This window comes from Desulforhabdus sp. TSK (assembly GCF_022836495.1).
GTDB lineage: Bacteria > Desulfobacterota > Syntrophobacteria > Syntrophobacterales > Syntrophobacteraceae > Desulforhabdus.
Genome location: NZ_BQXM01000019.1, coordinates 1 through 95,786, shown reverse-complemented (window position 1 = coordinate 95,786; position 95,786 = coordinate 1). Strand labels below are relative to the sequence as shown.

Here is a 95,786-nt window from a genome sequence, read left to right as displayed (position 1 = left end):
ACCGCCGCCGCCCTCCACGTGGAGCCGGGCGTCGCCACCCCTCTCGGGAAGGAAACGGGCGTGGAAGCTCGAAGCATCGCATCGTTTCATACGTTTCCCGATTTCCGCTTCCTCGGCATCGAATGCCAGGACAAGCGGGAGAAGACCTTCCTCATATCCCCCGGCACCCCCCTTGCCTCTCAGCAGCGGTGTCTGCCCTCCGGAGGGGTCACCCTCCTCTTTTCAGCCCCCGTCTCCAGGGACGAGATCCAAAAGGGCCTGCAGTTGACCCCGCCCCTCGTGGCCAAAGGCACGGAAGCCGATCCCTGGGAACGGGTGATTGCCGATGCCCCCCTTTCGGAACCGCATACCCGGAAGAAAACCTACCCCGTGTTTCTTCCCGAGGAAGTCCTGGAGGCCCACACCAATTACCGACTGCAGCTCCCGGCTTCCTCCCTCGCGGACGCCTTCGGCCGCCCCCTGGCGTCAGCCGTGGACATGCCTTTCGCCACCGACCATCGCGCGCCCGACTACGCCCTCATGAAGCGCACACCCGTCCTGGAAAAGGGCCTCGACACCGATGCGCATCTCTGGGCTGTCAACCTGGACCAGCTGCAGGTGAGCTACGAAACCTGGACCGCGCAGGGCAAAAATCCCCCGGCGACCCGCACGGTGAAGGCCGTGGGTCCACGGAACGTCTCCATTCCGGTGCCTCTCGGCATCCGCGAGATGATCGGCACGGAATCGGGCGGCGTCACGGGGCGGTTCACTTCCAAGCCCGCCGTGCCCGGGAAATCCCCCGAGGACTCCTGGTTCTTCGCCCAGGTCACTCCCTTCCAGGTGCACGTGAAGCTCAGCCATTACAACAGCCTCGTCTGGGTAACGGACCTGCGGACGGGAAACCCGGTGCCCGGCGTGGACGTGCAGCTCTTGAAGGACACCTTCCAGGAATTGGGGAAGAAGGCGGCGCCCCTCGCTGCAGCCAGGACGGGGGACGACGGCGCGGCGGAGCTTCCGGGAACGTCGACTTTCGACCTCGAGCCCCAGATGGTCTGGGCCGACGGCCGGGAAGCTCCCTGCCTCTTCGTGCGCTGCCAGAAAGGCGGCGACATGGCGGTGATGCCCCTTCGCTACGATTTCGAGGTTTCTTCGGAAGGGGCCAACCGTGAATACATCCCCGAATCGCTCCGCCCCCTGCTTCGGGCGGGACCGCTATGTGGGACTGCTCCAGGAAGATTGGACCCTGCAGGAAAACAAGCCCGCCCGCGTGCGTGTCGTCGTGGTGGACCCGGGCGGGAACCCCGTGGCCGGCGTCCCCGTCCGGTTCCAAACCCAGTACAAGGTGACCCGGGGCGCGCGGGTGAAGGGGGCCGGAGACGCTTACCTGGCGGAATTCCAGCACACCTGGGAGGATGAAGAGCGCCTGGAGGGGGTATCGGCGGTGGAGCCCGTGGAGCTGCAGTTCACTCCCAGGCACGCAGGGATCCTCCGCCTCACGGCATCCATCGAGGACACGCAGGGGCGCACCCACAAAACGGTCCTCCAGCGCTGGGTGACGGGCCGTGGACCCGTCCTCTGGGAATCCATTCCGGGGAACCTCCTGGATGTCTACCCCGAAAAGAGCGACTACCGCGTGGGAGAAACGGCCCGCTTCCTGGTTCAAAACCCCTTCCCCGGAGGGAAAGCTCTCATCACGGTGGAGCGCTTCGGGGTCATCCAGCGCTGGGTGAAAACCTTCGAGACCCATTCGGAAATCGTGGAAATCCCTGTCCGACCCGACCATCTCCCCGGCTTCTACCTTTCCGTCATGGTGACGGCCCCGCAGGTGGAGAAACCTCTGGGTCCGGGAGGCGAGGATCTGGGCAAGCCCACCTATCGCATGGGGTACGTGCGGGTTCCCGTCGACGACCCACACAAGGAAATCGCGGTGGACATCCGCCCTGAGCAGGAAGTTTACAAACCCCGCGATACCGTCCGCGTGAATCTCGATGCCCGCGCAAGAAACCTCGCTCCGGGCGAAGCGCCGCCTCCCGTCGAGCTCGCCGTGGCAGTGCTCGACGAATCGGTTTTCGATCTCCTCCACGAACGCTTTTTCGTGGTCCTGGAAGATCCGGTCCCAGGGGGACTCGAGCCCGTCAACCGCGATCTGGCCACGGCATCCCGGGAGGATGCACAGGCGGGAGAGCCGGGATACGCCGCAGGATCGTACCGGAACCGCTTCCCCGATTGGCTGGAAGAGGCCGCAAGCCGCTGGAGCTTCTACCACCGGGAGCTCCGCCACGATGCCGTGCGGTTCTATTCCGAACGGCTGCCGGCGGGCCGCTACCACCTGAGCTACACCGCCCAGGCGGTTTCCCCGGGAGAATTCCAGGTGCTTCCCGTCCATGCGGAAGAGATGTACGCGCCGGAGGTTTTCGGGAAGGGAGCGCCGGCGGTGCTGAAGGTGGAGGAACGCTGAAGAACGCTGGCTTCGCGCGCTGACTGACGCTGATTTGGGCATGGGGGGGGTTGTGAAAAGAGCTCCATTGTCGAAAGCTTTCAAAATAACAGGTCTTTGCTCTCTCGCATTGCTCATGGGACTGGCGGGCATCCTCGCGTGGGGCACCTGGCGTGACCTGCGTCCTTTCCCCGCCACGCTCCGCCCCCAGGGCTCCGCGCTCCACAAGGCTCAGTTCCTGGACCGCAACGGCATCCCCCTGTCCGTCACCTACACGCAGCCCTGGAACATCCACGACTGGCTGCCCCTGCACGAAATCCCGACCCTGCTGCGGGAAGCCTTCCTGGAATCCGAAGACCGCCGCTTTTACACGCACGGGGGCACCGACTGGATCGCGCGCGGGCATGCCGTCTTCCAGAACCTCCGAGCGTTCAAAGCCGTACGGGGGGCCAGCACCATCACGGAGCAGGTCGTCCGGCTCTTCCAACCCCGCCCGCGCACCTTTTGGTCCCGGTGGATGGAAGGCTGGGAAGCGGGGAGGCTGGAAAAAATGTTTTCCAAACCTGAAATCCTGGAATTTTACCTCAACCAGGTCCCCTACGCCCGGCAGCGGCGGGGTGTCCTCCAGGCCGCCCACCTGTATTTCGACCGGGATCTGGACACCCTGAATTCCAGGGAAACCCTGGCCCTGGCCGTGCTCGTGAGGGCCCCGGCCCGCCTGGACCTCCAGGACGGCGCCCGGGAAATCGAAAAGCCCCTCCAGCGACTGGCGGAGCACCTGCACCGCAAGGGGCGGATGTCCCATGCGGCTTACGACGACGCGCGCCACGCTCCATGGTCCCTGGCGGAATCCCGGCTTCCCGTCGACGCCGGCCATTTTGTGCGGTACGTCTCCAGTGCCGGATCCGGCTCCGCCGATGACGCGCCCGATCCACCCGCCGCCGAGGAGATTCCCCCAAGGCACGGCGCCTCGAGTTCGGTTCGGGGAACATCCTCCGATTCCCCGTGCAGACGGCGGTAAAAACCGGGACCTCCAACGATCACCGCGACGCGTGGGCCGTGGGCTTTTCCCATCGTTACACCGTGGGAGTCTGGATGGGGAACCTGGACCGCAAGCCCACCTGCGGCATCACGGGCACCACGGGTCCGGGGCTGATCCTCCGGGCGGTTTTTTCAGAGCTCAACCGCTTCCAGGAGGCCTGCCCTCTTTACCTGAGCCCGCGCCTGGCCGTGGTGAAGATCTGCCGTGAGACGGGGCTTCGCGCGACGGAGCATTGCCCCACGATGGAAGAGAAATTTGCACCCGGCTCCATCCCCGGGCCATTCTGCACGGTCCATGGCAGCCATGAGGGAACGGCCGGAAGCACGGCTCCGGGTACCTGCCTACGTCAGGAAGACAAAAGGCAATTTGATCGTGGGAAGCGGCTATAATATTCGTGCTCCAGCAGTGGAGGGCATGATCCCGGCACCGGGTATCTGAGTGGATCACCATTCCATTGGGCTGCACTTGGTACAGCTCAATACATTAGAGTGTCCACCACTCTATTTGTCATTCCGGCGGTCTTTTCCTGTGAAAATGCCGTCATTACGTCTTTTCATCCTTCGTTGTGACCGCCCAGTCATGGGGGTTAGCCGGAATCCACGGAAAAACTGGATGCCGGCTTAAAAACTGCCGGCATGACGAGCGGAGCAACGCACATCTTATTCTGTGGACGTGCACTTGGGCATCTTGTGTGACGGATGTGCCGACCAACAGCCAAGGCAGACCCCATTTTTTCATGGTGAGGAAATGGGGCCTTTTTTTGCCGTGAATTTTCCGAGAGCAATGCAGCATGCCGTATTGACTTCGGTGATCCTTTACCTCTAGATATATTATCTTTACAGAGTCACGCCCGGGCGAGCTCAAGGCGGCGCACCCACCCGGCGGTCGCCCCCGTTATTCATTTCTCCGAGAAGACTTCGGACCCAGGCCCTCGAAACAGAGGAAAGGAAGCACCCAGCATGCATTTGAAGAAACACGGATGGGAAGAGATCGCCGGCCTGCACCTCATGGTGGGCTTCCAGGGTGTCACGGTGGAGGAGGAGCTCAAATCCCTCATCCGGGATTTCAAGATCGGCGGCATCGTCCTCTTTCGACGGAACATCGAAGGCGCGGAGCAATTGCGGTCCCTCCTGGAGGAAGCCCAGGCTTTTTCCCTGAATACGCTGGGACGCTCCCTCCTGGTTTCCGTCGATCAGGAAGGAGGACCCGTGCAGCGCCTGGTGGTGGAACCTTTCACGCAGCTGCCTTCCGCCCGGGAATTGATGCTTCAGGGCCCCGAAGCCATCGCCCACTGGACTAAGCGGGCTGCCAACGAGCTCCGTGAACTGGGAATCCACATCAACCTGGCTCCCGTCCTGGATGTCTTTTCCGGCTGCCCGACACATTTTATGGAAGAACGGTGCCTCGGCGCCGACCCTCGACAGGTCGCCCAACTGGGGCAGATCTGGATCCGCACGCTCCAGGACCATGGAGTCTCCGCCACCGCCAAGCATTATCCCGGGCTGGGGCAGGCGGAATCGGACCCGCACCATTTTGCACCTGTCATTCGATGGAAAAACGATGCCGCCATGGAAGAGGATCTCTTCCCCTTCCGGGAAGCCATCGCCGGCGGCGTCCACTGCATGATGACCTCCCACGCCCTGTATCCCCACTGGGACCCCCAGTGGCCGGCCACCCTCTCCCCCCGGGTGAACTGCGAATGGCTCCGACGGAAGCTCGGCTTCGAGGGGGTTCTTTTGAGCGACGACATGGACATGGCCGCCGTGTCCGGAAGATACACCTGGGAAGAAATGGCCGTACAGGGATTGACCTCCAGCATCGATTTCTTCCTCCTCTGCCAGCAGTCGGGAAATATCGGGCCGTTTCACGAAGCCCTGTCTCGATCCATCGAAAGCCAGGGCGCTTTGCAGGGTCTCCACGAAAAGTCCCTCGTCCGCATCCGCAGGCTCTTCAACCGGCATCCCGGCCTGCGGTTTGTTCGGCGGTCCCACTGCAGCAAGCATGGTGAATTATGACAGCGATGTGGGTGGTCGTTCCGAGATAGACAATGGAGCCAAAGCAATTCGCACGCACGCACATACCCCCTGCCAATCTCGATCTGACAAATGACCAACCAGCACAGGATGGGTAGCGGGCGGTAGCGTAGCGAAAAAACACCGAAAGATCGATGGGAGTCGCAAACCTGCCTGAGCCCAATCTTCCAGTATGTAATCCGTGGGACCAATGGTATTGGTCTGGCTTGTAATGAGACAGACGACCACATCAGGGCGTGAGGCATGATAGACTGGTGAAGAGATTACAACTGCAGGCCTGCGTTTGACACCGGTCACACCAGGGAAGTCAATTGCCACCACATCGCCCGGATTAAACAAGCTCCTGCTCCTCTGGGTAAAGTTCCGCGGCGTACCTCAACGAAACAGCGGTTAAGTCTCGTTGATCTTGTTCACTCCAGGTCTCACTTCGATCCACAACCGCCACATCCGATTGCGCTAGATCCTGTAAGATCAGCGCAGCGAGACGAAGCCGCTCGCTCGGTGATAGGGTTCGAACGGTTTCTGTAAAGACTTCTTGTGCGGTCAGCGCCATAGTGACTTCTCCCCTATTGTTATCATTCATCATATTTCCATTTTACACTGAATCGCGATAAGACAAAGCAAGCCGTCCTTCCAGATCACGGCGTTGACCGACACGGCGGCGGATGCAAGCTTGCTTGTGCATGACGCAGTGTCCGCTCCAGTGCCTTGTTCCGGCGCTCGACCAAGAACTTGATGAAAACGCCAGCACGTGACTCCCGATTCGCTCATAGTATCGTGCCATCCATTCGAAATGCTGTATAATTTTTTATTGTACATGTTTGATAAGGCCGAGCCAATATCCGACCCGAGTGATGAAGTCAGATTTCACCAGCACGACAAGCAAGAATAGATGTACGAAAATGACATACCCCATCAGGAATTTCTTTTGCATATCGGTAACCTCTGGCGTCCCAACGCCGGCCTGAGCGACCGGCCAAAGGGCAATGAGCGCCAACTTACACGAAAAACGTTGTAAGAACAACTGGTTGCCGGTACGCTTCAGGTATTCGTTAGCCGGGTTGTTGCGTTTCGCGTGCAAACGACAGATCGAGAGTGGCGATTACATCGCGTGGCAAATCGACCAGGAGGAAGTAATCAGCAGGATAAAGGTAATCCTCGCCGCTCTCATCGATAATGCGTAAATCTCCGTCCTTCTCGGCATCCTCGTCGGAAACGACACGATAGACCTTGTGCATCTCCAAAGAGGCCGGGTAATGTGAGTTGTCGATGCAAATGGCAAATCGGGGGGTACTCATCTTCTTGTCCTTGCTTCCATTATTCCAAATAGCGTTTGCGTTTGATCTCTTTTCTCCCAATGCCATGTGCTTCATACCAGTGAAGCTCGGCCTTGCGCACACGACCGTTCCTAAGCCGAATCATAGCAACCCCTTTGAGTTTTCGCCAGCGGCCTTGTCCATACTGTCTTCGCAGGCGGGAGACTTCATCAATCGAACTTTCGATGGCGATAGTCTCGATGTCCTTTATTTCACTGATGATCTCAAAAAGGTTCCATAAATCGTCCCGTGAATGGACTCCAGTTCGCACGTAGCCAATAATGCCAGGAAATTTCCCGCGTGGTCGCTCGTCCGCTTCGGCGAAAGCTAGCGCACGGTCATCCATGAATTACCCTGCAGCCCGTAGTTCCTCACGGATGATCCGACGTATGGCAGATTCCAGATCTCGGTCACGTATGCTCGCCTTCAGTGCTTCATTTATGAGTGTCTGGTAACCCCTTCCACCCGCCTGGGATTTGAAGTAGGCAATCACCTCTGCATCCAGAAGGATGTTGATACGAACCTTTCCTTTGGAGATGGGTTTACAACCAACACGCAAAGTAGCTTTTTTCATCTGCTCTTCTGTGATCTCAGGGATTTCCGAGGTATCGATATCCTCATCACTCATAGCATTGATGCGTTCCCAGTCAGTCTGAGAGTCCTTTAAAGTAAATTTCTTGCTCATGCTTTGTTGCCTTTCTCATGGGAATGATACGGATCTCACTTCCTTTCTCGGTATGGGCAATCACAACTATTGTGCCTTTCAGAAGACCAAGGGTGATGAAGCACTCTTCTCCGTAGTCGAAACGATCATCTTCAAGGGTGAACGTGATGCCCTCAAAAACTTTCCCTGCATCGACAAAATCAAAGCCATGATTGCGGATATTGGCTCTTTGCTTCTTTTCATCCCATGTGGAATTCATGCTTGTATTATATGTATGTTTATGCAGATTTCTATGAAGAATTTCAGATCTGATCAGAACCAGACTGACTGCCACCGAGCGCTGGCGCCCTAACACCAAAAATCAGCGACGGCAGGCCAATGGAGAAGAAGGAAAAAGAAGAGGGCTTCCCCCGCCGTGCGCTGCATTTTTTCGTTAGCGGCAAACCGGCCAACACGAGACAGGCTTAAACAGGTACGGGACTACGGTGAAAGTGCGATAATATCGACCGATTTTTTTGTTTGATTCCGACATAGATTGCTTTAGCCTTAAAGGCGAGAGGCGATTCATTATGAGCAACAACGTTATCGAGCCAACTGTGTCTCTGCCCGAGAGGCTGAGGCCGTTGCGGCGGGAAAGAGACTGGTCGGGGAGAAAATTGCCCAACGAGGCAGGCATCGATATTCAGAGGATTTCAAAGTATGAGAGAGCACTTTCCAGTCCGCCACTGGAGATCCTGGCCCGCATTGCCACGGCACTGGATGTCAGCCTGAATTATCTTTTAACCGGAAAAAGCGGCAAGACCGAAAAGCTCAAAAATGCCAAGCTCATTGAATGCATAGAGGTGGAGAATCTATCCCTGGAATATCAGGAGACATTGATCTCCGTTCTGGACTCATTTGTCAAATGGCATAGACTTGAAGCGCTTGCCCATAGCCAAAGGAGGCCGTCCCATGGACGCACAAAGTATAAAAGAGCAAGCCCACCGGTTGCTGGACAGCCTGCCGGACTCTGCAACCTGGGAGGATCTCATCTACCGGATCTATGTCCGGCAGGCCATCGAGGCGGGCATAAAAGACAGTGACGACGGCCGTACGGTCGATGTCAAAGAGGTGCGCAAACGATTCGGGCTGCCGGCATGAAGGTGCACTGGACAAGGAACGCCATAAACCACCTGGTCGGGATTTTCGAGTACATCGCCACAAATTCCCCTGCCTATGCCACGGGGATGGTCGATCGGATCACCCGAAGGTCCGAGCAGATTGGAGAGCACCCCTTCTCGGGCCGCAAGGTTCCAGAGTATGAGGCCGATGACATCCGTGAGGTCATCGAGAAGCCCTACCGGATCATCTACAGGATAAAGTCCGATCAAATCGATGTGCTCGCCGTCATCCATGGCGCTCAGCTTTTGCCCGATAGGATTTAATCAACTCATCGCTCACAACAAAGCAGAAAATGGCGGTTAAGGATAAACTCCAACCGCCCTCGACTGTTCTGCCGGAGAGCGGCCCGTCTGGAGTGGCGTTCCCTGTGCTTGCCACCGGCAATGAGTTTAGGTACACCGACTCTATGGCTGTTAGGGCTAATCCTTTATGCAACTTCGTAGTGGATGACTGACATCAATAGCTTTTTCAGAAGAGGGAAACCGCCTCCTCCAGGGAAGAAGGAGAAGGCGATCCGCCGAAGATACTTTAAACCGTCTGGATCTTCCTGAAATCCGCCACGCCCGAGAAGAGGTTCCGGATGCGGGTGAGGAGGGCCAGGCGATTGCGCCGCACGGCTTCATCCTTGTCCATGACGAGGACGGAATCGAAGAACGCGTCGATGAAGCCCTTCAGGCGCGACATGCTCTCCAGGGCAGCCGCGTAGTCCGCGCCGGCCAGGCACCCCGCCACCACGCCTTCCGTATCACGCAAACTCGAAAAGAGGGCCTGTTCTTCCGCGTTCTGCAGGAGAGAAGGATCCACGGGCGCCGGCTCGGGCTCCTTGATGATGTTCACCACCCGCTTGAAGGCGGCCGCCAGGCTCTCAAAGTCCGGACGGGACTTGAAGGCCGCCAGGGCTTTGGTGCGGGCCACGGCGTCCACGAGATCGTCGATCCCCACCGCCAGGGACGCCTCCACCACATCGGCGCTGTAGCCTTCCTGGCTCACCAGGTAGTGGAGCAGCCGGCCCTGGAAGAACTCCAGCACCGCCTCCTTCACCTTTTCCGGAGGAGCGGTGAGCTTCTTGCTGAGCAGGGGCAAGGCCTGGTCGATCATGCCCGACAGGGAAACCACAAAGGGCTTTTCCAGGATGATGCGGATGATTCCCAGGGTCTGGCGACGGAGCGCGAAGGGATCGGCCGTTCCGCTGGGGATGAGCCCCACGCCGAAGCAGGAGACGATGGTGTCCATCTTGTCGGCCATGCTGAGGAGCGACCCTTCCAGGCTCTGCGGCACCGGTCCACCGGCCCGGTTGGGCAGGTAGTGCTCGAAAATGGCCTGGGCCACCGCTTCGGGCTCTCCCTGCAGGCGCGCATAGGCCCGCCCCATGACTCCCTGGAGCTCGGGAAATTCCCCCACCATGCCCGTGACAAGATCCGCCTTGCTGAGATAGGCCGCTCGCAGGAGCGCGTCGACGCACCGGGGTGCCAGCTTCTCACCCAGCCACCGGGCCACGGCGGTGAAACGCTCCACTTTTTCCCAGCTCGTTCCCAGCTTCGAGTGGAAAACGACTCCCTTCAACTGCTCCACCCGATCTTCCAGGCGGGTTTTCTGGTCTTCTTCATAATAGAACCGGGCGTCTTCCAGGCGCGCCCGCACGACACGGGCATTTCCCGCCGCCACCACCTTCACGTCCCGGGGGATCGTGTTGGCCACGGTGACGAAATAGCGGAGCAGATTTCCCTGGGCGTCGATCACGGCGAAATAGCGCTGGTGCTTCTTGATGACGGTGATGAGAAGCTCCGGAGGAAGCTGCAGGTATTTCTCTTCGTATTCTCCCACGATGGGCTGAGGGTACTCCACGATCTGGGTCACCTCATCCAGGAGCTCGTCATCTTCCAGGATGCGGCCCCCCACACTCCGGGCCGCCTCGTGAATGCCGTCCTCGATGAGCTTTCGACGCTCCTCACGGTCCAGAATCACGAAGTGCTTCCGCAGATTTTCTCGGTGACTCTCGGTGTCCGTCACCGTGATCCATTCGGGGCTCAGGAAGCGGTGGCCGAGGGACTGATTGCCGCTCTGAATGTCCCCATATTGAAAATTCAGGACCTCTCCCCCCAAAAGCGCGACGATCCAACGGATGGGGCGGGCAAAGGTCACACTGAGGCTCCCCCAGCGCATGGATTTGGGAAAGGGGATGTGAGCGACAAAATCCGGCAGCATCTTTTCCAGGAGCTCACGGGTGGACACTCCCGTCTCCTCTCGAACGATGCAGAGGTATTCCCCTTTGGGGGTCTGCTTGATGCGGATCTCCTCCACCGCCACGCCCTGCCCCCGTGCAAAGCCTTCCGCCGCCTTGGTGGGACGGCCCTCCGCATCGAAAGCCACCTGTTTCGGAGGACCCATGATCTCCGTCGTGCAGGCTTCCTGGTGCGGGTCCACCCCGGGAACCTTCAGCACGAGACGCCGGGGAGTGCCCGTCGTGAACGGCTCTCCATGGCGGATGCGGTTTTCGTCCAGGAAGCGCACCATTTGAGCGGACATGGCTTCCAAAGCCGGCAGGATGTACCCTGCAGGGATCTCTTCACTTCCGATTTCAAGATAAAGTACTTCTGCCATGGTTCCCTCTATTCGGTTATTTCCCGCCCCATCGGTGGAGCATTGGATATCCCATCGCTTCCCGCTGCGCCGCGTAGGCGTGCGCCACCAGCCGCGCCATGTTGCGCACCCGGGCGATGTAGTTGGTGCGCTCCGTGACGCTGATGGCCCCCCGTGCGTCCAGCAGGTTGAAAACGTGGGAGCACTTGAGGGTGTAATCATAGCTGGGAAGCACCAGGCCCTTTTCGTTCAAGCGCAGGGATTCGGCCTCGTACATGTTGAAGAGCTGCAGCAGCATGTTGACATCGGCTTCTTCAAAATTGTAGTGGGAGCCCTCGACCTCCCCCTGGTGATGGACATCGCCGTACCTGATGTCTTCGGTCCAGATGAGATCGTACACGTTGTCGACCCCCTGCAGGTACATGGCGATGCGCTCCAGGCCGTAGGTGAGCTCGACGCTCACGGGATTGAGGGCTATGCCGCCCACCTGCTGGAAGTACGTAAACTGGGTGACTTCCATCCCGTCCAGCCAGACTTCCCATCCCAGGCCGGATGCCCCGAGGGTGGGGGATTCCCAGTCGTCCTCCACGAAGCGGATGTCGTGGTCCCGAGGATCGATCCCGAAGCTCTTGAGACTCTCCAGGTAGAGCCCCTGGGAATCGGGGGGAGACGGCTTGATGATGACCTGGTACTGGTAATAGTGCTGAAGCCGGTTGGGATTCTCCCCGTAGCGGCCGTCCGTAGGCCGGCGGGACGGCTCCACATAGGCCACCTTGTAAGGCTCCGGCCCCAACACCCGCAGGAAGGTGGCGGGATTGAACGTGCCCGCCCCGACTTCCAGATCGTACGGCTGTTGGATGACGCATCCCCGCTCGGCCCAAAACTTATTGAGTGCAAGGATCAGTTCCTGGAACGTCATGTGGTGCTCCTTCCGCTGCAAATTTGAGAAAAAATGGTCGGACTCAAAAATCCAAACCACTGAAAGAAACGGTGAAACCTTCGGCCCAAAGCAGCCGATTTAATTAAAATTATTTGTAAAATTGGATGTATAGACGTTGAGGCTTTCCATTGTCAAGGGAAAAGACATCCCGCCCGGAGGTTCTTGCGACGGTCGACTCGGGGACATGTCCGTCGCCTGGAAGGAGGCAATCATCCAGGGCAGACCCCCAGGGATAGTCCCTCCTGCCGGCCTTGGGAATGGGAGTAAATCAAAATCCCGACCTGTGGAGTTGACAACCAGGGAGGCATGTTTAAATTCTATTGTAATTGAAGGAATTGAAAAACTTATGACAGTCATTCTCGCAATTGAGGAGACCCGATATGTTTGAAATCGATATTTCTGAACTGAGAAAGCAGGGACGTCCTCTTTGGATGACCCATTTCAACCATGAATCCTACGCTGAAATGCTCGGTGGTGGCGGCGACATTCAGAGAGACCGACTGTACCCCGAATGGTTGAGAGATTACGGCAAAGAGTCGGAGGACGGCCTCGAAGCCTGAAAGGAACCTCCGGGGCTTTTCCCGGCCGAACGGTTTCTTCGAAGATATGAAATAAAAAAGCAGGGCATTTGCCCTGCTTTTTTGTTTTCGTCGTCAACTGACTTTCCGCCGCATAAATTTACCAAAGGCGCCGCGCATTGAACTCCGGAAACCCCAGCTCCAGGATCTTCCTCGCGGTAACCGCAATATCGTAGGGAATATATCGAATTTCCAAAATGCGCGTCTCGTCATCCCAAATGACGTATTTGGCGCGGTTGTCTCCATCCCTCGGCTGCCCCACACTCCCGGCATTGACGATGTACTTGTATCCCTCCGGCAGATAATTCCTGCCCTGTTTCAAGGGGATTTCGCGGGGCCGAACCTCCCCCGAGCCGATGACGATCAGCTCATGGGTATGCCCCACAAAGCACACCTCCTGCTCCAGCTCCAGAAAGGCGCGGCGCAGACGGCTCTCTACCGCCTGGTACAGGTACATATTCACGGAATGAGGGGGAAATCCATGGACGCACCAGCACCGGAAGACAACGCAGGAAGTTTTCAACGTCTTTAAAAAATCGATGCTTCGTGGAGACAGGAGCCCCCACGTGATCTCCAGGGAGAGGCGCGCCGCGGGATTGAAATACGACAAGAAAACAGGATTCACGATCCCCAGTTCATGGTTGCCCATGACGGAAGGGATGTTGCGCTCCCCAATGAGCTCCAGCACCGCCTCCGGATCAGGACCGTAGCCGATGTTGTCCCCCAGGGAGACGACCGCGTCCACGGACTGCCGGTCCAGGTCCCGCAAGACCTGTTTCAAGGCCTCCAGATTGGCATGGATATCGGAAAGCACCGCGAGACGCATGCGTTGACATTGGCCTCATCTACCCCAGCGCCCATGAGGGAACATGATGGTGCGCACGATTCACATCGGCATCCAGGGCCTTGTACGAGGGTTCCAGGCGGGCCACCAGGTCCCAGAAGCGGGGTGAATGATCCAGATGCACCGTGTGGCAGAGCTCGTGGATCAGAACGTAGCGGACCCACTCGGGGGGAAGGAAAAGAAGCCTGCAGTTGAGGCTGATGGTTCCCCGGCTGGAACAGCTTCCCCACCGGCTTTTCTGTTCGCGGACCTGCACCCTGTCACACGTGAGCCCGGTCTGCTGACTGAGACGATGCAGCCAGGGAATGAGCTGCCCCCGGCCCTGGTGCTTCAACCAAAGATGAAGGAGCTCCCGGCACGTTTTGGGATCCGTTACATTTCCAACCAGCTCCAGCCTGGAATCGGGCAGGTGAATCAGCTCCGTCTTCCCCCCGTGGCTCCGCGTATACGCGACCGAATAACGCCGGTTCACCGCCTTCAGCTCCACCGTGCGGGGAAGGACCGAAGCGTCACTGCGGGGCTCCACCCGATGCTGGATCTTCCGGAAAACGCTGTCGATCCACTCCCGCTTTTCGTGGAGGATGGAGGGGATGCGCGCACGATCAAACCCTGCGGGGACTACCACCTCCAGCCCCTTCCCCGGAAAAATTTTGAGGATGACCCGCTGTGCCCGAGTGCTTTCCCGGACGGAAAAGGGCGGCAGCGCTCCATGTTCTCTCATACCTGGCATCCTTTAAGAGGCTGTCTAAAAATTCGTTTCTTCGTCATTCCGGCAGTCTTCTAGCCGGAATCCACCCCAGCGAAAAATCTGGATTCCGGCTAAAAGACCGCCGGAATCACGAGCCAAGGTACATGCTCAGAGTGATTGACTCATTTTTTAGACAGCCCCCAAGTAACAAGGCCGGGGCGAGAAAATCAGAATCCCAGGTCTTCATTGATGAGGACCACGTGGACCCGTCCCTTGGGAGACGACTTCTCGGTGATGACCCATGTGTTGCAGATACGCTCGGGACTCTTGCATTCCTCGCAATACGACGTCGTGGCGCACGGAGTCTTCCTGTCCAGGCGCATGGCGTTGGCGGGGGCCGCAAAATCCTTGATGCGCAGCATGGCATCTTCCAGGTCGGGGACGATCTTGTTGCGCCCCACGAGAACGACGACATTGCGGGGGCCGAAGGTGAGAGCCGCCACGCGATTTCCCATCCCGTCCAGGTTGACCAGCTTTCCCGTTTCGGTGACCGCGTTCGTCCCCAGGATGAAAAGATCCACCAGGAGCGACCTGCGCCGCAGCTCCAGGCTCTCTTCAGGCGGCAGGGACCTGTTGGCGGTGTCCAGGACTTCCAGGCCGGGAATCGCCTTGACGGCCTCCATCAGCCCCGTCGCCGCGAGAGTCATGGAGCCGCCCCAGGAAACACTCTTCGCCCCGGACTTGGGGAGGATTTCTTCCAGGACAATTTTTCGGACTTCGGCAGCGTCCTGAGCCAGGGACACTGTAAACCGGTTTTCTTCCAGGGCCTCTTTGAGACGTTCCAGACGGATCTGCCAGTAATGTTCTATGGGTTTTTCCATGATCCTTTTCCTCCACAGGTCGAGATAGTGTTGTTTCACTTCCCAAGTCGAGATGGTGCATGAAATGCACCCTACCCTGTCTTGGCTATCACCGCACCCGTCATTCCGGCATGCTTCAAGCCGGAATCCAGGCACACGGCACATTCTCTGGATTCCGGCTTGAAGCATGCCGGAATGACGGATAGCGAAGGTTAGAAGATAACTGCACAGGTGCTTACTTCGATATTTTCCTCCGGCGCTCTTCCAGGAGCGCGATGTGCTTGCGCTCCTCGTCCATGATGCGGTGGACCTCGCGGAGGGCGTCGGGCTCCGTCACGAAGGACTCCAGAATTTCATAAAAGGTGAGGCTGTCCTCTTCAAAACCGATGGCCGTTCTCAGGAGGGCATCCTCATCGGACAAGACGCTGAAATCGGCATCTTCAAGAGAAAAGGCATGGTCGGAAACGGCATTCTGGAGAATGAAGCCCCCCATCTGATCCGCCAGATCCGCGTCTTCCGCCAGGCGGACCTTCTTCTTCATGCGGATGAAATGCTCCCTGTGCTGCATCTCTTCGTCGGCATTCCAGCGCAGCAGCTCCTTCAAAGACAGGTCTGAGACGCTCGCGATGGCATCTCGATAAAAACGTTCACCATTTTCTTCGATGCGAATGGCGACATCGAACACCTCAGCCGCTGAAAACATCCGAAATCCCTCCTGCGGTCCCTGTGAGCCCTGACGATTCTCTTTCACTTTTTCCGGGGAATCCTATCACACTTGCGCCTTCAAGAAACGTACGAATGATGGATTCATGATGGGCACAATCCCCAGGCCAGGTTGCCGATCCTCATCCGACCTTGATTTTTGAGGAAAAATTTTTACAATTCACGCCGTGTTGCCTGCTGCGAGCCCGAGGTATATTCCGCTCGGTTCAGAACCGGGCTTTTCATCTCACGCGGAGTCGCGGAGAACGCGGAGAAAACCTGGCTGATCGCCGCGTTCTCTGCCGCTCCGCGTGAGTCCGAGAACTACCCGTTTACAGTATACATTGCTCCAGGGCCCGAGATCGTGGGCAGAACAGTGATGGAATTTTTTCCGGAGGAAGCAACCGAAATGTCAGCGGATGTGAAGCAAATCGGCGAAAGGGTGCAGGAAGAGAGCGGAACGCTCCAGCGGCTGCGGTCGGAAATCGGGAACGTCATCGTGGGGCAGACGGAGCTCATCGACCGTCTGCTCGTGGGGATCCTCTGCAATGGGCATATCCTCATCGAAGGAGTTCCCGGGCTGGCCAAGACCCTTGCTGTAACGACAACGGCCAGGGCCATGCAGACCTCCTTCCAGCGCATCCAGTTCACGCCGGACCTCCTTCCGGCGGACCTCATCGGGACCCTCATCTACCATCCCCAGACGGGGGAATTCAACGTCAAGAAAGGCCCCATTTTTCACCAGATCATCCTGGCCGACGAAATCAACCGGGCTCCCGCCAAAGTGCAAAGCGCCCTGCTGGAAGCCATGCAGGAGCGGCAGGTCACCATCGGCGAAACAACCTTTCCCCTGGAAGAGCCCTTCATGGTCCTGGCCACTCAAAATCCCATCGAACAGGAAGGCACCTACCCGCTTCCCGAAGCCCAGGTGGACCGGTTCATGCTGAAAATCAAGGTCACGTACCCCACCATGGCCGAAGAGCATCAAATCCTGCGGCGCATGGCCAGGTCAGCCCCCGACACGACTGTCGAGCCGGTCCTGGCGCCCTCGGACATCCTGCGCCTTCGGGGCCTCAGCGACGCAGTATACATGGATGAAAAGATCGAGGAATACATCCTCCACGTCGTCCAGGCCACCCGGTCCCCGGGAGACTACGGGCTGAATATCGGAGACCTGATTCGCTACGGAGCATCCCCGCGGGCGAGCATTGCGCTGTGCATGGCGTCCAAGGCCCATGCCCTCCTGCAGGGGCGGGGATATGTCACTCCCCAGGACGTGAAATCCATCGGCATGGATGTCCTCCGGCACCGGGTCATCATCAGCTACGAGGCCGAAGCGGAAGAAAAAAGCTCCGAAGATTTGATCCGGCAGATTTTCAGCACCGTCAAAGTCCCATGATCTCCAAAGAGCTCGCTCGAAAAATCCGGTACCTCCAGATCTTCACCAGCAAAGCCGTCAACGACGTGCTGGCCGGACAGTACGAAAGCGTCTTCAAGGGCCGGGGGATGGAATTCGAAGAGGTGCGGGAATACGCTCCCGGTGACGACATCCGCGCCATCGACTGGAATGTGACCGCCCGCACGGGGAAACTCTTCATCAAGCACTTCCGGGAAGAGCGGGAGCTGACGGTGATGTTTCTCGTGGACCTGAGTGCCTCGGGAAGCTTCGGGAGCACCCGGCAGCTCAAGAACGAGGTGGCCGCGGAAATCTGCGCCCTGCTCGCTTTTGCCGCCATCAAGAACAACGATAAGGTCGGGCTCGTCGTTTTCACCGACCACGTGGAAAGGTTCATCCCCCCCGGCAAGGGCGCCCGGCATGTGCTCCGGGTCATCCGGGACATTCTCTCGTTCAGTCCCCGGCGGGGAAGGACGGATATCGCCCGGGCCCTGGACTACCTGGGGCGCGTCCAGACCCGGCGGGCGGTGGTCTTTCTCATCAGCGATTTTCAGGCGGCGGAGGATTTCGAGCGTTCCCTCCGGGTCGTGGGGCGGCGTCATGACCTCATCGCCGTCAGCGTGAGCGACCCAAGAGAGATGGAGCTCCCCCCGGTCGGGCTCATCCAACTGGAGGACGCCGAAACCGGGGAAACGGTGCTCCTGGACACGGGAAGCCGCCGCGTGCGGGAAGAATACGCCCGCCGCAGCGCTCAGGCCCGTTTGCGGATCCAGGATCTTTTCCGATCGGTGGGCGTGGACGAGATCCACATCCAGACCGGAAAGAGCTATATCCTCGATTTGGTAAAATTTTTCAAGAATCGAGAACGCAGAAGGTAAACTCATCAGGGTATGCAGATCAGGGAGTGAAAGCTTCTTTTTGTAGGAGCGGCATCCTGCCGCGACTGGCTCACTGTCGCGGCAGGATGCCGCTCCTACAAAAAACAGGAAGCCATCAAATCGAACATTTTGCACCCCATCGAGGATAGGTTTTTTGTCGCCATGACGCCCATTGTCGGACATACACCGGCCGGAGCTGTTTCAAGACCGGTTGCGGGAATTCTTCGGAGTGCGGCCGGCTCTCTCCGCTTTCTCCTGGCCATGCTGCTCGTTCTGCCCGCCTTTGCCGCCTGCAGGGAAGCGCCCCCTGGAAAATCCGTTGAAGTGCCCCCCCAGGCACACAAAATCAGCAGGGCCTACGAGGATGGCCCTCTCCATGTGCGGCTTCACGTCGACAAGGATGCACTCACTGTCGCCGAATCCCTGCAGCTCACCCTCGAAGCCGACGCCCCTGAAGGCTACCAGGTCGAGTTTCCCACCATGGGCCAAAAGCTGGGTGAGCTCAAGATCACCGACTACTGGACCGACGGCCCGGAGCTGACCGCCGAGGGGCTGGTGCGCACCAGGAAGCGGTACACCCTCGAACCGTTCCTGTCGGGGCAATATACCATTGCGCCCATGGAAATCGTTTTCCTCCCGCCGGCAAAAGATTCTGAGAAATCTTCGGACCGAGAGAGCCGGCGCATCCAGACGGAGGAGCTGGCGATCCAGGTCCGGTCTCTGCTGGGAGAAGAACGGCGGGAGCTGCAGCTCCATCCCATCTTCGGCCCCGTGGAGCTTCCCCGTTCCCTCGTCCCCTGGATGGCCGCTGGAGCCGGTCTTGCGCTGCTGGCCGGTCTGGGCGCCGCTGGGTTCTGGTGGACCCGGCGGCGGCGTGGAGGCAATGGCCATGGAGCGCCTCCTCCCCTTCTCCCCCATGAACTGGCCTACCGCCAGCTCCAGGAAATCCTCGACGAGGGTCTGCTGGACCGGGGCGCCCTGAAGGACTTTTTCTCCCGCATTTCCGACGTGATTCGCCTGTACATGGAAAACCGCTTCGGCCTGCACGCTCCGAAGCTCACCACCGAGGAGTTCCTGGCAACGCTGCATGGAAGGAGCCCGTTTACTGCCGAACAGCAGCACCTGCTGGATGAATTTCTCAAACGCTGCGACCTGGTGAAATTTGCCGCCGACCACGTGACGCGGGAAGAGGCGGAACGGCACATCGAGGCATGCAGAGCCTTCATCGACGCCACACGGCCGGAGCCCGGGGGCAATGGTGCTGACTTAACGTAGGGTGCATTTTATGCCCCTCGATCCGATGAAAAGAAATAAGCAGGCATCAAAGGAACGCCATGCGCTTTGAATTCCCTTGGGCACTGCTTCTCCTCGCCGCCCTGCCCGTTTGGTTCTGGTGGGTGCGCCGACGTGGAGAAACCGCCCCCCTCAAATTCTCGTCCGTCAGGAACGCCCGGGCCTGCGCGCTCTCCTGGAAAGCACGCTTCAGGGACCTTCCCCTCATACTGCGCCTGGCGGCGGTGGCTCTCCTGACGGTGGGTCTCGCCCGCCCCCAGCTGGGCAGGGAGGAGGTGCGCGACGTGCGGGAGGGGATCGCCATCCAGATGGTGGTGGACCGATCGGGCAGCATGGGACAGGAGCTCGAGTACCACGGCCGGCAGCTCACCCGGCTGGACGTCGTGAAGGAGCTTTTCAGGGAATTCGTGCAGGGAAACGGAAAGGACCTCCAGGGAAGGCCCAATGATCTCATCGGCCTGGTGACTTTCGCCCGCTATGCCGACACGGTCTGCCCCCTCACGCTGAGCCACGGCGCCCTGGACCCCTTCATGGCAAACATTCAGCTCGTCACCCGAAAAAATGAGGACGGGACGGCCATCGGCGACGGCCTTGCCCTGGCGGCAGCGCGCCTCGAGACGGCCGAAGAGCGCCTGAAAAAATCCCATTCCGTCGCATGGGCGGCGTCTTCGGGGGGTGCTCCGGCGGCCGATGACGCATCGAGCCCCGGTCGTGACCAGGACTACCAGATCAAGAGCAAGATCATCATTCTCCTCACCGACGGACAGAACAATGCCGGAAAGCGCTCCCCCGAAGAGGCGGCGCGCCTGGCCAGGGAATGGGGCGTGAAGGTCTACGCCATCGGCATCGGCGGCCGGGAATCCTTCATGACCATCCAGACGCCTCTCGGCTCCTTCAAAGTTCCCGGCGGCCCCGGAGTGGACGAAGCCACCCTCCGGGCCATCGCCCGGGAAACGGGCGGCGCCTACTGGCCGGCGGAATCCGCCGACCAGCTCCGGGCCGTGTATCAAGAGATCGACCGGTTGGAAAAGACCGAAATCCAGGCCCTGCGCTACACCGACTATGCCGAGAAGTTCACGCCGTTCGTCTTGGCCGCCCTGCTGCTGCTCTGCGGGGAGCTCTGGCTTTCCAGCACACTTTTCAGGAGGATTCCATGAGCACGCTCCACATGGGAAGCCCTGAAATGCTCACCCTGCTCTGGCTCCTGCCGTTCCTGGCGGGCGTCTGCCTTTACGGATTTCACAAAAAAGACCAGGCCCTCCGAAGCTTCGCCGAGGTCCCTCTCCTCCGGCATATCAACGCTTCGGCCAGCCGTTCGAGGCAATGGGCCAAAAGAGGTCTCGTTCTGCTGGCGACGCTCTTCATCGTGGCGGCCCTCACCCGCCCCCAATGGAGCCCCCGGCCCCAAAAGGTGGAGCACAAAGGGCGGGACGTGGTCATCCTGCTGGATGTGTCGCGCAGCATGCTGGCGGAGGACCTCAAGCCCAACCGCCTGGAACGTTCCAAGCTGGCCGTCATGGATCTGCTGGAGCGACTGAGGGGAGACCGCGTGGCCCTGGTGGCCTTTGCGGGGACGGCCGTCGTCAAATGCCCTCTCACCCAGGACTACGCTTTCTTCCGTCTCATGCTGGAAGACATCGGCGTGGACAGTATCGAGCGCGGAGGCACCCACATGGGGGATGCCCTCCGCAAGACCCTGGACGAGGTCTTCAGCGACCGCCTCAAGCGGTTCAAGGACATCATCCTCATCACGGACGGCGAAGACCACGACAGCCTTCCCGTGGAAGCCGCCAGGGAGGCCGGAGAGCGCGGCATCCGCCTCCTGGCCGTCGGGCTGGGGGACGAGGAGGAAGGCCAGCGCATCCCCATCGTGAATGAAAAGGGAGAGCGCACCTTCCTGAGCTACGGGGGCCGGGAGGTCTGGACCCGCCTGGATGCGGACACTCTGCGCAAAATGGTGGACGCCACGCCGGGAGGGCAGTACCTCAACGTCGCCACGGGAACCTTCGACCTCGGGAGCATTTATGAAGAGCTGGTGGCCCGGGCGGAAAAGACTCAGCTGGAATCCCTCTCCATCCAGCGCTACGAAGAGAAGTTCCAGATCTTCTTGGCCGCCGCGCTGATGCTGCTTCTGCTTGAGCCCTGGATACGGGAAAGGAAGCGAAGTGACGAAAAAAATGGGACGCTGAAGACGCTGACAGAGCGCTGATTGACGCTGATGAACGCCAAACAGGGGTGCTCCATGAGAGACACGACGCATTGGAAGCAGGTGACCTGCCTGCTTTGGGTATATTGGGGTATAGTGCTATTCTTTGTCATTTTTCCATCGGGTGCAATAGAGGCCAACTCGGCCCGTGGCCTGACGGAGGAGGGAAACGCCCTCTACCGGGCGGGGAAATATGATGAAGCGCTGCAGGCTTATGAACAGGCGGAGCGGGAGCAACCCGACAGCCCGGAAATTCTCTTCAACAAGGGAAACGCCACCCTTCAGAAGGGCGACACGGCCAAAGCGCGTGAGGCTTACGAGGCTGCGGCCATTCAGGCAAAGAATCCCGCCCTGGAGGCCAAATGCCAATTCAACCTCGGCCACGTCGATTTCATCGAGGGGGAAAAGAAAGTGCCCGCCTCTCCCCGGGAAGCGCTCCCCCTCTACGAACGGAGCATCCGCCACTTTCAAAACGCCCTGCGAGCGGACCCCAGCCTGGTCGAAGCCGGGGAAAACATCGAGATCGCGCGCATCAAGCTCAAGGAACTGATGGACCGGATCCAGGAGCAGGAAGAAGAAGCCGCCGGGAAGCAGCAGGAGCAGCAGGAAACCCCAAAGCAGCGCCAGGAAACGGGGGCGGAGCAGGGGGATCAGCAGGAGGAAAACGACTCCCGGCAGGAGCAGAAGGCCGGGAACCCAGAGGAGTCCGGACCCCGGGGGAAGGACGAACAGAAGGACGACGGCTCGTCCCCTCCTCCCCAGGCGCAGGACCGGGAGAAAAAGGATTCCCGGGGAAAGCCGTCGCCGGCCTCCGCTTCCCAGCAGCCCCCCGAGGGAAAAAACCAGCCCGGAAGGCAGCAGAAAGATCCTGCCTCCGCCAAGGAATCGATGGGCGAAGGCAGGGAGGACACACTTGTAGACGAAAAGGCCCGGCAGGCAATCCAGGAACAGGCCCAGGATATCCTTCAGGAGGAAAAAGAAAATCGGCTGCTGCTCCAACGGTCTCGTCCGGGGGGAGCCCAGCCGGTGGATAAGGACTGGTAGCGATGAACAGGCTTAAAATGCTGACGGGACGCCATGCGATGGTGCTGCTGGCGGCCTGCGCCCTGGTTTTCGCCGCGGGAGCCGGCCAGGGTGCATGGGGCGCTGCGGACATCTCCGTCCGGGCTCTGGTGGAAAGGGTAACCGTCACCCTGGGGGAGCCCTTCCTGCTCCAAATCCAGGTGGAAGGACAGGACGTCTCCCCGGCGACGCAGCCGCCGGATATGAGCGCCCTCCATGATTTTTCAGTGGAATCCCTGGGGAGCCGGAGCAACAGCAGCTCATCCATCACCATCGTCAACGGCCGGATGAGCAAGGTAGAAACCCACGGGTATGTGCTTTCCTTTCAGCTGACCCCGAAGAAGACCGGCCGCATCACGATTCCTTCATTGTCCGTGCCGGTGGATGGAAAAACCTACCCGACACAGCCGATCCTCCTCCAGGTGGAGCCGCCGGAAACCACCGAGGATTTTCACCTGAAGGTCTCTTTTTCCAAGACCCGGTTCTACGTGGGAGAACCCGTGCGCATGACGGTGACGTGGTACCTGGCGCGCGATGTCAAGGATTTCGCCTTTCACCTGCCCATCCTGGAAGTCCCCGGCCTGGTTTTTTCGGACCCCCAGGTGGACCAGGGTAACGGAAAGCAGTACTACCAGGTCCCCCTGGGCCAGGGAACGGCCATCGGCGAAAAAGGACGGGAAAGCACCAACGGCAGGGAATACATGACCCTTTCATTCACCAAAGTGGTGTCCGCCTCCCAGCCCGGCACTCTGGAAGTCCCCCCATCCAGTGTATCCTGCAAGGCCCTGACCGGGATCGCCCGTGATCCGCGCAGGCGAAGCGGCAATCCGATGGACGATTTCATGAACGACGATTTTTTCAGGCCTGGACGCCGAGAAATTTTCAAGACCTTCGTGGCCCGGTCGGAGCCCCTCTCCCTGACGGTGCTGCCTCTCCCCGCTGAGGGCAGGCCGAAGGATTTTTCCGGTGCTGTCGGTCGTTTTCACATGGAGGTCGCTGCGCACCCCACCCAGGTGAATGTGGGGGACCCCATCACACTGACCGTCTCCATCAAGGGGTCGGGCAATCTCGAGAGCATCCAGCCGGCGTCCCTTTTTCATAACGATACGCTGGAAAAAGAATTCAAGGTTCCCGAAGAAATGGCTGCAGGCGTCGTGAAAGACGGAGTCAAAACCTTCACCCAGACCCTCCGGGCAAAAAGCGACTCCGTCACGGCGATTCCCCCCCTGCGGTTTGCCACCTTCGACCCGGAGCAGGGGAAGTACCAGGTGGCTCAAAGCCCGCCCATTCCGCTGCAGGTCAAGCCGACGCGGGTGGTGACGGCTTCGGATGCCGAGGGGCGGATGCCGGCCCCGGCCGCCAGGAACGAGCTGGAAGCCTGGTCCCAGGGGATCGCCCACAACTACGAAGGGCCGGACCTGCTGGTGAACCAGAAGTTCGGGGTTTCGACGGTGCTGCGCTCCCCCCTGTGGCTGGCGGCGCTGACCCTCCCCTTTTCCCTTTACGTGGTGCTTTTCCTGGCCATGCGCAGGCATCGGGAGAGGGTGGCCGACCCGGACAGGTTCCGCGCCAGGAGAGCGCTCCAGGCCTTCAAGCGAAACATGAAAGGGGTGCAAGACGACACCTCCTCGGCGGGCGGCGAGGCGTACGCCCGGATCCTCCAAGCGGTCCGGCAGTATCTCGGTGATAAGTTGAAAAAAGAGGGAGCGGCCTTGACTTTCCAGGATGTCCGGGGACTGCTGGCCGCCCGGGGAGTGGACGAAGCCGTCCTCCACCGCCTGGAGCAGCTCTTCGCCCGGTGTGAGCAGGGACGGTACGGCGGGGGAGCTTCCGGGCCCTCATCGGCGAGCGGAGAATCCCTCGAGGACCTGGAGCGCGAGGCCATGCAGATCATCGAAGCCCTGGAGCGGAAGATTTCCATATGATCATCAACACTATATCCAAAGGCAGCAGCATCAAGGCATTCCCATATTCCAAACGGATGAGATCCTGGCTTATCGATGACCTCGTAGGAGCGGCTTCCAGCCGCGATTGCACTAGCCGGCTCCCAATAGAATCGCGGCTGGAAGCCGCTCCTACAAAAGTCAGGATTTTACCCGTTCGTAGTATATTTGCCCTTCTCCTGGGGCTTTTGACACTCGTCGTCCCCCTCGAGGCCATGAGCGCGGACCAGAGCCTCCTGTGGAGCCTGTACCGTGACGGGGAAAACGCGTTCCGCCAGGGAAACGAGCTCCTGAAAACCCAGCCGGAGGAAGCCCGGCAGCTTTTCCGCAAGGCGGCGCTCTCCTTTGAGGGCATCGTGAGGGAGGGGGGCATCGAAAACGGCAAGTTGTTCTATAATTTGGGAAATACCTATTTCCGGCTCGGGGACCTGGGCAAAGCCGTCTTGAACTACCGCAGGGCGGAAAAATGGATTCCACACGACGCGAATCTCCAGCAAAATCTGGCCTTTGCCCGCAGTCGGTGCACCGACACCATCCAGCCAAAGCCCCAGGCCCGGCTGTTTCAAACCCTCTTTTTCTGGCACTATGACACCGGCTTTTTCACCCGTACCCTGCTTTTCCTGCTGTTTTTCAACGCGATCTGGGTCTGCGCCGGCGTCTACCTGTTCAGGCGGGCCGCGGGACTGCGCCTCGCCATGGCGGCCTTCGCCATGTTGAGCCTCCTCTTCGCCGGCTCCCTGGCCGTGAATGCATACCAGGAATCCCGCCGGCCCGCCGGGGTCATCCTCGCAGAAGAAGTCACCGCCCGCAAGGGAGACAGCACCACCTTCGAGCCCGCCTTCAAGGCCCCCCTCCACGCCGGCACGGAATTCACCCTCCTGGAAAAACGCACCGGCTGGTACCACATCGAGCTCCCCGACGGGCAGCGCTGCTGGATCCCGGAATCGACCGGGGAATTGGTGTGAGGAGCAGGGGGTGGTAAAGCACGTCCGGCAATTCGATGTTTGAGCCTTTGAGACCCCCATAAACAGAGTTTTGGCAGGATACCGCGTCGAGTGGAGTTGCCCCATGGAAAACACGGCTACTTTTGAAAAAGTCATTGCATTGGCTAAACAGCTTTCGCTTTTGGACAAGGTGCGGTTGATTGAACGCATCGCACCGGAAATTGAACGTGGTTTGAAAGCCCCAAAGGTTGCGACACGGAGGTCCCTGCGTGGGCTCTGGCGAGGCTTGGATCTCACCGAAGACACGATTTCCGAGGCCCGCCGGGAAGTCTGGGCGGAGCTCCCTCGGGAGGATATCTGATGTCGGACCGCATCATTGCCGCGACAGCCCTGTGCATGGAGCTCCCCTTGATAAGCCGGGATCGAAAGATCCAACTCTCTGGAATGCATACGGTCTGGTGATAGGAGAAGGACGAGGACATGGAGGGATCTCTGGGGCTTTACAAAAAATCGCATGGGAATGCACCAACACGCGATGCGGGGGTTATGGGGCGGGATTCTTTCCCGTCCTGCCTACATTTCCATACAAACTCTCATTCCGATCCACATAAATTCTCATTCCGAGGACACCACCCTGCACGATGAAAACAAGTCTCCGAGGTTTATGTACGTAAATGTTCAGGGGGTGGCGACTTTTTTTGCCGGCCACTCATTTTTGAAGGGACATGGCTGCCGTTTTCATGCATTAAAGGCTGAAAGATTAAGCATATGGTAAAGGCAACCGCAACTGGGGTGTGCCCGGATGTCTTCGCAGGATGCCCCCAACGGTCTTCCGATCTTATGTCCCCCACATGCGTGGGAATGAACCGAAACGTGTAGGGGCGGTTCGAGAACCGCCCAGATGTTCCCCACAGGCGTCGGGATGAACCGGCACCAGGACCACAAGCGCCCTGTCACCGACTTCGAGCGGGACGCTCACCACCAGGCATGGCCTGACCGTTGCCGAAGCCCCAAGATCCACCCTCCTGACTTCACCGCGTGCCGGGTTAATCACCGCTGGAAGCCTCCCTGGCGTCCGGCATCAAGAAAACCGATTCCGCGGATTCTATGAGCTTGTCGTCCGACAATGGCGGGAAGTCAAGGTCCCGGCTGCGTCGCAGGATCTGAACAATGGCTTCACGTTTTTCACCAGGGGGCAGACGATCGAAGGAGTTGATCAGGTTTTGTACGGCTGTGCTCATACGTGGCTCCATGGATTTGTTCGTGGAAATGTTGTCCAACTGCCCTCTACATAGTCGATCAAGTTGATGACCTGTGGGGCAAAGGACGTCACATTTCTTTTGCTCATGCACTTATGTCGTGCAATTGCCCTGGGGAGGGGGTCGCACAACCACAGGCAATAAGAGAAAAGAGGAATACGATGCTCCATTTCTGGGCAAAAACCGTCGCTGACGGCAAGCCGGGTATTTCCGTTTACGAACACATGGTCAATGTAGGATGTGTTGCAGAGACAATCGCCCAAATCTCGCCTGGCCTCCTCGATCGTTTCCACTTGACTTCATCCATTGTCGGGGCTCTTGCCGCACTCCATGACCTTGGCAAAATATCCCCGGGATTCCAGAGAAAATGTGAGGCATGGCTCGAAGACAACGGTCTGACGAAGGTTGCGCGCAATGGGTGTTGGGACACCGCCATGGAAAAAGACCATGGCAAAGTGACTCACGCTGCAGTTCAAAGTTTTCTTGCCGGAAAGGGTTTTGAGCGAAAAACAGCCAAGTTCCTTTCAACCGCTCTTGGAGCCCATCATGGCCGACTCAATCCCCCCAACGACCGCGGGTATCGTCCTCCAAAGCCTATTTCAGAAGATCAAAGCGCAATCGACTGGGATGCCGAGCGAGTGGCCAACGCTGACAGAATTTGGGAATATTTTGCGCGGGAGGGTCTGCTCCCCACCTTATCTGAAGATTCGCCCGCCCTTTGGTGGGTCGCCGGAATCACCAGCGTCGCCGACTGGATCGGCTCCGACGAAAGGTTCTTCTCCCCAGCTCACAGGATGGAAGATGAAAACACCCCTGCCCTTGCTCAAAAAGCCATCGAGACCATCGGTTTCCTCCCACCGTCCATCGAGAAGGGCCTCTCCTTTGAGACGATTTTTAGGTTTCCACCCAATTCGATGCAGTCAAAAGCACTCGCAACCATCACCGGCCCCGGCGTTTATGTCATCGAGGCGCCGATGGGCATGGGAAAAACCGAAGCGGCCCTGGGCGCAGGCTATCAGTTGATGGCTGCGGGGAAAGCGAGGGGGATCTACTTCGCCCTCCCCACGCAGGCCACCAGCAACCGGATTCATCTCCGCATGAACGAATTCCTGCGCCAGATTGCTCCGGCAGCACCGACCAGCCGCCTCATTCACGGCAACTCCTGGCTCATGGAGCCTGCCATGGAATTGAGGCCATCCACCACAGAAAAGCTGGGCACAACTCGCGATGACGCAAGGATCAGTCGGAACTGGTTCGCCTCCACCAAGCGGGCATTGCTTGCCCCATTCGGTGTGGGTACAGTCGACCAGGCACTCTTGAGTGTTGTCGCCGCGAAGCATTTCTTCGTACGCCACTTCGCCCTTGCCGGCAAAGTCGTGATCCTCGATGAAGTGCACTCCTACGATCTCTATACGGGTACACTCATCGACAAACTGATCACCGTTCTCGAAGGACTGTTCTGTACGGTCATTGTTCTCTCCGCTACGTTGACGGAAAAGCGGCGCGCACAAATAACCTCCCTTCCCGACAGGACGGCCGATGAGGGGCAACTCCCTTACCCCCTCATCACTGGGCGACAGGAAGGGCGTTGCCTTGAGCCCATCGCTGCAAGCCCCCCGAAATCAAGGATAGTGGATGTCGATTTCGTTACTGCCGAAGATGCTGCCGGACAGGCAATTTCACTTGCCCAAAAGGGTGGAGCCGTCCTATGGATATGCAATACTGTCGATGCGGCACAAAAAGAGTATCGGCACTTCAAAGAGCTCCCTCATGGTGATTTTCCCATGGGTCTTCTTCATGCCCGGTTCCCTTTCCGGCGACGTGAAGCGCTGGAACAGGAATGGATGGAGCGGCTCGGTAAAAGCGGCGCCACACGCTGTGGCTCGATCCTCTTTTCCACCCAGGTGGTTGAACAGAGTGTCGATCTCGACGCAGATTTGCTGGTGACCGAGCTCGCCCCCACCGATATGCTCCTCCAGCGCCTCGGGCGACTATGGCGTCATGAGAGGAGAAATCGTCCGAATGATAAGGCGCGCATGTATATCCTCAAGGAGACCAGGAGCCTGGAAGAGCTACGAGCCATGGAGCCGAAAGCCATCATGGAGGCATTGGGGAATAAGGCCAAAGTCTACGCCCCTTACGTGCTTCTGCGCTCTCTCGAGGTCTGGCGGGCACACCGCCAGGTTTCCATACCCTCGCAAATACGGGACTTGATTGCATCGACCTACAGGGATGCCGATGAAGAACCCGATTCGTGGCAACAGCTTTCCTTCGAATGGTTCGGAACAGACTCCGCGAAAAAGATGATGGCGCATCGAAACAGCAATCTTTGGCAAGTGGAGCTCGAAGACGAGGAAGGGGTTCAGACCCGCCTGAACGAATTGCCGACCATCTCTTTGGTCCTTTGCCGGTCTGTCACAGGCCATGAAGCGGTCTTTGCCGATCAGGACAGGGCAAGATTGGGCAACGAGGAGTATCGACTCACTACCGCTCAGGCGATTCAGAAGAACCTGGTGAAGGTGCCGGAATATTGCTTCGAGCGGATTCATCCATTTTCTGGTTTTACCGATTATCTCTACGGTAATCAGAGCGCAGGAATCCTTGGAGAGAACGGAGTGATCGAGGTCAAGGGTCTCAAGAGGGGAATCCGTCTTTTCTATTCAGATGAAATGGGGCTGGTCATCGAAAGGGCCACCCCATAAGGAGGGGATATGAATGTTGCTTTTGACCCATGGATTCCCGTCGTCGATGCCTCGGGCAGACGGCAGCGGGCAAGTTTGCTTGCCATCCTCACGGAGGGTGAGCGGTTTACGGATCTGTCGGTACGCCCGCATGAACGGGTCTCTTTGATGCGGCTATTTCTAGGTGTAGCCCACGCGGCGCTGGAAGGACCCAAGGATTACGACGAATGGTGTGAGGTGCCGCACCGCTTGCCTGACGCGGCAGCAAGGTACCTGCTGGAGTGGAAGGATTCCTTTGAACTGTTTCATCCGGAAAAGCCATGGCTGCAGGTGGCCGGGTTGAGAGGAACGGAAAAAGGAGGAGATAAGCCCGGCAAGACATCTCCGGTGTCCCTCCTCGCTTTTGAACTGGCGACGGGAAATAATTCAACACTTTACGACCATGGTGGGCAAAGGATCTTCCGCCACATTGAACCCGGGCAAACAGCGTTGAACCTGCTTACTTTTCAAAACTTTTCTTCAGGTGGAGGATCGCCCGTCGCACAATGGAAAAATGTCAAGACCTCTCAAGTTGGAAATCCTGATGCCCCCTGCCTGTCGCAATCCATGGCCCATTGCCTGTTGCGGGGAAAGACACTGCAAGAGACGCTGCACTTGAATCTGCCGACCTACGAGACCGTGAAATTATATTACAGAATATTCTCAACAAATAAGAAGGATGGGGTCACTCTTACACCAGTACCGCTGGGCAGACCGGTCTGGGAGTTTTTCCCTGAATCGCCTGACAATCATTCGAACAGGGTTGAGAATGCAACGAAGACATACATCGGTCGGCTCACGCCCCTGGCACGTTGGATACGCTTGATTCCGGGCTCCGATCAAATGTATTGCTGTAACGGATTCAAATATGAAACATTCAGAGATGGTTTTGCTTCAGAGCCGACAGCCGCCGTACAAGTGGTCACCAGGAAAGACAAGAAGGGGGCGGAGACCATGGAACGAAAGGTCGTGAAGGCGGAATCCACCAAAGCCTTATGGCGAGAGCTTTCCTCACTCGTTGTAAAACGATCCACGGAAGGGCTTGGGGGCCCCTTGGCCATGGCGAACGCCCCGCTGGATTCCCCTTTCGACTTCCATGTCTGTGCGATCACCCGCGACCAGGCATCCATGGACATCGCCGTAGAGTCGGTCTTTCACATCACTCCGGCATTCCAAATCCGTACTGCCGTCTATCATGCTGAAGTCGTGGGAACGAGCGGGGCACCCGGCGCGGAAGGATATGCACGACGACTTCGCATGGCTATCGAGGTCTACCGTCAAACTATAGACAACGATTGGAATTCCAGGGTCAAACGAGCGCAGGCGAGAGACCAGGGTACTTTGAGAGACAGAGTGGCACAGACGGCATTGCTATCCTACTGGACCACAGTCGAAAAGAACCTCCCGCTCCTGATGGAGCACATCGAGGCGATCGGCTCCGATGCTGCCATTCCCACTCGCGAAGCCTGGAGAAAAATGCTCTCTTCCGCAGCTCGTGAAGCGTACCGGATTGCCTGCGGCCAGGGGACTCCTCGCCAGATGAGAGCCTTTGCCGAGGGATGGCAGAAATTGACCGGGAGTCGACATTCACACGAACCGGTTACGCATGAAATGAAGGAGGATGCGGTATGAACGGGCTTTTCGAACGACTCCGCAAATACAGGGATGACCGGGGGATGATGGCCAACCTCCGGTGCATTCATGTGGCCAGCAAGAAACATCGTGCATGGCCTGCACTGAATCGATTGGGCGTAAGGATCGATGACGACGTTTCGGCTTATGTGGCCGGCCTCTTCGCCATGCATCCCGAAGAGGCATCGAATGGCAATCTCGGGGCCACTTGCAAGGCTATTGAGCAAAAACGCGGGGACAGAAGAGGTGACGACAATCGGCTCACCCCCACGGAACGGCGATTCCAGCATTTGCTGACGGCCGAAAAGGGGCAGGAACTGAAGGACCGCGTGCTGAGGCTCGTTGTGATGGCGAAATCTCAAGGCGTTCCCATCGACTATGTTCAGTTGGAAAGGGATCTGAGGTTCTGGAGCGATCATACCCGGACACGATGGGCGACCGCCTTTTGGGCACAAGGCACGGAACCGCCCGGCGAGGAGGAGGCATGAGCTGGCTTGTACATATGGAATTGGATGCTGAAATCGCAAGATCAGAGGGGATATTTGACAGCTATGGCTGGCACAAGAGACTTTGGGATTGCTTTCCCGGAACACCGGATGCACGGCGCCATTTCCTCACGCGAATCGATCCACTGGAAGGGGCCTTCCGACTCTGGATCCTTTCACCCAGAAGACCTATGCGACCAGGCTGGTGTCCATCAGACTGCTTTGCATCCAAAGAAATCGCCCCAGCCTTCTTTTCTCACCGTTTCTACGCTTTCGATCTGCGGGCCAACCCCACGAAATGTCTCGTGCAACGCGACGCCAGTGGTGCTCGAAAACGCCAGGGCAAGCGGATCCCACTGGTTGACCGTGATGAACTGCGCGAGTGGCTTGAACGAAAAGGCCGGGGCCGGTGCCGTGATCAAGAAACGGGGCAGGACATACCGGGTGGTTTCCGTATTCTCGGAGAAAAACCCCTGGAAATCAGCCCAATGGTAGAAAGTCATTTCCGAAGGAATGGTCAATCTGGTTACCACGGTGGCGTTCAGTTCAGAGGCATTCTGGAGGTTACCGATAGAGAAAGATTTGTTGAAACCTACCATTCCGGAATAGGCAGCGCCAAAGGTTTTGGCTTCGGCATGCTGCTGATTGCTCCGGTCAAAATATCCATACAGTAGAGACAAGGAGAATTGTCGTGAAACATCTTGAACTGCACATCATCCAATCCGTTCCCGTTGCCTGTCTGAACCGTGATGACCTCAATTCACCCAAGACTGCCGTCTTCGGCGGCGTCCAAAGAGCCAGAGTGTCCAGCCAGTCCTGGAAACGGGCGATTCGGGAGATGGCCAAGGAGTTAGCTCCCCAACACTTCAAAGGGGAGCGAACCCGGCTGATGTTTGATCCCCTTGTCAAGGAAATGGAAAGTGAGGGCCTTTCCACTCCCGAAGCTGACGAGGGAGCAAAGAAAATCATCGATGCGCTCGTGAAACTTGACAGCAAGTCAACCGATAAGGTGAAGTCGACGACTCTATATTTCATGTCGCCCCTCGAGCTTCAAACTCTCGCAAAAGGTTATGCCGAGACAAAAGATGCAAAAAAGGCCCTCAAATCCATCGATGCAAAATCCTTGAAAGATGCTGCGGATATTTCCATCTTTGGCCGCATGGTTGCAAACGACCACTCTCTTACAGTAGAAGCGGCTTCCATGTTCTCACACGCTCTTTCCACCCATAAAGTCGATAACGAAATCGACTTCTTTTCCGCAGTCGATGACCTGCAACCGAGAGAGGAGTCAGGGGCGGGCATGACGAGTACCCTGGAGTTCAATTCCGCCACGTACTATCGCTTTGCCGCGCTTAATCTCGATATGCTGGCCGATACGGAGCATCTCGCGGCAATGACACAGGAAGAACGCAAGAACGTCGTCCGAGTTTTTGTAGAGGCGACCATCAAAGCCATTCCCGGCGCCCGAAAAAACACCATGAACGGCAACACACTCCCGGTCTATGTCTTCGGTATAGTAAGGGAAAAAGGTCATCCCATTCAGTTGGTCAACGCATTCGAGAATCCTGTGCGGTCCTCCCAGGGGTATGTCACCACGTCTATTGAGCGGCTCAAAACCGAGTACCAAAAGCTCACCGATACCTGGGGCATCGAAGCCGTATTCCATAAGGCCATTCCCGATGTCAACTTGAAGGCATTCCTTGACGAGGTGGAGACTCATGTCGTCTGATATCGCATTCCTGGTTCTTCGTCTGGAAGGCCCTCTTCAGTCCTGGGGCTTCGACAGCCAGTACAATCGTCGCCATACGGGACTCATGCCTACAAGGAGCGGTATCGCGGGGATCTGCTGTGCCGCGCTCGGCCTGGCAAGAGGGACTGAGGGGGAACGAAATTTCCTCGCCTCTTTCAGAACATTGAGGATGACCGCTATTGCGATCCCCCGTCAGGGTGTGAGGAAGGAATTGCCCGTTCGCCGGCTTCAGGACTACCACACCGTCCAGAAAACAAGACGGGCGAGTGGAGCGGTCAACAACGATTGCGTCCTCACCTTCCGTCAGTACCTGACGGACGCAGCCTTCGGAGTTTTACTCCAGGGAGATGCCGAATTGCTGACTGAAATCGCCGCGGCTCTCGAAGACCCCAAATGGGGCATCTGGCTCGGACGAAAATCCTGTATTCCATCCGTACCGGTCTTTGTCGGCTTGAAAGACAGTCGGGTCGACGCATTGCGCCTCCTCATCGGGGATGCTCCATTGGAATTGTTTACACGCCAGGAAGAAGTCGAAAATTTCGCCGAAGGCCGCGATTCTCTTCCCGACGTGCCGGAATCATTTGCCATCGAAGGAAGACTGTTCTCCCCCAGAAGAGTCAGAGCCATCCAGGGACGCAGATCATGACCCGCTCGTATGAAAAGGTTTCCACGATAGACCAACCGAAGCAGGAGGCATCCAAATGGAGGGACCCGTTCTTCCTCCCTTAAAACCCATCCCCATCAAAGACCGTGTTTCAGTGCTCTTCGCCGAAAAGGGAAACCTGGATGTACTCGACGGAGCATTTGTAATGATCGATAAAAACGGCGTACGCACACATATTCCTGTCGGTGGTGTTGCGTGCCTCATGCTGGAGCCGGGGACCCGAGTATCCCATGCTGCGGTAACCCTGGCCTCTCGTGTGGGATGTCTTCTGGTATGGGTCGGGGAAGCGGGAGTTCGACTTTATGCTTCCGGACAACCGGGTGGTGCTCGTGCCGACCATCTTCTCTATCAGGCAAAGCTGGCTTTAGATGATTCTGCACGGCTCAAAGTCGTCAGGAAAATGTACAGCCTGCGCTTTAAGGAAGACCCACCGGAGCGGCGCAGTGTGGAGCAATTGCGCGGCATCGAGGGCGTGCGCGTCCGGAAGATGTATGAACTCCTGGCGCGACAATACGGCGTTCCCTGGAAGAATCGTAATTACGACCATACTCAGTGGGGAAGCGGGGACCTCCCCAATCGCTGCCTTTCCTCCGCCACGGCATGCCTCTATGGCATCAGTGAGGCAGCCATCCTGGCAGCGGGGTATGCGCCGGCCATCGGGTTTATTCACACCGGAAAGCCACAGTCTTTTGTTTACGACATCGCGGATATTTTCAAGTTTGAAACCGTGGTGCCGGAGGCTTTCCGAGTTGCGGCGCGGAAGCCCGCTGAGCCTGAACGAGAAGTGCGCCTGGCGTGCCGCGATGCATTCCGACAGTCACGCCTGCTCGATCGCATCATTCCCACCATAGAGGAAGTTCTGGCAGCGGGTGAGATCCCGAAGCCCGAGCCTCCCGAGGAATCCGTGGCGCCTGCCATACCCAATAAGGAGGGTGTCGGAGATGCTGGTCATCGTGGTTGAAAATGCTCCCCCACGCCTGAGAGGCCGCCTGGCCGTTTGGCTTCTGGAGGTCCGCGCGGGAGTGTATGTGGGAGTTTATTCGCGTCGTGTGCGCGAGATGCTCTGGCATACAGTAGAGAAGGGCATTGAGGACGGGAACGCTGTCATGGCATGGAGCAACAACACCGAATCGGGATTTGATTTTGTGACCATCGGGTCCAACCGCAGAATCCCGGTTGAAATGGACGGTATCAAACTGGTAAGCTTTATGCCACAAAAGGAACAGGAAGAGCCTCATGAACCCTAATGTCAGAGCATCCCATTTCGGTGAAGATTGTCTCGTCTGAATTTTCATTTCATTTCATAATGATAGAGGAAGTATGTTCCCCACACGCGTGGGGATGAACCGGTGCGATTCGGCATATTCCTTTTGTTAAGTGCATGTTCCCCACACGCGTGGGGATGAACCGACCATGGTGGCCAGGAAATCCGTGTCATGAGTATGTTCCCCACACGCGTGGGGATGAACCGCCCTTCTTGTCGGGAAAAACGACCTTCCCGGAATGTTCCCCACACGCGTGGGGATGAACCGACGCCGAGGAAGCCAGCGAGGAGCTCCAGGTGATGTTCCCCACACGCGTGGGGATGAACCGATCGATCTGAACGGCCTGCAGCAAAACATCGTATGTTCCCCACACGCGTGGGGATGAACCGCCTTGGGGTGAGACCGAGGCAGAGTACGAGGCATGTTCCCCACACGCGTGGGGATGAACCGTATAGTTAACTGTTAGTTAACCTCAGGCTAACATGTTCCCCACACGCGTGGGGATGAACCGGCTGGGATGGCAAGATCGACAGGAAGCTGGTCATGTTCCCCACACGCGTGGGGATGAACCGTCCACCTGGGGGAGGCAGCCAGTCTGAAGGACATGTTCCCCACACGCGTGGGGATGAACCGGCGAACGGTACCAGGACCCATAAGTGGGTCCAATGTTCCCCACACGCGTGGGGATGAACCGGTGAAGGTCTTTGACAAGTTTGGCCGAGAAGTATGTTCCCCACACGCGTGGGGATGAACCGGACTTCCAGAACCTTTCGGTTCACTCTCCAGCATGTTCCCCACACGCGTGGGGATGAACCGGCAGCGCAGATGAACGGCCTGGTCCCCAACGTATGTTCCCCACACGCGTGGGGATGAACCGCTCCGCTACATGGCCCTGGGCTGCAAGTGCGAATGTTCCCCACACGCGTGGGGATGAACCGACGCCACACTCCGAACTCAGCCATTGCTTTAAATGTTCCCCACACGCGTGGGGATGAACCGAAATGTTTGGAATCTCAGTGGTGGGAAAGACTATGTTCCCCACACGCGTGGGGATGAACCGCGGTCCGGAGCTATGTGGAATGCTGTGAAAGCATGTTCCCCACACGCGTGGGGATGAACCGTATGCTCGAATCCGCCGAGGTAACGGTTACAGATGTTCCCCACACGCGTGGGGATGAACCGTATAAAGCATGTACAAGTCTTTCTTGGACTGTATGTTCCCCACACGCGTGGGGATGAACCGTCCACCTGGGGGAGGAGGCAGCCAGTCTGAAGATGTTCCCCACACGCGTGGGGATGAACCGCTTCGCCGAACCACCGAGCTGCATGAGGAAAGATGTTCCCCACACGCGTGGGGATGAACCGCACCCATTCGCCCTTTGCCGCGCTCTGGCATTATGTTCCCCACACGCGTGGGGATGAACCGTCGCTAAAAGAGGCATGGTACATGAGGAAGGAATGTTCCCCACACGCGTGGGGATGAACCGCGCCTGGTCGGCCTCGCGCTTCAATTCCTGCAATGTTCCCCACACGCGTGGGGATGAACCGTGATTACTTCTTGTTCAGCGAGGCCTGGATTGATGTTCCCCACACGCGTGGGGATGAACCGGTCGTGTTTGGCGTCGCCGTGATTGGCGACAAATGTTCCCCACACGCGTGGGGATGAACCGACCCCTGACCGCGCTTGTAGGCGTTTCAGTGGATGTTCCCCACACGCGTGGGGATGAACCGGGATTGGAACAATGACATTGATAAAGAATGGTATGTTCCCCACACGCGTGGGGATGAACCGACAAAACCTTCTGCCGCCATGACACGTAAGTCATGTTCCCCACACGCGTGGGGATGAACCGTTGACACCGACACCCCGTTTTCCCTGGAATGCATGTTCCCCACACGCGTGGGGATGAACCGCAATCTTTCACGCCAGAAATAGTCACTGCCAAATGTTCCCCACACGCGTGGGGATGAACCGGTCCGAAAGTATTTCCCAGGGGCGACAATCACATGTTCCCCACACGCGTGGGGATGAACCGAGGTAATGCCCAAATCCGCTCCCCATCCATGCATGTTCCCCACACGCGTGGGGATGAACCGAGGCTTCGTCTTCTGATTTTTCAATTTCTGAGATGTTCCCCACACGCGTGGGGATGAACCGATACTTCCTGAATGTGCGCCACCGAGTCACGAATGTTCCCCACACGCGTGGGGATGAACCGCCAGCACTCAGGGGATTGAGCTCTTCAGCGTTATGTTCCCCACACGCGTGGGGATGAACCGCCACTGGTGGCGGCATATCCGGTACCGGTGGTATGTTCCCCACACGCGTGGGGATGAACCGTACCTACCCTGCGTCATTCCTCCCCGGGAGTGATGTTCCCCACACGCGTGGGGATGAACCGTACTCTTCCCGATGGCTCCATCAACTTTGGCAATGTTCCCCACACGCGTGGGGATGAACCGAATCTCCTCAGCGTACTTCTCCCGGCACTTGAATGTTCCCCACACGCGTGGGGATGAACCGAACGGGGCGAACGAGCTGGCGATGGAGACGGCATGTTCCCCACACGCGTGGGGATGAACCGGTCCAGGACGGGATGGTGCAGTATCGCGGGACATGTTCCCCACACGCGTGGGGATGAACCGCGCGGCACTGGCAGTCCCTAGAAATGTCCGAAATGTTCCCCACACGCGTGGGGATGAACCGTCAGTGGAGCCGATGCCGTTACGAGATCTGAAATGTTCCCCACACGCGTGGGGATGAACCGCTGTTTTTGCACGAAGTCCCAAAGGATACAGAATGTTCCCCACACGCGTGGGGATGAACCGGACATTGCAAATGCATGCCTTTCCTTCGTGGAATGTTCCCCACACGCGTGGGGATGAACCGACCGTGAATTCCACCACCAGGAACACAACCCTATGTTCCCCACACGCGTGGGGATCCGCCGAGGAAGGGTATTTACTCCCCCTCGGCGGCAATGGTATGAACGATCAGGGGCTTGCCGAAAACTCAAAATCCGAACGGCTCGGAAGTGGACTTCGTGCCCTTGGAAAGGGCGGAAGTCCAAAACCCGAGCCGTCTAAGTTGCTTCCATGCCTTCATGGGAGATTTTGTTGACTAATGGACCGGACATGCTCCGGCACAGTCTGTCATGCGTGGAATGTATCCGTAGACAATCGCCAGGAGTATGCCGAGTCCGGCTCCAAGCGGAACCCATGCACTCCCTTCGGCTGCAAGCGCGAAAAACGCGCCGAACACACCCGCCACGAGAACAACAGAGAAATGCTCTCTCATCAGCTCTCGCAAGCTATCGAACACACAGCTATTCATGCAAGCAAGCTTTTTCATGGCAGCCTCCTTGACCCAAGGTCATCGACATTGACCATTCAACAGGTTTTGTCACCTCTTACTCTTCTCACAATAATACAATTCTGCAGAAAGTGAACCGCAGGCAAAGGTCCTCTCACAGCATTCGCACGAAGTAGTTGTATTGATACGGAAGAGGGACAAGGGTCGCGCCTGAACGCTTGACGGTACAAGGGCGCCAAAGCATGGCGCGAGCCTCTGCAACAAGATGAGTAAAGCATCAAAAGCCGCGTAGGGTGCATTCCATGCATCATGTCCATGAAATGGGGCCGGCAAAGGTAGATTATTCGACAGGAAGCTCGCCCGGGTTTTTCATGGGGAAAACCGCGTGCCCCTCGAAAACGGTCAAGACGATGAGCCGATCCGCAGAGACCTGATATACGATGCGGTAGTTCCCCTCGATCCGATCACAAATATCGTCGCGCGAAAATTCCGGGACTTTTCGACCTGCGAGCGGCGAATGGCAGGCACTTCGGGCACTTGCCCTCAATCGTTCGATCCATCGTTTGGCGGCGGCTGGGTTGTCGGCGGCAATATATCGTCGGATATCCAGGAGATCCTGCCTGGCGGTTTCAGTCCAGAGGAGCTTCATGCCTCCAGATCCAGATCTTCATCCGCCACCACCCGCCCCTGCTGAACATCCGCCAGGCCCTTTTCTACGGCATCGATGAAGCGGGCCTGCTCCGTGAGAGCGTCAAAATCGGTCGGGGAAATAAGGACTGCGGCTGCCTTGCCGTTTTGGGTGATGACAAGGGGGTGATGCGAATTCTGGACCTCATGAAGCATCTGGGAGGCCCTGGCTTTAAATTCCGATAGGGAAACGATGTTCTTGGAAACAGACAGCGGCTTCATCTGGTCACCTGTTTATGAATTTGGGTTTGTTTTTGAACTGAATATAGATCTGAATTCAGATTTGTTCAAGAACGAAATGCCCTGCGCAACGCCGTCCTGGAGACGCGGGCGGAACATCCCTTCACTATCGAGGGCTGGGTCCTGCTGCCGGACCATTTGTACTCCATCTGGACCTGGCCGCTCGTTCATGCGTGTCCTCCTCATCAAGGATAATGGGGGTCATGCCTGCTTTCTTGACTCAGTATGAAGGTCGAGGCATATTGAGATCGTGAGAAGACGCGAGTTGAGAGACAAGAGTTGAGATTTTGCATCGATTTTACTGGCACGACACGGGTCCATCTGGTCATCGGTCATATTTTTGTTCCTGGAAAGGTGGCAACAAGATGTCTGAGAGAGAAATCCTGGAAGCATTGAAAAGGCTTGCCCCATCACGGCGGTTGGTTGTCATTGAAGGCGCGCTGGGGGAACTGCGCCGAGAGCTACAACAAACAGGGTCTCCTCCCGCTCAAGAGGATAGGAAGAAGCAGCTCGCCGCCGCAGCCGAAGCTCTGCTTGCGGACTACGCATCCGATGAGGAATTGACGGCATTTTCGATTCTCGATGGCGAGAGTTTCCATGCATAGAGGCGAAGTGTGGCTGATTAACCTTGACCCAACCGTTGGAGCTGAAATCAGGAAGACAAGGCCCGCAGTCATCGTGAATGACGATGCAGTGGGATTGCTGCCACTGAAGGTGATCGTACCTGTCACGGAATGGAAAGATCGATACAGCATTGCGCCCTGGATGGTCCGGATTGAAGCGAATTCTGAGAATGGGCTGGATAAGGTCTCTGCGGCAGATGCTTTTCAAGTGCGCTCTCTGGCGCAAGAACGATTTGTTCGCAAACTGGGAAAGCTCTCAGACTCTGTGATGACTTCAATCGGAAGGGCTCTGGCGGTGGTGCTGAGCATTGATTAATGTGAATCTGAAAGCCTTCTTCATGTAACACGCTCTGAGTCTCTCACGGGATACGACTGCCACCAGTGCCTTCCATGTTCCCGAGGCCGCTGCCGGGCTTTCCCCGTTTGGCCACAATTGGCCTCATATGTTTTTAACAATGTCATATTCAACAGTTACATGCAACAACCCCGACGCCGTTGAGGCAATTGGCCTCAATCCTCCTGGATCCAGGCAGAAGAACGGACCGTTGCATCCCTTGTATATAGTTGATGATTCAGAAGTTATCCTTCCGCCCGCACCCAGCGGCACCATTAATGCACTGAGTCAGAGTGCCATGAGGACTCTGCCGCCATCGGCACCCTCAGCAAGAATAAGCACTCCATCCATTATCCCAAAACTCGGAGGTCATGTATGAAGCAGTTTACTCAATCGTGTATGACGAACCCGCTATTATTTTTATTATTGATACCATTATTAGTGGTACCTTTGCTCTTCCTGCAGACCGTCGCCTACGGTCAGACTCGATTTCCCGAATCATCGGTGGTGAGGCAAAAGTGCGGAGCCTGCCACAAGGCCGACCCTCAAGGTTACATCGATGTCATTGACTTCACCAGAAAAACCCCGGAAGAGTGGAAGAATGTCGTCGACAGGATGGTGAGGCTCAACAGCGCCATCGTGACGGATTCCGAATTCTACGTCGCCGTGAAGGAACTCAGCAGGAACCTCTGCCTGACTCCCCGCGAGATGGCCCAGATCGCCTACATCAACAGCGACGAAAACAGCCAGTACGTCGAAACGCCCCAGGACGACACCCAAAAGCGCCTCTTCACCGCCTGCGTCCGGTGCCACACCTTCGGGAAGATCGCCTCCCACCGGATGACCGCGGCCAATTGGGAAGACATCAGGAACCTGCACCTGGGCTACTATCCCACGGTCATTCCACAAATGCGGGAAATGGACTGGGCCACAGAATCCAAGGACCTGGTCCCGGTGCTCGCCAAGCTCTACCCCTTCGACACCCCCGAATGGCAGGAGTGGATGAAGAACCGCAAGGAACCGGACTTGACCGGCACCTGGGTCATTTCAGGGTACGATCCCGGCCTCGGTTATTATGAAGGGAGCTACACCTTCAAACCCGACCCCAAAAAGGGCGAGGGAGAGCTGCTCATTGAAAAGGAAACTCGCTACCTGAACGGAATATCCCTGAAGATGAGCGGGACCGGCACCCTTTACGGCGGCTACCACCTCCGGTATGCCCTCACGTCCTCCGTGACGCGCAGGATCGAGGGCGTTTTCGACCTGGACAGCGGCTCGGGAATATTTACGGGGAAGTGGTGGAGTGTCGTCCAGGATGCCAATTCACAGGGGAATGAACGCTTCGCCCGGGTGGGTGGCAGCCCCGGCGTTCTCGCCGTGTTTCCCCAGTCCCTGAAGGTTTCGCCTTCTGCCACCCAGGACCTGCTGATCATAGGGGCCAACCTGCCTGAACCCCTCAAGGAGCAGGACGTACAATTCTCCGACGCCAACATACAGGTGAAGAAGATCGAAAAGAAGGGCGCCTCCAGGTACCTCTGCAAAGTGGCGGTGGGAGCGAATGCTTCCGTGGGACCGGTCCAGCTCAAAGTGAAGGGAAAGCCCCTTGACGGGAAGATTTCCATCTACAACAAAGTGGACGGCATTAAAATATTCCCGGCTTTGGGACGCGCCCGGGTCAGCTGCGGCCCGGCATACCCCCCCCAGGGCGTGCAGTTTGTGGCGCGCGCCGTATCCTATGGGAAAGACGGAAAGCCTGACACGGCGGACGATTTGATCCTCGAGCCCGTCAATGCCCAGTGGACCCTCGAAGAGGAGAAAACCCGGGACAACGACGACGACCTGAAGTACCTGGATACGCCGGTGCCAAACGGCCTGTATACACCGATTACGACTTACGGACCTATCGAATCGCGGCCTCAGCACCGGGAAGGCACGGGGCTCATCGCCATCGTGGCCACCTATAAAGAGGGCGCCCAGGAATTCAAGGGAAGGTCGCTCCTGGTCACGACCGTGCCGGACTTCATCACCCATATCAAGTAGGCAGCCCATGAGGGAATTTTCTATAGCCGAAAACAGGATGTTCCAGGCAGATGGCCGGGATTTCATCTTTCTCGTGAAGGAAAATGCCGTCTATCAGCTGGATGCAGGCATCAAAGCCTTGCTGGATGGCGTGCCGCAAGGGGAAGTCCGGAGCGAGAGCCGTCTGCTCCAGGACTTCGTCGGCTATCCTTCGGAGGAAAGGGGCGAACTGCTGAGAGGGCTGGTGAAGAGGCATATCCTCGTCCCGTCGAGCTTTGTGAAGGCGGATGGGAAGCCCATGCCGACTGCGCCCTCTCCACATCCCGTCCCCATGCAGACCCTGATCCTCCAGGTGACGGAGGCGTGCAACCTGGCCTGCCGCTATTGCTACTACTCGGAAGGGGACGGATCCAGCGGAGGCAGGAGGGGGCATCGGACGATGAGCCGGGACGTGGCGGAAAAGGGAATCGATTTCCTCCTGGAGCATGCGGCCGCGGCTGAGAAGCTGGTTTTGGTGTTTTTCGGTGGAGAGCCCCTTTTGAACCTCCCCCTGATTTCCTCGGCGGTCGATTACGCCCGCGAGAAAGCGGATGAAAAGGGCAAGCACATGGATTTCGCCCTGACCACCAACGGAACGCTCCTCAAACCGGAGGTGATCCAATTCCTCGTGGACCGGGACATCGGGGTGACCGTCAGTATGGACGGGCCACAGGAAATCCATGACCGCAACCGGCGCTTTCGGGATGGACGGCCGTCTTACGGTGCCATTCTGCCGGGACTGAAAGAGCTCCTGCGAGCATCGGTGCGCAAACCCGTCGTGGCCCGGGTCACGCTGGTGGACGCCCCCCAGGCGGTGCCGGACATCCTGGACCATCTGCTGGGACTGGGATTTGCGGAGGTGGGGCTCGCTCCCGTCACAACCAATCACCCGGCCTATCAATTCGATGCCTCCAGGCTGGATGGTCTCATGGATCAGTTCCGCCGGCTTGCCGACAGGTTTCTGGAAGCCGCCCGAACCAACGAATTTTTGGGCTTTTCCAATCTCATCGATCTGCTGACGGTCATCCATCAAAGCGAAGTCCGTACCCGTCCCTGCGGAGCTGGACTGGGGCTCTTTGCCGCGGACCCGGAGGGACGCCTTTACTCATGCCAGCGATTCCTCGGCGAGGACGCGTTCTGCATGGGAAACCTTTTCACCGGCCTGGACGGGAGCAAAGTGGAAGGCTTCCGCCGGGAAGCGGTGGTGGACCGAAAGCCCCTCTGTATGGCCTGCTGGGCACGGGCCCTCTGCGCGGGGGGGTGCTACTACGAAGCGTGGGTGAGGGAGGGAAGCCCCTTCCAGCCGAACACCCACTACTGCCGGTGGATCAGGCAATGGACCGAGCTCGGCCTGGAGGTATACGGAAAGATTTACTTGTCCAACCCGGAATACCTGGACAAGCTCGCGTTATTGAGAGGACAGACTTCGATTTTCAATCAATTCTACATAAACGACAGGAGGCCTGTATGAAGGGCGAAGGAATGAAGGGAATCAACAAGCGCGCGAAGGAGCTCGAGGAAGAGCTCCAGGAGGAAGTATTCGGAATGTCGGAAAATGTTTCCACGAGCATGCCCATAGGATGCACGACCATTTTCGATACGGGTTGGGAGACGAACCCCAGGCCCGATTCGCCCGTCGGCAACTGCATATCCAGCGCTCGGGATTTCACCAGCTGTTCGGGCCCCTGCTGGTGGCCGGCTCAAACTCCGGACAACATCACCAATTTTCCCGATTTTCAAAACCAGTGCCGTGCCGTCGAGCGCGATTGGAGAAATCTCAACTTCGTCATCAAGCGATAGGGGGAGAGGTTATGAAACACAGGTCTCTTGGCATCTTAGCGATGGTCTTCGTGCTGTGCGCCCTGGCGGGAGCTTTTAGCCCAGCGGAGGCGAAGGATTTTCTCTTTGTCCCCGTCTCCAACGCCCTTCAGATCGTCGACTGCGATACGGATACCGTGGTCAAGACCGTTCCGGCTTACAACGACTATATCATGTCAGCCGCACCTTCAGCCGACGGCAAGCGGTATTATCTCAATGCCCAACATTCCGTTTACGTCTTCGACACCGCTACACACCAGCTGATCGACACCTTCAGACTGTCTTCGGACCTCAACCGGGTCACGATCCTCGGCTTCGCCGTATCGGAAGACGGCGGCAAGCTCTATTTGAGCTGCTCCATCACCAAGAAAAAGCAAAATGTACCCAAGCTCAACGTGCTGCCGCCCCAACTCCTCGTCTTCGACATTCCATCGAAGCAGGTGGTGCAGAGCTTTGAAATCCCCTATTGCGTGTCGGGGGTCTTCACCCTGCGAAACGATCCGAATCACCTCATGCTGGTGGGCCTCGATATCCATAAAATCCAGCTGAGCGACGGCAAGCTGGAGAAGGTATTCGGTTTTCTGCATCCTGACGCGGGAGGCGAACCGGCCAACAATTTTATCATCTGGTACAACCAGAGCCCCGGTGATCCGGGCATTTTCGTGAACGCCTACTATACGCCATCGGCCATGTATTTCCTCAACCTCGACAGGAACACGGGTGAAATCAAGTCGGTGAAGGCTTCGGACATCTTCATGCTTTACAGTTGCGTGCTGTCGCCCGACAAGAAGTACGTTTATGCAGCCATGGACGATGTGGTGAAGTTCGACGCCCAGACAGGGGCAACCATCAAGTCGGTGACCCTGGAGAGAGGCACCAGCTACGCCGTGAGCATCACGTCCGACGGCAAGAAGCTTTATGTCGGCCCGTCAGGGACGGACATCACCGTTTTCGATACGGAGACGATGACTCAGCTCGGCACGATCCCTCTCGAGGCAGACGGCGTTGCCGTGCATCGCATTTCGCAGTGATCTGAGTACCGAAGACCTTAAATACCCGGCCATCTCTTTGCAGGAAAGGCTTCCAGCCGTGACAGGAATCGGCAACCGCTTACTCTTGTCGCGGCAGGATGCCGCTCCTACAAAGCAGTGCTTCAATCCCTTGATGGGCATAACTATTCAACACGCTGTTGATCACTTTGGAGAAGGGGAAGATTTTGAAAAGCAGGAAAGCCTTTTGGATCATGCTGTTTCCTGTGGCGTTCGCTCTTCTGCTGGGCATCCACGAGATTTCGGTTCGGCACTTCCAGGATGTCACCTGTGTCGTCTGCCACGAAATGCGGGAGCCCATTCGAAAATGGAAGGAATCCGGCACGGCCAAGAACCACAACAATTGTGCCGGCTGCCATTACGATTCGGGATTTTCCGGCTGGATGGCCATGAACAAATCGGCCGTCAAGCAGGCTCTGGTGCACTTTCAGCGCAATCCGGACGAGCCCATCAAGGTCCCGTCGGAGCCCGTTATTCTGGACACCAACAAAGAGCCCGGCTATTGGAGCCTAGTGCCCAACCACCGCTGCTTCCAGTGCCATGACGCCAAGAACCACAAACCCATCGACCAGCCCAAAATACACAGCAAGCTGCTGAAAGACATATCCAAGCAGCCCTGCAAGGATTGCCACAGCCATGAAATGAAAAATGGTCAGAAGTTTTATGAAAAAGTCCTGACGCCCGAGGAGAAGTCGTCAGAATCCTCCAAGAGTCAGTGATCCCAGTTATACGCATGAAGGATCGGAAGGTTCTTTGTTGTAGGAGCGGCTTCCAGCCGCGACATCGGAGAAGCCCCCATGCGCTTGGTCGCGGCTGGAAGCCGCTCCTACAAAGCAAGCTAACCTTTGGGAGGTTATTTCTTTGGAGTTGCCTAAAATGCCGCTTCTCACCCTCAACAAGTATAACTACAGCGCAGCATGGGGATTTTGATGGAACTAGCCATACATCTCAGAAGCCCCGAAATCGGTGTGGAGGCGAACCTGCGCCCGGCGCAGCTCGTGGCAAAGATCCTGGAGCCGTTCTACGGGAAAGATCTCCATTGGATGCCCCCGCCGTCTCTCCACCGGATCTATATGGGGGACGAATTCTGCCCTCACCGACTGCCGGGGCCCGCAGAACTGGAGGCCTATTGCGCCCTCTCCGACATGATGGGTGTCCCGCTGACCCTGCTCACCCCCGTGCTGACGGACGATGAACTGGACCGGTGCACGCCTCTTTTTGACGCTTTTGCCGACCGGATGCCCCAGGCCGAAGTCGTCGTCAACGACTGGGGGGTTTTGTCTCTCCTGAGGGCGATGTACCCGTCTTTACGCCTCGCTGCGGGAAGAGTCCTGGACAAGGGGTTCAAAGACCCCCGGCTGGATTTGAGAAATGAGGCCATTGCCGCCGATGACGCCCTCAAACAGATGCTCGAAGGAACCACGTTCACCCGGCCCGAATTCCAGTCGTTGGCGCAGCACATGGGGATCGAACGGCTGGAAAGCGACCTGCTCCCCTACGGCGGCACGAAGATGGAAGCACCCCCTTTCCAGCGATCCATCTACTTCCCCTTCGGGTACATCACCAGCGGGAGGATCTGCTGGATCGCCTCCTTCGGGCAGCCTGCGTCCAGGAAATTCGTTCCGTTGAAGTCCTGCCGGGGGCCCTGCCGAGAGCTCATGCTGGAGCTTCATGGCAACAGCTTTCAATTCCGCGTCTTTCAAAACGGCAATACAATTTTTTACCTTTACACCTTGCCCATGATGCGAGACCTTCTGGAGCGAGCCTCCAACGGCTCCATTCGGCTCGTCCTGCAGGGACTTTCTCTTTGAGGAGTGTCATCCCGTGCGCATCGTCGCTCCCGTCAGCTCCACCAGCGAAGTCGAGATGCTCCTGCACCACGGCGCTGACGAGCTCTACCTTGGCCTGGCCACCCCCGAGTGGGAGACTCGGTTCGGGCATCATCTGTGGATGAACCGGCGGAGCTCCAGCCAGGCCAATTTCTCGTCATGGCAGGACATCGAGGAGGTGGTCACCCTCGCCCACCGGAAGGGCGCAGTCGTCCATATGGCCTTGAACGCTCCCTTTTACACCGACGACGCCCTGGCTTTCCTCCTGGGACTTTGCCGTAAAGCCGTCGAGAAGACCGGGATCGACAGCATCATCGTGAGCGACATCAACCTCCTGGTGCGTCTCGCGGGGGAGGCCCTTCCCGTGCGGATCCATCTCAGCAGCCTGGGCAGCTGCTTCAACGCCCGGTCCGCCGACTTTTACCGCTCCCTCGGGGTCCGCCGCATCATCCTGCCCCGCCAGCTGGGCCTCTCGGACATCCGGCGGATCGTTGCCGCCTCCGGGTCGAATATGGAATTCGAAGTGTTCGCCCTGAATGACGGCTGTTATTTCGAGGAAGGATTCTGCCGCACCTCACACAGCCTCGGTCCCTTTTGCCTGGCCCAGGGGGAGCCGTCGATCCACGGGTCCCCTCCTGACGGCATATCCCCCGCCTTTCTGGCCGAGGGAATGAAGGACCTCCGTGAATATCTCTGGACCCAGAACAACTGCGGCTCGTCCTTCCAGGCCGACGGTCTGCCCAACGGGCCCTGCAGTCTCTGCCGGTTCGGCCACTTCAGAGACTGGGGCATCCATGCCGTGAAGATCGTCGGCCGTGAGGCGTCCTTTGTCCGGAAGCTGGGAAGCATACAGCTCGTCAAGGCCGTGATGGATGAAGCTCGAAAGGGGGCCGGACATGAAGAAATTGCGCGACTTTCCCGCTCCCTGAGAAAGACTCCCGAGCTTTGTCATAAGGGATTCATGTGTTATTTCAGGGAATAATAAGAAAACTCACTCCGGCTTTGAATCATATGCGCTTCATGGGACGTTACCTGCGGCCTCATAAGAGAGCGCTCATCCTTTCGACACTCCTCAGCGTGGTCAGCACGGGACTGGGCCTGGTACAACCTTATTTTGCCAAAGTCCTCATCGACAAGGTCTTTCTCGGCGACAGGCCGGACCTTCTCGTGCCCGTGCTGGCAGTCCTGATCGTCCTGCTGCTCCTGGCCTTTGCCACACGGGTGAGCAACAGCTATCTTTACACCCATTACTCCGCCCGCCTGCTTTTCAAAATGAGAGAGGACCTGCTGGCACATCTCCACAAGATCCCGCTGACTTTCTTCAGCCGAAGCAGAATCGGCGACATCTATTCGCGCATCGCCTCCGACATGGCCGACGTGCAGCAGCTCTGGACCGTCACGCTTCCCCATTCCCTTTTCGATGTCCTCACGTGCCTCATCACCATCGCCATCCTCCTGTGGCTCAACTGGCGGATGGCCCTCATGAGCTTCGTCTTTCTGCCCGTCGGCGTGATCATGCTGCGAAGCATACGGCCGAAGCTGACGGAGCTGTCGAGGAAAATTGCGGAAAGCAACGCGGATGTGGCGCATTCCCTGTTCGAGTCCCTGAGCGGGACCTCGCTCATCAGGGCGTTTGGGGCGGAGGACCTGGAATGCAGGCGGCTGAGGGAAAGGCATGCCGATGTCCTGCAAACCCTGCTGCGCTACCAGGCAGTGGGAGCCCTCTCCGGTTCCATCCCGACCTTTTTCATCCTGGTCAATACCCTGGTGGTGTTCGGGTATGGAGGATTCTCGGTCCTCGGCGGCTCCTTGAGCGTCGGCGAACTGGTCGCTTTTTCCATCTACCAGGGACGTGTTTTCGGCCTTCTCCAAAGCCTCATGGACGGTTTCCTGGTGATCCAGAAGTCGAAGGTCTCCCTGGAACGGGTGGGGGAGATTTTTGCCATCGAGCCCCAGGTGCGAGAGGACGGGGACCTCATCCTCTCCGATGAGACCTTTCGCGGGGACATCGCTTTCCACAATGTCTCCTTTTCCTATGACGGCGGGGAGCAGGTGCTGCGAGAGCTCTCTTTCCAAATCCCCGGCGGACAGACCACCGCCCTGGTGGGTCCCAGCGGGGTCGGCAAATCCACGATCTGCCACCTGATTTTGAGGCTTTTCGATCCCACTTCCGGGGTCATCACCCTGGACGGCACCGACCTGAAACGCTTCAGCACCCAATGGCTGAGAAGCCGCATCGCTCTCGTGTCCCAGGATATCTTTCTTTTCCATACCACGATCTTCGAAAACATTCGATACGCCCGGCCGGAGGCTTCCGAACAGGACGTGGTGGAAGCGGCCAGGGCGGCCTGCATCCACGATTTCATCCTGTCGCTTCCCCAGGGGTATGGAACCGTGGTGGGAGATCGGGGGGTGCGGCTCTCGGGTGGACAAAGACAACGGATCAGCATCGCCCGGACGGTCCTGTTGAAGCCGAAAATCCTCCTCCTGGACGAGGCCACGGCTTTTCTCGACACCGCGGTGGAAGAGGAGCTGCGGAGCACCCTGGAAGCGCTCATGGGGGGGCGGACCATACTGGTCATCAGCCACCACGCATCCAGCATCCGCAATGCCAAAAAGATCATCGCGCTGGGACCGGCCGGAGTGGAGTATGAAGGTCCATATGACGGAGCGTATGAATTGAACAATGCCGGGTAGGGTGCGGAATTTAAGAGATTGTCCGAAAAATGAGCCCATCACTCTTAGTACATGTCCACAGAATAAGGTGTCCATTTCGCCCCTCGTCATGCAGGCAGTTTTTAAGCCGGCATCCAGTTTCTTCAATGGATTCCGGCTAAAAGATTGCCGGAATGACGATCAAACGAATTTTCAGACAACACCTCTAAGGCTTTCGAAAGGCTTTAAGCCCAGCCATGCCACCCATCTCCATCGCCATCATTGACAGCCGAGTGAATCCCGGGCACTCCCACGTGGGGCACGTAGAGGACGGAGCCTCTTTCCTGCCGCGGAGCCCCGGAGACGGCACCGTGGCCCGGAGCCCTGATTTCAGGGACGAAATCGGCCACGGAACGGCCATTGCCGGCATCATCAGGGAAAAGGCGCCCCATGCCCGCTTCCATGCGGCGAAGATATTCGCCGGGAGTCTTCGAGCATCCATGGCTGCGCTCCTGGCCGCCCTGGAATGGGCAGTGGAACAGAACGCCAAGATCATCCACCTGAGCCTCGGCACCCGGAACGAACGTTTCAAGGAAGTGTTGGAACCGCTTTGCCGCAGTGCGTTTGAACGGGGAACCATCCTGGTGGCCGCTGCGACGGCTGCCGATGCCCTCATATGGCCCGCCGTTCTGGACACGGTCATCGGCGTGTATTGGAATGCCCTTTGCGACGAGGAGACCTTGATCCATCATCCGGACAATCCGGTGGAATTCGGCGCACACGGATTGCCCAGGCCCATACCGGGGCGACCCCAGGAGCTCAATTTTCGAGGCAGCAGCTTCGCCGCCGCCCGGGTGACGGCCAGGATAGCTGAGCTCCTGGTCTCGGATCCGGATATGAACTGTCAGCAGGCCCGCAGCGCTCTCGCTCATCTCGCCCGCATCGAACGGCTTCCATTTCTCTTATAGAAGCTGTCTGAAAAATGAGTCCATCATTCTTAAAATGTACCTTGTTTCATCATTCCGGCTAACACTTTCCGAATGACGAAAATTGGTACAGCCAACCTCCCAGGGCTTTGGCCTGCAACGAAGGATGAAATGTGCCCCTTCCGAAGGGACTTTTCAGAGAAACAACATTCGGGTAGGGTGCATTGTATGCACCATCCGCACTGAACAGATGCTTCTGTCAGCAATGCTGCATACAATGCACCCTGCAAGCTGCAGAAATGCTTCTGCCAACAAGGGTGCGAAAAACACACCCTTGGAGATATCCATGCAGACGAATGAGCTCCCCATTAAGGTTCTTCTCATCGGTGAAGATGAGGAGGACTTCCGCCGGATAGCCACATTGCTCTTGGAGATGTCTGCCCGGAGATACGAGATCCGGAGGGCAGTCGATTATGCCTCGGGATTGGAGGCGCTCAGTGGAGGTTCCTTCGACGTCTGCTTCCTGGACTATCACCTCCGCTCACAGACCGGCGTGGAACTTCTGAAAGAGGCGCGGTCAAGCGGGTGCACGACCCCGGTGATCCTTCTCACGGATATTGGAGACCACGGGGCCTTCCGTGAGGCGATGCAGGCCGGTGCTGCGGACTCCCTGAGGAAGGATGAGATCAGCGAGAGTGCGATCGAGCGATCCATCCGCTATGCCATGGATCGGAAGCTGATACACGAGGAGTTGCGAAGAGAGAGAGAGCATCGCAGGCAGGCCGAGGAGTCGCTGAGGGAGCAGCTGCGGTTCCAGACGGTGCTTGCGGAAATCTCCGCCCGCTTTGTCAACTTGTCTCCGAACCTTGTGGATACGGTCATCGAAGAGGCCCAACGGATGATTTGCGGCTTCCTCGGCCTGGATCGATCAACCCTGTGGCAAGCCTCCAGGGCGGGGACAAGCATGACGTTGTTGACACACATCCATCAACCCGCAGATGGTCCACCGATTGCGGAGCCTGTCGATCTGTTTCAGTTATCGACCAGTGAATGGGCCTTACAGAGCTCCGAGCCCACACCCATTTTCAGGTATATCCAGGGGGAGGCTTATTTCCCCTGGGTGGCGGAGCGGCTGAAATCGGGATTGGTGACGCTGGTTTCGAAGGCGGAGGATCTTCCGGTGGAAGCCTCCATGGACAGGGAATTTCTTCGCCGCTTCGGCACCAAATCCACCGCAGTCTTCCCCTTGATGGAGGGCGGGGCAGTCATGGGCTGCCTGTCGTTCGATTCAATGCGCGAGGAGCGGGACTGGCCGGAATCGCTTGTGGAGCAGCTGCGCTTTGTGGCCCAGATCTTCGCCCATGCCATTGCCCGCGCACAGGCGGACGGCGTGGTGCGTGAAAGTGCGGAGCGGCTGAGTCTCGCCGCAGCTTCCGCGAACGCGGGGCTGTGGAGCCTGGATGTCAATACATGGCGTTTATGGGCTACGGACAAGGCGCGAGAGCTGTTTGGCATCGATCCTGACGCGGTCCTTACCTTCGAAAAATTTCTCGAGTACCTCCATCCCGAGGAACGCGGGAGGATTCGTGAAATCGTCCAACAGCACATCGCGTCGGGAACGGAAGTCAGCGCAGAGTATCGTGTTTTGCGCCCCGACGGCAGCGTGCGCTGGATGGCCTCCCGCGGCCGCATCTATCGCGGCTCGCCCGGTGAGGGGGACCAACTCATGGGTGTGTTGGTAGATCTTACCGAGCGCAAGCAGATGGAGGAACAGCTGCAGGCCAGGCTCCGGGAAATCGAAGAGCTCAAAAAGCAACTAGAGGAAGAAAACATCAACCTCCGCGAGGAGGTGAACCTTCTCTCCCGGCATAAAGACATCGTGGCCCGAAGCGATGTCATGCAGCGCATCCTGCTCCAGGTGGAGCAGGTGGCTCCAACAGGCTCCACCGTCCTCATCACGGGTGAAACCGGCACGGGCAAGGGATTGATCGCCCAGGCCATTCACCGGTTGAGCACCCGAAGGTCCCGGCCGTTTGTGACGGTCAACTGTGCCTCGCTGCCCCCCACGCTCATCGAATCCGAGCTGTTCGGCCGTGAGAAAGGGGCGTACACGGGGGCCATATCCCGAATGGTTGGGAGATTTGAAGTCGCGGATGAAGGGACGCTTTTCCTGGATGAGATAGGGGAGCTTCCCCTGGAGGTCCAGGCCAAGCTCCTGCGTGTCCTGGAATCAGGCTGCTTCGAACGGTTGGGATCGACAAGGACTGTACGAGTGAACGTACGGCTCCTGGCAGCAACCAACCGGGACATTGACCACCTCGTTCGGGAGGGCAGGTTCCGCAGTGACCTTTATTACCGACTGAGCGTATTCCCCATCAGTATCCCACCCCTGCGTGAGCGCCCCGAGGACATCGGTATTCTGGTATGGGCTTTCATCCACCAGTTCGAAAAAGAGATCGGCAAGCACATTCGGAGCATCCCGAAGCGAAGCATGGAGGCTCTGCAGCATTATCCCTGGCCGGGCAATGCACGGGAGCTGAGAAACATCATCGAGCACGCCATGATCGTGACCAGGGGGTCTACCCTGGAACTGCATCTCCCTTCTATCCGCGCTCCGGGCGATGCCGCTTCGGAGGCGGGAAATCTTCAGGATGTCGAACGGAAGCACATCCTGAAGGTTCTCCAGGAAGCCGGATGGCGCATCTCGGGCAAAAATGGGGCGGCGGAGATCCTGGGGCTCAAGCGAACGACCCTGGAATCCCGCATGAAGAAGCTCGGCATTCACCGCCCGAAGGCTTGAATGCCGAAATGTTGGCCCATATGTCGGAATGCCGAAAAATCAATCTTCCAGAGGAGCTGAAGACTTTACGAACGCACCATCAAAACTTGAACCACACCCAGACCTGCCCGAAGAGCGAGTCATCGTTCCCGAAGATCTCCTCGGCCGCCTTTTCGGGAGTTGCCCAGCCCACTCCGCAATGCAGGAACACGTTCTTGTGCAGGTCGAAGTCGGCCAGCAGGTTCAGCTCATGGCCCCAGTCCCTGTCAGTGACGGGGATGCGCCCCACAAACGCCGCCCCATAATAGTACGGCTGATCCAGTTCGTGGTGCAGGTAGGCCAAAGAGAGCTTTATCCCCTCTTTCGGTAAGAAGCCGGTTTCCACGAGGATATCCCTCTTGTTGGTGTTGGGCAATTGGGCCTCACCGACGATCTCACCCATTACCCAGGTTTGCCAGCCGAGAAACCCCGAGAACATGGGATCGAAATCATTGAAGTCGTCGTCGTTGAGGTCGTCGTCACCGGAATAATAGGTGTATCGGACCTTCAGGTAGGGCTTCATGGGAAAATCGAAGGTGTAGGTGGCCCCCAGGAACCCCCCAAAGGCACTGCGGTCGGCATCCTGTCCATCCAACTCACCGGCGTCACCGAATTCGTACACAAACTCGCCCTCCAGGTTCAGCCCTCCGAAGGTGGCGTCGAAGCCCAGGTCGAAGGCGTTGGTGTCGTTCTCGGAAAGGTAATTCTGTCCTTCAACGGGTGAGAATCCGGGAAGCAACAGCCCTTGGTGAACTCGATGGATTCCTGGGCCAGCTCCGCCAGATCAAAGATGTCCGCGCTTTCCATCGTCCTGAGCTGGTCGTCGCGCACATGAGTGAAATCCTTGATGCGCCGGACGATTTCGGTTCCCCTCTGGGAGGCCTGTAAAATGCCTTCGATGGCATCCCGGCATTCCCGTATTTTCCCTGCATCCAATTTGGCCAGCGCTGCGTCTGCAGCACCCATGACCATCTGCAGCAGGTTGTTGAAATTGTGGGCCACACCTGCCGCCATTTCGCCGACAGCCGTCAGACGGGCGGTTTCAATGAGAGCGTGCTCGAGCTTTTTGCGTATACTGAGATCGCGGGCGACGCTGAGAATGGCAGGCTCCCCCCTGTAGGTGATGGGGCGCGTGTGGAATTCAAAGAGGGCGGGCTCACCGCAATGGGCGGATGTCTCCAGCTCAAACTGCACCGTTTTCCCGCTCAGGAGCAGCTGGGCCATTTGGGACAGCACACCCAGCTGGCCCGGCCTGGCCAGGTCCCTGATGGTCATGCTGATCAGCCTGCTGCGCGGATAGCCGAAACGGTCGCAGGCCACGTCGTTGACTTCCAGGAACCGTCCCCGGAGGTCGCTGATGAAGACCGGATCCGTTACGCTCTCGAAGAGCTCCTTGTAGCGGGCCAGCTCCTCGATCTGTCTGCGCTCGGTGACATCGCGAACCAGCGCAATCAGGCATTCCTTTCCCTGATAGGCCGCCAAGGTGCAGGTGAGCTCGGCATCCACGACTGTGCCGTTTTTTTTGACCAGACGCTTTTCCTGGACTTTGATGGAGTCCTGGCCGACAACACCGGGAATCGTGATGCCCTGCCCGTCGGGTCCCAGCTGGAGGACGTCCTCGAAGCTCATGGTCAGGAGCTCGTTGGCGGAATATCCCAGAAGATCGAGGGTGCGGGGATTGAAATCGACGATCCTCCCCGACGACAGCTCGATGATAAATATTGCCTCGGGAGCGTGCTCGAAAATCGCTCTGAAATTCGCTTCCGAGATGGTGACTTTCTCAAGGGCCTGCTCAAACTCCGCATTGGCTTCCTTCAGCAAGTTCGTCAGGATATCCGACTTGCGCTCCAGCAGCTCGATATTCTCCTCCACCTCGGCGTTCCTTTCATCCCTGTCTCTCTCCCGCCCCATAGCGTTAGACTCCGAGAATGGCTACCGCTGCCGTCTGGTTGTGCAAAACACTGGGCATGCCCGCCCTGGCCCTTCCGTATTCTCCAAAGGTGTAAAATCCAAGGAGTGGAACGTGTTGGCCCAACTCCTGCCGCACGATGCGGCATTCCTCATCGGTCCGGCGGCCGAGCATGACTTTGCGAGCCAGGCACGAGTAGAGGAAGGCCATGACGGGTGTATTTCCAGCCAGGTCGGTCAACGCCGCACGACCGGCCTCGGCGGCAGCTTCCAGCAGGGAATTGGAGTCACAGCACGAGAACCGCACCATGGCTCCTTCCGGCACCTCTCCACCGTACATGATGGAACCATCCTCATGATTGACGGCAAGGCTCGCCCGCATGAGGCAATAATCTTCCCTGCCCATGAAGCCATGATGGTCCACCAGGCCCAGGGCGTATTCCGCCCCGACAGCGGGGAGCTTATCCACGTGCTTCCCCAGGAAGCGCTTATAGACATCCAAGGCTGGCTGGTGATTGAGCTCGTAAAGGACATTGCCCTCGGCGCGTGTCACCCGTTTGGCGATTCCGATGGGAGACCAGCCGCTGCACACCCCCGTTCCCACGCTGAACCTCCCCGAAAATCCCATGGCGACAGCCGCCCTCGTATGGATATGCGGCCCCCAAAACTGCAGCGTGCGGGAAAACTGCATGTTGTCGGCAGCGGCCCCCCCTGCAATGATGATGGAATTCCCCAGAACACGCTGCATGCCCCGGAGGACGGCACAGCCGTTTCCTTCGAGAGCGTCCGAAAAGAGCTGAACGAAGCGCACCGTATGGGGAAGAGCTTCCGCAAGCTTCTCTCCCGCGCGCTCCGAATCGAGACCGATGTCGTTGACCCAGGCAACGTGTATATCCACCTGGTCGGAAGCAAAGCCGCCGAGGACCGCAGAATGCTGGCTGTACCCCTGGCAGGAGATTTCGCCGGCGCTCGTACACCCCACGACATTTCCCGTGCCTACGGCTTCGCATACGCCCCGGACCATTTCGCCCAGGTTTTCTTCAGGTGAACAAAACAAGAGGCATCCTGCAGGAGAGCTTCCCAGCTGCTGCACCAGGGATTCCCCCAGGTGTCTCCCCGCCTCCCTGGAAAACGGTGCTCCGGAAGAGACTGTGGCCGCCTTGAACATTTGCAGATCCTGTCCTTGCGTCATCGTCCCCTGCAGGGAGATGACCAGGTTGGTATGTCGTCCTCTCGCCAGCCGCGCCCCGTCGGGGCGGATTGACGGCTCACGCCGCTTCAAGCAATGTCCATGCCTTCACATGGGTACGGCAGTACAGGCCGCCGGCCGCGGCTCCAGGGAAAGGGGGCGTCCCGCCGGAATCGCAAAAAGTGGATGGCATTTAAGGGACCAATGAGATAAGCAATTGAAATAAATGATGTATTATATATTGAAAAACATTGGGGTCTTGAGGGGTATATGGCCTCACTGTTCCGCAGCTTTGCCAGGCCGCGAGTCATCGAATCGCCGTCACCCTCCCCATGGGCTCGACCCCATCCCGTCATTGGGCCCCCATGTTGTTGGCCAAGCCAACTTTCCTCATTCCGGTGAAAGGCGAAATCCAGGGGTAGGGTGCATTCTATGCACCATGCACAGGGACTTTTCAGCGAAACAACTTTGTCATTAGTCCCTGGCTGCCGATCCCATCCCATATTTGTGCAACTTCTTGTACAACGTCTTCCTGTTGATCCCCAGTACCTCGGCTGCCCTGCTCTGGTTGCCCCCCGTCTCCTCCAGGACGGCCATGATGTGGTCCCTTTCCATATCCTCCAGGGTCTTGGTCGGACGGGAGCGGGCCGCCCTGTCGGCATAGAATTCCGACGGAAGATCCTCTGGAGTGACGACATCCGATCGCGCAAAAATCATCGACTTCAGGATGACGGACCGCAGCTCCCTGACATTTCCCGGCCAGGAATACTCTCTCAGGATCTTCATGGCTTCGGGTGAGATCCTGCGCGGCCCCCTGGGAAAATGCTCCATTTTCAAGATGTGCGTGGACAGGGGCTCAATGTCCTCGGGCCGCCTCCTGAGAGGAGGAATTTGGATGTTGATGAGGTCCATCCGGTAGAACAAGTCTTTCCGCAGGAGGCCCTTTTGAACCGCATCGCGGAGGTCCATGTTCGTCGCCAGGACCACCCGTGTGTCGATGTGTATTTCCCTGGTCTCGCCCAGGCGGCGCAGCCTCCCGGTTTCCAGAAATCTCAGGAACTTCTATCGTTTTGTCCGTGGCGCAGACTCTCTCCACCAGGGCATAGACCTGCTGCATCCCCTCGCTGGGGCAGAGGATGAACTGTTCCTTGGGCTCTTTCGCTCTTGGGTGCCCCCCTGCGCGCGACGGACTGCACGCATGGGAGGCGTTTCGCCCGCACTCGATGGCTTGCCGTGCAAGGGCGAGCAACTCCTGAAATTTGAAGGGCTTGGTGATGTAGTTGAAAGCCCCCCGTTTCATGGACTCTACTGCCGTCTGGATGTCCCCGTAACCGGTGACCATGATCACGGGCATGGCGGGAACGCGGTCCTTGATGTGGACGAGCACTTCCATGCCATCCATTCTTGGAAGGCGAATGTCGAGCAGGACCAGGTGGAATTCCTCCGCACCCTCCTCGAGCCGGCTCGACGAAGAAAAAACAGGGGACAGGGTCCATTGCAGCTCACGGGAAGATTGGCATGGCCGCATGAGCGTTGAGCTTTCGTGGACATCCCGGCCGGGGCTCTGCCCCTGAAGGGCGGCGGCAGTCAGGCACGGCACGGCCCGGCATCGAAAGGCATTGAAGCACTTCTGCCCTACGAGAGAAACGTTCGGAAAAAGACCCTGCAATGCCCTGTTGGCCATGATGATGGTCAGGTCCGGGTCCAGTATCGCCAGGCCGTCCCGCACGTTTTCCCACAGGGCATGGAATCTGTTTTGGCATGAGCGAGCGTGCGCAGCCACTTCCGGAACCCCTTCAGCTTTTGACTGGGATGCATCCGAGCAGGTTGTCGTCGCCATAGCTACCCCTCGCCGCTCATCCTGAATGTGCGGCTAATAGGCCAATACTTCGCCGCGAAAGTCATCACCTGGTCCGGGAGTCTTTGAAGCCCCCCGTTGAAGAAGGATTTAAGGGAAATGTACCGAGACGTTAACACCCCCCTGCCCCCCTCAAAGGGGAAATCGCTCTGTCCCATCGGATGAAAACTTTCGCCAACATTTACCAAGCAGAGGCCTTTCGGGTCAACGCCCTTTCGATGCCAGATCGATGATTGCCCGGCAAAACAGGGGCAGATCATCCGGGCGGCGGCTGGAGATCATATTTCTGTCCACCACCACGGGCTTGTCCGTCCAGAAGGCTCCTGCATTGACGAGATCATCCTTTATGCCCGGAGTGGATGTGCATTGGAAGCCCTTTATGATCCCAGCAGAAATGGGAATCCAACCCGCATGGCAGATATGAGCCACCACTTTGCCTGCCTGGTGCATTTCCCGAGTCAACTGGAGGACTTTTCCATTGCGCCTGAGCTTGTCGGGAGCAAAACCGCCGCAGATGACGAGGATGTCGAAATCCTCCGATGCGAGATCGTCCAAGCGAGTGTCAGGCTTGCAGGGATACCCGTGCTTTCCGGTGTAAATCCTGGCTGCATCCGGCCCGGCGACTACGACGCGAGCCCCCTCCTCTGTGAGACGCAGCCGTGGGTACCAAAGCTCCAGGTCTTCATACAGATCCTCAACAAGCATGAGGACCCTTTTTCCATCCAATTTCGGCATGACTCATCTCCATTCAAGCCACGAGCGGACAGCATAAGACGGGGATGGGGAAGGCGCGGAAGTGGTGACAGCAAGAGGATCAATCAGATTTTCGGGTAGCACCTCTCGCAACTGGTGTCAAGGGCATTTCCTCAGGGCAATCGCACGAACCAACTCTTGACATAAGGCCAAAGGAAAGAAATCGGCATTCATTGGTACCGTGTCTTGTCATTCCCCTTCCAAAAGAATGCGGAAACGACAAATTTATTGGCGAACAAAAAATCAAATGAAGTCGGCTATTTTATGGAGCAAGACAGGATGCGGTCCTTGAGGACTTTCTCTCTATATGCCTGGAGGAGATTGTCTTTTTTCAAAATTCCCACGACTACCCTTGCATCATTGGAGTGCATCACGGGCAGTATGGAAATCCGGAATTTTTCAAACAGCTCAAGAGCCTTCTCCAGGTTGTCCTGAAGGGAAAGAGTAACCACTTGACTGGTCATTAAATCCGCCGCAATGGTCAGATCTTTTAAAACATCAAAGTTATCCATGGAGGCTTTCAGGTCACGGGCTGAAAGGACTCCCGCAAGTTCTCCCCGATCGTTCATTACCACGAAATGTGGAAAAGGCGATTGTATCACACGGCTCACGATTTCAGTGAGGGGGGCTCTCACCTCCAGAAACTCGAAATCCTTTTCCATATAGTCACCTACGGAAAGATTTCTCAGAATGCCTATATCATGACCCCGAACAATGCTTATCCCCTGTTTGAGCAGCTTCATCTCATAGGCGGAATAGCCGAACAGCAGTTTAACGAGCAGCGTGCTGGCAATACAGGAAACCATGACGGGAAGAATGGTCTGGTAGGAATTGGTGAGCTCAAAAATGGTGAGAATCGCTGTAATGGGAGCCAGAGTGGTTCCCGCTACAACCGCCGCCATCCCTGCAAGCACATAATCACTGGGGTTCAATCCCAAATGAGGAAGCAAGTGGCAGATCAGAAGGCCGACAGCCGTGCCGATGGCTGATCCCAGCACAAGTGAAGGAGCAAAAATACCTCCGCTCATTCCACAACCGATGCAGAGGGCAGTGGCGATCATCTTTGCAGCCAAAATCCAGAGCGCCAACTGAAGCGGCAAAGCATCGACAAGGGCCATATTGATGGTATCGTATCCGACTCCCATCACATGGGGGCAGATCAGAGCAAGGCAACCCAGGAGCAAGCCGCCGAGGGCCGGCTTTATCCAATCGAAAACGGGCAGCTTTCTAAACAGGCCATCCATAGCATAAACCAGGCGTACAAATCCAATGGCCATGAGCCCTGCGAGCAAGCCCAACAGCAGGTAAAAAAATAGCTCCCAATAATGAACCAACTCGAAGCCGATCACCTTGAAGGCTGGGAAATTCCCCCAGAAAATCCTCGCAAGAGCCGAAGACACAACGGCAGAAATAATAATATGGCTGATATGCGCGATTTCGATGTCGAGAAGGATGATTTCCACGGCAAAGAGCGTGCCCGCAATGGGTGCGTTGAAAGTAGCGGCAATACCTGCAGCTGCCCCGGAGGCAAGGCATATGCGGCGCATGTCGGGTGACAATCGGAAAAGCTGGGCCAGAGAAGAACCGATAGAGGATCCAATCTGTACAATGGGTCCTTCTCGCCCCAGTGAAGCGCCGCTGCCTATGAGCAAGCTGGTCACCAGGGCTTTGAAAACCGTCACGCGATGGCGCATGGTGCTCTGGCGATTCGCTACGGAAACGATCACTTCCGGAACCCCTGGCCCTCTCGCTTCAGGAACGACAAACGTGATGATCGGCCCTGCAAGAAGGCCTCCGCAAGCGGGAACAAGGATTTTCAGCCACCAGGGCGCACTCGTGACCCTGTCGAGAAACGTCATGCCTGAAGGCCAGAAAATTCCTTGAAAAAGCTCTATCAGGGCACGGAAGCCAAGCGCGCCAAGAGCGGCAAGAACCCCGATGGCCACTGAAAATGCCAGGAAGCTGAAGTCTTTTATGCCCTGCCGTTTCAATGCGTGTGGGTACCCTTCCTTTTCCACCCCTGTCCCAAAAGCTATGAGCAAGCTGTTGGTTTCAATGAAGAACCCCCGGCAGCCATTTTCAGGTCTGGAGGGCCAGCGGTGACAGATCGGTCAAGCAATTCAACCATTACTTTGACACTGTTTGTGTCCTCATAAAATATACCGTAAAGGGTCAAAAGCCGAACGTTTTGAAGCATGGGTGCAACGCCTTGCGCCAGAAAGGGTTCGCTCTTGAATTCTCGATGTGGGCCTGTTAAGGAGCACCATCTCCAGGTTTGAATTCATCGGCTCTTATTCACTGCATAGGATATGGGAAAATTCATGGCCTTTTTGGATACAGTCCCAGCACTTGTGCGTGTTGACGTTCCTCCTCAAGAAATACGCCCTCACCATCACCCAGGAGATCGGCCTGATTTTCGCCCTCCTGGTGGCGATCGCATGGGTGTGGCAGGAGAATCACCTCTCTGCCGGGCAGAGACGGCAGATCCTCTTGCAGAAACCGCTCCTCAACATATTCTACATGGTGTGCGCCATTCTGGTTTTCAAAGGAATGCTCGAAGACAGCCATGCTGTGGAGGCCATCAGCCGGGATCTGATCCGATGGAAGGTTCCCCTCATGCCCATCTGCATCGTCCTTCCCTTTTTCGTGGGAGGCGTCGTGGGACTCACCATCGGATTCGTGGGGACCACCTTTCCCATCCTCATATCCCTCATTCAGTCGGCCGGGGAGGCGGACTTCATGCTGCCCTACATGATGCTCGCTCTCGTAAGCGGCTTTGTGGGCGTTCTCCTTTCCCCCCTGCACCTGTGCCTTCTGCTCTCCAACGAGTATTTTGGAACCCCACCTGCCCCCGTCTACCGCTATCTCCGGGTCCCGGGCTGCGTCCTTCTCCTGGCCGGCTGCCTGTATTTTTTCCTGCTTCGGTGGGTTTCATGAGCATGGTTCAGTCAGAGACGGCAAGAGGCTGAAAAGAAATTCGATTTTATGTCTGCCAGATATTTGGCAGTTTTCCAGACACTGCCCGGGGATGTCCTCACGAAGAAACGACCGGCAGCGGCACAGTGATCCTCGATACTTGAACCAAAGTTTCGATTTCACTATATAATTTTCAAAGCTTCAGCATCGACCCAACCTCGATTGACGCGATGGTGCTGTCCCGCATCGACGGCGATCATACTGGCGGTCTCGATCAGTTTCTCGCCCGCCACTCGAAAGTGACTGTTTACGCGCCCGTATCCTTTCCAAAAACGTTTCGCCGCATGATAGAGCAACGTGGCGCACGCATCGAGACCGTAAGGGGGCCACGGCGTCCCTTGGCAAACCTGCATTGCACCGGCGAGCTGGGTGGAAGCATCAAAGAGCAGCCGGTGATCGTCGATAGGGAACAGGGGTTGGTCATTGTGACCGGTTGCGCGCACCCGGGTGCCATCGAGATTGCCAAAGTAGCGACGCGCTGAGCCGTCACGGTTGCTGCCCTGCCGCGGCCCCCTGCCAGTAAGGATTGTTGAGATCTTCATGGACGGAAAGAGCTGCTTCGGTGGCCTGGCCGATGGCCGTGACAATCTGCTTGTATCCACCTTCCACATCCCCCGCCGAGTAGATGCCCCGGATGTTCGTTCGGTGATGGGAATCGTGCTGGATGAACCCTTCGGGCGTCAGCTCGATCCCTGTTTTCTTGGCCAGGTCCACGGTGGGGTTGTAGCCGATGGCGACAAAAACGCCGTCTGTTTCGATCCGCGAGGTCTCCCCCGTCACGTTGTTGTAGAGGACGACTTCCGTGACCCTTTCCCGGCCGACGATTTCCTTCACTTCAGTGTTCCACAGAACCCGAATCTGGTTGGCCTCGATATTCCGTGCCAGGTGCTCCTGGGCTCTGAAAGCGTCTCTTCGATGCACAAGGGTCACGTCCACGCCGATGTTGTGCAGGTAGAGGGCTTCCGTAACCGCAGTGTTGCCGCCCCCCACCACAACCACCCGCTTCCCTTTGAAAAGGGAGCCGTCGCACGTGGCGCAATAGCTGACCCCGCGCCCGGAAAGCCTGGATTCGCCGGGAACACCCAGGTGCCTGTAGGTCGCCCCCGTGGCGAGCATGACGGCGCGGGTGAGGAAGCGGCGGCGGCTGGTCTTGACCTCCACGGGCTCTCCCGGCACAATTTCCAGGACCTCTTCCCCCTGAAAGATCTGTACGTACTCCAGGGCGTGGCTCACCATGATGTCCACCAGGGTCTTGCCCGGCACGCGCGTAAAACCGGGGTAATTCTCCACGATGGGGGTCGTGGCCACCTGACCGCCCAGTGGGCCCCGCTCCACCACTGCCGTCTTCAACCCGCTGCGCACGGCGTAAATTCCTGCAGCAAGCCCGGCCGGCCCCCCACCCACGATGACCAGGTCCGTCTCGATGGTATCCCCTTCGATATCCGGGATGAAGAGCGTCTGGGGCTCCATTTTTTCCAGGGAGGCCATGAAAAGCTCTTCAGGCTGAACCCCCTGGGCAATGAGCACATCGTTGGCAAAAACCTGCGGCACGCTGAAAGCCGAATACTGGCTCGCCAGGTCGGGATTGGCCTGAATGTCGATGATTTCCACGGAAACCATGTCGGGCCGTTCGATGGCCGCTTTGACGGCATTGAGGGTCTGATCGGGACAGTAAGGGCACGTGGGACTCACGAATACCCTGACCTTCCGCGGAGAGTCGATCTTTTTTAAAATCTTCACGGACTGCTCATTGAGGGTGCTGGCTCGCAGACCCAGCAGGATCAACATGCCCAGAAAGGCACGCCCCTCTTCGCCGTAGGGAGCGCCCAGGTATCGAATGGAATACAGCTCCGGTGAAAAGACAAGAGTGGGAGAGCTCACCACCTGCCATTCCTTCGCCCTGGGATGATCCAGGCTCAGTTCCTGCAACTCCACCTTGGGGGAGAGCTGTTGAAAGGCTTTGATGACTTCCCGCGCCGCCTGGCTCAGTACATCGTTGTCCCCTTTGCGACTGAAAAGAAATATGGGGATGGAGTGGGGCAGCCCCGAGAACACACGCTTCAGTTGATTTTCCAGCTCAGCACCGAGAAATCCCTCATCGCCCGAAAAACCGCCTTCATGATTCGCCATGATTTCACCTCTTTCATAATCGGTAGAACAGGGTCGGTCGCATGGAGGACGACCGCGGAATATACAGTCTTTGAAATTATCTATTTAGGTTTGAGTGTCGCATGTGTCAACGACCGCATGGACATCCGCAATCTGGTGGACTTTTGAGAGAAACAACATGGATCGAGAGCCGTCGGCGGGCTCATTTCCCATCTCACAACAATGCCTGTTGGCGGGATGAAATAATACTCATGAGACGGACACGCGCAGCCGATTAGAGATGATCAGGCACCCTGCACTGGAACGGAAAAGACCGAAAATTTGAATCTATACCTGTTGAGGATGAAAAGCTTCGTTTTTGTAGGAGCGGCTTCCAGCCGCGACCAACTCTCGTCGCGGCTGGAAGCCGCTCCTACAAAGAGCATGGAGCGACCTGAAAATATAACTTCTTAACCGAGACGAGTATAAGTCGAAAACGGTTTCAGGGAGATGAGATCTTTCAATCCACCCATCCACGGAGTCATTGGCATGAGATGGTTTTTCAGGAAAACCACTTCCTCCCCCGCTCAAACACTTCTCAACACGAGCCATGTTCATGAGTTGGGACCCAGGGAAATCACGGCCCTCAGCAACGTTGGAAAAATCAAGAAATACGAGGCGGGAGACTTCCTCTTCAGGGAAGGAGACAGGAATCGGAATACTTTCCTGGTGGTGAAAGGCTCTTTCCGAGTGACGGGAGACGGCAGGAACAACCCACGGCAATCCGTTATTTTCGGAAAGGGCGACTGGATCGCCGAAGGGACTTACCTCAAGGCACCGCAGAAGCTGTCTTCGGTCATTGCCCGGGAATCTTCCGCCGTGCTGGCCCTGGATGAAACGGCGCTTTCCAGCCTGGACCGTTCTCTTGAAACCTATATACTGAAAAAAATCCATGAACTGGCATGCTCTGAAATGCAGAGGCTGAGCGCCCTTCAAGAGTCGTCATCGGCTCAAAGCCAATACCTGCAAGACTATATCGCCCGTTACGTCGATGAAAAAAGCAGGGCATACGACCATTCTGAGATGCTTCAGACCATGTTCAACAATCTTCCCAGCCTCCCGATGCATACCAACCGCATCGTTCAGCTCATCACGGATGAGGAGGCTTCTCCGCGCGAAGTGACCGAGGTGGCCAGGGAAGATCCTTCCCTGGTGAGCCAGATCCTCAAAACCATCAATTCAGCCTATTACAGTTTGAGCCAGCAGATATCGGACATTCAATACGCCATCACTTACCTCGGATTCAATCAGGTCTATCAGATCGTCGTCTCCAACGGCATGCGGAAAATCATGCCCCGCACCCGGGAATTTCAGGAACTGCACGATCATTCGGTCATCATCTCGCACCTGGTTTTCATGATCTGCCAGTACTACGACCGCCGCAAATCTTCCACAAGCAGCACCATCGCCCTGCTCCACGATATTGGCCGAAGCGTTGTCCTCCTCCTGAAAAAACAAAACCCCAAACTGGCCTTTTTTATTGGTCTGCTCGATACATCCGAAATTGGAGCAATTCTCCTGAAAGCATGGAATCTCCCCGAAGCCATCTGCCAGACCATCAAATATCAAAAGCTGCCGGAATTCATGCCACCGGAGCAGCTCCCGACGGAATACAAGGACAATGTCGCTCTGCTCTATATCGCCCACGCGGCGTACGAATACCTCGCGGGGAATACGCCCGAGGACGCCCAGACGAATCCTTTTCTGGATGATTACATGAAATTGCTGCGTTTTTCAGGGATTTCCATTGAAGAGCTGGTGGAGCGCTGCATCCTGCCCAATGGCGACGGCAAAATCAACACTCTGCCCAGGCACGTCCGCACCTTTATCCTCGGTCATCGCAAACAGCCCGCAAAAAATGTCGCTTTTGGATAGCAGGAAAACAGAACCCTTCACCGGTTCCGCCACCGCCCCCAGACAAAAGCCGCTCCGAAGAATACGAAATTGACGTAAACGACTGTTGCCCCCGTCGGCAGGTTCAAAAGAAACGATACCACAATCCCGGCAATGACGGAGCCGACGGAAGCGAGCGCCGCCACGACCAGGGCCGCCTTGAAGCCCCGGGCCACCTGGAGGGCCGTCACGGCGGGGAAGACGATCAGGCTCGACACGAGCATTGTCCCCACCACGCGGATCCCCAGCACCACCGTCAGGGCCGTGCACAAGGTGAGGAGCTGGACGACCCGGCGCGTCTTGATGCCGAGGACGCGGGCATATTCCTCTTCAAAGGTGAGGGCGAAGAGATCGTGGAGAAAGAGGACCACCACCGAGAGCACAACAAGAGAGAGGCCTACGCTGAGGTAAACTTCCCCCCGGCTGATGGCCAAGATATTCCCGAAAAGGTAGCTGAAAAGATCGACGTTGAATCCCCTCCCGACGCTCGCCAGCATGACTCCCGTGGAGACCCCCAGCGCCGAAACCATCCCGATGGCGGCATCCCCATGGATCTTGGCCCGTTCGGCCAGGTAGGAAATCCACAGGGAAGCGAGCATGACCAGGGGCGCTGAAAGGTAGAGGGGGTGCGTCTGGAGCAGGAGGCCGAGGCCTATGGTGCCGAAGGCGACGTGCGCCAAGCCGTCCCCGATGAGGGAATACCGGCGCAACACCAGGAAGACTCCCAATGAGGAGCAGCTCAGGGCGATGAAAATCCCCGCCAGGAGCGCACGCTGAATAAAACCATAGTGAAGGGCCCCTAGCAATTCATCCAACAATACAGCTTCCTTTGTGCTGATGACAGATCATGTGCTGCGCGTGCTCGCCGAAGTAGTCCGTCATCCTTTCCGACCGGCAAAATTGTCCGAAATCCCCGAAAAACACCACGCTGCGGTCCAGGTAAAGGAGCTTGGAGGCATATTCGCCTATGGTCCCACTGTCGTGGGTGATGATGACAATGGTCTTGCCTTCTTTGTGGTTGAAGCCATCCAGGGTCTCGTAAAAACGCTCGCGCGTGGTGGGGTCGAGGGCCACGGTCGGTTCGTCGAGAAACAGGACCTCCGGGTCCGAGGCCAGGGCACGGGCCAGGAACACCCTCTGGCGCTGCCCCCCCGAAAGCCGCTCGATCATCTTTTTCTTGAGGTCCTGGATGCCCAGGATTTCCAGGACCTCATCGACCTTTTCCGCATCCGGGCGGTCCAGCCGCTTGGGAAAACGCTTGCGCGAGAGGAGCCCCGAAGCGACCACCTCCCCCACCGTTGCGGGAAATCCCCGCTGAGCCCCTTCAAACGCCTGGGGCACATACCCGATCCGGTACCATTCGCTGAATTGCCCCCTCTCCGTCCCGAAGAGACGGATTTGACCCGACACGGCCTCCACCAGGCCCAGGCAGCAGCGCACGAGCGTCGTCTTCCCGGAGCCGTTGGGGCCCACAATCCCCAGGTAGTCCCCCCCCATGACGTCGAAGCTCACTCTCGAGAGGACCTCCACATCCTGGTACAATACCGATAGATCGACAACTTCCAGGACCTTCATGGGCATTCCAGGCCTTCCTTCAAACGCTTGAGGTTTCCCTCCATGATGGAGAGATAGGTGGCTCCCCCGGCCAGCTCATCCCTGGTGACATTGTGGGCTCCGTGGAGCAGCACCAGCCGGGCTCCCGTCTCTTCCCGGATAATGCGGGCAACGCGGGGCTCGATGTTTTCCTCGTAAAAGATGGAGGTCGCGCCGAGCTTCTTTATGGTTTCGATCAGTTCGGCAATCTTTTTGGGAGTGGGCTCCGCATCGGGGCTGACCCCGCTGTAGGGTGAGACATGGTCGAGCCCGTAGCGGCGGGCAAAATAGCCGAAGGCGAAGTGGCCGCCGGAGATGATGGTGTGGGACTTACATCCGGCAAGAGATTTTTGAAAGTCTTCGTCCAGGGCCTTCAAGCGTCCGTTGTATTCCCGGGCACGATCCAGGTAAAGCTGCCGGTTGGCGGGATCCTTCCGAGCAAAGGCTCCGGCGATGGTGTCCACCATCTTCCGGGCATTGCCCAAGTCCAGCCAGATGTGGGGATCCCAGTTCCCATGGCCATGTTCCTTACCGGCTTCATGGACCTGCTCCTGACGGCTTTCATGCGAAGCGGATTGGGAACTCCCCTCCTGGTGGCCCCCCTCTGCCCCAGCCGAGCCATGGGATGCCTGCTCATGGACGTCCGTCATGAGCTCGATCCCCTGGCTGGTATCGACGGCAAGGAGCTTCTTCTCATGATCCAGCCCCCGCAGGATGTCCTGCACCCACGGCTCCATGAAAGCCCCGGTGTAAATGAAGAGATCGGCCTTGTTGATGGCGGTGATGTCCCTGGGAGTGGGCTCGAAACTGTGAGGTTCGACGCCCGGAGGCAGCAGCAGGCTCACGTCGGCCCTGTCGCCCCCGATCACCCGGGCCCAGTCGTAAAGGGGAAAAAGCGTCGTGACCACACGCAGGGGAGCGCCTGAGCCCCCCTCGGCGTATACAGGGAGCCCTCGCAGCAAAGCGCTTCCCAGCAGCAATGCCAGTGTCAGAATACACCCTGCCGACAGTCTTCTCATATGAACCCTTTCCCTGGCCGTGCTTCTGTTCACACAGCCGGCGAGCCATCCGAATTTCTTGACGAGGGGATTGCAAAACAGGTACAAATGCAGAAGGAATATATCTTTATCGAAAAATTTCGTCAATAAGCAATGGAGAGACGGTGCCGTGGAGGATCTCAGGGACCAATTCAACCAGCTGGGGATGAGGTTCACCGCTCAGCGGCGCATGATTTACGAGCTTTTTGAAAGCAGCCCCCGCGGGCTCACCGTCCCAGAGGCGGCTGCGGCGCTGAAAGACCGAAACGTCGGGGAAGTCACGATCTACCGCACCATCCGGGCCCTGCAGGACATCGGCCGCCTCCAGTGGGTCCACGATGGAAACGGCGAGCACCGCTTCGTGGCCTGCAGCTCCGCGCACTCCCACCCCGTTGCATGCCGCCGCTGCGGGCGGGTCGTGCAGTTTCGCACCTGTGAAATGTCCATCCTGGAAAAGCTGCTGAGCCTCGAAACGGGGTTCGCCATCGAGGGCCATCACCTGGAGTTTTACGGCATCTGCCCCGCTTGCAGGGCGGATAATGATAAAAAAGATCAATAAGGAACCGTCGTGTAGGGAGCACCGGGGATCCGTTCTCAATGTCGTTGACTTAACCTACTTGCGTCATCACGGCGAAAGCCGAAATCCAGGAAAATAAAGACGTTCTGGACCCCGGTTTTCACCGGGGTGACGTGAAGTCAACAGCGTTGGGATCCGTCCTTCACTGCAGCAGTTCATCCGGGACCTCGATGCTCCCCGGCTCCATGACCTGGGGAACGGGCAGCGGGGCCTTGAGGGGAGCCAGCTGCACGTCGGGGTTTCCCGGGAGCTTCACCCAGACTTTCCAGCCGGCGCCGCCGGCGTATTCCCGGTAGTCCCTGTAACCCGAATAGTAGGGCTGCCATTGGGCATCGCTTCCCCCGATACGGACGTACAGGTCTCCGTTGCGGCCCGTCACAAAAGCCGCGTAAACACCCTGTTCGCGAGCATTCTCCTGGGTATGGACCGTGCTGCATCCATGGACGCCGGCAACCTTTCGAGCATTGATGAGGGCATGGATCTTTTCACGAAGATCGCCGCCCCAGTCGAAATAATGCTTCCAGTAGACCGTGGGGACTCCGGGATGCGTCAGGATGTACGCATAGCCCTGTTCTACCTCCCACCCATTCTGAAAGCTGTCGGATGCGTGGTGCTCCTGGGGTGACCCGTCTTCGTTCGTCCGGTAGCCGGTATCGTGGTTTTCCAGGAACGTGACGGCCCTGTTTTTCCATGGGTGACCGTCCGTGGTGTCCCCCACCAGGCCGATGCCGCTGCCGAAGCCATACCAGGCACGGTAGTCCCCCTTGTGGTCCTTGAGGGTGAAACAGCTCGCAAAATCGAACACGCTGGAGGCTGTAGTCAGATCGCCCGGGACCGTCGCCGTATACCAGACCCACCCCCGCTGAGCGGCCTGCTGATCCCAGTCGTATTCCCCCACGGAGAAGGTCGGCCGGGTCGCCCGATTGTACACCGCAACCCAGCGGGCATGGTAGCCATGCACCATGTCGTAGCGCCATCCGCGGTAGCCCGCCGATTTCAACTGCAGCAGGTAACGGATGATGTCCCGACGCACCGTGAGGTTGGTGTGGTCGATGTCCCGGAAGGAAGCGTACTGATACGTCGTCCCCTGGTGCTGAGTGTACTCCGTGGGGCGCTCTTCCTCGGCCCCCCGCTGCTCCAGCGGCGTCCCGTAGAGCTCCGATTCCGGGTTCGTGAAGGCTTCGTCGTATCGGGTGATGGCCCAGGGACCCCAGTCGGGATTCTTGAAATCCCCCCATTGCCGGACGCCGCTCCGGTGGTTGATGACGATATCCGCTACCGGTTCGATGCCGTTCTGGAGCAGGGCCACCAGCATGGACCGCTGCTGCTGAAAGGTGCCGTAGCTGTTGTTCAGATTGAAATATTCCATGGGATTGTACCCGGCACTGAGCTCCCCGGCATAGGAGGGCGGAGGCAGCCATAGGAGATCAAAAAGTCCGTCCCGGAGGGTGGGGGCCTGCTCCCGGACAGTATCGTACCATGGCTTTGCTCCGTAGCCGGGAAACCTGTCGGGATGGCCGTGGCGATAGGATTCCCAGTAAAACCCCTGCAGCATGACACGGTCGTCGTCAAAGCCCGCCTGTCCGTAAGCCGTATTCGCATTGCTCAGGGACAGCATGACGGCAAGAGAGAGGACAAGAACGGTCCAGAGTCCTGATCTTCTCATAACGGTCTCCTCCTGGTAGAAGTGGATGCATTTCTATTGTTACAGTAGCTTCATGCCACCATATGAGAGGTGAGGTCGAGGAAAGATTGTACTGCGTTCGCCGGCGCTTATGAGACAATAAAGGAATTTTAAGATTGCAGCAGGAGGCTTGCAATCATTTCTCTCGTTTTTCCCTGCAAAACGACGCGCTGTCATCCTGGATGAGGTGGATGGCGATTGCAGAGGGTATCCTTTTCGGGTTACAAGTTGCACGTTGCATCCTTGGTGTTACCGCATACTTCTACAGAGGGAGACCCACACATGAAGCGAGTGATCGTCACGGGCGGAGCGGGATTCATCGGCAGCGCCTTCGTATGGAAATTGAACCGGGAGGGAATCGACAACATTCTGGTGGTCGACGATCTGAAGTCGGGGGAAAAGTGGAAGAACCTGGTGGGATTACGCTACACGGATTTTCTGCACAAGGAAGTGTTCCACCGGCAGGTGGCCGAGGGCTCCCTGACGTTCCACGCCGATGCCGTCGTCCACATGGGAGCGTGCTCCTCCACAACGGAGCGCGATGCCAATTATCTCATGGAAAACAACACGCACTTTACCCACACCCTTGCCAAGTGGGCGGTCCCGCGCGGGATTCGCTTCCTGTACGCCAGCAGCGCCGCTACCTACGGAGACGGAGACCAGGGGTTTTCCGACGAAATGGAATCCTTCCGCCTGCGTCCCCTCAATATGTACGGCTACTCCAAGCTCCTCTTCGACATCCAGGCGGAGCGCACCGGAATGCTGCAGCACATGGTGGGCCTGAAGTTCTTCAATGTTTTCGGCCCCAATGAATATCACAAGGGGGATATGGCGAGCGTGGTCTTCAAGGCGTTCCATCAGATTCAAGAAACGGGGCGGGTGCAGCTTTTTCGCTCTTACCGGGAAGAATACGGCGACGGGGAGCAGGTGCGGGACTTCGTTTATATCAAGGACTGCGTGGATGTGATGTGGTGGCTCCTGAATCACGACGAGGTGAACGGGCTGTTCAACCTGGGCACAGGGAAGGCCAGGTCCTGGAACGATCTCATCAAAGCCATCTTCGCGGCTCTCGGCCGCCCTCCCCAAATCGAATACATCCCCATGCCCGACGCCCTGCGCGACCGATACCAGTATTTCACCCAGGCGAGCATGGCGCATCTCCAGAAGACCGGGTGTCCCCTGCACTTCCATTCCCTGGAAGATGCTGTCCGCGACTACGTGGTGAACCACCTGCAGGCGCCCTCGCCCTACCTTTCGTCCTGAGGATGCGTCCACGCAGGAAAGCGGCGCTCATACCCACAATCATGCCGGGCACGCCCCGGCATCCCCCATCAAAAATCTGCGAGGCCCTGCGAATATCCTGCCCCGAAACGAGGTGGCCTCTTCAGGTCCGGCAAGATCACGGACATCACCAGGTGCGCACAGGCCCGACATCCATGTGCACGAAGTTCCCGTAGCGGCTGACCCCTCCAACCCCGAAAGCCTTGGCAGTCGTTGCGAGCGTACGCAGGCTGACGCCTTCCAGGGCGACATCGGCGGCCATGCCCCTGATGTGGTAGCTGTTGCGGGCCACGTGCCCATCGCGCCGGGCCAGCCTCCGGTTGTAAGAGGGGGACCGGTAGCCGGAAAACAGGACAAAAGGACGATGGGCGACTCCCAGGGAATGACGTACGGCATCGAGGAGCAGAAACAGTTCAGGGTGGATGGAAATCGCCTGGCCGGTATACTGGCAGCGAAAAAAATAACTGAGCTGCCGGCAACCGTTGGCCGCTAACTGCCGATTCCCATCCAGGTACTGAGCCCGGATGGATTCGTTGCTGTTGGCGTTGACCATGGAAAGCTCACCGGTGAGCAGGTCCTTGCCGCTCTTTCCACGGACACTCTGCTCGAGGAAGGCTTGAATAGGGTCTTGAGACGTACCGTCAAAGCGATCCGGTCTCAAGCTTGCCTCGATATCCTCAGCTGTGAGGGTCATCACTGACGCCGTTCCTACCAAAAGAGCTCTCAACATTTCTCTTCGTGTCATATGCAGTGCTCCGCAGCCGCCTTTTGGGGTACTCAAGGCGGCAGGTCATTGCCTGGCGGGCATCCGCAAAAAACTGCGGAACGGGCAAGAATCAATCTTTGCCCGGGCAAGCCCCGGCGCAGGTCTCTCTATTCAAAAAAACTTCGGATGTGCTGTCAGTTTTTCTGGAGACGGACGGTCATACTGAGAGATGAAGGGAAGGTGGGGCACGGCCCGAAAAAGGAAAGGCCCGGCACCGAGAGAGAATACACTTGGACTGGAACGTTTGTGCAGCACCGGGGAGTAGATCCCAGGCAAACGCAAACAAAAGGAAGGAAATCTGAACCGTTTGAAGGGTATGGAGAAAAATACACGCCAAGCAGGGCAATTCGCCGGGAGCCTGGCGGAACTTGCCCGCCGGATCGCCGGCACCGGACGTGGAGCTTGAAGGCTGTGAAGCGGCGGGACCGTAGAGTTGGCAGTTATGGAAGAAGTGGATCCCCGCGATGAGCGCGAAGAGAAGCAGCGCCATGAACAGCCCGAAGCTCCAGAGAAACCCATGCTTCCGGCCGTCACTTCCACCAAAATCCTGTAAAAGAGCAGTTTCAGACATTGTACTCATACCCAGGTTCTGAAAACATCCCTGAGCTCCGGACAGCACATGAAAACTGAAGCGTGCTGTTTCAGAAGAAACCTTCCCGAAGATCAAGGCATCCCTCACCTGGGCGCAGAACTAACCACATCGGCAGCAACCCTGTCAAGTGCCTTTGCGCACAACGGAGGCCGCCAGTGCCTCCGAGAGATGAAGATGTCGGTGCACCGACACCGATTAACACCTTTGAATTGCTTGCAATTCAAACAAGAGGCAAAAAATTTCCATCCGCCCTTTTCCTGCCTGCCTCACGGACTCCCGAAGCATCCCCTGGAAAGAAGCCAGCCTGTCATTTCTCCCTTGATTAAATTGAAAACATTAGCAAAAATGGAGACATGGAACCGTCCTCAGCTGCATCGCAGATGCCCCCCCTTTGACATGCACCAGGAAGGAGATCGAGATGCCCGACCCGGACAAGCCACTCCCTTTTTACCAGGTCCTGGAAGAGGAATTTATCCGCTTCCCTCACGACGAAAACTCCAGGGCGTACCAGGAGTATGCGAAGGCCAGGAAGGAGTTTGAAGAATCCTGCCGTGATGAGGCCAAAGAGTATGAAGATGAAAAAAAGGCCCTCGCTTCAAAACTTTACAGGTGCATCCACGAACTGGAGCCCAAACGAACGGCTCTGTGCCTCTCGGGCGGAGGCATCCGCAGCGCTACTTTCGCCCTCGGTGTGATCCAGGGACTGGCACGCCATGGTCTCCTGACGAAGTTCGACTACCTGTCCACGGTCTCGGGCGGCGGGTACATCGGGAGCTGGCTCACCGCCTGGTCCCACCATCATGCCGGCGGACTGCCCGGCGTCGCCGATGAACTGAGGAAGGCGCCCACCTCCCAACCGTACCCCGAACCGGAGCCCCTGCGGCACCTGCGCAGCTACAGCAACTACCTGAGCCCAAAGGTCGGCATTCTCTCGGCAGACACGTGGACTCTCGTCGGGACCTATCTCCGCAACCTGTTCCTCAACTGGCTGGTGCTCATCCCGCTGCTGGCGGCACTGCTGATGGTGCCTCGCGCCTCTGTAGCCGTGATCGTTGCACACCCTCCCGAGTGGTTGATGCAAGGTTGCCTGGCGGTCGGTTTTCTTCTGGGAGCATTCGGCATTTTCTACATGGGCCTGGCCCTCCCCAGCTCGAGCAGTGAGCTCCAGGCACGAAGCCCTTTCTGGTGGGTCCGCCGGGAGCAGAGGCATTTTCTGTCCTGGTGCTGGCTCCCCCTCATGGGCTCTGCTGTTCTTCTGACGACATTCTGGGCGTGGCTCCGGCAGGACGGCCCCCACATCGACGAGCTAAAAATATGGGGACAGGATCCCCTGCTGATCTTCGTGCTCTTCGGGGCGGCGCTCCATCTGCTGAGCTGCTGCGGGTACTCCTGGGTCCTGAGGAGCGTGAATTTCTGGGAAGTCGTCATCACCCTGCTGACGGGCCTGATGGCCGGCTGGCTGGCATGGCTCGGGGCCTCCAAGCTTTTTCCCCATCCGCTCCCGACCGTCGGACCCATTCCCCAGACCGAGCTGTACGCCTGCTTTGCCTCTCCCCTGTTCCTGATGGTCTTTCTCGTGGCTGCATCGGTGTTCGTCGGCTTGATCAGCCGCTGGACCAATGATGAAGATCGGGAATGGTGGGCTCGGGCCGGGTCCTGGCTGCTGATCGCCGCCGCAGGCTGGAGCGTCTTCAGTTGCCTGGCGGTCTTCGGTCCTCTGGCTTTTTCCCAGATCCCATCGAAAATCCTCGCCCCCCTCGGCGGTGTCACGGGCTTCATCTCGCTCCTGGCCGGGTGGAGTGCCAGGACCGTTCCGAATCCGCAGCAGGCAAGCCCGGCCGGACCCCTGGGAGTCCTTGCCGATAAAGCCCTGGTGCTGGCCGCGGCGCTGTTTTTATCCCTTTTCGCCGCCGTCCTGTCCCTGGGAGCCGGCGCCTGCATCGACTGGCTCTGCACTGCAATGCACATCGAAAGAAACGTACCGGGTGCGGAGAGTCCCCCACCCTACAACCTCTACGGCCACATGGACACCATCCACTACACGCCGTGGTGGCTGGTCGTGGGATTGCTGGTGGCCGCTGCATTGTTGGGACTCTTCATGGCCTGCTTCATCAATTCCAACAAGTTTTCGCTCCATGCAATGTACCGAAACCGGTTGATCCGCGCCTACCTCGGGGCGTCTCGGAAAGGGAGCCTCCGCGATCCGAATCCATTCACGGGATTCGATCCCATGGACAACATGCAGATGTGCGAACTGTGGCCCAACGCGGCATGCAGGGCCCCCCAGACAGCCCCCAGGGACAGTCGATGGCGCCCCATGCACGTGGTGAACATCGCCCTCAACCTGGTGAAGGGCAAGGAGCTTGCGTGGCAGCAGCGGAAAGCCGAGACCTTCACGGTTTCACCGCTTCACTGCGGAAATTATCGTCTGGGCTATCGGCGATCGGAAGAATACGGTGGGGCAGGCGATTGGCGCAGACCATTCCAGGAGAGAGAGGAAAAGCGGGCCATCTCGCTGGGAACCGCCGTGACGATCTCGGGGGCGGCGGCCAGCCCCAACATGGGGTATCATTCGTCCCCCCTGCTGACCCTTGTCATGACACTGTTCAATGTGCGGCTGGGCTGGTGGCTGGGGAACCCCGGAAAATACGGGAACAACACGTATCGTTACTCAGCGCCCAACGTCTCGGCGCGCCCCCTCATCTGCGAAGCCCTCGGTTTGACGGACGACGAAAGCCCGTATGTGTACCTCTCCGATGGAGGCCATTTCGAAAATTTGGGGCTCTATGAAATGGTCCTGCGCCGATGCCGTTTCATCGTGCTGAGTGATGCGGGCTGTGACCCTGAGTACCACCTGGAGGATCTTGGCAACGCCATCCGCAAAATTCGGATCGACCTGGGCGTTCCCATCGAATTCGAGCAAAAAATCCTTATTTATTCCCGGCATGACAAGGAACCGAAAGAGAACCGAAAACACTGCGCACTGGGCACGATACGCTATTCCGCGGTGGATGGAGAGGGGACGGACGGCATCCTGATTTACATCAAGCCGACCTTTTGCGGCGACGAATCCATCGACATCAAGCACTACGGCAACGAGGTGCACGCGTTTCCCCAGGAAGCGACGAGCGACCAGTTTTTCAGCGAATCGCAGTTCGAAAGCTATCGCATGCTGGGATTGCACACGATGGAGCAACTGTGCGGCACCTGCACCGGAGCGCTGGAGATGGACAGATTCGTGGCGGCCGTGAGAGAGTACCTGGCTCGGTCGTGAGCCGAAGGTCACCAGTAATAACGCCATCCCCACGGAGGGTAAGGATCATAGGGATAATAGTAGTAGTATGGCGCCGGGACCTCTTTGGGCCACAAGTAAAGCTCTTTGACGGAAAGCAGCGGGTAAGCGTACTCGATTTCCCCAAGGCGCTGGACACGCTTTCCCGTCAACTCGCCGGCCACGGTGACGGCCCGTCCCTCCGCATAGATGGCGGGATCCAGGTAGCGTCTATCGAGGGCGAGAAACCTCCCTTCGGACCAGTCCACGTTCCTCGGTCTCCCCCAGTAATCCGAAGGCTTTTGAAGCACTTTGAGCATCGTGCCTTCGGGAGTGTTCTGGGTGTTGAGAACCGTTCCGCTCCAGATGAAGATTTTTCCCGTATATCCGTCGGGATTTCTCAAGACTGCGCCAAAGGGGATGTCCAGGGAAGCCGTATTGCGGAGCTGTGGAGAGATGACCGGAGCACATGCCGTCAGCACCAGGAGCAGAAGCATCACGCCGAATTTTTGATGCAACCGGCTTCCCCCTCTCCCCGGGCAGATCAGCATGCAGGCCATGGCGATACACTTGTGGTCAATGTTTCCATCCCCCACCGGTGCAAGAATCCTCGCATCCCAAAGCATGACACGCAGCCTCCTCTCACAGGATCCGCCAATTTCGTATCAATCTAACGCTCACTGAAAGGTCTTTCAAGATCTCCGCATCATTGCATGGATCTCACTGAATCCTCATGGCTTCTCGAAATGCCCGAAGGCCGCCTTCAGGTGATCCATCCAGATGTCCACGATTTCCGGGTTCTCAATCGTGCCCTTGAGGATCGGCTCGGAGTGCACGCCATTTTTTGCCAGAACGCTTTTCCAGCTGTCGGGCTCGTTCCCGGCCATGTCGTTGAGGGCATGGTCACCGGCCACGGCCATGAAGGGCACCAGGTAAACCTTCTGGATTTTGCCTTCCTTCAGTTTGGGCAGCACATCTTCCAGGGTGGGATAGCCTTCCACCGTGCAGAGGTAGGCATGGGGATCCATTTCCTGGAAAACCTGATTCATGGCAAGATACAGAGCGTCCGCCGGGTGCTTTTCAGAGCCATGCCCCATGAGCAGCACGGCATCACCGGGCTTGCGGTCTGCCGGCAAATGCTTCAGAAGCGCCCTGGCCGCCCGCACCATGTCGTCACGGGACGAGAGGAGGGGTCTCGCCACCAGGACCTGCTCGAAGCCCCCATCCATCTGTCCGAACAGGTGAACATTTCGGTAAAGGCTGTGGAATTCCTCACCGGGAATGGTGTGCAGGGAGAGAACGGCCACATGCGTGTAGTTTTCATTCATGAGACGGGCCAGCGCCACTTCGGGTGAATCGAAAATCTTACCCTCCTTGGCCAGCTTCGCCCGGATCATGCTGGAAGTGTAAGCCCAACGGACCTCCGTTCCCGGAAACTCCTTCCTGGCCCGTTCCTCGATGCTCTCCAGGGCCTTGCGCGCCTCCGGAACACTGCTGCCGAAAGCCGCCAGGAGGATTGCCTTCTTGACCTCCCGCTTTTCACCATGCCCCGCCACAGCGGGCCCGGACAGGAGCAGCATGCTCAGTCCCAGGACCCAAACCCAGATTTTCAGCCAAACCGTTCTATTCATATTTCTCTCCTCATTGAAGGGGCGGGGTGGACGCCGGGGTCCGGATGGACGCCCGGCACCTTTCACACTTTCAGCCGTAAAGCCTCATGGGAGTCCCGCAGGGCTCCAGGGATTGCCGCGTCTCGTCATACTCGGCCCGCATGCAGGAAATGTGGTGCATGCCGCGCACGAGAAGCCGCCACCAGTGATGATTGATATCGGCCTCCGATGTGGCCACACACAGGTCATCGGCCTGCAGGAGCTTCCTCTGCTCCCCCAGGTCCATCCAGTCGGGCAATTCTTCTTTCCCGGTCGATACGTACAAAATAACGCCTCGCTTCATCGCATACCTCCCCGTCGTGGTGTGTTGAGCATCCGGGAGCCCCAGGCAGGGCTCCCGGAAGGTGAAGGGTTGAAAAGTGTTGAGGAGGGTCGGAGCCCTTCGTGAGGGTTACGAACGGCGCCAGGCTCCGGCCAAAAAAAAATCCCCAGAACGACTAAACGTCCTGAGGATTGCACCCTGATTCACTTGGTCCTGCGGCGGGCCATCGCATAGTTCCACGTACCGACAACCCATTAAGCATCAGGCAGGTCTTCTGACTCCCGGATCACCCTACTCTCCGAACCTTCCCGTTTTGCACCGGCAAAACAGTGGCTTTCTCGGATTTCGTCCCCGTTCACAGCGGCGGGACCGTTCCCGAATTACACGGGATTCCCTTTTAAGCGGTATAGCACCTGATGGCAATATTCAAATGTGGAATACCCCTAACACGCCCGCAAAGCTCATGTCAAGGATTTAAAAATCCTCCCTGCCCTTACTTGACGGCCCCCATGGTGAAGCCCGCAATGAAGCGATCCAGGAAGAACGTGTACAGGATGGCGACGGGGATGCTCGGCAGCAGGGCCCCGGCCATCAGCGGCCCCCAGCGAAAGACATCGCCCCGCACGAGCTCCGTCGGCACCCCGATGCTGATGGTCTTTTGGGCGGAAACCGAAATGAACGCCAGGGCGTAAATGAATTCATGCATGGTGAGGGTAAAAGCGAAGACAACGATGGTCAGGATCCCCGAGATGGAAAGGGGAATGATGATGCGCATCATGGCGCCCAATCGGCTGCAGCCGTCGATCATGGCCTGCTCTTCGATGTCCTTGGGGATAGACTTGAAAAATCCCATCAACAGCCAGGTGCAAAATGGAATGGTGAACGTGGGGTAAATCAGCACCAGCGCCATGCGCGATTCGTTCAAGCCGAAGAGACTGGTCATTCTCGACAGGGGAATGAACAGGAGCGTCGGCGGCACCAGGTAAGTGAGAAATATGCCGATGCCGAGGTTTTCCCCCCACTGCCTGCACCAGCGGGCGAGGCTGTAGGCCGCCGGGACGGAGACGGCCACCGTGATGCACACAACGGCCAGGCCGACCATGAGGGTATTGTACAGGTACTGGAGAAAGTAGGTATCGAAAAGCAGCAACCGGAGATGCTCCAGGGTTGCCGGTTCGTTGAAGCGAAAAGGGTTGTTTGCAGGGTTGAACAAGTCATGGTCCTGCTTGAACATGGCGATGAGCATCCAATAAAACGGGAATACGCTGAAAATGCAAAAAAAGGTCACAATGCTGTAGAGCGCGCTGCGCCCTCCCAGTTTTTTCAGACGGGTCATCACGTCACCTCCCTGCGCCGGGCCAGTTTCAACATGAGAACGGCCACGCCGGCCAGCATGGGGAAGAGGAACAGGGCAATGGCCGCACCCTGGGCAAGGTCTCCCCCTTCGATGCCTTTGAAGAAGGCCCAGCTGGCCAGCACCTGGGTGCTCTGAACCGGTCCCCCGCGCGTCAGCACGTACACGACGGTCATGTCCGTGAAGGTGAATACGATCCCGAACAGGAGCGCGATGCTCATGATGGGGAGAAGCAGGGGGACCTGGATGTGGAAGAGCCTCCGCCAGAAACCGGCGCCGTCGATTTCCGCGGCCTCCAGGATTTCATGGGAGATGCTGCTCAGGCCGGCCAGCAGGATCACGGTGGCCAGCGGGAGCATCCGCCAGGTATGGACCAGGATGATGATAGACGTCGCGGGGCGTTCCCACCTGCCGCACGCGTCCCTTGTTCATGACGACGATGCGGTCGCCAAGCCCCATGGCCTCCACCTGGTCGTGAGTCACATAAATGGTGGTGGTGCCGATGCTCCGCTGGAACTGCTGCAGCTCCTCCCGGGCGGAGCTCCTCAGCTTGGCGTCCAGGTTGGAAAGAGGCTCGTCCAGGAGAAAAACGCTCGGTTTCCGCACCATGGCCCGGGCGATGGCCACCCGCTGGCGCTCACCGCCCGAAAGCTCCCGGGGCTTGCGATGGAGCAGCCTGCCGATCCCGAACATCCCGGCCGCCCATTCCACTTTCTCCTGGATTTCAGTTTTCTCCATGCCCTGCGTCTGCAGGGGAAAAGCGATATTTTTGAATACGGTCATATGGGGATAGAGGGCATAGCTCTGAAAGACCATGGCGATATTGCGCACCCTGGGCAGAAGATGGTTCACCACCCTGCCCCCAATGAGAATCTCCCCCGAGGAGGGCTCCTCCAGTCCGGCAATCATGCGCAGCAGCGTGGTTTTGCCGCAGCCGGACGGCCCCAGAAGCACCAGAAATTCCCCTTCGCTGATGGCGAGATCCACCTCGTCCACGGCTTCGGCACTTCCAAACCGTTTGGTAAGCTTCTTCATTTCTACTTGAGCCATTCATTTCCTCCCGGCGTGAATGACGCGCAGGCCTGTCCCAATGCTGTTGACTCACCGTCACCCCGGTGAAAACCGGGGTCCAGCAGGTGAGTTATAGAGCTCGCTGAAGTAGATGGCCTGGTCGTAATTTTCGACGAGGGCCAGGAGGAATTCCTTCGCTATATCTGCGTTCTTGGAATAGTTCGGCACAATGTAATTGTAGATGACGTGCTCACAGGCCCAGCGTGTGCCTCTCGGACCTTTCAAACCCGGAACGAAATAGATATCTTTTGCAATTTCAGGCACTTCTTTCTGCGCGGAGCGGTAGGCTGAAATGGAATTGAGGATATACGACGCCTTCCCCGCAATGAGGGCCTGATTGTTGGAAACCACCGCCCAGGCGAAGACCTCGGGGGTCATGGATTCCTTGAAGAGCTTCGTCATGAATTGAAGGGCCTCGACGGTGCGCTGATTGTTGAGGATCACATTCTCCTTCTCATCCTGAACGCCCGAATCGAAGGACCACAGCAGGCTGCGGGAAGCCATGTTGGAATCGAGCTCCTGAGACAGGCCGATTCCCAGCTGGACTCCCTGCTCCTTCTTGATTTTGCCGCCAAACGTGATCAAATCTTCCCAGGTTTCGGGGCCCTGAGCCTTGCCGGCCTTGTCCCACAAGGTCCTCCGGTAGCACCCCGGATCGATGACCCATCCGTGGCAGAAACTGTAGTAGCGCTTGGTGTTGGGGTTGAAGGAGCTCTTGGCGCAGAGAGGATGCTGCTTCCCGAACCGCTTCTGAGCCTCCTGGTTGATGTCCGTCAAGTCCAGGACGCTCGGTTCGAACTGTGCGGGCGGCACGATCCATTCGATGAGGTCATGGCCCTCGCCCGCTGCGATTTCCGCCGCCGTTCGAGCGCCGATTTCAGCCAGATTGATGTGATCCACGGTGACCTGGACGTTCTTGGACTCCCCCCATTTTTTTACAAATCCATCGAACCAGTCCTTATCATAGCGCGGCACAAAGTGAGACCATTAATGGTGTTCTCAGAAAAAAAGGGATTGGCTTAGGGCGTCCAAAAAAGATCTGAATCGCCCAGATTCTTTACCCGGTTTTTGGTCTCCCGGATTTTCCGGGAAAATGGCCGCCAGAGCTTGACTTGGGAGGCTTTCGCCGGGTCCAAAAACCGGGCAACGGCCGAAAGCCGATTTGGACGCCCTAGGATTGGCTGCGAAGGCTTCCCCTACCGGGTGCGGTGATCCGGCAGGAAACCTGCCAGAGCAAGCATGGCGCAAACCGCCGTAACCGACCACATCACCCCGAAGCCCCACTTCTCAGTCACGAGCCCCAGGGCAATAGCGCCGATGATGACTCCCAGGTCGAATCCCATGAAATAGGTGCCGGTGGCAAGTCCTCGATGCTCCTGGCAAATTCGGTCGAAGAGCAGCGCCATGGATGCGGGCTGTGCTGCGCCGAACCCAATGCCGTAGAGGGCGGCCGAAATCGAGAATATTTGGAAGCCGTCCGCCACCGGAAGCATGGCCAGGGCCGCAGCCATAAGGATGACGCCAGGAATGATGACGGCGGCGCGGCTGAGCCGGTCGGCCAGACGCCCGACAAAGGTTCGTGAAACCAGCAGGGCGATAGCCTGCACCATGAAGTAAAAGCCCGGGTTTTGGATTCCGTGGGACTGGGCGTAGATGGCGATGAAGGCATTGATCGCTCCAAAGCCGATGCTCATGCAGAGGGCCATCCAGGCAAAGGGCAGTGCGTCAAGCGCCAGGATCCTCGAATGCAGTGTCGCAAGCTGTCGCTTGACTTTCGAGGGCTGACGCCGCTCCCGCGTGAAGATTGAAATGGTGAAGGCCGCGACGGCCAGCCCCCCCGAGAAGTAGAACAGGTGCCGGAAGCCGGTCGAGTCGGCTAGCAGAAAGCCGATCACCGGCCCGATGATGTAACCGACCGCCTGAGCCGCCGAGAAAAGGCCCACGGCTTCGGCCCGTCGCGCGAGGGGTGCGATATCGGCCACGTAGGCGTTGGAAGCCGTGCCGTAGCCGCTCAGCCCACAGCCCTGCACGAGCCGACCCAGCACCAGGAGCGGAATCGAGCCGGCCAGGAAGTAAATCACACTCGCAACCCCATAGAGGGATGTCCCCATCAGGACAAGGGGGCGACGCCCCCAGGCGTCCGTCAGCTTTCCCGATAAAGGGCGAAAGAGCATGGCCGTCAAGGCCATGGCGCCGCTCACGAAGCCGGCCTCGGCATTGCTCCCCCCCAGGCTGACAACGTAGACGGGCAAAGTGGCGACCAGCATCTGCAGGCTCAAGGAATTCACGAAATTACCGAGGGTCGCCAGAACGAAGTCCAGAGAAAAAAGGCGATTCTCCGCAGGCCCGGCGGCTGCATGACGGGAACCGCCCCTGTGAACCGCATCGCTGCTTTCGGGTTCGGACTCCTTCATTTCAATTTTCGTTGCCAATACCCCCCCCTGTCGTTGCCGCCGAGACCTGCACGGGTCGCATGATGGGATATCCCTTGGAAGGATGTTCGCCCTGGCGTCCACACCGTTCGCTTCTGCATGGCTCATGGCTCCAAGACAATTCCTTTATCCCCCTTCAAAGGGGCACTCCCGCCGGACCGGGTGATGACTTCCGCTGCGATGTACTAGCTTACACTTTCAGCGCTGTAGCGGGCGATGAGTCCGCTGCGCACTGCATGCCGATAGATGCGCGTAAAAAACCAGCATGCCAACACCACATCCAGAGCGGCAAGGCCCCCGCCCCACAGCAACTCGCTCTTGGAAAACCCGCCGCCCGAGAGGATCGTCCTCATGCCCTCGAACACATACGAAGGAGGGAGCAGGTATGAGACAACCTGCATCCAGTGCGGGAGGGTCGAAACCGGGTAGAAGACCCCGGCGAATGGAGAGATGATAGCCGGGATGGGCCATATCAGCCATTCCGATGCCGGTCCGAGCCGGAGTACCACGGCGCTGCCAAAGATACCGAGAGCAATGCCGAACAGAAAGAGGATGAGGAGAAATGGGGCCAGCATGAGCCCGTAGATGGAGAGGCTCAGCCCGAAAGCCATGCCTGCCACGGCGAGCATGACAAGCAATCCGATGGAGCTGGTCGCGATGCTCGAGAGGACCAGACCGCTGACATACTCACTGATTGAAATCGGTGTGGCGAAGATATTGAGAAAATTATGCGACCATACGTCCTCGAAAAAGGTGATCGTGACTCCCTGCATGACACGGATAAAAAAATCCCACAGGAGAACCGCCCCCAGGAGCACCGGAACAAAATCGAATCCACTGGAGGAGACGGTGTTGAGATAGAGGGTGATGAACCCCCACAGCACCATGTCGATCACGACCCACAGAAACAGCGGCACTGCACGTGCCGGATTACCACGAAGCAGATAAAAGTAGCGGAGCACAACCGCTCCAACGCGATGGCGGCGCACGATCCTCAGACTCCTCCCCATGGCAGCGGCTCACGCGCCAGGGAGATGAAGAGGTCCTCCAGGCTTTTCGCGCCGTACTCGCGCGGAAGGACCCTGGGGTCTCCCTGGAGCAATATTCTCCCGTTCAGGAGGAACAGCACTCGGTCGCAAACGTCCTCCACCTCGTACATGTTGTGCGAGGTCCACAGCACGCCGCCCGAGCCCTCCGCCGCAAACTCCCGGATCTTTGCCCGGATGTCCTGTGCCACAGCCGGGTCGAGGGATGCAGTCGGCTCGTCGAGGAGCAGCAGGGCGGGGCGGTTGAGCATCGCTTTGGCAAGACCCAGGCGCGTCTGTTCTCCGGACGAAAGCAGGCCGCATTTGACGTTGAGGAATCTATCGAGAGCAAATTGCGCGCTCACCTCTCGGATGCGTTCCGATAAGCCCTTCACGCCATACAGGAGGCCGAAGATGCGCAGGTTCTGGGATACGGTCAAATTGCCGGGCAGCGGAGCGTAGACGGCTGCAAAGTTCGTGTGCTCGACCGCTCTGGAACGGTGCCTGGCAACGTCTATGCCTTCGATGTGGACAGTTCCCGAGCTCGGCTCGAGAACCCCGAGAATCATGTCGATGGTCGTGGTCTTCCCTGCTCCGTTGGGACCCAGGAGCCCGACAATCTCGCTGCGACCCACCTCGAACGTCACGCCGTCCACGGCAACTGTCTCGCCATAGCTTTTGCACAGATCGCTGACGGCAAGTACACTGGCTTCAGAGAGCGCCGGAGGGGGCACAAAGCTGCTCACGGCAGTCCTTCAACAGAGTGGGTGACGATCCTTATTCTCGATGCCTGCATGATTCTCCTTCGCAGTGATGAGTATGCTCCTGTCCCGTCTCCCAGGCAGAATATACTGGCGAAGCATCGAATACAACCGCCCATTCTGGCGGGGTACCCGGACCTCCCCCTGAGCACACCTCACTCGAAGGAAAGCCAGGAATTACGAGGAGAAATTTGACGAGACCGGCTGCTCCTTAACATGTGCATAAAATATTAACATTCCTATATCTTATGCTTTTGGGATGATCATGGGAGAGGCCAGTTATCGAAGAAAAGGAAATGATTCCAGAGCATTGAACTTACAGCCACGGTGAGAAGCCGACTGTTCCATTGTTCAGGCAGCCGGTTTCCCCGCCTTTTTTCGCCCTCATGCAGACGCGACGACCTATATCTTTGTCCTCTGGTTCGCATGGGGGATTTTCTGAGCGCCGGTTTCCGACCCTTTTTACTCCGCCCTCCATAAGAACATCGAGTTTATCCATTCCGATCTCATCCGGGAATACCGGAGCCATATCCCAAAGCATCCCTGGAAAAAATACCTTCAAAACCTGGTAATTCTCCGAGTGTTATCGACATCCCTCCTGTGGTTTCTTATCGGGCAAGGTTGGCGTGGCTGACCGATACGGGAAATGCAGGAAGTCTCTTAGGCCGGCAAGGGCACTGCCGGCAACAGGAAGCGCAAAGCTCGAGGGGGTATATCGTAAGGGATGAATACCTGCACTTAATGTCCATCAGTCATGGGAAGGAGAGAATATGAAGAGGATTCTGAGTCTGTGTTTTGCTCTGCTTTTGGTATCAGGGTGTCTGCTCTCCGCACACGCCTACGAATCCACCACGGGGCCTACCGGAGTGCTGAAGTACGACAAGGGGAAAGCCTTTGAGGGCTACACCCTGTACAGTCCCACCATACGATGCAAAACGACCTACCTCATCGACATGGAGGGCAATGTCGTCCACAAGTGGGACAGCGAGTATGATCCCGGGCTTCACGCAGTGCTGCTCCCCAACGGCAATCTGCTGCGGGCAGGGGCTATCCCTCAGAAGAAGGAAGCCGGGTATCTCGGCTTTGGGGGAATTGGCGGAATTATAGAGGAATTCGACTGGAATGGGAAAAAGGTGTGGGAGTGCAAACTTTACTCGCCCGGAAAGGAATTCCAGCACCACACCTTCGATCGCATGCCCAACGGCAACACCCTGATCCTGGGCTGGGAGTACAAGACCAAAGAGGAGGCTATCGCCAAAGGACGCGATCCCAACACATGCCCCACTGACCCCATCGTTCAGGATGACATCCCCCATGACGGATTCTGGGTTGACTTTGTCCGTGAGGTCAATAAGAAGGGCAAGACGGTTTGGGAATGGCATGCATGGGACCACATCGGCAGAGGCCCGAAGAAGCTCGACATCAACCACAGGCTGCCCGAGCACGTTGGGCTCACCTACCCCAACTATGACTGGAGCCATTTCAACACGGTGTGGTATCTCCCGAAAACAAACCAGGTTCTTCTCAACTCCCGCAACTTCGCCGAATTCTACCTGGTCAATCACAAGACCGGGGAAATCGAGTACCGCTGGGGCAACCCTTCCGCCTATGGCGCCGGCAAAGCCCCCTCATGGTATGACAACGGCGACCAGAAGGTGTTTGGGACCCATTCGCCGGTGATGCTGGAAAACGGCAATGTTCTGCTGTTTGACAACGGTTCGGAGCGTCCCGAGGGCAACCGGTCCGCCGCAGTCGAAGTGGACCCGAAGACCGGTGAGATCGTCTGGCAGTACACTTCAAATCACTCCGCCAGTTTTTATTCATATCGGCAGGGCGCCGTGCAGCGGCTGCCCAACGGCAACACCCTGATCACCTCTACTCATGGGGGACACATCTTTGAAGTGACGCCCGAAAAGAAAGTCGTCTGGGATTTTGTGAACCCGATTGTCGCCGGCAAGGCCAAAAGTGTCATCTCCGAGGAGGATGCAATCCCGCAGGAGAAGCATAAGAATGGAATGCTGAACATGGTGCACCGCGCCTATCGCTATGGCCACGACTATCCAGGCCTCAAGGGTAAAGACCTGAGCCAAAAGGCGCCACTGGTGGAGGGCAGCCCGGTATTTTTTAAGGACTACACTGTTCGATAGCCGCTGATTCCTGCGTATCGACTTTCACACCCCTGCTCCAACAAATGCCCCCGGGGAAGTTTCCCGGGGGCATTTGCTGTTAAGCAGTCAGCCGACGACGGCTGATCCATGTCAGTCCATTGGGTGATTGTGTTTTTCACCCCGGCTCCTGAAACTTCATAGCCGGAAACCACAGAGCCGCACCCTCGACATTATTCGCCGTCGTCAATAGTCATTGATGAAGTCATCTCCTTTTTGCCCCTGGGAGATCTATTTTCACCTTTATTTTCAAGGTCTTTATCGCTGATTCAAGTGCTTTCTTTTGTTCCCCGTTTGCCACCTCAACAGCAGTTTTGTAGACCTTGTTGTGCAATGACTCCCGGCTATCGCGTTTCAGAAGCGGTATGGCGCCTTCTACAAACTCCTCCGGACTGGAAACGGCAGAAAGAGAGATCAGAAAGGCCCTGATGAAAACTTTTTCGTCCGCCGGGATCATCCAAGTTCCATACTCATCGGCAAAGACGATGTCATCTCCATCTTGCATTTTGTCGATCAGCTCATAAAGGATTTTGAAGCACTCGACAGCAAGCTCGTGGCTGCCTTTCTCACTGACTTTGGCCGCATCACTCAGGAGATCCGCGAGCTTTTCAAACCATTCCTCGGTTTCCTCCGGTATGTGCATGAAATTTTTCGAGTTGATGTTGAATGGGGCGTAGTAGACTCCACGGAGCGAGTCATTGTAGAATTTCTTGACCTCCTTCAGCAGTTCTTTCTCGTCGACCTGGGAAGGCTTGACCTCGAGCTTCAACTGACCGAATACCTCATGCCGCTGATTGGTGGTCAGCGTATCAAAAGCCACATTCAGCAACCGCAGCAAAGTAGGCGCATCTTGTTTCTTTAGAAAATCAAAAAGATATTGCTTATTCACTCTGTATGTCCTCCCTGCCTGTGAAGGACTGAAGGTTTATTCCCTCATGTCGGAATAACGCACGGTTTCGAGAGCCCCTGCCCTTAAAGCAGCTCGGATAAATTGTGCTGAGAAGCTGGCTTCGAGCCCGGAAGAGAGCTTCGAATGAGTCATCTCTCGGCGATTTAGGAGCCATCTCTCCATTATGGGAATGACCGCCTCACTTACCGGCTCTTCATGAAGAGGCAGAAGGGCACCTGAAGATATGTAAAAATCATCAAATGGCAATACCCTTCCAGCCAGGGGCATATCCGGAACAGCGGTATCGCCAAGCCCGATGTCCATCAAGAACAGCTCGTATTTCCCAAAAAACTCGATGAGCAAGACTCCTCTACCTTTATGGACCTGACGAACTTGAAAAACCGAGAAGAATGAATCAAGCATGGCATGGAGCACTGTCGTCTCATCTGACTCAGGTGCGGGAGGGGTTTTCTCTGCGTAGCGTTCTATCACAGTCTTTCCACCTGATCGAGAATTGTACAGGCAATAATCAAAGAGTACCGCTGCTTCATGCGGGTTGCTAAAGACCAAAGTTTTGCCTCTTGCCAACCCAAGCTTCCTGGCAGACTCCTGGATGGAATTCCTTGTCAGATGACGGATCAATTCCTTGTTCATTGCGTTGAGGACATCCCTCAATCGTTTATAGGTTCTGAAAAGTTCATCGTTTTCGGATGTAAATACCATCTTCATTGCTCCCTATCCGCTTTTTTGATCCAGAGCCCGCCGGAGCAGAGAGCTTCCTTGTGATCTCCTCATGCTCCACCAGGTATTCGTAATGAGCGTCCATGTCCCCTATGTTTTCTTCATTCCACTGGAGGGCCTCCGATGGGTACTTCCGAGCTGCCATCTTGAAAGCCTTTTTGATATCTCGGCCCTTTCCCAATTGCTTTACGATCTCATTGTCATAAGCCATTTCTCCTGGAACTCGGTCTCCAACGATTTCATGAGAACTATCGAGATATCCCTCAATCAAATCATCCATTCTATGGCCTCCATTTGCTGTACGTCACCGCAGTGCTCCGATCCTCAAGGAGAGTAGAGTGCATCTCGGAATTGCAAACTTTAGCCAATACCAGATGATGGTTCACCTGCTGAAGAGCGATCAAGGCAGCCACCGTTGTGGAGCGATATGATGACAGATGCCGGACAGTCACCAAGCTCGTTCAACGGTCCAGGGCGCTCGGGTACGCCGACGATATCAGCGCCCTTCTCATCGAGATCGAGGACATATAGTCGAAGCAAAGCAGCTGTCTGTCAAGATCCTACGCAGAGCTTCTCGATTTTACGAACCAGGACAGGCAGGTTAGTGGAAATAAAGCGCATTTCGGAAGCAGGAATGCGCTTGTGTTTGATATCCTGGGGAAGATGCTTGTGATGAGGATAACTGCTCTGGAGGCTCAAGTCGGTTGGGTGGTGCTGAGGATCATACCAGTAAAGCTTCTCTTCCCCCCCCCGCCAGACTTCGTAGCCGTACCAGTCTATGGTTACCGGCAACCGATCGAACACGAGCCTCTCACGGATGACCAAACGCGGGCCATGGTCGAAATGCAGTTCACCGGAGACGTGGGTGAGGGATGCCCCACGCCTTACGAATGTCAGAGTGGAATGGTGCACCGATGGAAAGGCATCAACGAGGGTGTAAAGAAACAGCTCATAATCCTCCGCGGTACGCAGTGGATCGCTCATGCAGCCACCTTGATCAATCCTGCAAGGCTCGGTCCTTTCCTTTGGATCCGCTGGATTTCATTCCTGTATTCGGCCTGCCGGGCGAGCCATGTGCGGTAATGCTGGCCCATTCGCCAAAATCGAGCATCCAGGTATCGTCCTCCGGCTCCTCGCCGATGACATATGCCGCATAGAAAGTCTCGGAACGGACGCCGTACTTGCGTTCAAAATCCAGCAGATCTTCTTCCAGGGCATGAATGTCGGATAGTATCTCACGAAGGGTCATCATCCGCCTCCAGTTGATTTCCGGTCAGAATCAATGTGCACGGTCATGCGCACTCTGCCGCACCGTTTCACGCATTATACTGCGTGATCCAAGGCATACAATGCCTGACACGGGGGAAAACTGGTGCCTGGGACGAGACTCGAACTCGTACAGCCTTGCGACCGAGGGATTTTAAGTCATTTTCCCCAAGCTTCACAACATCCTCAATATAAATGAAGTTATTGAAAACACATGATGTTCTAGTTTCTTCACAGTGGCAGATTTTCCATGCTTTGGCACATCTCACACACAAATTCTCACACGGATTCTCACACAGGCAAGAAGGTAAATTTCAGATTGAGCTGGTCCTCTTTTGCATAGGCTAAGGTTGTTTGGAGACTCGTGAAAGCTTGTCTCGTTTTCGAAGGATGACGAGCAATGGCTGTATTATCGCTTTATTGCTCCATTTCTCCACTGGCCTGCCACAAGCCGGGCGCTTTCCAAAATCGTCTGAATGCTTCTCCCGCAAGCAGGGCCTCCATCATTGGCGCCAGGAACAACGCGAGCGCGGATGTCACCTTTGAAAGCTCTTCAGGAGCATTTTCCAGTCGAGACTTGCGGAGGAATGCCTTCCATTGGGTTCTCTTCGTTGGATCATCGTAAAAGCGACCTGTAAATGCCGCCGGTTGTGCCGTCAACTCGGTCCCCCGATTTGCGAATGTCGTCCGGATCGCCGCAGCCAGTATCTCTCCGTCAAAATCAAACTGACGCGACAAAAGCCAGATATCGTAGAAATCTTTCATACGGCTGTTCAAGGTTCCCAGTTTGACTATGACTTCGAGCTTTTCTGCGACCACGCTTTCCCTGCTATAGCCCCTGATCTTGGGCGACGGCATTTGGAGAATGACGGGATACTCGACCACAGTCGGTGCCGGAATCACTGCATCACCAAAACCGATGTCCAACTGCATGGATATTCGTGCCGTATCGACATACCCCCGAAAGCGTACCCGTACCCCCTCATAATCCGCATCTTCCACGATGCGCTCGCCTACCACACTGTCCGGATCGAAAACGACCCCATCCGGTGAGACTTCTTGGATGCAAATCTCCTTCACCACCTCAACGATGTCATCCACCCGGTTGCTCGTCCTGCCGAGGAGATCTATGTCCATGGTCGGCCGGGAAAGTGGAGCCCGCCAGGCGGCAAACATCAGCGCACCCTTGAGGATGAACCTCTCCGAATACTGAGACTGTGACATTCGATAGAGGAATCGCTCCATCGCATAGTACTGGAGAAGCTCATTGAGGGGACGCGCCGTCTCACGAGCCTTGTTGAGGAGTCGCTGCCGCACGGATGCTGCGATGTTCTTGAGGTGACTCTGCGTCATAGCACGGCCTCCAGATAAGGGCGCATCACCTTCTCGACGCGACAGATGCGGGCAAACTCGATTAGAGCTTCCACCTTTATCGGTTTTCGCTGCCTGTAAAGCCTGAGAGCTTCAAGAGCCGTATCCAAACCGATCTTGTTTCGGTATTTGAAACAGTCGGCCAGTGTCTTTTCGGGGCTATAGATCCTGGCCGAGACGCCATCTATCTCATGATCTTCCACTCCCTCCGTGAAAGCCTTGCCGGTGAACCGGAACACGCGAAGGGGCGGATAGTCGAGGCGTGGTGCTCTGGCCCCACGCTCCAGCGCCACGTATACTTCATGGGGAATTTGGGTTGTGATCTCATGAAAAGAGAGTGCGGAAATGAGACAGATCACCCCCCCCGGGACCTTGAGGGCAACCGAGACGAGATCAGGACTTCCAAGAGCGGGCATCTCCGCCAGCCTGTAGAGACCGCGGGAGAGCTGCTCAAGGAATCCGGCATCTCGCATAGCATATAGGGTGCGTGGATGTATCCCGGCTTGCAGGGCATCTGTTGTTTTCAGAAGCCCTCCGTACCGGCGAAACACAACACCGGCCTTTCTGAAAGTCTCACGGTCCACTTGTCCCACTGAGCACCTCTGGATAAAAATGCATTCTTTGATCAAGAAATGATGACATTTTTATCCAAACCAACGAGGCATGTCAATCCTTCTTCGCCCATTTGCCCACTGCTTCAGTCAAACGGGATACGGGCCATACCGCCAGGAGGATCATGAAAAACTCTTCCCGTGAGAACCCCGTCCGGGATTCCACCGAGGAAAAGGGCAGCACATCTTTTCCGCTTTTTCTGCGCTCCCCCATCAACTCGGTTTCGGTTTCCATCATGGTGACGCCAGGAAGCGGCAGGCAGAGGAAGCAACCCATGGCAAAGAACCGGAATGGCGCTCCATACCCAGAACCCCTTGCTCCCCCTGATCAGGGAAGCTCCCGCGCCAAGGCCTTCACCCTCTGGTCCGGGTGATTCAGAAGTTTTGCCTTGTCATAGGTGATGCAATCGGGGTGGGTGGAAATGCGGTAGCGTTTGGAGCCGTCGTTTTGGATGAAGGCGGCCCCGTCCTTTTTCAGGAGAGAGCCCGCGAGGGTGTTGCGCAGGTTGCTGTAGGCCTGATAGGAATCAGGGCTGGAAACCAGTCCCTTTTCCCACAGGGTGATCTTGTCCACCCAACCCCCTTCTCCTTTCTTGAGCTCCACGGCCAGGTACAGGAGCAGCACGAAAAGCGCATCCCCCAAACGGAGCGGGTTATCATTGAGATGGATGAGATTGCTGCGTTTGGTCGGAAGGGTGCCGGGGACATGCAACCGGTCATGGCAGAGAAATTCGAACCTTTGGTGATCCAACGCTTGGGCTTTGGAGAGAGGGGCCGACCGAAGGATTTCGCTTTGCTCCGGTTGCAGGAATTCCGAGACCATTTCTTCCAGGGGAATTTCCAGTGTCTCAGGATCGAGGCACTGGGCCAGGGGCTTTTGGACCATGTGCTCCAGATGCAGGAGGTGGCGGATAAACAGGTTTTCAATGGTGAAGGATGGATTCAGAAGAACGAGGAATTCATCCTCCCGACACAGATGCCGGAGCCCTGCCAGTTTCAACAATTCTCTTTCGTCTATGCGGCGGAGAAATACAAATCCCACTCGGCGGTTTCCGTAAACCCTGCGCCCCAGGTAAAAGCCATCTCTGTCCAGCCGGTGCACCCGGCCATGAAGACCGTTGATCCTGTGCAGAACAGACAGAAACTGCCGCAGGCACACTACATAACGGCGCATGCCGTTCTCACGAGGCACTGGGGCGTCTTCTTTTTCATGAGCCAAAGGACCGGCTTCGATACAGTCTTTGTGGGGGTAAGAGCACATGGGACAGGCATGGCTGCAACCGGCGGAAAATGCGCATCCATGGGGTTCAGCGCAATCCATGAGAATGCGCTGCTGCATCAGGTTTTCACTCTCTTGAGGAGTCAAAAGTGTGTGGAGCTCGCTCTCGCTGAGAACTGAATGATGGAACTGTTCCAGGTGTTCCAGAAGTCGATTCATCATGGCAAAAAGTACGCATGCTCACGGTGAAGTTCGCGCTAATACAAGTTTTCTAGGGACAACCCACAGATTTCGCATGATCATTCACCGGGACGACCATGCCGAGATCTTCCATTTCCCTGCGAGAGCATATGTTTTCCAGCAATCAAGGGCATGGAGCAGTACTATGCAGATTGTCCTTTAGATCTTGAATGTCGAGCCATTACATGATAGCATTTTCGCATAATGTAATACAATGTATTGATGTAAAGTTCAGAAGTCAAGCTTTTTTTGATCTAAAAATCAAAGAGGAAACACATGTCTCTTGCTGAGAGGCTCACAAGACTGCGAACCAGATTGTCTCTTCATCCCAGAGAAATGGCTGAAAAAATGGGTGTGACCGAGCGGGTTTATCGGAAGTACGAAAAGCAGGAGCAGGTCCCAGGATCCGACAAGATCATCCATCTCCTGGAAGAACTAAAAGACATCGATCCCACTTGGCTCATGCTCGGTGAAGGAGAGATCTTTAGGTCAAACGTGGTGAGTGAATGGAAGTATCGTACGGGAGACGAGGAGACAAATGCCCTGGCCGGAGAGATCATCATGATGTTGAACGAACTGGATCAGGCTGCCATCCGAGATATCCGATCCCTCGTGTCGGAAAAGAAGAAGCTCAAGCAGATGGAAAACATGATCTGTGAGCTTCAGAAGAAATTCGGGGATGAAGAATCCTGAAAGACGATGACATAGAGGCGAGTGAAGGTACCTATGCAGGAAGGATATTGGTGATGATCTTGAGGAATTAGTAATGCTTCCTGCATAAGGCTTCTCTGCACCTTCATATTCTCCGGCGAGCGCCGACCTCCTGCACTGTATCACCTGAAGGACATCGAAGGATGGAATTTTGTTTCATCGTCATAGGCAGCATCGACACCATCCTTCGATTTGAGAAAACCGACCACAATATAAGCGCAGGGCTGTCGCTGCGGCGTCGTAGAGGGAGGTAACAAGACCCTGGATAAGACAATGGGTACGAGTTTACAAAGGACACTGCATCTCGACTGATGAAAGGAGTCAGCCAGTTCCGCAAGAACTATGGTGAGGCAAGTCTCGACCTACGCATCTTTTCGGCCAGCTACGGGATCATCCCCGGTAGCCGCCCCATTGTCCCCTACGAATACACCTTCCAGAGCATGAAGGCGGGAAAGCTGCGGCAGTAGGGAACCCATGCATATACTGTGCGGAAACCAGAAAAGCTCTTTCCACCCCCTACGACCTCGCCTCGGACCTCTCTTTTGTTGGGGGATACCCCCCGAAACCCTGGCCAGAGTCTCTTTTCTCTAGTGATGGAAAACCAGCGAGCATCTGTTCCATTATTCTCGTTCGTTGACCTGGAGTGATTCCTCCCATTGCTCCAGGTCGGCCGCTATTACCGGCGGTCAGCAAACCTGCCAAAATGGCCGGTTGGAAAGTCGTCCATCGCGATGAAAGGGCGTAGCTCAGCGACGTTGTCTCTTTTTGAGAACAAAAAAAGGCCACTGAGGGATCTAGAGC

General features: G+C 57.2%; 89 protein-coding genes, 6 pseudogenes, 1 CRISPR repeat array and 1 riboswitch. Of the genes and pseudogenes, 46 read left to right on the top strand and 49 right to left on the bottom strand.

What is annotated here, in order from left to right; genetic code table 11:
• The 5 genes and pseudogenes from MWC30_RS12740 to MWC30_RS12720 all read left to right on the top strand — a co-directional run.
• Positions 1-1,395 (top strand): annotated as a pseudogene (locus MWC30_RS12740) (hypothetical protein); the annotation flags it as partial.
• On the top strand, positions 1,283-2,437 hold the full coding sequence (locus tag MWC30_RS12735; protein WP_244084569.1) for a hypothetical protein: 1,155 nt from the start codon (positions 1,283-1,285) through the stop codon (positions 2,435-2,437). The pseudogene MWC30_RS12740 and the gene MWC30_RS12735, both read left to right, overlap by 113 nt.
• A gap of 67 nt (positions 2,438-2,504) precedes the next feature.
• Complete coding sequence (locus tag MWC30_RS12730; protein WP_244084568.1) at positions 2,505-3,437, top strand: biosynthetic peptidoglycan transglycosylase; 933 nt, start codon at positions 2,505-2,507, stop codon at positions 3,435-3,437.
• The gene (locus MWC30_RS12725) at positions 3,422-3,847 is read left to right on the top strand and encodes a hypothetical protein (protein WP_244084567.1); all 426 of its coding nucleotides are present in this window, start codon (positions 3,422-3,424) and stop codon (positions 3,845-3,847) included. The genes MWC30_RS12730 and MWC30_RS12725 overlap by 16 nt, the downstream gene beginning before the upstream one ends.
• A gap of 570 nt (positions 3,848-4,417) precedes the next feature.
• Entirely contained in the window at positions 4,418-5,473 is a 1,056-nt protein-coding gene (locus MWC30_RS12720) for a glycoside hydrolase family 3 N-terminal domain-containing protein (protein ID WP_244084566.1), read from the top strand.
• On the opposite strand, the gene MWC30_RS22995 is transcribed toward MWC30_RS12720, so the two are convergent.
• The 5 genes from MWC30_RS22995 to MWC30_RS12700 form a co-directional block, all read right to left on the bottom strand.
• Complete coding sequence (locus MWC30_RS22995; protein WP_368860845.1) at positions 5,468-5,809, bottom strand: type II toxin-antitoxin system PemK/MazF family toxin; 342 nt, start codon at positions 5,807-5,809, stop codon at positions 5,468-5,470. The genes MWC30_RS12720 and MWC30_RS22995 overlap by 6 nt on opposite strands.
• Before the next feature lie 734 nt (positions 5,810-6,543).
• Complete coding sequence (locus MWC30_RS12715) at positions 6,544-6,789, bottom strand: hypothetical protein (RefSeq protein ID WP_244084565.1); 246 nt, start codon at positions 6,787-6,789, stop codon at positions 6,544-6,546.
• 19 nt (positions 6,790-6,808) lie between these two features.
• Complete coding sequence (locus tag MWC30_RS12710) at positions 6,809-7,153, bottom strand: hypothetical protein (RefSeq protein ID WP_244084564.1); 345 nt, start codon at positions 7,151-7,153, stop codon at positions 6,809-6,811.
• Between the two features lie 3 nt (positions 7,154-7,156).
• Positions 7,157-7,492: a BrnA antitoxin family protein gene (locus tag MWC30_RS12705; protein WP_244084563.1), complete on the bottom strand. Its 336-nt coding sequence runs from the start codon at positions 7,490-7,492 to the stop codon at positions 7,157-7,159.
• Positions 7,455-7,730 (bottom strand): BrnT family toxin, encoded by a 276-nt coding sequence (locus MWC30_RS12700; protein WP_368860844.1) that lies wholly within the window; start codon positions 7,728-7,730, stop codon positions 7,455-7,457. Before MWC30_RS12700 ends, MWC30_RS12705 begins: the two co-directional genes overlap by 38 nt.
• A 310-nt stretch (positions 7,731-8,040) precedes the next feature.
• On the opposite strand from MWC30_RS12700, the pseudogene MWC30_RS22990 reads away from it, so the two are divergent.
• From MWC30_RS22990 to MWC30_RS12690, 3 genes and pseudogenes are all read left to right on the top strand, one after another.
• Positions 8,041-8,250 (top strand): annotated as a pseudogene (locus MWC30_RS22990) (helix-turn-helix domain-containing protein); the annotation flags it as partial.
• 172 nt (positions 8,251-8,422) lie between these two features.
• Positions 8,423-8,611 carry a hypothetical protein gene (locus MWC30_RS12695; protein WP_244084561.1) on the top strand — a complete coding sequence of 63 codons (189 nt, stop codon included), beginning with the start codon at positions 8,423-8,425 and terminating at the stop codon, positions 8,609-8,611.
• On the top strand, positions 8,608-8,895 hold the full coding sequence (locus MWC30_RS12690) for a type II toxin-antitoxin system RelE/ParE family toxin (RefSeq protein WP_244084560.1): 288 nt from the start codon (positions 8,608-8,610) through the stop codon (positions 8,893-8,895). Before MWC30_RS12695 ends, MWC30_RS12690 begins: the two co-directional genes overlap by 4 nt.
• A gap of 265 nt (positions 8,896-9,160) precedes the next feature.
• Here MWC30_RS12690 and glyS read toward each other — a convergent pair whose 3' ends face one another.
• Together glyS and glyQ are read right to left on the bottom strand one after the other, a co-directional pair.
• Complete coding sequence (gene glyS / locus MWC30_RS12685; protein WP_244084559.1) at positions 9,161-11,233, bottom strand: glycine--tRNA ligase subunit beta; 2,073 nt, start codon at positions 11,231-11,233, stop codon at positions 9,161-9,163.
• Positions 11,234-11,249: 16 nt separating this feature from the next.
• Entirely contained in the window at positions 11,250-12,131 is an 882-nt protein-coding gene (glyQ, locus tag MWC30_RS12680; RefSeq protein WP_244084558.1) for a glycine--tRNA ligase subunit alpha, read from the bottom strand.
• A 401-nt stretch (positions 12,132-12,532) separates the two neighbouring features.
• On the opposite strand from glyQ, the gene MWC30_RS12675 reads away from it, so the two are divergent.
• Entirely contained in the window at positions 12,533-12,712 is a 180-nt protein-coding gene (locus MWC30_RS12675) for a hypothetical protein (RefSeq protein ID WP_244084557.1), read from the top strand.
• Between the two features lie 118 nt (positions 12,713-12,830).
• Here MWC30_RS12675 and MWC30_RS12670 read toward each other — a convergent pair whose 3' ends face one another.
• The 4 genes from MWC30_RS12670 to MWC30_RS12655 all read right to left on the bottom strand — a co-directional run bounded on the left by MWC30_RS12670 (position 12,831) and on the right by MWC30_RS12655 (position 15,825).
• A complete protein-coding gene (locus MWC30_RS12670; RefSeq protein WP_244084556.1) occupies positions 12,831-13,556 on the bottom strand; it encodes a metallophosphoesterase in 726 nt (241 codons plus the stop codon).
• A 19-nt stretch (positions 13,557-13,575) separates the two neighbouring features.
• Positions 13,576-14,295 (bottom strand): M48 family metallopeptidase, encoded by a 720-nt coding sequence (locus MWC30_RS12665; protein WP_244084555.1) that lies wholly within the window; start codon positions 14,293-14,295, stop codon positions 13,576-13,578.
• Between the two features lie 194 nt (positions 14,296-14,489).
• On the bottom strand, positions 14,490-15,143 hold the full coding sequence (locus tag MWC30_RS12660) for a lactate utilization protein (RefSeq protein ID WP_244084554.1): 654 nt from the start codon (positions 15,141-15,143) through the stop codon (positions 14,490-14,492).
• Between the two features lie 214 nt (positions 15,144-15,357).
• Positions 15,358-15,825, bottom strand: coding sequence for a ferritin family protein (locus tag MWC30_RS12655; protein WP_244084553.1), 468 nt, complete (start codon positions 15,823-15,825; stop codon positions 15,358-15,360).
• Between the two features lie 408 nt (positions 15,826-16,233).
• On the opposite strand from MWC30_RS12655, the gene MWC30_RS12650 reads away from it, so the two are divergent.
• From MWC30_RS12650 to MWC30_RS12610, 9 genes are all read left to right on the top strand, one after another.
• Complete coding sequence (locus MWC30_RS12650) at positions 16,234-17,223, top strand: MoxR family ATPase (protein WP_244084552.1); 990 nt, start codon at positions 16,234-16,236, stop codon at positions 17,221-17,223.
• On the top strand, positions 17,220-18,098 hold the full coding sequence (locus tag MWC30_RS12645) for a DUF58 domain-containing protein (protein WP_244084551.1): 879 nt from the start codon (positions 17,220-17,222) through the stop codon (positions 18,096-18,098). Before MWC30_RS12650 ends, MWC30_RS12645 begins: the two co-directional genes overlap by 4 nt.
• Before the next feature lie 162 nt (positions 18,099-18,260).
• Complete coding sequence (locus MWC30_RS12640; protein WP_244084550.1) at positions 18,261-19,373, top strand: hypothetical protein; 1,113 nt, start codon at positions 18,261-18,263, stop codon at positions 19,371-19,373.
• Positions 19,374-19,432: 59 nt separating this feature from the next.
• Complete coding sequence (locus MWC30_RS12635; protein ID WP_244084549.1) at positions 19,433-20,548, top strand: VWA domain-containing protein; 1,116 nt, start codon at positions 19,433-19,435, stop codon at positions 20,546-20,548.
• Positions 20,545-21,600 carry a VWA domain-containing protein gene (locus MWC30_RS12630; RefSeq protein WP_244084548.1) on the top strand — a complete coding sequence of 352 codons (1,056 nt, stop codon included), beginning with the start codon at positions 20,545-20,547 and terminating at the stop codon, positions 21,598-21,600. The genes MWC30_RS12635 and MWC30_RS12630 overlap by 4 nt, the downstream gene beginning before the upstream one ends.
• 33 nt (positions 21,601-21,633) lie before the next feature.
• Positions 21,634-22,641 (top strand): tetratricopeptide repeat protein, encoded by a 1,008-nt coding sequence (locus tag MWC30_RS12625; protein WP_244084547.1) that lies wholly within the window; start codon positions 21,634-21,636, stop codon positions 22,639-22,641.
• Between the two features lie 2 nt (positions 22,642-22,643).
• Positions 22,644-24,584 carry a BatD family protein gene (locus MWC30_RS12620; RefSeq protein WP_244084546.1) on the top strand — a complete coding sequence of 647 codons (1,941 nt, stop codon included), beginning with the start codon at positions 22,644-22,646 and terminating at the stop codon, positions 24,582-24,584.
• Positions 24,581-25,567: a hypothetical protein gene (locus MWC30_RS12615; protein WP_244084545.1), complete on the top strand. Its 987-nt coding sequence runs from the start codon at positions 24,581-24,583 to the stop codon at positions 25,565-25,567. Before MWC30_RS12620 ends, MWC30_RS12615 begins: the two co-directional genes overlap by 4 nt.
• A gap of 103 nt (positions 25,568-25,670) precedes the next feature.
• Positions 25,671-25,907 carry a hypothetical protein gene (locus MWC30_RS12610; RefSeq protein WP_244084544.1) on the top strand — a complete coding sequence of 79 codons (237 nt, stop codon included), beginning with the start codon at positions 25,671-25,673 and terminating at the stop codon, positions 25,905-25,907.
• Between the two features lie 685 nt (positions 25,908-26,592).
• Here MWC30_RS12610 and MWC30_RS12605 read toward each other — a convergent pair.
• A complete protein-coding gene (locus tag MWC30_RS12605; RefSeq protein ID WP_244084543.1) occupies positions 26,593-26,787 on the bottom strand; it encodes a hypothetical protein in 195 nt (64 codons plus the stop codon).
• Positions 26,788-26,966: 179 nt separating this feature from the next.
• Here MWC30_RS12605 and cas3 point away from each other — a divergent pair, with 179 nt between their 5' ends.
• The 8 genes from cas3 to cas2e are packed head-to-tail and all read left to right on the top strand — an operon-like array spanning position 26,967 to position 35,303.
• Entirely contained in the window at positions 26,967-29,507 is a 2,541-nt protein-coding gene (gene cas3, locus MWC30_RS12600) for a CRISPR-associated helicase Cas3' (protein WP_244084542.1), read from the top strand.
• Positions 29,508-29,516: 9 nt separating this feature from the next.
• A complete protein-coding gene (gene casA / locus MWC30_RS12595) occupies positions 29,517-31,157 on the top strand; it encodes a type I-E CRISPR-associated protein Cse1/CasA (RefSeq protein ID WP_244084541.1) in 1,641 nt (546 codons plus the stop codon).
• The gene (gene casB, locus MWC30_RS12590; RefSeq protein WP_244084540.1) at positions 31,154-31,645 is read left to right on the top strand and encodes a type I-E CRISPR-associated protein Cse2/CasB; all 492 of its coding nucleotides are present in this window, start codon (positions 31,154-31,156) and stop codon (positions 31,643-31,645) included. The genes casA and casB overlap by 4 nt, the downstream gene beginning before the upstream one ends.
• Complete coding sequence (gene cas6e, locus MWC30_RS22985; protein WP_368860841.1) at positions 31,588-32,316, top strand: type I-E CRISPR-associated protein Cas6/Cse3/CasE; 729 nt, start codon at positions 31,588-31,590, stop codon at positions 32,314-32,316. Before casB ends, cas6e begins: the two co-directional genes overlap by 58 nt.
• 17 nt (positions 32,317-32,333) lie before the next feature.
• Entirely contained in the window at positions 32,334-33,371 is a 1,038-nt protein-coding gene (gene cas7e, locus MWC30_RS12580) for a type I-E CRISPR-associated protein Cas7/Cse4/CasC (protein ID WP_244084538.1), read from the top strand.
• A complete protein-coding gene (gene cas5e / locus MWC30_RS12575; protein WP_244084537.1) occupies positions 33,361-34,038 on the top strand; it encodes a type I-E CRISPR-associated protein Cas5/CasD in 678 nt (225 codons plus the stop codon). The genes cas7e and cas5e overlap by 11 nt, the downstream gene beginning before the upstream one ends.
• Positions 34,039-34,093: 55 nt before the next feature.
• On the top strand, positions 34,094-35,017 hold the full coding sequence (gene cas1e, locus MWC30_RS12570; RefSeq protein ID WP_244084536.1) for a type I-E CRISPR-associated endonuclease Cas1e: 924 nt from the start codon (positions 34,094-34,096) through the stop codon (positions 35,015-35,017).
• Positions 34,998-35,303, top strand: coding sequence for a type I-E CRISPR-associated endoribonuclease Cas2e (gene cas2e, locus MWC30_RS12565; RefSeq protein ID WP_244084535.1), 306 nt, complete (start codon positions 34,998-35,000; stop codon positions 35,301-35,303). The genes cas1e and cas2e overlap by 20 nt, the downstream gene beginning before the upstream one ends.
• 73 nt (positions 35,304-35,376) lie before the next feature.
• Positions 35,377-38,272: a CRISPR direct-repeat array (repeat unit 29 nt; unit sequence ATGTTCCCCACACGCGTGGGGATGAACCG).
• Between the two features lie 170 nt (positions 38,273-38,442).
• On the opposite strand, the gene MWC30_RS12560 is transcribed toward cas2e, so the two are convergent.
• The 3 genes from MWC30_RS12560 to MWC30_RS12550 form a co-directional block, all read right to left on the bottom strand.
• A complete protein-coding gene (locus MWC30_RS12560; protein ID WP_244084534.1) occupies positions 38,443-38,673 on the bottom strand; it encodes a hypothetical protein in 231 nt (76 codons plus the stop codon).
• Between the two features lie 301 nt (positions 38,674-38,974).
• On the bottom strand, positions 38,975-39,283 hold the full coding sequence (locus tag MWC30_RS12555; RefSeq protein ID WP_244084533.1) for a type II toxin-antitoxin system RelE/ParE family toxin: 309 nt from the start codon (positions 39,281-39,283) through the stop codon (positions 38,975-38,977).
• On the bottom strand, positions 39,280-39,543 hold the full coding sequence (locus tag MWC30_RS12550; protein ID WP_244084532.1) for a type II toxin-antitoxin system Phd/YefM family antitoxin: 264 nt from the start codon (positions 39,541-39,543) through the stop codon (positions 39,280-39,282). Before MWC30_RS12550 ends, MWC30_RS12555 begins: the two co-directional genes overlap by 4 nt.
• 383 nt (positions 39,544-39,926) lie before the next feature.
• On the opposite strand from MWC30_RS12550, the gene MWC30_RS12545 reads away from it, so the two are divergent.
• From MWC30_RS12545 to MWC30_RS12490, 12 genes are all read left to right on the top strand, one after another.
• Positions 39,927-40,166, top strand: coding sequence for a hypothetical protein (locus MWC30_RS12545; protein WP_244084531.1), 240 nt, complete (start codon positions 39,927-39,929; stop codon positions 40,164-40,166).
• Positions 40,159-40,500 carry a type II toxin-antitoxin system PemK/MazF family toxin gene (locus MWC30_RS12540; RefSeq protein ID WP_244084530.1) on the top strand — a complete coding sequence of 114 codons (342 nt, stop codon included), beginning with the start codon at positions 40,159-40,161 and terminating at the stop codon, positions 40,498-40,500. The genes MWC30_RS12545 and MWC30_RS12540 overlap by 8 nt, the downstream gene beginning before the upstream one ends.
• Before the next feature lie 459 nt (positions 40,501-40,959).
• Positions 40,960-42,558, top strand: a complete 1,599-nt coding sequence (gene peaA / locus MWC30_RS12535) for a quinohemoprotein amine dehydrogenase subunit alpha (RefSeq protein WP_244084529.1) — start codon at positions 40,960-40,962, stop codon at positions 42,556-42,558.
• A gap of 37 nt (positions 42,559-42,595) precedes the next feature.
• Complete coding sequence (locus tag MWC30_RS12530) at positions 42,596-44,047, top strand: radical SAM protein (protein WP_244084528.1); 1,452 nt, start codon at positions 42,596-42,598, stop codon at positions 44,045-44,047.
• Entirely contained in the window at positions 44,044-44,376 is a 333-nt protein-coding gene (qhpC, locus tag MWC30_RS12525; RefSeq protein WP_244084527.1) for a quinohemoprotein amine dehydrogenase subunit gamma, read from the top strand. The genes MWC30_RS12530 and qhpC overlap by 4 nt, the downstream gene beginning before the upstream one ends.
• An 11-nt stretch (positions 44,377-44,387) precedes the next feature.
• A complete protein-coding gene (locus MWC30_RS12520) occupies positions 44,388-45,425 on the top strand; it encodes a WD40 repeat domain-containing protein (protein ID WP_244084526.1) in 1,038 nt (345 codons plus the stop codon).
• 212 nt (positions 45,426-45,637) lie between these two features.
• Positions 45,638-46,162, top strand: coding sequence for a hypothetical protein (locus MWC30_RS12515; RefSeq protein ID WP_244084525.1), 525 nt, complete (start codon positions 45,638-45,640; stop codon positions 46,160-46,162).
• Between the two features lie 210 nt (positions 46,163-46,372).
• Positions 46,373-47,254: a hypothetical protein gene (locus tag MWC30_RS12510; protein ID WP_244084524.1), complete on the top strand. Its 882-nt coding sequence runs from the start codon at positions 46,373-46,375 to the stop codon at positions 47,252-47,254.
• A gap of 13 nt (positions 47,255-47,267) precedes the next feature.
• Complete coding sequence (locus MWC30_RS12505) at positions 47,268-48,254, top strand: U32 family peptidase (protein ID WP_244084523.1); 987 nt, start codon at positions 47,268-47,270, stop codon at positions 48,252-48,254.
• A 29-nt stretch (positions 48,255-48,283) separates the two neighbouring features.
• Positions 48,284-49,969 carry an ABC transporter ATP-binding protein gene (locus MWC30_RS12500; RefSeq protein ID WP_244084571.1) on the top strand — a complete coding sequence of 562 codons (1,686 nt, stop codon included), beginning with the start codon at positions 48,284-48,286 and terminating at the stop codon, positions 49,967-49,969.
• 215 nt (positions 49,970-50,184) lie between these two features.
• Positions 50,185-50,895, top strand: a complete 711-nt coding sequence (locus MWC30_RS12495; protein ID WP_244084522.1) for a S8 family serine peptidase — start codon at positions 50,185-50,187, stop codon at positions 50,893-50,895.
• A 304-nt stretch (positions 50,896-51,199) separates the two neighbouring features.
• The gene (locus MWC30_RS12490; RefSeq protein WP_244084521.1) at positions 51,200-53,653 is read left to right on the top strand and encodes a sigma 54-interacting transcriptional regulator; all 2,454 of its coding nucleotides are present in this window, start codon (positions 51,200-51,202) and stop codon (positions 53,651-53,653) included.
• Positions 53,654-53,732: 79 nt separating this feature from the next.
• On the opposite strand, the gene MWC30_RS12485 is transcribed toward MWC30_RS12490, so the two are convergent.
• The 8 genes and pseudogenes from MWC30_RS12485 to MWC30_RS12455 all read right to left on the bottom strand — a co-directional run bounded on the left by MWC30_RS12485 (position 53,733) and on the right by MWC30_RS12455 (position 61,421).
• Entirely contained in the window at positions 53,733-54,410 is a 678-nt protein-coding gene (locus MWC30_RS12485) for an alginate export family protein (RefSeq protein ID WP_244084520.1), read from the bottom strand.
• A complete protein-coding gene (locus MWC30_RS12480; protein ID WP_244084519.1) occupies positions 54,311-55,582 on the bottom strand; it encodes a PAS domain S-box protein in 1,272 nt (423 codons plus the stop codon). The genes MWC30_RS12485 and MWC30_RS12480 overlap by 100 nt, the downstream gene beginning before the upstream one ends.
• Positions 55,583-55,586: 4 nt before the next feature.
• On the bottom strand, positions 55,587-56,861 hold the full coding sequence (locus tag MWC30_RS12475) for an FIST signal transduction protein (RefSeq protein WP_244084518.1): 1,275 nt from the start codon (positions 56,859-56,861) through the stop codon (positions 55,587-55,589).
• Between the two features lie 381 nt (positions 56,862-57,242).
• Positions 57,243-57,554 carry a helix-turn-helix domain-containing protein gene (locus tag MWC30_RS12470; RefSeq protein WP_244084517.1) on the bottom strand — a complete coding sequence of 104 codons (312 nt, stop codon included), beginning with the start codon at positions 57,552-57,554 and terminating at the stop codon, positions 57,243-57,245.
• 165 nt (positions 57,555-57,719) lie between these two features.
• A pseudogene (locus MWC30_RS22980) lies at positions 57,720-57,773 on the bottom strand (hypothetical protein); the annotation flags it as partial.
• Between the two features lie 244 nt (positions 57,774-58,017).
• Positions 58,018-58,296 (bottom strand): annotated as a pseudogene (locus MWC30_RS22975) (response regulator); the annotation flags it as partial.
• Positions 58,297-58,830: 534 nt separating this feature from the next.
• Positions 58,831-59,361, bottom strand: coding sequence for a type 1 glutamine amidotransferase domain-containing protein (locus MWC30_RS12460; protein WP_244084515.1), 531 nt, complete (start codon positions 59,359-59,361; stop codon positions 58,831-58,833).
• A gap of 275 nt (positions 59,362-59,636) precedes the next feature.
• Positions 59,637-61,421: a chloride channel protein gene (locus MWC30_RS12455; protein WP_244084514.1), complete on the bottom strand. Its 1,785-nt coding sequence runs from the start codon at positions 61,419-61,421 to the stop codon at positions 59,637-59,639.
• Positions 61,422-61,734: 313 nt separating this feature from the next.
• Between MWC30_RS12455 and MWC30_RS12450 the strand changes: the two genes are divergently transcribed.
• Positions 61,735-62,316, top strand: coding sequence for a DUF401 family protein (locus tag MWC30_RS12450; RefSeq protein ID WP_244084513.1), 582 nt, complete (start codon positions 61,735-61,737; stop codon positions 62,314-62,316).
• Positions 62,317-62,477: 161 nt separating this feature from the next.
• On the opposite strand, the gene MWC30_RS12445 is transcribed toward MWC30_RS12450, so the two are convergent.
• Complete coding sequence (locus MWC30_RS12445; protein WP_244084512.1) at positions 62,478-62,897, bottom strand: hypothetical protein; 420 nt, start codon at positions 62,895-62,897, stop codon at positions 62,478-62,480.
• Positions 62,842-64,485, bottom strand: a complete 1,644-nt coding sequence (locus tag MWC30_RS12440) for an FAD-dependent oxidoreductase (protein ID WP_244084511.1) — start codon at positions 64,483-64,485, stop codon at positions 62,842-62,844. The genes MWC30_RS12445 and MWC30_RS12440 overlap by 56 nt, the downstream gene beginning before the upstream one ends.
• Positions 64,486-64,992: 507 nt before the next feature.
• Here MWC30_RS12440 and MWC30_RS12435 point away from each other — a divergent pair.
• Positions 64,993-66,378, top strand: coding sequence for an HDOD domain-containing protein (locus MWC30_RS12435; protein WP_244084510.1), 1,386 nt, complete (start codon positions 64,993-64,995; stop codon positions 66,376-66,378).
• A gap of 17 nt (positions 66,379-66,395) precedes the next feature.
• Here the strand turns inward: MWC30_RS12435 and MWC30_RS12430 are convergent, their stop codons facing one another.
• The 3 genes from MWC30_RS12430 to MWC30_RS12420 are packed head-to-tail and all read right to left on the bottom strand — an operon-like array spanning position 66,396 to position 69,008.
• Positions 66,396-67,211 carry a metal ABC transporter permease gene (locus MWC30_RS12430; protein ID WP_244084509.1) on the bottom strand — a complete coding sequence of 272 codons (816 nt, stop codon included), beginning with the start codon at positions 67,209-67,211 and terminating at the stop codon, positions 66,396-66,398.
• Complete coding sequence (locus MWC30_RS12425; protein WP_244084508.1) at positions 67,204-67,977, bottom strand: metal ABC transporter ATP-binding protein; 774 nt, start codon at positions 67,975-67,977, stop codon at positions 67,204-67,206. The genes MWC30_RS12430 and MWC30_RS12425 overlap by 8 nt, the downstream gene beginning before the upstream one ends.
• Entirely contained in the window at positions 67,968-69,008 is a 1,041-nt protein-coding gene (locus MWC30_RS12420; RefSeq protein WP_244084507.1) for a metal ABC transporter solute-binding protein, Zn/Mn family, read from the bottom strand. The genes MWC30_RS12425 and MWC30_RS12420 overlap by 10 nt, the downstream gene beginning before the upstream one ends.
• A 148-nt stretch (positions 69,009-69,156) precedes the next feature.
• On the opposite strand from MWC30_RS12420, the gene MWC30_RS12415 reads away from it, so the two are divergent.
• Positions 69,157-69,585 (top strand): Fur family transcriptional regulator, encoded by a 429-nt coding sequence (locus MWC30_RS12415; protein WP_244084506.1) that lies wholly within the window; start codon positions 69,157-69,159, stop codon positions 69,583-69,585.
• Between the two features lie 160 nt (positions 69,586-69,745).
• On the opposite strand, the gene MWC30_RS12410 is transcribed toward MWC30_RS12415, so the two are convergent.
• Positions 69,746-71,269: an alpha-amylase family glycosyl hydrolase gene (locus tag MWC30_RS12410; protein WP_244084505.1), complete on the bottom strand. Its 1,524-nt coding sequence runs from the start codon at positions 71,267-71,269 to the stop codon at positions 69,746-69,748.
• Positions 71,270-71,569: 300 nt separating this feature from the next.
• Between MWC30_RS12410 and rfaD the strand changes: the two genes are divergently transcribed.
• Positions 71,570-72,550: an ADP-glyceromanno-heptose 6-epimerase gene (rfaD, locus tag MWC30_RS12405; RefSeq protein WP_244084504.1), complete on the top strand. Its 981-nt coding sequence runs from the start codon at positions 71,570-71,572 to the stop codon at positions 72,548-72,550.
• A 145-nt stretch (positions 72,551-72,695) separates the two neighbouring features.
• Here the strand turns inward: rfaD and MWC30_RS12400 are convergent, their stop codons facing one another.
• On the bottom strand, positions 72,696-73,313 hold the full coding sequence (locus MWC30_RS12400) for a DUF882 domain-containing protein (RefSeq protein ID WP_244084503.1): 618 nt from the start codon (positions 73,311-73,313) through the stop codon (positions 72,696-72,698).
• A gap of 1,031 nt (positions 73,314-74,344) precedes the next feature.
• Between MWC30_RS12400 and MWC30_RS12395 the strand changes: the two genes are divergently transcribed.
• Positions 74,345-77,200 carry a patatin-like phospholipase family protein gene (locus MWC30_RS12395; RefSeq protein WP_244084502.1) on the top strand — a complete coding sequence of 952 codons (2,856 nt, stop codon included), beginning with the start codon at positions 74,345-74,347 and terminating at the stop codon, positions 77,198-77,200.
• Positions 77,201-77,208: 8 nt separating this feature from the next.
• On the opposite strand, the gene MWC30_RS12390 is transcribed toward MWC30_RS12395, so the two are convergent.
• The 10 genes and pseudogenes from MWC30_RS12390 to MWC30_RS12345 form a co-directional block, all read right to left on the bottom strand.
• A complete protein-coding gene (locus MWC30_RS12390; RefSeq protein ID WP_244084501.1) occupies positions 77,209-77,823 on the bottom strand; it encodes a Slp family lipoprotein in 615 nt (204 codons plus the stop codon).
• A 105-nt stretch (positions 77,824-77,928) separates the two neighbouring features.
• The gene (locus tag MWC30_RS12385; RefSeq protein ID WP_244084500.1) at positions 77,929-78,828 is read right to left on the bottom strand and encodes a sirohydrochlorin cobaltochelatase; all 900 of its coding nucleotides are present in this window, start codon (positions 78,826-78,828) and stop codon (positions 77,929-77,931) included.
• Between the two features lie 70 nt (positions 78,829-78,898).
• Complete coding sequence (locus MWC30_RS12380) at positions 78,899-79,150, bottom strand: hypothetical protein (protein ID WP_244084499.1); 252 nt, start codon at positions 79,148-79,150, stop codon at positions 78,899-78,901.
• A gap of 225 nt (positions 79,151-79,375) precedes the next feature.
• Positions 79,376-79,561, bottom strand: a riboswitch (cobalamin riboswitch).
• A gap of 61 nt (positions 79,562-79,622) precedes the next feature.
• Positions 79,623-80,465, bottom strand: coding sequence for a carbohydrate ABC transporter permease (locus MWC30_RS12375; RefSeq protein WP_244084498.1), 843 nt, complete (start codon positions 80,463-80,465; stop codon positions 79,623-79,625).
• Positions 80,465-80,884 (bottom strand): annotated as a pseudogene (locus MWC30_RS12370) (carbohydrate ABC transporter permease); the annotation flags it as partial. The pseudogene MWC30_RS12370 and the gene MWC30_RS12375, both read right to left, overlap by 1 nt.
• A pseudogene (locus MWC30_RS12365) lies at positions 80,859-81,533 on the bottom strand (ABC transporter ATP-binding protein); the annotation flags it as partial. The pseudogenes MWC30_RS12365 and MWC30_RS12370, both read right to left, overlap by 26 nt.
• Before the next feature lie 57 nt (positions 81,534-81,590).
• Entirely contained in the window at positions 81,591-82,529 is a 939-nt protein-coding gene (locus MWC30_RS12360; RefSeq protein ID WP_244084495.1) for an ABC transporter substrate-binding protein, read from the bottom strand.
• Between the two features lie 221 nt (positions 82,530-82,750).
• Positions 82,751-83,986, bottom strand: coding sequence for an MFS transporter (locus MWC30_RS12355; protein WP_244084494.1), 1,236 nt, complete (start codon positions 83,984-83,986; stop codon positions 82,751-82,753).
• 185 nt (positions 83,987-84,171) lie between these two features.
• Positions 84,172-84,975 carry an ABC transporter permease gene (locus MWC30_RS12350; protein WP_244084493.1) on the bottom strand — a complete coding sequence of 268 codons (804 nt, stop codon included), beginning with the start codon at positions 84,973-84,975 and terminating at the stop codon, positions 84,172-84,174.
• Between the two features lie 5 nt (positions 84,976-84,980).
• Positions 84,981-85,757 (bottom strand): ABC transporter ATP-binding protein, encoded by a 777-nt coding sequence (locus MWC30_RS12345; RefSeq protein WP_244084492.1) that lies wholly within the window; start codon positions 85,755-85,757, stop codon positions 84,981-84,983.
• A gap of 785 nt (positions 85,758-86,542) precedes the next feature.
• Between MWC30_RS12345 and MWC30_RS12340 the strand changes: the two genes are divergently transcribed.
• Complete coding sequence (locus MWC30_RS12340; RefSeq protein ID WP_244084491.1) at positions 86,543-87,919, top strand: aryl-sulfate sulfotransferase; 1,377 nt, start codon at positions 86,543-86,545, stop codon at positions 87,917-87,919.
• 223 nt (positions 87,920-88,142) lie between these two features.
• Here MWC30_RS12340 and MWC30_RS12335 read toward each other — a convergent pair whose 3' ends face one another.
• From MWC30_RS12335 to MWC30_RS12295, 9 genes are all read right to left on the bottom strand, one after another.
• Complete coding sequence (locus tag MWC30_RS12335) at positions 88,143-88,706, bottom strand: hypothetical protein (protein WP_244084490.1); 564 nt, start codon at positions 88,704-88,706, stop codon at positions 88,143-88,145.
• 156 nt (positions 88,707-88,862) lie between these two features.
• Positions 88,863-89,549, bottom strand: a complete 687-nt coding sequence (locus MWC30_RS12330) for a hypothetical protein (RefSeq protein ID WP_244084489.1) — start codon at positions 89,547-89,549, stop codon at positions 88,863-88,865.
• Positions 89,524-89,847, bottom strand: a complete 324-nt coding sequence (locus MWC30_RS12325; RefSeq protein ID WP_244084488.1) for a hypothetical protein — start codon at positions 89,845-89,847, stop codon at positions 89,524-89,526. Before MWC30_RS12325 ends, MWC30_RS12330 begins: the two co-directional genes overlap by 26 nt.
• A gap of 272 nt (positions 89,848-90,119) precedes the next feature.
• Positions 90,120-90,551 carry a DUF6516 family protein gene (locus MWC30_RS12320; RefSeq protein ID WP_244084487.1) on the bottom strand — a complete coding sequence of 144 codons (432 nt, stop codon included), beginning with the start codon at positions 90,549-90,551 and terminating at the stop codon, positions 90,120-90,122.
• 13 nt (positions 90,552-90,564) lie between these two features.
• On the bottom strand, positions 90,565-90,819 hold the full coding sequence (locus tag MWC30_RS12315) for a hypothetical protein (RefSeq protein WP_244084486.1): 255 nt from the start codon (positions 90,817-90,819) through the stop codon (positions 90,565-90,567).
• Positions 90,820-91,250: 431 nt separating this feature from the next.
• Entirely contained in the window at positions 91,251-92,186 is a 936-nt protein-coding gene (locus MWC30_RS12310; RefSeq protein ID WP_244084485.1) for a nucleotidyl transferase AbiEii/AbiGii toxin family protein, read from the bottom strand.
• Positions 92,183-92,788 carry a type IV toxin-antitoxin system AbiEi family antitoxin domain-containing protein gene (locus tag MWC30_RS12305; protein WP_368860843.1) on the bottom strand — a complete coding sequence of 202 codons (606 nt, stop codon included), beginning with the start codon at positions 92,786-92,788 and terminating at the stop codon, positions 92,183-92,185. Before MWC30_RS12305 ends, MWC30_RS12310 begins: the two co-directional genes overlap by 4 nt.
• An 82-nt stretch (positions 92,789-92,870) precedes the next feature.
• Positions 92,871-93,053 carry a hypothetical protein gene (locus tag MWC30_RS12300; protein ID WP_244084483.1) on the bottom strand — a complete coding sequence of 61 codons (183 nt, stop codon included), beginning with the start codon at positions 93,051-93,053 and terminating at the stop codon, positions 92,871-92,873.
• A gap of 90 nt (positions 93,054-93,143) precedes the next feature.
• Positions 93,144-94,256, bottom strand: coding sequence for a hypothetical protein (locus MWC30_RS12295; protein ID WP_244084482.1), 1,113 nt, complete (start codon positions 94,254-94,256; stop codon positions 93,144-93,146).
• Positions 94,257-94,550: 294 nt separating this feature from the next.
• Between MWC30_RS12295 and MWC30_RS12290 the strand changes: the two genes are divergently transcribed.
• Both MWC30_RS12290 and MWC30_RS12285 read left to right on the top strand, forming a co-directional pair.
• Entirely contained in the window at positions 94,551-94,967 is a 417-nt protein-coding gene (locus tag MWC30_RS12290; RefSeq protein WP_244084481.1) for a helix-turn-helix domain-containing protein, read from the top strand.
• A 329-nt stretch (positions 94,968-95,296) separates the two neighbouring features.
• Positions 95,297-95,452: a hypothetical protein gene (locus MWC30_RS12285; protein WP_244084480.1), complete on the top strand. Its 156-nt coding sequence runs from the start codon at positions 95,297-95,299 to the stop codon at positions 95,450-95,452.
• Positions 95,453-95,786: the final 334 nt, after the last annotated feature.

Excerpts from the sequence above, each read along its gene's own strand:
- MWC30_RS12545 (WP_244084531.1), top strand. The coding sequence starts at position 39,927 with ATGTCTGAGAGAGAAATCCTGGAAGCATTGAAAAGGCTTGCCCCATCA.
- MWC30_RS12710 (WP_244084564.1), bottom strand. The coding sequence starts at position 7,153 with ATGGATGACCGTGCGCTAGCTTTCGCCGAAGCGGACGAGCGACCACGC.
- cas5e (WP_244084537.1), top strand. The coding sequence starts at position 33,361 with ATGTCGTCTGATATCGCATTCCTGGTTCTTCGTCTGGAAGGCCCTCTT.
- MWC30_RS12420 (WP_244084507.1), bottom strand. The coding sequence starts at position 69,008 with ATGAGAAGACTGTCGGCAGGGTGTATTCTGACACTGGCATTGCTGCTG.
- MWC30_RS12640 (WP_244084550.1), top strand. The coding sequence starts at position 18,261 with ATGACGCCCATTGTCGGACATACACCGGCCGGAGCTGTTTCAAGACCG.
- MWC30_RS12325 (WP_244084488.1), bottom strand. The coding sequence starts at position 89,847 with ATGGATGATTTGATTGAGGGATATCTCGATAGTTCTCATGAAATCGTT.
- MWC30_RS12675 (WP_244084557.1), top strand. The coding sequence starts at position 12,533 with ATGTTTGAAATCGATATTTCTGAACTGAGAAAGCAGGGACGTCCTCTT.
- MWC30_RS12630 (WP_244084548.1), top strand. The coding sequence starts at position 20,545 with ATGAGCACGCTCCACATGGGAAGCCCTGAAATGCTCACCCTGCTCTGG.
- MWC30_RS12515 (WP_244084525.1), top strand. The coding sequence starts at position 45,638 with ATGCTGTTTCCTGTGGCGTTCGCTCTTCTGCTGGGCATCCACGAGATT.
- MWC30_RS12555 (WP_244084533.1), bottom strand. The coding sequence starts at position 39,283 with ATGAAGCTCCTCTGGACTGAAACCGCCAGGCAGGATCTCCTGGATATC.
- MWC30_RS12300 (WP_244084483.1), bottom strand. The coding sequence starts at position 93,053 with ATGATGGAAACCGAAACCGAGTTGATGGGGGAGCGCAGAAAAAGCGGA.
- MWC30_RS12390 (WP_244084501.1), bottom strand. The coding sequence starts at position 77,823 with ATGCTTTGGGATGCGAGGATTCTTGCACCGGTGGGGGATGGAAACATT.
- MWC30_RS12625 (WP_244084547.1), top strand. The coding sequence starts at position 21,634 with ATGAGAGACACGACGCATTGGAAGCAGGTGACCTGCCTGCTTTGGGTA.
- cas6e (WP_368860841.1), top strand. The coding sequence starts at position 31,588 with ATGGGCGACCGCCTTTTGGGCACAAGGCACGGAACCGCCCGGCGAGGA.
- MWC30_RS12330 (WP_244084489.1), bottom strand. The coding sequence starts at position 89,549 with ATGGTATTTACATCCGAAAACGATGAACTTTTCAGAACCTATAAACGA.
- MWC30_RS12720 (WP_244084566.1), top strand. The coding sequence starts at position 4,418 with ATGCATTTGAAGAAACACGGATGGGAAGAGATCGCCGGCCTGCACCTC.
- MWC30_RS12665 (WP_244084555.1), bottom strand. The coding sequence starts at position 14,295 with ATGAGAGAACATGGAGCGCTGCCGCCCTTTTCCGTCCGGGAAAGCACT.
- MWC30_RS12705 (WP_244084563.1), bottom strand. The coding sequence starts at position 7,492 with ATGAGCAAGAAATTTACTTTAAAGGACTCTCAGACTGACTGGGAACGC.
- MWC30_RS12290 (WP_244084481.1), top strand. The coding sequence starts at position 94,551 with ATGTCTCTTGCTGAGAGGCTCACAAGACTGCGAACCAGATTGTCTCTT.
- MWC30_RS12375 (WP_244084498.1), bottom strand. The coding sequence starts at position 80,465 with ATGACCCGTCTGAAAAAACTGGGAGGGCGCAGCGCGCTCTACAGCATT.
- glyQ (WP_244084558.1), bottom strand. The coding sequence starts at position 12,131 with ATGACGTTCCAGGAACTGATCCTTGCACTCAATAAGTTTTGGGCCGAG.
- MWC30_RS12650 (WP_244084552.1), top strand. The coding sequence starts at position 16,234 with ATGTCAGCGGATGTGAAGCAAATCGGCGAAAGGGTGCAGGAAGAGAGC.
- MWC30_RS12620 (WP_244084546.1), top strand. The coding sequence starts at position 22,644 with ATGAACAGGCTTAAAATGCTGACGGGACGCCATGCGATGGTGCTGCTG.
- MWC30_RS12320 (WP_244084487.1), bottom strand. The coding sequence starts at position 90,551 with ATGAGCGATCCACTGCGTACCGCGGAGGATTATGAGCTGTTTCTTTAC.
- MWC30_RS12380 (WP_244084499.1), bottom strand. The coding sequence starts at position 79,150 with ATGAAGCGAGGCGTTATTTTGTACGTATCGACCGGGAAAGAAGAATTG.
- MWC30_RS12315 (WP_244084486.1), bottom strand. The coding sequence starts at position 90,819 with ATGATGACCCTTCGTGAGATACTATCCGACATTCATGCCCTGGAAGAA.
- rfaD (WP_244084504.1), top strand. The coding sequence starts at position 71,570 with ATGAAGCGAGTGATCGTCACGGGCGGAGCGGGATTCATCGGCAGCGCC.
- MWC30_RS12285 (WP_244084480.1), top strand. The coding sequence starts at position 95,297 with ATGAAAGGAGTCAGCCAGTTCCGCAAGAACTATGGTGAGGCAAGTCTC.
- MWC30_RS12495 (WP_244084522.1), top strand. The coding sequence starts at position 50,185 with ATGCCACCCATCTCCATCGCCATCATTGACAGCCGAGTGAATCCCGGG.
- MWC30_RS12500 (WP_244084571.1), top strand. The coding sequence starts at position 48,284 with ATGCGCTTCATGGGACGTTACCTGCGGCCTCATAAGAGAGCGCTCATC.
- MWC30_RS12400 (WP_244084503.1), bottom strand. The coding sequence starts at position 73,313 with ATGACACGAAGAGAAATGTTGAGAGCTCTTTTGGTAGGAACGGCGTCA.
- MWC30_RS12635 (WP_244084549.1), top strand. The coding sequence starts at position 19,433 with ATGCGCTTTGAATTCCCTTGGGCACTGCTTCTCCTCGCCGCCCTGCCC.
- MWC30_RS12395 (WP_244084502.1), top strand. The coding sequence starts at position 74,345 with ATGCCCGACCCGGACAAGCCACTCCCTTTTTACCAGGTCCTGGAAGAG.
- MWC30_RS12700 (WP_368860844.1), bottom strand. The coding sequence starts at position 7,730 with ATGAATTCCACATGGGATGAAAAGAAGCAAAGAGCCAATATCCGCAAT.
- MWC30_RS12605 (WP_244084543.1), bottom strand. The coding sequence starts at position 26,787 with ATGAGCACAGCCGTACAAAACCTGATCAACTCCTTCGATCGTCTGCCC.
- glyS (WP_244084559.1), bottom strand. The coding sequence starts at position 11,233 with ATGGCAGAAGTACTTTATCTTGAAATCGGAAGTGAAGAGATCCCTGCA.
- MWC30_RS12670 (WP_244084556.1), bottom strand. The coding sequence starts at position 13,556 with ATGCGTCTCGCGGTGCTTTCCGATATCCATGCCAATCTGGAGGCCTTG.
- MWC30_RS12550 (WP_244084532.1), bottom strand. The coding sequence starts at position 39,543 with ATGAAGCCGCTGTCTGTTTCCAAGAACATCGTTTCCCTATCGGAATTT.
- MWC30_RS12520 (WP_244084526.1), top strand. The coding sequence starts at position 44,388 with ATGAAACACAGGTCTCTTGGCATCTTAGCGATGGTCTTCGTGCTGTGC.
- MWC30_RS12470 (WP_244084517.1), bottom strand. The coding sequence starts at position 57,554 with ATGAAGATCCTGAGAGAGTATTCCTGGCCGGGAAATGTCAGGGAGCTG.
- MWC30_RS12340 (WP_244084491.1), top strand. The coding sequence starts at position 86,543 with ATGAAGAGGATTCTGAGTCTGTGTTTTGCTCTGCTTTTGGTATCAGGG.
- cas1e (WP_244084536.1), top strand. The coding sequence starts at position 34,094 with ATGGAGGGACCCGTTCTTCCTCCCTTAAAACCCATCCCCATCAAAGAC.
- MWC30_RS12435 (WP_244084510.1), top strand. The coding sequence starts at position 64,993 with ATGAGATGGTTTTTCAGGAAAACCACTTCCTCCCCCGCTCAAACACTT.
- MWC30_RS12440 (WP_244084511.1), bottom strand. The coding sequence starts at position 64,485 with ATGGCGAATCATGAAGGCGGTTTTTCGGGCGATGAGGGATTTCTCGGT.
- MWC30_RS12425 (WP_244084508.1), bottom strand. The coding sequence starts at position 67,977 with ATGCCCATGAAGGTCCTGGAAGTTGTCGATCTATCGGTATTGTACCAG.
- MWC30_RS12645 (WP_244084551.1), top strand. The coding sequence starts at position 17,220 with ATGATCTCCAAAGAGCTCGCTCGAAAAATCCGGTACCTCCAGATCTTC.
- MWC30_RS12410 (WP_244084505.1), bottom strand. The coding sequence starts at position 71,269 with ATGAGAAGATCAGGACTCTGGACCGTTCTTGTCCTCTCTCTTGCCGTC.
- MWC30_RS12695 (WP_244084561.1), top strand. The coding sequence starts at position 8,423 with ATGGACGCACAAAGTATAAAAGAGCAAGCCCACCGGTTGCTGGACAGC.
- MWC30_RS12615 (WP_244084545.1), top strand. The coding sequence starts at position 24,581 with ATGATCATCAACACTATATCCAAAGGCAGCAGCATCAAGGCATTCCCA.
- MWC30_RS12660 (WP_244084554.1), bottom strand. The coding sequence starts at position 15,143 with ATGGAAAAACCCATAGAACATTACTGGCAGATCCGTCTGGAACGTCTC.
- MWC30_RS12460 (WP_244084515.1), bottom strand. The coding sequence starts at position 59,361 with ATGCCGAAATTGGATGGAAAAAGGGTCCTCATGCTTGTTGAGGATCTG.
- MWC30_RS12610 (WP_244084544.1), top strand. The coding sequence starts at position 25,671 with ATGGAAAACACGGCTACTTTTGAAAAAGTCATTGCATTGGCTAAACAG.
- MWC30_RS12295 (WP_244084482.1), bottom strand. The coding sequence starts at position 94,256 with ATGATGAATCGACTTCTGGAACACCTGGAACAGTTCCATCATTCAGTT.
- qhpC (WP_244084527.1), top strand. The coding sequence starts at position 44,044 with ATGAAGGGCGAAGGAATGAAGGGAATCAACAAGCGCGCGAAGGAGCTC.
- MWC30_RS12560 (WP_244084534.1), bottom strand. The coding sequence starts at position 38,673 with ATGAAAAAGCTTGCTTGCATGAATAGCTGTGTGTTCGATAGCTTGCGA.
- MWC30_RS12310 (WP_244084485.1), bottom strand. The coding sequence starts at position 92,186 with ATGACGCAGAGTCACCTCAAGAACATCGCAGCATCCGTGCGGCAGCGA.
- MWC30_RS12655 (WP_244084553.1), bottom strand. The coding sequence starts at position 15,825 with ATGTTTTCAGCGGCTGAGGTGTTCGATGTCGCCATTCGCATCGAAGAA.
- MWC30_RS12530 (WP_244084528.1), top strand. The coding sequence starts at position 42,596 with ATGTTCCAGGCAGATGGCCGGGATTTCATCTTTCTCGTGAAGGAAAAT.
- cas2e (WP_244084535.1), top strand. The coding sequence starts at position 34,998 with ATGCTGGTCATCGTGGTTGAAAATGCTCCCCCACGCCTGAGAGGCCGC.
- MWC30_RS12490 (WP_244084521.1), top strand. The coding sequence starts at position 51,200 with ATGCAGACGAATGAGCTCCCCATTAAGGTTCTTCTCATCGGTGAAGAT.
- MWC30_RS12445 (WP_244084512.1), bottom strand. The coding sequence starts at position 62,897 with ATGAAGATCTCAACAATCCTTACTGGCAGGGGGCCGCGGCAGGGCAGC.
- MWC30_RS12480 (WP_244084519.1), bottom strand. The coding sequence starts at position 55,582 with ATGGGGCGGGAGAGAGACAGGGATGAAAGGAACGCCGAGGTGGAGGAG.
- MWC30_RS12385 (WP_244084500.1), bottom strand. The coding sequence starts at position 78,828 with ATGAATAGAACGGTTTGGCTGAAAATCTGGGTTTGGGTCCTGGGACTG.
- MWC30_RS12690 (WP_244084560.1), top strand. The coding sequence starts at position 8,608 with ATGAAGGTGCACTGGACAAGGAACGCCATAAACCACCTGGTCGGGATT.
- casB (WP_244084540.1), top strand. The coding sequence starts at position 31,154 with ATGAACGGGCTTTTCGAACGACTCCGCAAATACAGGGATGACCGGGGG.
- MWC30_RS12510 (WP_244084524.1), top strand. The coding sequence starts at position 46,373 with ATGGAACTAGCCATACATCTCAGAAGCCCCGAAATCGGTGTGGAGGCG.
- MWC30_RS12540 (WP_244084530.1), top strand. The coding sequence starts at position 40,159 with ATGCATAGAGGCGAAGTGTGGCTGATTAACCTTGACCCAACCGTTGGA.
- MWC30_RS12715 (WP_244084565.1), bottom strand. The coding sequence starts at position 6,789 with ATGAGTACCCCCCGATTTGCCATTTGCATCGACAACTCACATTACCCG.
- cas3 (WP_244084542.1), top strand. The coding sequence starts at position 26,967 with ATGCTCCATTTCTGGGCAAAAACCGTCGCTGACGGCAAGCCGGGTATT.
- casA (WP_244084541.1), top strand. The coding sequence starts at position 29,517 with ATGAATGTTGCTTTTGACCCATGGATTCCCGTCGTCGATGCCTCGGGC.